This window comes from Actinopolyspora sp. BKK2 (genome assembly GCF_011291845.1).
GTDB lineage: Bacteria > Actinomycetota > Actinomycetes > Mycobacteriales > Pseudonocardiaceae > Actinopolyspora > Actinopolyspora saharensis.
The window spans coordinates 57,672-173,014 of the sequence record NZ_JAANTE010000009.1; the positions used below are offsets into that span (position 1 = coordinate 57,672).

Below are 115,343 nucleotides of genomic sequence, written 5' to 3' on the forward strand. Positions count from 1 at the left end.
GGTCACGGCCTGGCTCTTGTCGTACTGCTTGGGCGGCGGCACCATCGCCTTGACCTGGCCCGCAGCCGAGCCTGCCTCGGCGATCTTGTTGCCGGTCATCCGGAAGCTCTCGCCGCTGCCGCTCATCCACTCCGCCAGCGGATGCGCCGACTCCTTGGCGGCCTCGGCCGCCTGGCCGGACCAGCCGCTGTCGATGGCCTTGGCGGAGTCCTTGCGCAGCCGCTCGCCGATCTCCCCCAGTTCCTCGCCGATGTTGCGCCAGGCCTCGCCCACCGCCTCGGCGTCGGACTGGCTCAGCGTGTTCTGGTTGGTGTCGTAGATCCGCTGGTGGTCGTAGGACTGCCAGTTCTCCTGCTGGGTGATCGACGGCGGGTCGTAGCCCGCCGGGGCGTTGAGCCGCTGGTTGCGCTGGGCCAGCTCCTCGCGCAGCTGCTGGCCCTGCTCCTTGGCGTTGGCGGCCCGCTCCTGCTGGGCGTTCTCGGCGCGCGTGTCGAAGCCGAAAGCGCTTCCGACGTCGTCGCGCACCGTCCCGGCGGCGTCGGTCACCGCGCCCCAGGTGGCGTTGGCCGCGTCACCGACGGCATCCGCCGCCGAGCTGGCCTGATCACCCAGCCAGCCGAGGAATCCCATGGCACCCCCTCATACAGGTTCCGGAACGGTTGGCTCGATCTTCTTCGCGAGTTCCAACCCCTTGGCGCACTCGTCGAGAGTGTCGGGAGGATTAGTCTCACGGACTTGGACCTGGATCAGTCCGTCTCCGGCGTTGAACATCGCATTGCACAGCCGCGCCTTCGTGGTTCCCTTGGTAATCGCCCGCGCTCCGGAACGACCGTTGATCTGAAGACGCTCGAACTCCACCCAGTTGGACTTCTCCGCATTGGAGGAGACCGTGTTCCGCGTGTCCTTGAACAGCGTGGCGGAGATGGGATCCCCCTCGTAGCCACACCCAGTCCGCCACGGCAGGTCCTCGTTGGGCTCGCCCGTCGGTTCCAGCCCGAAGGACTTCAGCTCGGTATCGGAGAGCATCTTGCAGGGGTCGAGGCTTTCCAGCGAGTTGCTCCCGGAGGCTTGGGTCTCGGAAGGACTGTTCGACGTGTCTCCGGACCCGCTCGGTGAGCACCCCAGCGCTCCGAGCAGGGCCATCCCCGACACGGCCGCGAGCACCGCACGTCTGCCCCTGACTGGGGGCGAACCAGCACGGCGCATCGTTACGCCGGCTCCGGCACGGTCGGCTCGATCTTCTTCGCGATCTCCAACGCCTTGGCGCACTCGTCGAGAGTGTCGGGAGGATTAGTTTCACGGACTTGGACCTGGATCAGCCCGTCTCCGGCGTTGAACATCGCATTGCACAGCCGCGCCTTCGTGGTTCCCTTGGTAATCGCCCGCGCTCCGGAACGACCGTTGATCTGAAGACGCTCGAACTCCACCCAGTTGGGCTTCTCCGCGTTGGCCGAGACCGTGTTCCGCGTGTCCTTGAACAGCGTCGCTACGATGGGTTCGCCGCTGTAGTAGCACCCTGGACTCCAGGGCAGATCCTCCGTGGGCTCGCCCGGCAACTCAAGCCCGAAGGACTTCAGCTCGGCCTCGGAGAGCATCTTGCAGGGATCGAGGCTCTCCAGCGACTTTCCCCCGGAAGCCTGGTTCTCGGAAGGACTGTCCGAAGTGTCCCCGGACCCGCTCGGTGAGCACCCCAGCGCTCCGAGCAGGGCCACTCCCGAGACGGCCGCGAGCACCGCACGCTGCCAGCTGCTCACTGCGCACTCCTCCGCACGTCCTGGGCCACCTGGTCGTCGGTGGCCTGGTACTTCTGCTTGGCCTGCCGGAACAAGTCGGCCTTGCGGCGCAGCTCATCAGCCAGCTGTCCCAGCAGGTCGGCCGCGCCGTTGGTGCCGTTGCGGGCCTTCTGCCCGAACTTGGCCGCCAGCTGCCGCCCCGAGGGGTAATCCCCCAGCCCCGGAACCTGCTGTAGCCTCCCGACTCGCGTGCCGAGCTTCTCGACTTCCCCGGCCTCGCGCTCGTAGACCTTGGCCGCCTCGTCGGCGGCGCTGGGCTCCATGCTCAGCCCGCCGCCGTCGATCTGCTGCTGGATCCAGGAGTTCTCCTTCTGGATGTTGCCCAGCGCGGCGCTCGCCCCCGCGAAACCGGCTTCCGCGGCGTTCGGATCGGTCATCACCGCCCCCTTCGAACTCGCCAGCCCGCTCGCCACGACCAACAACACCACCGAGCGGCCACGGTCACCCTAATCGACGGACGAACAGCCATGTCCCGGTGATCGAAACGTCCCCCATGTGACCGTGCTCTCACTCGGACAGGGGTGCAGTTAGCTCGGCTGGAGTAAGTGGGCACTCGGCGGAACCTCAGTCGGCTCCCGGCCGCGGATGCCCCGACGCCGGGTAGCCACCCCGCGAACGAAGTTCAACCACAACGGCCCACGTCAGCAGCGGACAGCGCTAGAATCGCGGGGCCACCGTGATCACAGGATCACCCGCTGATCACGCAGTGGCCCCGCGAACGACCGCCGAAACCAAACCTGTCCCAGGAAAGGACCGCCATGCCGCCAGGCGGCGCGCAGCAGCACCCCCTGCTGAAAGACCTGCTGCACATCCCGGAACAGTTCGACGCGAACCGCCTCGTGGTCAAGCTCTCCGACGAGAGCAACCGCGACGAGATGGTCCGCCAGTACGTGACCACCCCGGGCATCGAGCAGGCCTTCGACGGGGCGCTGCGGCTCATCGGCAGGGCGCTGGCCGACGACCAGTCCAAGGCCAGCTACCTGCACGGCTCCTTCGGATCCGGCAAGAGCCACTTCATGGCGGTGCTGCGCGAACTGCTCAACGGCAACCCGCACGCCCGCGACAAGTTCGCCGCGCTGGTGCAGCAGCACAGCTGGGTCGACGACTCGCGCTTCCTGCTGGTGCCGTACCACATGATCGGCGCGCGCAGCGTGGAACACGGCATCCTCGGCGGCTACGTGCGCCACGTCCAACGCGTGCACCCGGAAGCCGAAACCCCGCGGGTCTACCGCGCCCAACGGCTGGTCGAACCGCTGCGCAACATCCGCGCCAGCGTCGGCGACGAAGCCTTCCTCGCGAAACTGCGCGGCTCCGCCGCCGAGGACAACTCCGGCTGGGGCAAGATCGAGAAGGAACGCAAGAGCGGCTGGACCCCGGAACAGCTGGACGCCGCGCTCTCCGACTCGCCCACCCCGGAAGAGCTCGACAAGCTCGTCAACGAAGTCGCCCCGGTGTGGCTGCCCGACTACATCGGCGGGCTGGCAGGCGAAACCGACGCCTACGTGCCCCTCGACCAGGGCATGAGCGAAATCGCCCGGCACGCCAAGTCCCTGGGCTACACCGGGCTGGTGCTGTTCCTCGACGAGCTGGTGCTGTGGCTGTCCGGGCGCATCCAGGACAACGAGAACACGCTGGACGAGGCCGCCAAACTCGCCAACCTCACCGAGTCCAACGACACCTCCCGCGCGCTGCCGATCATCAGCTTCGTGGCCCGCCAGCGCGACCTGCGCGAACTGGCCGGGGACATGCCCACCGGCGCCGACGAGGCCAAGCTGCAGGACCACCTCAGCTACTGGGACGGCCGCTTCGAGACGATCAACCTCGGCGATGAGAACCTGCCGGTGGTCGCCAGGCACCGCGTGCTGCTGCGCCGGGAAGGCTGCGAGGACCAGCTCGCGCAGGCCTTCGAACGCACCGAGCGGATCCCCAGCAGCGTGCGCGACGTGCTGCTGGAAGCCGACAACGCGGGCTCCTTCGAGGAGAGCTACCCGTTCAGCCCCGTGTTCATGGACACGCTGGTCAAGGTGTCCGCGGCGCTGCAACGCGAACGCACCGCGCTGAAACTGATGCAGCAGATCCTGATCAACCGCCGCGAGGAGCTGCGGCTCGGCGAACTGATCCCGCTGGGCGACCTGTTCGACGCCATCGCCGAAGGCTACGACGCCCCGTTCACCCAACGGCTGAAAGCCGAGTTCGACAAGGCCCGCAGCGTCTACAAGGACACGCTGCGCCCCGAACTGCTGCGGATGGAAGACCTGCGCGAGGACCAGCTCACCGGCGAGGACGTCCCGCAACAGGCCGCCCGGTTCAAAGGCATGGACCGGCTGGTCAAAACGCTGCTGCTGGCCTCGCTGGCCCCCAGCGTGCCCGCGCTGCGCGAACTCACCGCCAGCAGGCTGCTCGCGCTCAACCACGGCCAGATCCGCTCGCCCATCCCCGGCCAGGAGCGCTCCGTGGTGACCAGCAAACTGCGCGAGCTGGAACGGCAGGTCCCCGAGCTGCACGTCGACACCTCGGACGACCCCAGGGTGCGACTGGAACTCACCGACATCGACGTCGACAAGCTGCTGCAAACCGTCACCAATGTGGACACCGAGGGCGACCGCAGACGCCTGGTGCGCCGGGTGCTGTTCGAGGAGCTCGGCGTCGAGAACGAAGCCCAGGGCTTCGTCGACTACGAACTCGCCTGGCGCGGCAGCGCACGCACCGTCGAAGTCGGACTGGAGAACGTGCGCGGGCTGTCCGCCGAGGAATTCGGCTCCCAGGTCCCCGACAGGTGGCGGCTGGTCCTGGACTACCCCTTCGACGTCGGCGACCACGGCGCTGCCGAGGCCCACCAGAAAGCCGAATTCCTGGGCAGGTCCGACGGGGAGGAGCCCCCGCGCACAGTGGTGTGGGTGCCGCGCTACCTCACCGGCCAAGCCGCCAGGCAGCTCGGCAAACTGCTGCAGATCAACTACCTGCTGCGCGGCGACAACCTCGAGAAGAACGCCACCCAGCTCGGGGCCGACCAGCGCCAGCGCGCCAAGGAGCTGCTGGAGAACCACCGGGAATCGCTGGACAACTACCTGCGCAACCTGCTGCGCAGCGCCTACGGGCTGTCCAACGACACCAGGGAGGTGCAGACCGCGCGCGAGTACGAGGTGCACTCGCCCGTGCCGAACCTGCACCCGCGCATCGACCCGGGACGCGGATTCGCCGACACGCTGTACCGGCTGGCCGACCAGTGCCTGAGCTACAGCTACCCCAACCACCCCAACCTCGACCCGCGCGGCAAGGGCGGACGAGTCAGCACCAAACAACTCCAGGAAGTGCTCGAGGTCATCCGCAGGGCAGTGGACTCGCCCAGCGGGGAGCGCGCCGACGAGATCCACGATCGCAAGCTGCGCGACACCCTGCGCGACCTCGCCCACCCGCTGCAGCTCGGGCAGGAGATCGAAGGCGGCTTCGTCATCGACCGGCACTGGGGCACCGAGCTGGAACAGCGCATCCACCGCGACACGAGCGCGAGCAGCGAACTCACCGTCCGACAGGTGCGCCGCGGACTCGCCGACCTCGGGGTGCAGCCCAGGACCGAGAACCTGATCATCGGGGCCTTCGCCGAGTTCACCCAGCGCAGCTGGTTCCGGGGCGGCGACTCGATCCCCGCGCCCGGGGTGACCGACATGGCCGACGACATGGTGCTGCGCCGCCGCCCCATGCCCAGCCAGCAGCAGTGGGAAGAAGCCACCCGCAGGGCGCAGCTGCTGTTCGGGGCGAACAAGCAGGGCACCGTGCCCTCACCCCGGCTGGTCGCCAAGTTCGCCGACATCAAGAGCACCATCGTCGAGCACAGCCGAAACGCCGCCGAACTGGTCAACGTGCTGGAAGAGCACGCCGAACAGCTCGGGCTGGACACCACCGCGCCGGCAGGCCGCTACGCCACCGCGCGCGAAGCCAGCGGACTCGTCTCCGAACTCGTCGACCTCGACGACCCGGTGGAACTGGTCAAGCGCCTGGCCGACCACCAGCTGCGCACCGACGAGCACATCCTGCTGAAATCGCTGCGGAGCGCGCGGGAGGTCAGCGAGGCCATCCGCGGAGCCGACTGGACCTCCATCGGCCAGCTCGAACAGCTCCCGGACAGCAGAGCAGGCAAACTGCTGGAAACGCTGCACGAGGCCGCCCGCCACAACGAGAACGCCACCTCGCTGCCGGAAACGCTGCGCAACACCAAGCAGCAGGCCCAAGCGCTGATCGGGGACATGATCCGGCGGCAGAACCAGCACGGCACCACCCCGGACCCGAACCCCGAGCCTGGCCCGGAACATACCGGGAGCACGGACGGAACCGGCGACGGTCGGCCCGCCGGGGACCAGCCGGCCACGAACCCCGCTCCCGCACCGCCTGCGGGCACCGGCGGCAAGTTCACCATCAGCGGTACCGTCGAAGAAGTGACCAGCCGGCTCCGCCAACTCTCCGCGCAGTACCCCAGCGCGCACTACACCGTCGAGGTCAGCGTGCACGACGAGGCCGGTGAGCGGACATGACGCTGGCGGGCAACGAACTGTTCGAACAGGCCACACTGGCCAGACTGAAGCGGCTGCTGAACAAGCAGACCAGCGAATCCGCCGTGTACGGCATCCAGGTTCCCGGCGAACCCAGCTGGAGCGGCGCGGCGGAACAAACCCACCAGGGCGTGGACGTGCGGTTCGTGTGCTGCGAATCGGTGCTGGCGATCCACATGGCGCTGGCGGACTGGCAGGACCAGACCGGGCAGGACCAGACCGGACAGGACCAGCCAGGGCAGGACCAGCAGCGCCGCCGAGCGCTGGTGCTGATCACCAACCGGACGGACAGCGAGCTCGGGCCGGGAGTGCTGGCCAGGCTGGAAAACGCCAAGCTGTACAGCATCTCCCACAAGGCCCTGCTGGAAACCGCGCTGGGCACGCAGACCGACAAGGCCATCTTCCGCCCGGAGAACTCCTGGCTGACCAGGATGCTCACCGAGCTGTACGCCGCGGGCAGGATGAACGCGCGAACCGGCGGCGGCTTCACCCTGGAACAAGCCCACAACCAGGCGCTGTCAGCCAGGCTCGGGCTGGCCCGCGACGAACTGGACGCGCACAGCCTGCTGCGCACACTGCTGCGCCCCGGAGTCCGCCAGGACTGGGCGGACATGGACGCCGAGCAGCGACGCGGACTCGTCGAAGTGATCGCACGAGCGGTCGGCGAACCCGCCAAAGCCATGCTCACCCTCGCCGAGCGCGGCAAGGACCCGCTGACCGAGCTGCTCGTGGTCGACGCGCTGCTGCGCGCCGAACGAACCGAGCCGGAACACGCCAAAGCGATCCTCGGCGCCTACCAGTACAGCCGCGAGCTGCTCGGCTCGGAGGAGATCACCAAGGAGCACCTGCGCGAAGCCGCCGACAAGGCCGTCGAACTGGTCAAATCCACCCCGGCGGGCGAGAACGAGCAGTGGGCCGAGCAACGCAACCGCGCGGACAAGCTGCTGAGCGAATTCGCCGCGGAAACGCTGGCCGTGCACAGCGACGTGCTGCCCAGCGGATTCGGGCAACGACTCGAACGGCTCGCGCGGGAGCTGGACACCCGCTCCCTGGAACACGCCCAGCAGCACCACGACAGCGAGCACGGCGAACAGCGAACCCGGCTGCTGCGCGTCCGGAACGCGCTGCGGCTGCGGAAATGGCTCGCGAGCAATCCGGACACCACAGTGGACAGCGTCGGCGACGGGTTGCGCGCCCACGCCAACGAACTCGCCTGGGTGGACCGGGCGATCAACCACGTCATCACCGGCGGCGACCCCTCCCCCGCGGTCGCGGCCACCCTGCGCGAAACAGCCGCCGAAGCCCAACGAGTTCGCCGCGAGATCGACCTGGCCTTCGGCAAACGACTGGCCGCAGGCATGGACGCTCCCCCGGGATCGATCGTTCCGGTGGAAGACTTCGCACGACGCGTCCTCCAGCCGCTCGGCAAAACCGACGAACGCCGAGTGCTGCTGATCGTGCTGGACGGGATGTCCGGTGCCGTGGCCGCGGAACTCGCCGAGGAGATCATCAAGAAACGGCGCGACACCCTGCGCGAAGTGGTCCGCGACGAAACCGGACAACGCGAAGCGCTGCTGGCGGCCTTCCCCACCACCACCCGCTACAGCCGCAGCAGCCTGTTCGCCGGACGACTCGTCGAAGGCGACCGCCACGACGAGCGGAACAACTTCCGGCGGCTGTGGAACCACCGGAAACCCGAAGTCTTCCACAAGAACCAGGCAACCACCCAGGACGGCGGCGAGCTGGACAGCGAGCTCGTAGCGGCAATACACGGCAACGGCGACGAGGACGACACCCGCAACGACACGGTCGCGGTGGTGCTCAACACCATCGACGAAGCGCTCACCGACGGCAGGGAATCCAACGGGGGCAGCTGGACACTGGACGACATCCCGATGCTGAACGCCCTGCTGCGCCACGCCGAGAGCGACCAGCGCACCGTCGTCCTCGTCAGCGACCACGGCCACGTGCCGCACCACGAGACCGAACTCCGCTCGGCCAACAACGCCGACGCCCGCTGGCGCAGCGGCGGCGAAGCCGAACACCCCGACGAGATCGTCCTGCGCGGCAAGCGAATGCTCGCAGGCGACGAAGCCGTGTTCGCGACGACCGAAGCGATCCGCTACGGCAAACGAGCAGCCGGATACCACGGCGGCGCAGCACTGGCCGAAGTGGCCATCCCGCTGCTGGTGCTGCACCCGGTCAGCGCGGAACTGCCGAAAGGCTGGTACGAACGCCCCCACGACGAGCAGCCACAGTGGTGGCACGAGCAGAACCGAGCCGACCCCAGAGCGAGCAGCACCCGGCAAAGCCCGGAAACGGCCGAACGCTCCGAAAAGACCTCCCGCTCCACGCAGCAGGACACCCGAGCACGGCAGAACCAGCCCCAGGACCCCCAGATCCCGTTCGACGAGCTCGAACCGTCCACCACGGACACGCTGGGCGAGCAGCTGGTCCGCACCCAGGCGTTCCAAGCCGCGCACAAGCAAGGCACGCGCGCCCCCCGGCACGATGTCTTCGCAGCAGTGATCGACGCGCTGGTCGAATCCCCCGGCCAACGACTCGCAGTGGCCAAGGTGGCCCAAGCGGCCGGGCAGGCCAACCGCAACCCCCGCGGCCTGGTGAGCATGCTGACCAAAGTGCTCAACCGCGACGGCTACGCAGTGCTGCGCCTGACCGAGCACAACCAGACCGTGGAGCTCGATGAGGCCCTCCTGCGCGAGCAGTTTCTTTTCTGAGAAGAAGGGGTCGGCGGCTCGGTTGCCACAGGTGGTTCCGCGGCGGATACGTTGCACGACGGCAGGACACGTGGCGTAGGCTGCTGAACGCGGTGCCGCGAACACAACGAGGTGCCGTCTCACGTGTCGGCAACCGAGCCCCGAACAAGCCGTTCCACGAGGGATCCCGAGCCGAATGAACCAGGTAAGCCCGGCCCGCAGACGCGATGTCATCGCCGCGCTACGCCGCGGAACAGTGCCGGAGGACGGCCTGGACCTGTTCGCCGTGGGCCTCGACCGGCTCCACGGCACCTTCGACGAGGAACTCGACGGCTGCGCCTCCGGACGCGCCAATTTCAAAGCCGTGCGCGGCGAGTACGGCGCAGGCAAGACCTTCCTCGCCCGGTGGCTGGCCGAACGGGCCAAGAACAAGAACATGGCCGTGGCCGAAGTGCAGATCTCCGAGACGGAAACCCCGCTGCACAAGCTGGAAACCGTCTACCGCAGGCTGTGCGAACAGCTGGCCACCCCGACGGAAGGCCCGAGCGCCTTCCGGTCAGTGCTGGACAGCTGGCTCTACACCCTCGAAGAGGACGCGATCGGAGCCGACGAGAGCCTCGCCGACGACGCGGACCGGCTCGCCGAAGCCGTGAGCGAACTGCTCGAGAAACGCCTCGCCAAACTCGGTTCGAGCGCCACCGGATACTCGGCGGCCCTGCGCGGCTACTACAAAGCCGAGAACAACCAGGACACCGAAGGCGCCGACGGGCTGGCCGCCTGGCTCTCCGGGCAACGACACGTCGCCTCCGAGCTGCGCAAACGCGCAGGCATCAAGGGCGACCTGGACCACTTCCTCGCGCTGAGCTTCCTGGAAGCGCTGCTGCTGGTGCTGCGCGACGCGGGCCACCCCGGCCTGCTGCTGGTGCTCGACGAGGTCGAAACCCTGCAACGAGTGCGCAGCGACGCCAGGGCCAAAGCGCTCAACGCGCTGCGCCAGCTCATCGACGAAGTCGACTCCGGACGATTCCCCGGACTGTACCTGCTGGTCACCGGAACACCCGCCTTCTACGAAGGCAGGCAGGGCGTGCAGCTGCTCCCACCGCTGGCCCAACGGCTGTCCACCGACTTCTCCGGCAAACCCGAGTTCGACAACCCCCGCGCACCCCAGATCCGGCTGCACGGGTTCACCCACGAACGACTGGTCGAACTCGGCGGCAACGTGCGGGACCTGTTCAGCGAAGGGCTCTCCACCGCCGACGGGACCGCACAGCGCGTCGCGGAGAAAGTCGACGACGCCTACCTGCGGGACTTCGCCACGGCCATCGCAGGCCAGCTCGGTGGGAAAGTCGGAGTGGCACCGCGAGTCTTCCTGCGCAAACTCGTCGACGTGCTCGACAAGGTCGAACAACACCCCAACTTCGACCCGCGTCACGACCACGAAGTCTCCGTGTCCGACACCGAACTGACCACCGCCGAACAGGCAGCCAGAGCCACCGGGGCGGAAACCGCCGATGACGTCGAACTCGACCTCTGAAGAAGTGTTCGAACGGCTGCACCCGATCGTGCGGCACCACGTGATCAGCACCCTCGGCTGGCCCGACCTGCGCCCGCTGCAGCGAGCCGCGATCGGACCGGTGCTGGACGGCACGGACGCGATGCTGCTCGCCCCCACCGCGGGCGGCAAGACCGAAGCAGCCGCGCTGCCCCTGCTGACCCGCATGGCCGAGGAGTCCTGGGAAGGGCTGTCGGTGCTCTACATCTGCCCGCTGCGCGCACTGCTGAACGACCTGCAGCCGCGCCTGGACTCCTACGCGCACTGGCTGGGCCGCTCCGCCGCGGTCTGGCACGGCGACGTCTCCCAACCCCGCCGCGCCCGCATCCTGCGGGAAGAACCGGACATCCTGCTGACCACACCGGAATCGCTGGAAGCCATGTTGGTCTCGGCCAAAGTCGAGGCGAGGCGATTCTTCCGCAACCTGCGCGCCGTGGTCGTCGACGAGATCCACGCGTTCGCCGGCGACGACCGGGGCTGGCACCTGCTGGCCACGCTGGAACGCCTCTCCCGACTGGCCGGACGACCACTGCAGCGCATCGGGCTCTCGGCGACCGTGGGAAACCCGGAAGAACTGCTGAAGTGGCTGCAAGGCTCCGCCGAGCAGCGCCCCGGTCGGGTCGTGTCCGGCGCGGAAACCGCGCCCGCCGCCCCACCGGAGATCACGCTGGACCACGTGGGCAACGTGACCAACGCGGCCAAAGTCATCGCCACGCTGCACCGGGGCGAGAAGCGGCTGGTCTTCGTCGACTCCCGCCGGCGCGTGGAAGAGCTCTCCGCTGCGCTGCGCAGCCACGACGTGACGACCTTCGCCTCGCATTCCTCCCTGTCCTCCGCGCAGCGCCGCGCCTCGGAACAGGCCTTCGCCGAAGCCGACGACTGCGTCATCGTGGCCACCTCCACCCTCGAACTCGGCATCGACGTGGGCGATCTGGACCGGGTGATCCAGCTCGGAGCTCCCGCGACGGTGTCCTCGTTCCTGCAGCGACTCGGCCGCACGGGCAGACGCGCGAACTCGGCACGCAACTGCCTGTTCCTGTGCCTGGACGAGGACTCCGTGCTGCACGCGGCCGGGCTGCTGCAGCGCTGGTCAGCAGGCTGGGTCGAACCGGTGCGCTCACCACCGGTCCCGCGGCACATCGCGGCGCAGCAGTTCCTCGCCCTGGCGCTGCAGGAGCACACCATCACCCCCGACAGCCGACAGCGCTGGTGGGGCGAGTTGCCGCTGTTCGACGAGCACGCGGAGCGGATACTGCACCACCTCGTCGAGAACGGCTTCCTGGAAAAGGACGGCGAACTGGCGTTCATCGGCCAACGCGCCGAACGGGAATTCGGCAGGCGCTACTTCTCCGACCTCACCGCGGTGTTCAGCGCCCCGCCCGAGTTCACCGTGCTGGCCGGGCGCGAAGAGATCGGAACAATCACCGACGAGCTACTGGTCACCGAGCAGGAAGGCCCGCGCGTGCTGCTGCTCGGCGGGAAGAACTGGCTGGTCAACCACGTGGACTGGGCGCGCCGCCGCTGCTACGTGGAAACCACCGACCTGGCGGGGAAAGCACGCTGGACCGGCTACGGGGCCGGACTGTCCTTCGAGATCACCCGCGGGATGCGGCAGGTCGCTCTCGGAGCCGAACCATCCGGGGTCACCCTCACCCGGCGGGCCGAGCAGGCGCTGCAACGGCTGCGGGAACGCCACTCCGCGCACGTGACGCACGAGCGCACCGTGCTGCTGCGCGACCGGGACCGGACTTTCTGGTGGACCTGGGCCGGCACGGCGGTCAACCGGACGCTGCACGCGAACCTGACCGGCATCGCCGATGAGCACCAGCGCGTGGGCAACTTCGGCATCCGGCTGCACCACGAGCTGCCCTTCGAGCAGGCGGCCGAGGCCATCGCGGCACTCGACATGACCGGACTGAACGCCCCGGACGTCGACGACAAGGCCCTGAACGGGTTGAAGTTCTCCACGGCCCTTCCCGCCGATCTCGCCAGGGACACCCTGGCACAGCGCCACATGGACTCCTCCGGAGCGGCAGCGGTGCTCCGGGAACCGGTGCGGCGGACGGTGCGCGAGGAGTGAACCCCACCGGTTCTGCCGGACAGCACGCCCGAGTCCCCCGGAGAGTGCACAGTTTTGCCTGAAACTGGGAGACCGCGGGAAACGAAGAACGGCCCGACCTCGTTCCGGGGTGACTACGAGGCCGGGCCGATTCGCCCGCGGGCAACGCTTTCAGGTCTCAGTCAACCGACACGGTGTTCCACCGCTGGGAGAGGCTGTCCACGTCCTTGTACAGCACGATGCTTCCCCCGCGGTGCAGATTCCGGTAAGGGCTGAGCACCATGTTGCTGTCGTTGAACGGCGAGATGCGCAGTCCTTCGTCCTTGCGCACCGACCACCACTGCGCGCGGTCGCCCCGGTCGCACTCCTTCTGAACCACGCGCCGCCGCGAGTCGTCCTCCTTCGGCGCCATGCACAGCCCGGAACCGACGTTCTTGATCCGGAAGACGTCGCGGTACCCGGTGCGCAGGAACTTCCACTGCTCCTGGAAGCGCTGCGAACCGGTCTTGTGCTTGTTCCACATCCCCAGCCTGTGGCCCTCCGAGGTGCTCCAGTGCCTGGGGAAGAGGAACTGGTGGATGCTGCGGTTGTAGAGGTGGTAGGGCTCGCCCGCGTTGATCGAGGTCTGCGCGTCGCGCGCCTGCGGTCGCACCTGCTCCTGCTGTCCGTGCTGCTCGGCGGCTCCGGCACCGGCCCCCATGACTCCGACCATGGAGAAGGCCGCCGCGAGCACCAGGGCGATCCGCTTGTTCAACTTCACCGGGATCCGGTCCTTTCCCGTTGTCGCTGGAAAACTTCCGCGAAGACCATCGGCACGCCGAACAGGAAGATCAACATCTCTTTCAGGTGAGAACGCGGGAATACCAAGCGAACCCCCAGCCAGCAGCCGATCCGCACCCTGCGCACCCCACAACGGGGGGTGAACCAGCGGCGCCGACCAGCGCGCAGGCTGCTCGGCCGGCTGCGCGCGGTACGGCGATGAACTCTCAGTCCGCGGAGCCCAGACCACGGTTGACGGCGCCGAGGCTGTCGCGCAGCGCTTCGAGCTGCTCGGGGGTGAGCAGGTCGATCAACGAGGAGCGCACGGCTTCGAGGTGCCCCGGGGCCGCGCTGCGGAGCTTTTCCAGCCCCTCGTCGGTGAGCACGGCGAAGACGCCGCGGTCGTCACCCGGGCACGAGCGGCGACGCACCAACCCGGCCTTCTCGAGCTTGCCTATCTGGTAGGTCACCCCGCTCTTGGAGGTCACCAGCTGAGTGGCCAACTCGCTCATCCGCACCTCGCGGTCGGGCGCCTCGGCCAGCCACACCAGTATCTCGTACTGGGGGTGCGAGAGGCCTTCCTGCTCGCGGAGCTGGTGCTCCACACGCCTGCCCACGCGATGGCTGGCCTCCAGGAACGCGTTCCAGGCCGCCATCTCCCCGGAGTCGAGCCAAGGTGGTTGCGTCATGCACTCATCCTAGCGGTTGTTCGAATTTGAACAACCCGGTAGCGTGGAACTAGTTCAAATTTGAACCACAAGCGTTTCGGCGGGCCCCGACCCCGCCGACCCCGGGTCGGAGGCCACCCGCCGGCCCGGATCCGAAATCAACCACTCGAAAGGATGTAGTCATGCCGCAACTGCCGCCCCAGGTCCGCGACCTGGCACTGCTGCTGGCCAGACTGGTCGCCGGGATCGTGTTCATCGCGCACGGGATGCAGAAGTTCGTCCAGTGGGGGATCAGCGGCACCGCCGACTCGTTCGCCGGAATGGGCATCCCCGCTCCCCAGCTGTCCGCCTGGGTGGCCGCGCTGATCGAGACCGTCGGCGGGATCGCCCTCCTGCTCGGCATCGCCCTGCCCGTGGCGGGAGTGCTGCTGGCGCTGAACATGCTCGGCGCGCTCGTGCTCGTCCACCTCGACCAGGGCTTCTTCTCCTCCGGCGGCGGCTACGAGTACACGCTCGTGCTCGCGGTCATCGCCCTGGCCCTCGGCTTCAACGGCGGAAGGTACGCGCTGGACAGGGCGCTGAGCAGCTCCGGCTCCCGCGCCGGCAGGGAGCGCACCGGCGAGAGCGTCGGGGTGTGAGCAACCCCCGGTTTCGGAACTGCCCGGCTCGGTTCGCCCGGGCAGTTCCGCGGGGTGTGGACAACTCCCAATTCTAGGCAAAACTGGGAGCCCACTCACCCTTCCAGCGTTGCCTCCTGGAACGTCGTCGCCCGGAACGTCGACAGCCCGGCGGCAGGCGGTGCCGCGGGCTGATCGACGGCCGGATATCCCGCCGCGAGGACGTAGAGCGGGGTCCTGCCGATGTTGTCCAGCCCCAGCCGCTCGGCGACCGGCGAGTCGTGGAAAGCACCCGTCTGCGCGGGCCCGAGCCCCAGCGCGGTGGCGGTCAACGCGAAGGTCTGCCCCAGATGCCCCGCGTTGAGCAGGCTCACGCGGTAGGAGCGCGGTGTGGGGTACTTGCTGAGCAGCCGATCCACCACGAGACCGAGCACCACCAGGAAGGCAGCCCCACCCGCCCACTCCTGGTCCGCGCAGAAGTGGGTCGCGTCCGCGGAGGTGAACCCCGCGGAGAGCAGCTCCAGGGAGTGCTCCCGCAGGTTGTAGTGGTACACCCCCGGCTCGACCCCGCTCACGTTCCGGACGGCCACGTAGGCGTCCAGCTCCTGCCGCGCCCCGCCCGCTGGACTCGTGCGGCGGAACAGCGCGCCCCGCCCGCAGTCGATGAAGTCCACCGGGGCGAACGTCGTGGCCAGCAGCGCGCTCAGCACGGGCAGCGGCACCGGATCGCTCGCGTAGTCCCGGCAGGTGCGCCGCGCGCGAAGCACCTGCTCGTAGGGGGCGTGCAGCTCCGCGAACGGTGGTCGGGGCAGGAAGATCCGGTCGGCCCGCGGATAGCCGGTGAACAGCACGAAGGGGACCTGCGGATCCCGACTCGCCGGGGACTCCCCCGCGGGGTCGTTCTCGGGATACTTGACGTCCTGGGTCGCGTAGTGGAAGAAGGCGGCCTCCGGGCTCCAGGTCGACCACTGCCGCTCGAACCGCTCATCGGCCGCAGCCTCGGGAGTGTCGGCGGCCAGCAACAGCCCGCTCCCGCGCAACTCCTCCACCGCCTGCTCGACCGTTTCCGCGGAGAGGTGGTTCAGGTTCTCGGCCGCTTCCGCCTGCTCGGTCCATTCCGAGAAGGCGGACAGAATCTCGGCCACGGCCGGATGAAGGGCGAGCGGATCACCACCCGGGTGGGGGTGGACGACGAAGGACCCGTCGTACCAGTAGCAGACCAGCCCGTGACGACGGCGCAGACGCATGCGTGCTCCAAGAGAATCCGGAATCGACCGTGAATTCAGCGGTGTTCGCCACGGGGCGGATCGAGTGATCCGCCCCGCGACTTTCATCTCTGGACAGGGCACTCTCCCCTGGTCAGGAGTGTTGCCAAACCCACCAGAACGGACCGTTCTTCCGGTCGTTCCGGACCACGGGAGCGGCCTGGATCGTGATGACGCGCATCGTGCTCACCTCCCTTCCCGTCGAGTTCCTGCGGTACGTGGCCGATTACGCCAGCGCGCACACCGGAAGCACAACGGAAAAAACAGGAATCACTCCGGGAGGCGACGAAGAAGCACGCTTTTGCCCCAGAAAAGATTACACGGAAGAGGAAGAAAGCCTCACCGGGAAACGTTTCCCGCAACAGGCGAAGAGCCGCGAAAACAAGAATCTCCCGGAAATCCCGATGAATCCTCACCGGACGCGGACCCGGAAAGCCCGCACAGCTCCGGCCGGGACGCATCGGCAAGAGCGCGGGGGGTGTGGACAACTCCCAATTTCAGGCAAAATCGCGCACCCGCCCACCGGCGTGCCGCTCGGCGGGTGCAGCGATGCTCCCGAACCGCCCCGCGGCGCGAACCGTCCCGCGGCGCGAACCGCCCAGCCGGGATCAGCTCAGTCCGAGCGCCACAGCTCGCGCATGCTCGCCAGGGTCCGCCGGTAGCGGCGGTAACCGTCCTCGTAGCACTGCCGCACCTGCGGGTTCGGGGTCACCTCCCGCGTCGGCAGCGTCCACTCCCCCGAATCCACCGGATCGCCCAGGGCCCGCGCCGCCGTGACCGCAGCCCCCCTGGCACCCATGCCCGGATCGTCCGGCAGGTGCAGCGGCTGCCCCAGCACGTCCGCGAACACCTGCGCCCACGGGTGCGAACGCGTTCCCCCGCCGCAGGCCACCAGCTTGCCGTCCAGGCCGGCGGCCTCGAAGCAGTGCCGCGCGGCGTAGGCGACGCTCTCGCAGACCGCGCGCACCACGTCGGCGCGCGTGGTCCCGATCCGCACCCCGCTCAGCTGACCGCTGGCCCCCGGATCCACGAACGGGGAACGCTCCCCGCCGGGCGCCAGGAACGGCAGCGCCGAGACGTCGTTGGCCCCCGGCGGGCTGGCCTCCAGCTGGGCACCCAGGTCGTCGATGCCCAGCCCGAGCAGCTCCAGCACCCAGTCCAGGCTGGCCGTGCCCACCATGGCTGGCATGCCGTGCAGCAGCTGGTTCTCCTCCGGCGTGCACAACCACATCCCGGAGGGCTCGTCCTGCCAACGCCGGTTGCCCACCTCGGTCAGCACCTGGCAGGCCAGCGTGGTGCCCACGGTCAGCAGCCCGTCGCCGAACTCGTTCAACCCACCCCCGACCGCGCAGGCAGGCAGGTCGAAGGGTCCGGCCGTGACCGGTGTGCCCGCGGGCAGCCCGAGCAGCTCGGCCCCGTTGGAGTCGAGCTCGAAGACCTCCCGCGGCTTGGCCGGCTTCGGCAGCAGGTGCTTGTGCTCGGCCACCCCGCAGGCCTCCAGCGCGGCGTCGTCGTAGCAGCGCGTGTCCGCGTCCAGGAACGGGACCGAGGCGTCCGAGGCGTCCACGCTGATCTCGCCGGTCAGCACGTGCAGCACGGAGTCGACGCAGTACCCGGCCACGTCGGCGGCGCGCAGCGACTCCGGCTCGTGCTCGGCGAGGTGGGCCAGCAGCGCCCCGTGCGAACCGGGGAACAGCCCGTTTCCGGTGCGCTCGTAGACCCTCCTGCTGACCCCGTCGCGCTGCCACCGCCGCACGATCGGCGCCGCGCGGCCGTCCATCCACGAGATCGGGCTGCGCACCGGCCTGCCGCCCGCGTCGCGCAGCCACAGCCCGTCCCCCTGCCCGGTGAGGGCGACGGCGCGCGGGCGCGTGCCGGTCCGCTCGACCACCTCGCGGACCACGGCCGCGACCGTGGACACGACGTCGTCGAGGTCCTGCTCGACCCGCCCGTCGGCGTAGTACTCCAGGTGGGAATGCCTGCTGGCCTCGGCCAGCACCCGGCCTCCGTCGTCGAAGGCGGCGGCCTTGGTCAGCGAAGTTCCGATGTCGACAGCGGTGATCATGTCCGGTTCCCTCGAACCTCGGGGTTGGCGAGATGCGCCTGCGGCTCACCCCGCGCGAAGCGGCCGACCTCGGCCGCGACGATCCCGGCCGCGCGGTGCGCGGTCTGCCGCGTGGCCCCGGCCAGGTGCGGAGTGGTGATGACGTTGGGGGCGTTGTGCAGCGGCCAGTCGGCTGGCGGCGGTTCCACGTCGTAGACGTCCAGCGCCAGCGCGCCGAGCTTGCCGGAGCGCAGCAGCCCCGGCAGCGGGGTGTAGTCGAGCAGCCCGCCGCGGGCGGTGTTGACCAGCACGGCCCCCTCGGGAAGCAGGTCGAGCTTGTCCGCGTCCAGCAGGTTCCTGGTCTCCGGGGTGAGCCTGGCGTGCAGGCTCACCACCGAGCAGCGCGGCAGCATGCTGTCCAGGTCCACCGGTTCGACACCGTCGGCGCGGAGCCGGTCCGGGTCGGTGTAGGGATCGGCGACCAGCACCTCGGCCCCGAAGGCGCGCAGCACCCGAGCCACCCTGCTGCCGATGGCCCCGTAGCCGACGAGACCGACCGTGCCGCCCTCCAGCTCGACCCCGGCCTCGGGGTAGGCGTAGAAGTCACCGCGCCAGTTCCCCTTCTTGAGCTCGGAGTCCGAGTCGGGGATGCGGCGCAGCGCGGCGAGGATCATGCCGACCGCGTACTCGGCGGCAGCGGCGGCGTTGCGCCCCGGGGCGTAGGTGACCGCGACCCCGGCCTCGGTGGCCGCTGCCAGGTCGACGTTGATCGGACCTCCCCGGCACACGGACACCAGTTCGAGTCGGGGGGCCGCCGCGAACACCCGCTCGGTGAACGGCCCCATCTGCGTGACGCAGGCCGTGGCGCCCTCGACGGCCTCGATGACCTGCTCCTCGCTTCCGCTGGCCTCCTCGACCCCGCCGATCGGGCCGAAGGGCTCCACCGGCCAGGGCAGCTTGAGCTTGGCGACCTCCGGGTCCTGCTTCCCGGACCCCTCCAGTTCGGACCGCAGTGCCGACTCGAGCAGGTCGGGACCGACGAAGTGGTCCCCCGCAGCCAAAACGCGCACGATCGATTCCCCGTCTCTGATGATGCTTCGTCAGGTGTGTTCGTTCGGTTGTCCGAGCCGGGCATTTCCTCGGCGCCTGCGCCGAAACGCCACCTACGCAATCGGCGCCGCCGCGGGTTCTCTCGTGGTGCTCTCGCGAGGAAGGCCCGACGTTGTGTAGGTGGCTACCCGATGTCGGGCCTACCGGAGCGAGAGCCCGCGAGAGGTTCCGCCACCCGCACCGCCACGCAGACCGAGCCACCGACCCTCTGTTCAGTGCTGGTGTTCGTAGTGAGTTATGTGCGCGACCTTCTCGGCGCTGGCTGAGGCCGGATCGAAGGAGTAGCCCAACCACTCGTCGACCAGGCGTTTGGCCAGCTCGGGTCCCACAACCCTGGACCCCATGGTCAGCACCTGGCAATCGTTCGACTTGATCGAACGCTCCACCGAGTAGGAGTCGTGCGCGACGGTGGCGCGCACTCCCCCCACCTTGTTGGCCGAGATGCACATGCCGATCCCCGTGCCGCAGATCAGCACGCCCCGCTCGGCATCACCGGCCGCCACCGCCTCGGCGGCGGTCAGCCCGAGGCGGGGGTAGGCGCGGTCGTCGGAGGCGTCGTGCACGCCGTAGTCCAGCACCTCGCCGACCCGCTCGTCGGCCCTCAGCTGTTCGGCGATCAGCTGCTTGAGCTCGAAGCCCGCGTCGTCCGCGGCGAGCGCAACGGTGACTGTCATTTTCGATTCCCCTCTCGTCGGGAGAGTGCGCGGCTCGGTTCGCTCGGGCGGTTCCGTGGGACCACCCCGGTCAGGCGGCCCGCGCGCAGGCCCCGTCGGCCAGCTCCGCGGCGGCCGCTTCCAGAAGCAGGGCCAGCGAGGTGGCCCCCGGATCGGGCGTTCCCCGGTCCCTGGCACCGAGCCGGGAGGCGCGTCCGCGCGCGGAGGCGAGCTCGGCGGTCCCCTCGGCGGCCTTGCTCGCCACCCGCGCCGAGGAGGTCAGCGCCTCGGCCGGGGCCGTTCCGGACTCGGCCTGCTCCACCAGCGCGTCGCGGAAGGGCTCCAGCGCGTCGAGCAGCGTCTTGTCCCCGCGGCTCGCCCCGCCGAGCTCGGCGACGGCGGAGCAGGCCCCGCTCACCGCCTCGGCCAGCGCCGCGGTGTCCACCCGCCCCTCGTGGGCGCGCAGCCCGGCCCCGGTCTGGCTCAGCAGCGCACCGTAGAGCGCTCCCGAGGCCCCGCCCGCCGCGTCGGCCAGCGCCGTCCCCGCCGCCAGCAGCGCGTCACCGATCGAGCCCGCGTCGTCCGGGCGGCTGCCCGCGGAGTCGGCCGCGCGCACGGCCGCGCGCAGCCCGCGCACGATGCCCTGCCCGTGGTCCCCGTCCCCGGCGACCGCGTCCAGCCGCCCGAGCTCCTCCTCGGCGGCCGAGACGCGTTCCAGCGCCGCGTTCAGCAGGGCGTGCACCACGCCCCCGCGGCTCTCGTGCCGCTGCTCGGTCTCCGGCGTCCCCGCCTCGTCCGCCCCGCCGAGCTCCGCTCCGGGGGCGAGCGGGTTGAGCGGGCGGAACCCGGGGGTGTCGCAGTCGGCGTCGTAGAGCTCGGCGAGCTCGTCGTCCAGCGCCAGCAGCGACAGCGAGAGCCCGGCCATGTCCAGCGAGGTCACGAACTCGCCCACCTCGGGCCGGTGCGGGCGCAGCCCGGCGGCGCGCAGGCGCCGCTCGATCGCCGGGTAGCAGGCGAACATCTCCTCGTACTTGGTGCGGCCAAGGCCGTTGAGCAGCACGGCCACCCGTTCGGTTCCGGCGGGCAGCTCGGCGACCAGCTTGTCCACCAGCTCGGCGGCCAGCGCCTCGGCCCCCATGGCGTCGGCTCCCCGCGCGCCGGGCTCGCCGTGGATGCCCAGGCCCAGCTCCACCCGCCCCGGGTCGACGGTGAACAGCGGCTCGGACTTGCCGGGCAGGGTGCACCCGCCGAAGGCGGCCCCGTAGGTGCGGGTGCGCTCGTTGGTCCTGCGCGCCACGGCCGCGACCGCGTCCAGGTCGTCGCCGCGCTCGGCGGCGGCACCGGCCGTCTTGAACACGAAGAAGTCACCGGCCACGCCGCGCCGCTCGGCCGCGTCCTCGGCGCTGCCGCTGGCGATGTCGTCGGTGACCAGCACGGTCCTGCTGTCGATCCCCTCGGCCGCCAGCCTGCGCGCGGCCAGCCCGAAGTGCATCACGTCGCCGGCGTAGTTGCCGTAGCCGAACAGCACCCCGGCGCCGCCGTCGGCCGCGCGCGCCGTGCGGTAGACCTGTTCCGCACTGGGGCTGGTGAACACGTCCCCGATCACCGCCGCGTCGGCCAGCCCGGGGCCGACCAGCCCGGCGAAGGCCGGGTAGTGCCCGCAGCCGCCGCCGATGATCACCGAGACCTTGCCCTCGCGGGGCGCGTGCCGCCCCACCACTCCGTACGCTCCGGGCACACGGGCCACGGATCTTCCGTAGGCGGTGACGAACCCTTCCAGCCAGGACTCCTTGAAGGAGTCACCGTCGATCAGTCCGGTCATCAGGCACCTTCGCTTTCGATCACCGGTGCGGACAGCATGGACAGCAGGGTGCGCCGGACGTGGGACAGCGAATCGGCCACGACGGTGGCCGACTCGACGGCGTCCGGCTTGGGCGGGTACTCGGGGTTGGGGATGGCCACCACGCTCATCCCGGCCGCGTGAGCAGCCCGGATGCCGTTGCTGGAGTCCTCCACGGCCGCGCACTCGGCTCCGGTGCGTCCGAGTCGTGCGGCTGCTTCGGCGTACACGTCGGGGCTGGGTTTGCCCCTGGGGACCTCGGCGCTGGACACGGTGGCCGCGAAGTGGTCCGCGAGCCCGTTGCGGTCGAGCACGGCGTCTATGAGCCGCCGCGCCGCCGAGGAGGCCAGCGCGATCGGGGCCACCGCGCTGACCTGGGTGACCATCTCGCGCGCCCCGTCGAGCAGTTGGATCTCGCCGGCGTCCAGCGCGGCGATCATGTCGTCGACGACGGCCCGTTCGACCTCCGAGGCGGGTTCCGGCTCCCCGCACACCCGAGCGAGGTAGGCCGACCACTCCGGCGAGCTCATGCCCTGCACCGTCGCGGTGTCGGCCGAGCTCCACTCGTGTCCGTGGCGGGCGGAGTAGCGGCTCCACATCCGTTCCCAGAGGTGTTCGCTCTCCACCAGCACGCCGTCCATGTCGAACACGACCGCTCGCAGCCGGTCCGTCGACCGCGGCTCGGTTACCTGGCTGACCGTCATGCGCCGTCCTTTCACAAGCTTGAGGTTAAATTAACGACACACACTTTATATGTCCAGAGCCCGCGTTAACCTCACCCGAGCAGCGCAGCGCCACCCCGAAGATCCAGAAGGCCTTCACCAGGATATACGGGTTCAACATGCGAAAACTTCGGATTAACACCTTGCGCGTGAAAGTAACTAGATGCATGATGCTCGCTTAACACCGGCGATGACGCGCATCACAACTCCCGATGGCCCATCCGCCGCGTACACGGGCCACCCGCGTGGTGAACCCGGCATCATCAGTCGCTTCGGAGGCGGGAACATTGGCACAGCAGCCACCAGGCGCGGCGAGCGCGGAAGCCGCGCCGGACAACCGGCCCTGGTTGGAGAGAATAGGCATCCCCAAGCCGCTGTTCTGGGGATTCGTCGGCGTGCTGATCTTCATGATCGGCGACGGTGTGGAGATCACCTACCTGACCGACTACCTGCAGCGCCCCGAGGGCGGCGGGCTGGAGGGCTCCCAGGCGACGTTCGCGACGGTGACCGTTTACGGGCTCGCCGTGATGATCGCCTCGTGGTTCTCCGGAACGCTGTCGTCCATCTGGGGCCCGCGCTACGTGATGTGGCTCGGCGCGGCCTGGTGGATCGTCTTCGAGATCCTCTTCCTGTTCGTCGCGGTGCCCACCCACAGCTACGCCCTGATCGTGACGATCTACGGCATACGCGGGTTCGCCTACCCGCTGTTCTCCTACGCCTTCCTCGTCTGGGCCCAGGTCGCCAGCCCCGTGCACATGCGCGGCTCGGTCGCAGGCTGGTTCTGGTTCGTGTTCACCGGCGGGCTGCCCACCCTCGGCGCGGCGGTGGCCGCGCTGGCCATCGGGCCGTTCGGCATGAGCCTGCACGCCACGCTGGTGCTGTCGCTGGTGCTGGTCGCCCTCGGCAGCCTCATCGGCTGCTTCGGCATCCACGAACCGCACGGCACCAAGCCGATCGCCGACGAGAGCGTGACCAACCCGCGCAGCCCCAAGCGCCTGCTGGAGGGCGTCGACATCCTCTGGCGGGACAAGCGGACCCTGGCGGGCGGGCTGACCAGGATCGTCAACACCGCGCCCGAGTTCGGCTTCTTCGCGATGTTCCCCTTCGTCTTCGGGCCGGAGACCCCGGGCGGCGGTTTCCTCAGCACTTCCGAGGTGGCCGCGCTGAGCAGCATCACCTACGCCGCGAACATCGCGGCCAACCTGGGCTTCGGGGTGCTCGGCGACTACTTCGGCTGGCGGCGCACCGTCACCTGGTTCGGCTGCGTCGGGTGCGCGATAGCCACTCCGCTGTGGTACTTCGCCGCCGTCGGTTCGCAGAGCTTCGCGGTCGCCTCCGTGCTCGGCGCGGTCTACGGCGTCCTGCTGGCGGGCTTCGTGCCGCTGTCGGCGCTGATGCCCTCGATGGTCTCCACCAAGGACAAGGGCTCCTCGCTGGCGGTGCTGAACTTCGGCGCGGGCGGTGCCGCCTTCCTCGGCCCGGTGACGGTCTACCTCGTGCACCCGGTGCTCGGCGGCGGCGGTGTCGCGATCACCTTCGCGCTGATGTACGTGGTGGTGGCCGTGCTGTCCAGCTACGTCAAGGACCCCAGTGACCCGGGCGAGGCCAGGGCCGAACGAGGGGTTCCGGACGACGCTCCGACGAAAACGGCCACGACCTGAGCAGGCCGGCGGCGAGAATCCCGCCGGGGACGCACCGCACGCAGCCACCGAGGGACCCGCGCGACTGGAGAACGCGATGAGCAACGAGGACTTCGCACTGCACGGCAACACCGCCCTGGTCACGGGAGGCGGCCGGGGGATCGGGCTGAACATCGCACGGGCCCTGGCCGAGCACGGGGCCGAGGTGGTGATCGGCGAGATCGACGAGGAGAACGGCAAGCTCGCAGCGGAGCAGGTCGGCGGCGAGTTCGTCCACCTCGACGTGACCGACTCCTCCCGGGTGGCCGAGGTCGTGCGGGACGTCGTCGACGAGCGCGGCTCGCTGGACGTCTCGGTGCACAACGCCGGGATGGTGCGCAACGAGAACGCCGAGGACACCACCGACGAGTCCTGGCGGGACGTACTGCGGCTCAACCTCGACGGGGTGTTCTACTGCTGCCGCGAGGTCGGGAAGGCCATGCTGGACCAGGGGCGCGGTTCCATCGTCAACATCGCCTCCATGTCCGGCATGGTCTCCAACCACCCGCAGGCGCAGGTCTCGTACAACACCTCCAAGGCCGGGGTGATCACGATGACCAAGTCGCTGGCGGGCGAGTGGGCCGACCGCGGGGTGCGCGTCAACGCGATCTCGCCCGGCTACATCGGGACCGACCTGCTCCAGGGGGTCCAGCGAACCCAGCCGGAGTGGTACTCCTCCTGGCTGGAGCAGACCCCGATGGGGCGGGTCGGCAAGCCCTCCGAGCTGGGGCCGCTGGCCGTCTACCTCGCCTCGAACGCCAGCAGCTTCATGACCGGCAGCAACGTGGTGATAGACGGTGGGTTCACCTCGTGGTGACCGCGGGAGAGTGCGCGGGTCGATCTGCTCGGGTGGTGTTCCCGGTTTTGCCCAGAACTGACCCCCGGACGAGATCCTCCGGGACGCGGTGCCCATCGCCCCCTCCCCGCCCTCGACACGACGAACGGGAGCCATGAACGAATCCGACTCCGCGCCCGCCCCCGTCGAGCTGGTGCTGCTCGACGTGGGCGGGCCGATCTACGACGACGCCGTGTACCGCGACGCGCTGCTGCGCGCCACCCGCGAACTCGCCGAGCGCGAAGTGGACGAAGCCGAGTTCCTGCGGGTCTACGACGCGCAGCGGCAGCGCCAGCGGGGTTCGCTGCGCACGGCGATGGTCGAGCACTTCCTCACCGCGGAGCGCAGGAAGGAACTGTCCGATCTGGCCGAAAGCCACTGGGAGTACCCGCCCGGGGCGCTGCACCCCGACGTGCTGCCCGTCCTGCGGCGGCTGTCCGCGCGCTACCGCCTGGCGGTGGTGGCCAACCAGCGAAGGCTGGTGGCCGAGGCGCTGCACCGCGACGGGATCGACCAGCACATCGACGTGTGGGCGATCTCGGAGGTCGTGGGGGCGGAGAAACCCGACCCCGCGATATTCCGGCACGCGCTGGACGAGGCCGGGGTGCCCGCCGAACGCGCGGTGCACGTCGGTAACCGGCTGGACACCGACGTGCGCGGCGCCGCCGCCGTGGGCATTCGCAGCGTGTGGATCACCCGTGGCGAGGCTCCTCCCGAGCCCACCGCCGAGCAGCTCGCCGAGCCGGACGCGGTGATCGGTTCGCTGGACGAGCTGCCCGCGGCGCTGGACGCCCTCCGGGGAGGAGCACCGTGAGCGAGCGAGGAGCACGCGGCGGCTCGGGGGATTCCGAGCCGCTGGTGGCCGGGGTGGACGTGGCCACGGCCGAGGTGCGGGTGCTGGTGCTGGACGCCCGCGGCAGGCGCCGGGCCGCGGCCGCGCAGGACCTGCCCGCGCCCCGCAGGGACGAGACGGGGGCCTCCGAGCAGGACGCCCGCAGCTGGTGGCCCGCGGTACGGGACTGCCTGGCCCGGTGCACGGCCGAGCTCGGACCCGCCGCCGCGGGGATCCGAGCGCTGGCGATCAGCGCCACCTCCGGGACCGTGGCCGCCGTCGACGAGGACGCCGAACCGGTGGCCCCGGCGCTGATGTACGACGACCGGAGCGGATCACGCCAGGCCGAGCTGGCGCGGGAAGCCGGGGCCGCGCGCTGGGCCGAGATCGGGATCACCCCCTCGGCCGCCTCCGGGCTGGCCCACCTGGGGGTGCTGGCCGAGCGGCTCGGCGACTCGGGCGCGCGGTTGCTGCACACCCCGGAGCTGCTCGGCGAGCGGCTGGTCGGTCGCCCGGTGGCCACCGACAGCAGCCACGCGCTGAAGAGCGGCTGGGACCCGGTTCGCGGCCAGTGGGCGCACGAGGCGCTGGAGGCGCTTGGGGTCGCGCGGGAGCGGCTTCCCGAGGTGGTCGAGCCCGCGCGCGGGCTGGGGCGCGTCTGCCCGCGGGCGGCGCGGGAGACGGGGCTGCCGACCTCCTGCGAGGTGCGCTCCGGCATGACCGACGGGTGCGCGGGCCAGCTCGCCGCCGGGGCGGTGCGCGCGGGTCAGGTGGTCACGGTGCTGGGCACGACCCTGGTGCTCAAGGCGGTCTCGCGGGAGCTGGTGCACGACCCGGACGGGGTGGTTTACAGCCACCGGCACCCGGGGGGCGGTTGGCTGCCCGGCGGCGCCTCCAACACCGGCGGCGAGGCACTGGCCGATGTGGACCCCTCACGGCTGGGTGAGCTGGACGGGGCGGCCTCCGCGCGGGGGCCTGCCGGCGCGGTCTGCTACCCGCTGCGGCGCGGTGGCGAGCGCTTCCCGTTCCGCTCCGAGGGGGCGCGCGGTTTCCTGCTGGGCGATCCCGACGAGGTGGAGCTGCACCGGGCGCGGCTGGAGGGGGTGGCCTTCTGCGAGAAGCTCGCGCTGGACAGGCTGGCCCGGCTGGGGGTGGAGGTGACCGGGCCGGTGCGCACCGTCGGCGGCGGGGCGCGCAGCGAGCTGTGGTGCCGGGTGCGCGCCTCGGTGCTGGGGCGGCCCGTGCTGCGCCTGCGCGGCGCGGAGACCTCGCTGGGGGCCGCGCTGCTGGCAGCGAGCGGGACCGTGCACGCGGATCCGGCCGGCGCGGCCGAGGAGATGGTCCCGCGGGGCGAGCTGGTGGAGCCCGCCGAGCGGGAGGTCGCCGCGCTGGCCGAGAACTACCGAGTCTTCCGCGCCGAGCTGGTCGAACGCGGCTGGCTGCGCGAGGGGTGAGCGCAGGCGAGCCGGGCGAGCCGGGCGAGCTGGCTCAGCGGGGCTCGCGCACGGGGTTGCTCCGGGTGACGGGACCGGACCCAGCGTCCAGGAGGGACGAGCGGATGCCGCCCCTCGTGCTCCCGAACGCCCCGACGATCGCGCCGCGACTACAGCTTGGTGAGCCCGCCGTCGACCACGTACTGGCTGCCCGTGACGTAGGAGGCGTCGTCGGACAGCAGGAACAGCGCGACAGCGGCGGCCTCCTCGGCCGTGCCGATGCGGCCGAGCGGAACCCTGCCGAGTACGTCCCGCTCGAACGACTCGCGGAAGTCCTCGCCCATGAACCCGCGAAAATCGGTGTCGATCGCGCCGGGGACGAGGACGTTGACGCGCACTCCCCGCGCGGCCAGCGCCGTGGCCCAACCGCGCGCCGCTGCCACGAGCGCTCCCTTCGTGGCCGCGTAGACGCTGGCCACACCGCCCCCTTCGTAGGTGCCCGTCGAGGAGCTGACCACCACCGAAGCGCCGTCGTTGAGGTGCTCGGCCAGCCGCGCCAGCTGCAGCACCGGCCCGCGCACGTTGGTGGCCATCATCCGGTCGAAGAACTCGGCGTCGACCTCGTCGACCCCGGAAACCCGCGCGTAGCCCGCGTTGAGCCACAGCCCGTCCAGCCCGCCGCACTCGGCCACCTCGGAGACCAGGGCCTCGGCCGAGTCCAGCTCGGCCGCGTCGTTGGTCAGCACTCGGGCTCCCGGCAACTCCTCCCCGACCGTCGCAACCCGGTGCGGAGTGGCGCCGGTCAGTATCAGTCTCCCCTCCTCCGCGGCGATCCGCCGCGCTCCGGCCCACCCGATCCCGCTGGTTCCGCCGGTGATCAGCACTCTCTTTCCCGTGAACCTGGCCATCGTCGCTTTCGCTCCCATTGTTCGCACGTCGCTGATTTCGGAAGTGACGCTAAGACCTGGAGCGCGCTCCAGATCAACGATTAATCTGTTCCTCATGGCTGCCGAGAAGGCACGAAGCAGCACGCTGGGGATCGGCGAGGTGGCGGAGCGCACCGGGCTGAGCGTGTACACCCTGCGCTTCTACGAGCGGCGAGGTCTGCTGCTCTCACCCGTGCACCGCACCTCCGGCGGGCGACGCCGCTACCACCAGGAGGACGTGGACTGGCTGCGGATCTGCACCAGGCTGCGGAGTTCCGGGATGTCACTGGAACGGCTGCGCGAGTTCACCGAGCTGGTGCGCCAGGGCCCCGGCAACGAGCAGCAACGGCTGGCCCTGCTGCACGAGCACCGGGAGCACGTCCGGGCGCGGATCACCGAGCTGCGGGAGTGCCTCGACCTGATCACTTGGAAGACGGACATCTACGAGCAGCACGTGAACCGGGGGACGGCCCGCGGAGTCTGGGACCCCATCGCGGAGAGCTCCCCTCCGGGTGACGGGACCGGGGATTCCGGCTGAACGGCCCACGGGCCGGCCGGGAGATGGGAGGCTGTGCGACGGCACGAGCGTCCACTGAAGACGGAGCGACGCCCGGGAGCACTGCCGAGAGCGCGGGAGGTGCGGAAATGGAGGCCCTGTCGTTCGTCGGGAGCGCGCTGCTGGTCCTCGGCGGGATCCTGTGGGCGGTGGGGGCGATCGCGCGCGGCTCGGCGCGGAGTTCCGCTGAGCACGACCTGGCCGTGCGCCTGATCCCGGTGGAGCACGAGACCCGCGAGGTCGTCACCGAGCTGCTCCGGCGCGGCAACAACGTGCGGGCGGTGTCCCGCCTGCGGCGCGCCACCGGAGTCCCCCTGACGCGGGCGCGCGTCCTGGCCAGGAGCATGGCGGGCGGAACCGTCCCACCCGCGAACCACTCCGAGTCCCGGGAGCTGCTCCGCGCGCAGCGCCCCGAGCTCGTCGCCGAGACCGAGCGAGTCCACGAGCAGCACGGGCGCTACGCGGCCATCCGCCACCTACGCCGTCACCTCCCCGTGGGGCTCGCCGCGGGGAACCAGCTGGTCCGCGGGCGGCACGGCTGAGCGAGTCCCCGCGGAGCACCACCCCGCTGATCCGTCGCGCATCGTGCCGCGGCACGATGCGGGCGGCCCGCACTGAGAGCTTTCCGGGAGCATTTTCCACAGAAAACGACCACTTCCGTGCTGTCGAGGATTGCGTCATACTGCGCAGCACGGAAGCTGAGCCGCCGCACTGACCAAGCACAGCGGAGTGTTCTCACAACGAACGCGTTTTCTTCACGGAACGAAACCAGGCGTGATGGGCCGTGTTTCCAGTTGCAGGCAAAACTGGAGGGCCGGCCGGGCCCGGTGGCGCCCCGGAGGACGAAGCGCAGGACCCGGACCCCCGCCCGCGCGGGACGCGGGGACTCCGCAACGGGGACCGCGCGGCCGGGCACCACCAGCGGCGCCCACCACCAGCGGCGGGCGTCGAGCACCGCGCTCGAGGCCGACCGCCTCAGCTGAGCACCCGCCCCGCTCCGGAGCGACTCCCCCGGAGCGCGACTCCCGGGGCGGAACAACCCCCACCCCTCCCGGAACGGCGCGGAGAAGTTACCCGTGCCACAATCGCGGCGACGACGCGCAATTCCCGCCCGCGAATCGCGGGAAAAGTAAAGCTTGCCTTCGTTAAACAAGGCTCACCTATTTTAGGAAAGTCAAAACTACTTGAGGCGAACCTGAATAAAAGCCCTCTTCCGCGGAATGTGTATATTCGTGGCATGACCACGACGGAGCAACGAGGCGAAAACCAGGAAAGCAAGTTCCACCTGTTGCTGCAGCAGCAGGTGCGCAGCGAGTTCAACGCCTCACAGCAGTACATCGCGCTGGCTGTGTGGTTCGACAAGAACGATCTCCCCAGGCTGGCCGCGCACTTCTACAAGCAGGCCCTGGAGGAGCGCAACCACGGAATGATGATCGTCAAGTTCCTGATGGACAACGACATTTCCGTGAGCATTCCGTCCGTCGACGAGGTGCGCAACGAATTCGACGAGGCCCGCGAGCTCGTGGCCCTGGCGCTGTCCCAGGAGCGCGAGGTCACCGCGGAGATCGAGACCCTCGCCAAGACCGCCCGCTCCGAGGACGACTACATCGGCGAGCAGTTCATGCAGTGGTTCCTCAAGGAGCAGGTCGAGGAGGTCGCGCAGATGTCCACGCTGCTGAACGTGATCGACCGCGCCGAGGGCAACCTGTTCGAGGTGGAGAACTTCCTCGCCCGCGAGCAGGTCGGCGACGAGGGTGCCGACCCCTCCGCGCCCGAGGCCGCGGGCGGCGCCCTCTGAGAAAGACCGTGAGCGGCGCCCCACATCGGCAGGACGCCGCCCGAGACTCCGGTGGGCACCCCGGCGCGGAGCCGGGGTGCCGGAGCTCGCCGGAGTTCCGTCAGCTCCGGTAGCTCAGCCCGTAGCCGTAGGGATACAGCGGATCCTTGCCGTCGCCCTTGTTGATCGGCTGCTGATCGTAGGAGCGCATCCAGGACACCGGGAGCTTGCCGGTGGGGTTGTGCTTGCCGAACAGCACGTCGGCCACTCCACCGCCCTGGGTGCCGGGCAACCAGGAGGCCAGCAGCGCGTTCCAGTCGTCGACGTGCTCGGAAACGTCCACCGGACGCCCGGACACCGTCACCACGGCCACCGGGATCCCGGCGGAACGCAGCTTGGCGATCGTGTTCAGGTCCTGCTCGCTGATCCGCACCCCGTTGGGGCGGTCGCCCTCGTACTCGGCGTAGGGCTTCTCGCCGACCACCGCGACCGCGGCGTCGTAGCTGCCGTCGACGCCGTCACCCTGCTCGTCGTAGGTGACCTTCGAGTTCGACACCTGCCGGATCCCCTCGAGGATCGTCGTCCCCTCGGTGATGTCACCGCTGGAACCCTGCCAGCTGATGGTCCAGCCACCGCTCTGGTTGCCGATGTCGTCGGCGTTGGAACCGGCCACGAACACCTCGTCCTTCTCGGGCGACAGCGGCAGCACCCCGTCGTTCTCCAGCAGCGTCTGCGACTCGCGGACCGCCTGGCGCGCCAGGGCCCTGTGCTCGTCACTGCCCACGGTGGACAGCAGATCGCGCTGGGCGAAGGGGTGCTCGAACAGCCCCATCTCGAACTTCTTGGTCAGGATGCGGGAGGTGGCGTCGTCGATGCGCCGCATCGGGATGTTGCCCGCCTCCACCTCCTGACGCAGCAGCCGCAGGAACTTGGCGTGGTCGGAGGACAGCATGATCATGTCCAGCCCGGCGTTGACCGACCTGCGCACCTCGGAGGCGGTCAGCGTCGAGTCGTCCCCGTCGAGCTGGTGCAACGCGTCGTAGTCGGAGATCACGATGCCGTCGAAGCCCAGCTCCCGCTTGAGCACGTCCTGGACCAGGTACTTCTGGGCGTGCATCTTCGCGCCGTTCCAGCTGCTGTAGGAGACCATCACCGAGGCGACGTCACGCTTGACCGCCTTGCGGAAGGGCTTGAGGTGGATCTTGCGCAGCTCGCGCTCGCTGAGCTGCGTGTTCCCCTGGTCCTGCCCGCCGGTGGTCCCACCGTCGCCCACGTAGTGCTTGGCCGTGGCCATGATCGAGGTCGGGTCCCCGCCGAGCTGCTTGCCCTGATAACCGGTGATCTCCCTGGTCATCTTCTTGGGCAGCTCCGGGGTCTCGCCGAAGGCCTCGTAAGTGCGGCCCCAGCGGTCGTCCCTGGCCACGCACACGCACGGGGAGAACGTCCAGTCGATGCCGGTAGCGGCGACCTCCTCGGCCGTGGCCGCACCGATCCGTTGGACCAGCTTCGGGTCGTCCGCGGCGCCCAGCCCGATGTTGTGCGGGAAGACCGTCGCCCCGCGCAGGTTGTTGTGCCCGTGCACGGCGTCCACCCCGTACAGCAGCGGGATTCCCAGCCGCGTGTCCAGGGCCGCGCGCTGGTAGCGGTCGTACATGTCGGCCCACGCCTCGGGCGTGTTCGACTCCGGCGTCGAGCCGCCGCCGCTGAGCACCGAACCGATGCGGTTGTCCGCCACCTCGGCCGGGCCAGCCGCGTCCCGCTCGATCTGGACCATCTGGCCGATCTTGTCCCGCAGCGACATCCGCGACATCAGATCGTCCACCCGCTGCTGCACGGGCAGGGACGGGTCCTGGTAGTCGGCCCGCGACGTCCCCGCCGAAGCGGGCGCCAGCCCCGCGGTCAGCAGCGTGACCACGGCCAGGCCCGCCACCGACGGGAACAGGCGACGTAAGCGACTTCCGGTCGCTCGATACGTCATGAGAACTCCTCACAGTTCTGCGAACGTGTGGTGTGTAGCACAGTCGCAGCATGAATGTGAGCGTTCTCGTTACCAAGCGTCCGAAAAGCGGCATCGGCTTACTCCATTCAGATCCCCCACCCGGGCGAGAATCCGAACCCGTTCACCGCAGCAAGCCGCTTTCCCGGGGAAACGCCGCGGAGCTCCGGAAGCGGCCCCGCCACCCGACGGGACCGCACCACGCGATCCCGGCGCTCACCGGACGGTGATCTGCCTGCCGCGCAGCCCGTCCCTGGCACGTCGCTCGTCCGCGTCCAACGACCGCTCGTCCAACGAGGCCAACGCCTCGTCCAACCGGCGGCCCAGCGCGGCGGCGGGCTCGGCCCACTCGTCCGGGTGCTTCTCCCGGTCCAGGTCCCACACCGGAACCAGCAGGCCGTGCGCGCGGAACGAACCTGCGTAGCGGCTGTCCTCCCCCAGCGCCAGCTCACCGCGGGCGGAGAGCCGCGCGAGCGCCGAAATCAACTTCTCCTCCGGCTCGGGCCGCACCCAGCGCAGGTGCGCGCGGTCGGTGGCGTCCACCCAGTACGCCGCGTGCACGCCCTCGACCTCCAGGCGCTGCGTCGGCATGATCGCCGAGTTCGCCCGCTCCAGCGACATCGCGACCTCGCCGGTGGCCTCGACCCCCTCGGGCATCCACCAGGAGAAGTCCTCGTGCACCTGGACGTCCAGGTGCGCCTCCGGATCCAGCAGGTCCTGCAACCGCGTCGGAACGCTGCCCGCCGGCGCGTCCTCCGGGCCGACCACGGCCAGGGACTCACCGGGCTCGGCCGTGCGCACCCACTCCACGGCCCGCGCCAGATCCCTGCTCACGTCACCGGACTTGGTCTGCACCTGCAAACCGACGAAGGCCACCCCGTCGGTGCGCACCAGCGCCGCCGCTGCCATCGGCAGCACCGTGGCCAGCTGGACCTCCTCGCTCCCGGAGGCCAGCGGCAGCCGCGCCGTGGCCGAGGGCACGAACTCACGCAGCGCGACCAGCTCGCACTCCGCCGCCAAGCCCTCGAACGGGCGGGTGACCTTGACCTTGGCCGCTCCCCCGGAAGCACCGTGGCAGGCCTTGTACCGCTTGCCGGAACCACAGGGGCACGGCTGCCTGCGTCCGACCACCGGAACGTCCTCGGCCGGTTCCTGCTCCGACGCGGTTCGTTTACTCAAGATCGCTCTCCTTGGCGCGTTCAGCTCCGCGAGCCGCAACGGCACGCCCACGAACGCCGCGTGCCGACCGACTCACCGAGTTCTTCTGTTCAGGTCGATCAGGGGGCCGCTCCGGTGATGAGCTTCGGCGCAGGCAGCGTCGAAGCACCACGCCGAATCGTCAACGCGGCAGGAAGGCATCAGCGAATTCCTCCCGCAGAAGAGTGAAGCCCCCACCGGGAAACCCGACGCGCGGGCGCACCGGCGTCACCTTCGAATCCGGGCGACGCTATCGAACACCGCCCCGACCGGCGCAGCCGGGCAGCCCGACCAGGAACGGAGCGAACCCCGCTCCTCCCAGTCACCGCACGGCGTGCGGCGGGCGAGCCGCGCGCGGCGGCACCGGAGCACCCCGCACCCGCAGCACCCGCCTGGTCCGCAGAGCGGTCGGATCCGGCGGAACGAGCAGCCGAGTGCACCGCTTGACCACGCGCACCGAGACCACGGCCACCACCACGAGCAGCACGTCCGAGAAGGCGTGCAGCAGCACCCCGTCGGCCAGGGCCTGGACACCGTCCCGCAGCCCCCACAGCATCGTCACCCAGCCGACCAGCAGGCAGCAGCCCCAGCACACCCACCAGAACCGGACCAACCGCGAAGGAACGGGTCGCACGCCCGCCACGGACTCCCCCGAACCGCGCAGCGCCGCGTCCTCCAGCTCGGCCAGCACCGAGCCGGGGACGAAGAGGTTCACCCCGGGGATCAGCACGCCCAGCACCACCTGCCAGTCCGCGCGGGCGGGGCTCAACCCGGCCCGCTCGTGGGCGTAGGAGCGGGCCCGCAGCGCCCACAGCACCCCGACCACCGCGCTCAGCAGCCCGAACAACCAGGTCATGATGCCGACCGTTGCCACGAGCGCGTCCGAGACGGCCAGCGTGGTGCGGCCCAGCGCCCCCGAACGGCTCCACAGCAGCAGCACGTAGCGCCACGACTCCGCCCCCGCGGCCAGCACCCCGAGCACCGCGGTGATCCAGAGGGTCGAGACGGCCGTCCCCGACAGGGCGGCCACGCGCTCCGCCGGATCCGCGCGCCGCGCCTCCGGCAGCGAGAGCGGCCAGCGCCAGGTCAGCGGGGGAAAACCCCAGCGCGGCGGGGCCGGGTAGGCCGGCGGCCCGGTGTAAGGGGGACGCGGCCGGGCGCGCCGCCGCACCTTCGGACCCCCCGGTGGAGTGGCCGTCCACTCCACCGGGGGCCCGGACCGCGGAGGAGGGCCCGTCACAGCACCTGGGGTTCCGCGTCGGGGTCGTCGGCCACGACCGGACGACCGATGGACGACCAGCCGTTCATCCCCCGGTCCACGTTGACCGCGTCCCAACCGCTGGCGTTCAGATAAGCGGTCACCTTGGACGAGCGGCCACCCGACCGGCAGATCACGTAGAGCTGGTCCACCTCGGGAATCTCGTCGAGCCGCTGCGGGATCTCGTTCATCGGGATGTGCACCGCGCCCGGCGCGTGCCCCGCGTCCCATTCCTCTTGCTCGCGGACGTCGAGCAGGCTGCCCTCGGGAAGCTGCTCCGGCAGCTCCTCGGGCGAGACCGCCGGAACTCGACCATGCATCGGAGTAGTCACACCTCGATGCTGCCACGCCGCGCGCCGAACACGCCCCCCGCAGTCGACGAACCGGACGAACGAACTACCGAGCACGCACCACCGCTCCGGCACGCCGCACCCGGTCAGCTCCGCCGCCTGCGGCGGACCAGGCGGTGCCTGCCACGACCGCCACGGCCGCCCACGGAGCTCCGCTCCGCCACCTCCCCCTGGTCCACGGAGCGGTCCCGGAGGAAACCGAGCCGGTCCGGGGTGTGCATCCGCAGCATCACGCGCCCGGCCGCCGGGGGGACGTTGCGCTCGGTGAGCTTGCTGATCAGCACCGTCACCGCGAAGGCCGCGGGCACGGTGAACGCGGCTGGCTGCAGCAGCACCGCCGACCACCACCCGTACCCGTCACCGAGGAAAGCGCCGGTCAGCACCGCGAGCAGCACCAACCCCCCGCCCACGATCAATCCGGCCATGGCCCCGGCCGCGGTCAACTTGCGCCACCAGATGCCGAGCACCAGCAGCGGGAAGAACGTGGAAGCGGCCATGGCGAAGGCCAGGCCGACGCTCTGCGAGATGTCCCGCCCGATGGAGATCAGCGCCAACGCCACGGGAAGGATGCACGAACCCAGGGCGATCAGGCGGAAGTTCCCGAGCTTTCCGGGGAGCAGGTCGGTGAACAGCACATTGGACACACTCATGACCAGCCCGGAAGAAGCCGACAGGAACGCGGCGAAGGCCCCCGCCGCGGTGATCGCCCCGAGCAGCTCGCCCGGCCACCCCTGCAGCATCTCCGTGGGCAGCAGCAGCACCGCGGCGTCGGTGTTGCCCGTCACCAGCAGCTGCGGCACGTAGAAGCGGGACAGCACCCCCAGAACCGTCGGGAACAGGTAGAAGACCCCGAGCAGCCCCAGCACCACCAACGAGGTGCGCCGCGCCCCCTGCCCGGTCGGGTTGGTGTAGAAGCGCATCAGCACGTGCGGCAACCCCATCGTCCCGAGGAAGGTCGACAGCATCAGGGAGTACGTCTCGAACAGCTCGTACGAGTCACCGCTCTGCGGCAGCAGCCAGGACCGGTTGTCCGGCTCCGCATCGGCCACCGTCGGGACCGCGCTGCCCTGCGGGAAGCGCAGCTCCGAATCGGACCGCACCGAGTGGACCCCCTCGGTGAGGTAAACGCTGTCCCCGGAACCGTCCCCCTCCGAGCCCGCGACCCCGTCCAGCTCCTCCGGACCGGGGCCGGACAGCACGTCCACCCACACCGGCTCGGTGACCCGCAGCCGCACGTCCGTCTCGACCCGCACCGTGGTCGCGCGTTCGAAAGCGGGCGGAACGGGTTCGTCCAGCCCTCTGCGGTGCTGCTCGTCCTGTCCGAGGAAGACGAAGAAGAGCACGAACACGGGCACGCTGATGGCGAAGAGCTTGACGCCGTACTGGAAGGCCTGCACCAGCGTGACCGCACGCATCCCCCCGCTGAGCACCCCGACCAGCACGACGATCGCCACGGCCAGGATCCCGCTCGAGTAGGTGATTCCGGTGACCGTGGACAACGTCACGCCTGCCGCCTGCAGCTGGGGAACCAGGTAGAGCCAGCCGATCAGCACCACCAGGACCGTCGACACGGCACGCACCCGCGTCGAGTCCAGCCGCACCTGCGCGAAATCGGGCAACGTGTAGGCGCCGGAACGGCGCAGCGGCGCGGCCACGAACAGCAGCAGCGCCAAGTACCCCACCGTGTAGCCGATCGGGTACCAGAGAGCCTCGACGCCGTCCTTGAGCAGCATCCCCGCCACCCCGAGGAAGGAGGCCGCCGAGAGGTACTCACCGGCGATGGCGGCAGCGTTGCGCTCCACCCCGACCATGCGGCGGGCCAGCAGGAAGTCCGAAGTGGTCCGCGCTCCGCGCGCCCCCCACATCGCGAGGACGAAGGTGGCGGCAGCCACCAGGGCGACACCGCCGAGGGCCCACGGATTCACCGGTCCACCATGTCCATGAACTCGCGTTCGTGCCGCTCGGCCCTGCGCGTGCCGAGATAACCGATCAGCAGGATGAACGGGAACGGCAACACCCCCAGGAGGAACCAGGGCAGCGGGATGCCGAACAACCGGACCTCGGACAGGACCGGGACGTAGCGCAGCAGCACGGGCAGCGCCCCCAGGAACACCACGCTGACCGCGGCCAGCCACAGCGCGGAGCGCAGCTGGGCCCGAACCAGATTCCGCACCATCGCCTCGCCCATGGTGCTCTGGTTCTCGAGGTCGATGATCGTGCGCGGAACGTCGCGCGAACCGCGCCGGTCGGCCAGCACCACGCGCTTGCGCCGCGGAGCGCGCTGCTGGGGTGCTGAAGATCCCGTGGTCACTACCCCCACCACCTTGTTTATCGAAGTATCCCGCCCAGGTTGACGTAGGTGGTTCCGTGGCGGAACCTCTCGCGGGCTCTCGCTGCGGGTGCCCCGACATCGGGTAGCGACCTACACAACGTCGGGGCCGTCCTCGCGAGAGCACCACGAGAGAACCCGCGGCGGTGCCGGGTGCTCAGGCTCAAAGCGTTTGCGTTGGTGTGACGCCCTGGTTGGGAGTTCCTTGCTTGGGGCCCTTGTCCGGCGGTGCCGGGTGCTCAGGCTCAAAGCGTTTGCGTTGGGCGGTGTCCTTTCTCCGGGAGTTCTTCTCTGGGAGCCCGCCTTGCCCGGCAGGGCCAGGTGCTCAGGCTCAAAGCGTTTGCGTTGGTGTGGCGCCCTGGTTGGGAGTTCCTTGCTTGGGGCCCTTGTCCGGCGGTGCCGGCTGCTCGGGCTCGAAGCGCTTTCGTTGGGCGGTGTCCTTTCTCCGGGAGTTCCTCTTCCGGGGGCCCTGCCCGGCGGTGCCGGGGGCTCGGGTGGTTTTTCGGCGCCGCACGCCGAAGTCGCAACGGCCGACGACTCGACAGCCCCCCGTTCTCGCGGAAGTTGCACGATCCGTCGAAGCGATCATCCAACGCCGACCCCGGTCCGGACAACGGTTCCGCGGTCACTGACGCGGAGAGCGCACCAGCCGGTCCTTGAGCTCGCGGGTGTGCCTGCGGCTGACCGGCAGCTCGCGGATCTCCCGGTACTGCCCTCCGGCGATGAGCACCGAATACCCGGAGGAGGACATGCGCAGCTCGTTTATCAGGTTCAGCGCGACCAGGTAGGACCGGTGAATGCGCACGAACCCGGCGTCCGCCCACTTCTCCTCCAGCTGGGCCAGCGGGATGCGCACCAGGTGCGACCCCTCGTCGGTGTGCAGCCGCGCGTAATCCCCCTGGGCCTCCACCCAGCGCACCTGGGAGCGCTGCACCAGGCGAGTGGTTCCCCCCAGTTCCACGGGGATGACCGAGTGATCGTCGGGCCGCTGCTGCCCCTCGACCTGCTGGCCGCCGGAGCTCAACGCGCGAGCGCCGTCGCCGCCCACCTCCGGCGGAGCCGCTATGCGCTGCACCTTGCGCAGCGCGCGCTCCACCCGCTCGGGGCTGGCCGGTTTCATCACGTAGTCGATGGCGCCCAGGTCGAAGGCCTCCAGCGCGTTCTCGCCGTGCGCGGTGATGAACACCAGGGCGGGCGAGTTCTCGAAGGAGAAGAGCACCCTGGCCAGGTCCATTCCGGTCAGACCCGGCATGGCGACATCGATGAAGACGGCGTCGACCAGCGGCGCGTCGGCGGGACGCCCCTGCAGCTCGGGATTGTCGCTGCGCAGTATCCGCAGCGCCTCGGCCGCGTCGAACGCCGTCAGCACCTTGCCGACGCGCGGGTTCTTCTCGATCATTCCCTGCGTCGTCTCGAGCCCGGGGATCTCGTCGTCGACGATCAGGATGACGAGTCCCGCCCTGCTCGATCCGCCGCTGCCGTTACGACCCTCGGGCGGGCCGCTGATGCGCTGTGGTGTACTCACGGCAAAGCCCAATCCTCCCGCGCTCACCGAACTCACGTCCACGGTCGACCGAGCGCGTCGGAGCGGCGCCCGCGGCGCCACCCGTGAACACCGACCGCGGGTGAAGCGTGTGACTCACCGCATTCAAACTAAGCCCCCGCATTCATGTTTCGCGCGGTGGGTGCACGTGCATTCGCACGATCGTCGCAATCCACCGCGGAAAATCCGGTCCACAGTCGACCACACGCGAACACGCGGTCCCACCCGCGGGGCACCCCGCCCGACCTTCCACCAAACCGTCCTAACTGGATAACTCCGGTCCTCCTCCGCCCAGACCGCACCACCGCGCCCGATCGAGTCGACGTGCCCCGGACGGAAACTCGCAACCAGGGCGTCACCCCAACACAAGCGCTGCGAGCCCGAGCAGTCAGCACCGCCAGACAAGGACTCCCGAACAGGAACTCCCGACCAGCAGGCTCACGCCATCTCAGGCGCTGTGAGCCTGAGCAGTCGGCACCGCCGCGGGTTCTCTCGTGGTGCTCTCGCGAGGAAGGCCCGACGTTGTGTAGGTGGCTACCCGATGTCGGGCCTCCCCGGAGCGAGAGCCCGCGAGAGGTTCCGCCACCCGCACCGCCAAGCAGGGGAAGACGTCGTGAGGCGATCCACTCACAGTCCGAAACGCGCCCACATGCTGCGACTCTCAATCCGATCAAAAGCGGCGTTGACCGCTCCGGCGGCTATCCCGGCGGCACCGCCACCGGGACCCGTCATTCCCAACCGGGCCAGCAGTGGCTTGCGCGGCTCGACGGAGACGAGGTGCGCGTCGGGGAAGCGGTGGGAGACCACCCCGCGCAGGTTGCCCAGACCGTCCACCAGCCCCAGCTCCGCGGCGCGCCGCCCGGTCCAGACCTCACCGGAGAAGAGGTCCTCCTCGGCCTGCGAGATGGCGTCGCCGCGCCGCTGCCGGACCCAGTCGGCGAACTGCTTGTGCAGCTCCTCCTGCATCCCCTGCAGCCACTGGACGTCCTCGGGGTTCTCCGGCCGGAACGGGTCCAGCCGCGACTTGTTCTCCCCGGCCGTGTGGATCCGGCGCTCGATGCCCGCCCGGTGCAGCAGCTCCTCCATGCCGAAGCTCGCGCTGACCACGCCCACCGAGCCCACCATGGAGCTGGCGTGCGCGTAGACCTCGTCCCCGGCGCAGGCCAGCCAGTACCCGCCGGAGGCGGCCACGTCCTCGCAGAAGGCCAGCACGGGGACGTTCTTGCGCTCCGCGAGCTCACGAATCCGCTCGGCCACCAGCGCCGACTGGGTGGCTGCCCCTCCCGGCGAGTTGATCGCCAGCGCGACCGCGGAGGTCCTGTCGAAGGAGAACGCGCGGTTCAGGGCGGAGTCGACCGTCTGCAGCGAGATCGAGGGACGGTTCACCGGGGAGGGCATCGGCGTGATGGGGCCGTGCAGTTTGACGACCGGTACCACGGGGCCCCGCTCGGCCCGCTCGGCGAGTTTGCCCGGCAGCTTCTCCGAGAGCTTGCCGGGAAGCGCCTGGGTGAATTTCTGGGATGACTTCTCACTCATGCTTCCACGTTACTGGCCGTGGAGCCCGCAGCAGTGACACGACCGGGCCAGGAGAACGCGCTGCGCCCCGCTCGGGTCACGCTCCGGAGGGGCGCACGGTCTCCTCCCGCCGCACTTCCTCCACGACGTCCCGCTCGGCGGCTTCCACTCCGGCGAGCTCCACGGGATCGCTCCCCTGAGCGGGGCTGTTCTCCTGATCGGCCGCGGCTTCCGGCTCGGCCGCGGTATCCGCGGGGGCGGCGTCCTGCGCGGGGGCGGCGTCCCACCCGGCCACGGACTCCTCGGTCGCGGCGTGCTCGGGCACGGCCTCCGCGGAGGGGGCGGACTCCTCCGCGGACTCGGCGGGTGGCGGGGGTTCCGGGCAGTCCGCCTCCTCGAAGGGCTGGGAGGACAAGGGCTGGACCCCGGGGGCGAACTTCGGCACCCGCATGATCACCTTCATGCCCGCGCCCTGCTCGGTCTCCACCACCAGCCCGTAGTCGTTGCCGAAGGTCGCGCGCATCCGGTCGTTGACGTTGCCGAGGCCGACGTGCGAGCCGTCGGTGTGGCTGCCCTCGAGCTCCTCCTCCAGCTGCTGCGGATCCATACCGATGCCGTCGTCGTCCACGCTGATCAGCGCCTCGCTGCCGTTGTCCTCCGCGAAGACGGAGACCGTTCCACCACCGGGCTTCTTCGCCAGTCCGTGGCGGACCGCGTTCTCCACCAGCGGCTGCAGCGCCAGGAACGGCAGCACCACCGGAAGGACCTCGGGGGCTATCTTGAGCTGGACCTTCAGGCGCTCGGGCCCGAACCGGGCGCTCTCCAGCATCAGGTAGCGGTCTATGTTGCGGATCTCCTCGGCCAGGGTCGTGTACATCTCGTTGGACCGGAACGAATACCTGGTGAAGTCCGCGAACTCGGTGATCAGCTCCGTGGCCTGGTCCGGATCGGTGCGGATCAGCGCGGAGATGGTGTTCAACGCGTTGTACACGAAGTGCGGGGAGATCTGGGCCCGCAGCGCGCGCACCTCGGCCTCGGCCAGCTTCTCCCGGGAAACCTGCAGCTCGGCCAGCTGCAGCTGGGCCGAGACGTGGTCGGCGACCTCCTGCGCCGCCCGGAACAGGCGCTTGCGGTCCCCCGCGGTGATCAGCACCAGGGCACCCCGGTTGTTGCTGTCCACCTCCAGCGGGACGACCACGGCGTGCCGCATCAGGCAGGGGCGTTCGTCGCACGGCAGGTCGGCGTGGTCCACGTACTCGCTCTTGCCCGTGCGCAGCGACCGGTCGATCGTCCCCGTGAGGTCGCGGTAGTGCTCGTTGACGCCGCCGTCCCAGCTCAGCAGCGTCCCCTCCGCGTCGACGATGCCGACGGCCACGCAGGACAGCAGGGCCCGCAGGTGCGGGGCCGTCTCGTCGGCCGCCTCCTGGTCGAGGCCGCGACGCAGGTGCGGGGCCGCGCTCGTGACCCGGTGCAACGCGGCGAGAGTGGCGTCCTCCTTAGACGTACTGACCCGACGCGAACGGCACAGCATCACGAACATCCCGAGCACGGCCAGCGCCGCGATCAGAGTCAGTACTGTCCGCTCCGACAACAGTTCGAGCACGCTTCACATGTTCACCGGATATCACCCGTGGAAGCAAGGACATCACGATCAGTGCACCGTTGGCATCGGTGAGCGGTTCGTCCTCCTTCCGTAGAACGGAAAAAACCCACACGATCGAGTGAGAAGCACGTCCGTCCGAAGCCGCTCCGGAAACACCCGCCCCCGAATGCCCCCACCGGAGGGACCCGTCCCGGAAGAACTCACCGGATCGGGAGAGCACCGGTCACCGCGCGAGTTCCGCGGCACTCCCCGGCACTCCGGTGCGGACTCGGCTCACTCGACCGGCTGCAGCGGGCCGTTCATGTCCGGCTCCGCGTAGACCTCGATGTTGCGGGCCACCCGAGCGCTCTCCTGGCGCGCCGTGAGCGTGCCGCGCACGACGCCGACCCAGCGCTCCGGCGGATGCTCGTCCGTGTCCCCCGGGGTCTCGGCGATGATCGACCACGGCCTGCGCAGCAACCAGCGCACGGGGAAGAACAGCACGAGCAGCAGCAGCGCCAGCACCAGCCAGCCGGGAATCAGCACCTCGGAAGGAGTCCAGACCAGAAAGGCCGTGATCAGGATGAACACGACCGAGCCCATAACGACCCCGGGGGAACGACCACCGCTGACGTCGTGCTCCCACTCGTCGACCATGAGTGGGTCGCTCCACTCGATGCTGGTCCGCAAGTTCCACTTCCGCCCGTCGGATCCACGCACCGCGCGGTTCATCGCCGCCTCCACGCACTGGGCCGGGACTTCGCCTGCCCGCCTTCGCGGTCACCCGCCTCCGGCTTGATCAGCATTCGGCAACACCGTACCGCGCACAGCTCGTGAATGCGCCCCTCGCCGCAGCGGCATTACTCTTCCGGAGGAAAGGGCGGAACCGACGCGCACCGGCACCACCGGCCGGCACCACCGCCCGACACCGCCGCACGAGGGGGAGACATGGATCCGGACCAGGCCCGTTCGATAGTGCGCGAGCAGCACCACGCGGTGCTGGCCACCTCGCGCTCCGACGGAACACCGCAGCAGAGCCCCGTTCTGGCCACTGTGGACTCGGAAGGCAGGATCGTGGTCAGCACCACGGCCAACACCGCCAAGGTGGCCAACCTGACCAGGGACGACCGGGCGTGGCTGTGCGTGCTGCCCGACCAGTTCTTCGGAAGGTGGGTCCAGATCGAGGGCAGAACCGAGATCGTGAGGCTGCCCGAGGCCATGCCGCTGCTCGAGGAGTACTACCGCTCCGTCTCCGGCGAGCACGAGGACTGGGAGCAGTACCGCGCCGCGATGCGCGCCGAGAACAGGGTGCTGCTGCGCATCGAGCCGACCCGCGCGGGCCCCTCCTGACCGAGCCCCTGCCGCCCGGCACCCCCGATGCCGGGCGGGTCGCCACCACTGTCCCACCCCCCTGCGAAGCCGTCGCGGGCGTGGAGTACAGTTGTTGCCGAAGCGATCGCAGGGTCGACTTCGACGCGGATGTAGCGCAGCGGTAGCGCATCAGCTTGCCAAGCTGAGGGTCGCGGGTTCGAATCCCGTCATCCGCTCCGCAACGAGCCCGTCGATGTTAATTCCCGGCGGGCTCGCTTTTTGGCTAATTCCCCTCTCGAGCCCCCCCGGGGCGGTTCTCCTGGCAAGATCCCCGCCGTTCGACGTCCCCGCCCGCAGTCCGCCTCCCGCGAAGCGGGCCCGCTCCTCGGAACCGGCGCAGTGCCCGAACCGCGCAAGGGACGATCCGAGCAGCCATCCCTCAGAGTGGTGCGTTCCACCAAACGGAGTACAGGTCTAGACCAGAACCGGTTATCAGGTCTGGACCAAAGCGATGGTGATCAACGCCAGCGGGTTACTCGAAACGGAGCTGTCCACGGCCGGAGCGAAGCCCGTAGCTTTTCCGGTTACGAACAGCGAAGAAGGGAGCAACCATGCTCACCAAGCGCATCAAGCGGGCCGTGGGAGTGGCCGCGTTCGGCATCGTCCCGCTGGCACTGCCCGTGCTCACCGCGGGGGCCGCCTCGGGGCACGGCTACACGCAGAACCCGATGAGCAGGCAGGCGCTGTGCGCCGACGGCACGGTCAGCAACTGCGGCGCCATCCAGTGGGAACCGCAGAGCGTGGAAGGCCCCGGAAACTTCCCCTCCGGCGGGCCCGCCGACGGCAACCTCTGCAGCGGGGGCAACGGCCGCTTCTCCGAGCTCGACGAACCGCGCAACGGCAACTGGCCCGCGACCGACGTCTCGGCCGGTCAGGACCTGCAGTTCCGCTGGGAGCTCACCGCGGCCCACTCCACCGAGTCGTTCCGCTACTTCATCACCAAGGACAGCTACGACCCGAGCCGGCCGCTGACCAGGGACCAGCTCGAGCTCCAGCCGTTCCACACCGAGGACTACAACGGCAGGCAGCCCGACTTCACCGTCACCCACACCGGGCAGCTGCCCTCCGACAAGAGCGGCAAGCACCTGATCTTCGGGGTCTGGGAGGTCGCGGACACGAGCAACGCCTTCTACACGTGCTCGGACGTGAACTTCGGATGATCCGGATGTAGGGTGCCCGCACAGCGGAACCGTGCCTCGGCGCCTCCCGTTGCGGCGCCGGGGCACGTTCCGCCGCTCGGGAGACCTCCCGGAGGCATCGCGCGGGCCGCGCGCTCGAGCCGGACGAACCGCTCAATCACGAGGCCGGGGACGTTCCACCGCACGCGCCCCACGAGCGGGCCGTGCCCCACGAAAGAATGAAATGATCCATCTCCGGCCAACCGATCGCTCCGCGAATCCGTCCCCTCACCGGAGCAGACAACGCGGAAAACGAAAGGTTCGACGATGCGCTTCCCCCGAATCCGCACCGCGCTGGCCGGGCTGGGAGCGGCCGCGCTGACCGCGGCCCTCTCCGTGACAGCCACCCCGGCAGCCGGTGCGGCCGAGTCGGCGACGCTGCCCCCACCCCCGGAGTGCGCGACCGACTGCGAGCAGGTCTTCGAGCTCTCGCTGCCGCACGACGTCCACTTCGCCGGTTGGCGCGACAGCTCCGTTCCCGCCGGGGACAGCGTGCTCGTCTACTACTCCGGCGGAAGCGTTCACGACACGCTCGAGCTGGAGAACAAGAGGGTGCGGGATGCGGACTGCGGCTGGGAGGGAGACGCCCAGCGCTGCGCCGTCACCTACGACACCGGGGCGCACGGCTCGGGCGCGCTGTCCGCTCTGCTGCTGGGTGACGAGGGAATCGTGCACAGCGATGACGTCCAGGGCAACTCCGCCGAGGCCACCCTGCGGCAGCTCGACGGCAACTCCCGCCCGGACGTGGCGCTGCGGCAGAGCACCTACGAGCCGAACTTCGCCGAAGCGCCCCAGTACTGGGAGACCTACCTCGAGTTCGAGGGCAAGTTCGTGCGCACCGGCTGCACCGTTCCCGAGCAGGGGAGTTCACCGGCCCCGACCGAGCCGGTCCACACCAGCTGCGCCTACATCTGACCGGGCTCGTCAGCCGCTCGCGCTCGTCGCATCGGAAACGTTTCGCGCGAAACATCCTTTCTGGAACGGTTCCAGAACGACAGTTTCGCGCGAAACGTCCACCACCGCCGCGCGGAGAGCACCGCGCGCGGCTCCCGTCACACCGCCAGCCCGGTGGGGCAGGAAACCCCGGTCCCGCTGATCCCGCAGTAACCGTTGGGGTTCTTGCTCTCGGAGAGGTACTGCTGGTGGTAGCCCTCCGCGTAGTAGAACTCACCGAGCGGGGAGATCTCGGTGGTGATCGTGCCGTGCCCGGCGTCGGTCAGCGCCCGCTGGAAACCGTCCCGACTCGCCTCGGCCACCTCGCGCTGCCGCTCGTTCTCGACCAGGATCGCGGAGCGGTACTGCGAACCGACGTCGTTGCCCTGGCGCATCCCCTGGGTCGGGTCGTGGTTCTCCCAGAACACCTTGAGCACACCCGCGTAGTCGATGACCGCGGGGTCGAACACCACCAGCACGACCTCGGCGTGCCCGGTCATCCCGGTGCACACCTCCTCGTAGGTCGGGTTGGGGGTGTAGCCGCCCGCATAACCCACGGCGGTGACCCACACTCCCTCGGTCCGCCAGAAGGTTCGCTCGGCTCCCCAGAAGCACCCCATCCCGAGCACCGCGCGCTCGGTCCCCTCGGGGAAGGGACCCACGATGCTCCGCTCCGGGTGAACGACGTGACGTTCCGGTACTTCCAGCGGAGCGGAGCGCCCCGGGAGGGCCTCAGCCGATTCGATCATTCGAGTCTTGTTGCCGAACAGCGCCATACCTCCAGGCTACGCCGCGCCCCGGTAGGACCGGCCGCGAAGCCGCGTCAGTCGCCCGCGGGCCGCCGGTCCCCCTCGGGAACGCGCGGCAGCGCGGGCGCTGTCCGCTCCGCCTCGCCCTCGACCGGAACCAGCGGGGTGGTTCCCACGGGATCGGTGGGGTGGTCGTCCACGGAAGCCCCGGTGTCCGCGGGAGGAAGCGGGGCGCCCTGCTCGCGGAGGCGCGGCCCCGCCGCAGGCCGCGGGGCCACCTCCCCCGCCCCGACCGGCACCTCCGAGCGCCGCGCGCCGGAACCAGCGGCGCGCGCGGCCCGGCCGGAGCGCTCGGGAACGATGTAGTGGCGCAGGTTCATGGTCGGGTCCTCGATGAACCGCCACGACAGGGTTCCCATCACGTAGGCCAGCGGCACTGCGCACAGCATCAGGACCCACTGGTTGCGCACCCCGGCGAACACCAGCAGCTGCTGGATGGGAAAGCCCCACACGTAGACGCCGTAGCTGCCGTTGACCCAGAGGTTGGGCACCCGCAGCCGCGCGGGCCAGAAGTGACCGGCCACCACGACGGAGTAGCTGACCGCGAGGGTCATCCAGAACGAGGTCGCCGTGTTCATGGGCATCGCCGCCAGGGCGGCCAGCCCGGCCAGGGCCGCCAGCGGCGAGAGCGGAATCCGGTAGAGGTTCAGCACCACCCCGATGGCGAAGGCCACGAGGAAGGCGACCAGCGGTTCCACCGGCACGCTGAGCAGCGACCCCGCGCTGTTGGCGCCCGGGTCCTGTTCCAACCTGCGGTCGACGACGGCCACCACCACCAGGGCCACCACCGCGAGCCAGCGGGTCCGGTGCCGTCCCGCCCCGAGCAGCAGCAGCACGAACAGCCCCGCGTAGGCGAGCAGCTCCATCGGCAGCGTCCAGAGCGCCCCGTTGACCGCCCCCTGCCAGGGGTTGCTCTCGAAGACCCCGGGAAGCTCGTGCCGCAGGGTCACCAGCCCGGTGTTGTCGACCACGTAGGCCCAGGTCCCGTGCGCGGTGAAGTACTCCCCCGCGGCCAGGTTCGTGACCAACGGCCCGATCAGCAGGGCGGAGGCCAACGATACGGTCAGCATGGGAGGCCACAGCCGCAGCACTCGTTTGACGGCGAACCGCGCCGGATGCGGATCGCGCATCCAGCTCTCGGTGATCTGGAAACCGCTCATGGCGAAAAACCCCATGAGCACGCCGTCATCGGGTTGCACCGGCCACTCGGGAGGGAAGAGATCGTTTCCACTGACCAGGGGGTAGCTGTGCCCGTAGATCACCAGGATCGCGCCGATCATCCGAATCCAGGCGAAGCCGTGGTTCGGGTTCGCGAAGCGCTCGGGACGCGCGTGATCGACGCGTGGCACGCGATCGCCCATCCCCTGTGACCTCATCCGACAACTCGACCAGTCGACAACAGCGCGACGTAGCCTAACTCCGATCGCGGGGTGGGTGGGGCCGCTCCCCACAGTTCGACGATCGTTATTCGAGCAGTGGGCCCGCGCGGTGGGGAAAAATGAGAAAATGAGGGGTGGTCGCATTGGGGTGCGGCCGGGAATCCGGAAAGGGCTCAAGCGGTGACCTGGGAAGACGAGCTGCAACAACTGGACGCGGAACTCGCGGCCGGACGCATATCCGCCGAGGAGTACCGGCAACGGCGCGACACCGTGCTCGGTCGTGCCCACGCGGAACAGGCGGAGCAGTCGGGCTCCCCCTCCGGGGGTTTTCCGGCTCAACAGCCCGCGTGGCCGCAGCAGCCCGGCGGGGCCGACCCGCAGTCGGGTGGTTTCGGGCAGCAACAGCAGCAGAATCCGTTCCCGCCTGCCTTCAGCTGGCAGCAGTACGGTGACCAGGGCCACTCCGGCCCGCAGGGTGTTCAACAACCGCCGCAGCAGGGCAGTGGGGACAGCACCCGGGTCGTCAACGTCAACCAGCCCCCCGCGGCGCCCCAGCAGCCCGGCTTCCCCCAGCAGGGCCAGCCTCCCGGCGTCCCCCCGGGAGGCTGGCCGAACTCCGGCCAGTTCCCGCAGCAGCCCGGCGGTGAGCAGGCCGCCTGGGGACAGCAGTGGCCCGCCGCGGACGCTCCCGGTACCCCGTGGGGCAACTCGGACCTGCCTCCGGAGCACGGGGACTCCAGCTGGATGCGGCAGGGCCCCGAGGTCTTCGAAACGGCGGGCAAGTCGGGCAGGGGCAAGGTCGCGGGACTCACCGTCGGCGGTGTGCTGCTGGTCGGCGTGATCGTGGCCGGCGTGTTCTTCTTCCTGTCCGGCGGAGGGGACGAGTCGCAGCCGCAGGCGGCGGGCCCGGAGACCTCGACGAGCGAGCAGCCCCCGACCTCGACCGAACCGCCGCTCCCGGAGCCTCCCGCCGCCAAACCCGCTCCGCAGAACGCCGACAACGTGCTCATCGCCGCGCCGGGAGGCCCGGAGCACCCGTTCAACGGGGCCCTGAAGCCCGCCGCGCTGGAGGGCGCGAAATCCGGGGTGCTTCCCCCGCCGGTGCGCAAGTTCGCCCTGGACAACGGCACTTCCGACGGCTGGTTCAGGGGAACGGATCCGAAGCAGAACCCGATCGGCACGAGCATGATCGCGGTGCGGATGCCGGACGAGGCCACGGCCGAGGAGCTCACCGCGAAGTACCGGGACCAGCAGCAGACCCTCACCGTCCTCGACGACCTGTCCTACCAGGGCGTGCCCGTCTACTCCTCGGGCGAGATCCTGCGCGCCGCCTACACCACCCACGACTGGATGGTCGTGGTCGAGGTCAGGGCGATCGACAAGCCCGCGGGTCAGGCGCGCTCGCTGTTCGAGGACCTGCTGAGCAAGCAGCTGGCGAAGACGCCGCCGACCGTGCGCGAGTGAGCCCGCGGCGGGGCCCGAGGGGCCAGCGGCGGACCGTCCCGCCACCGGCCCGGCTCAGGGGGCGGGAGGGAGCCCTCCCGCCGCGGTCCTCCGGCGGATCGTTCCGCCGGGGGCTCTCCGCCCCCGACCGTGGAGTCAGCTGTTCACCAGGCGCTTCAGCTCCGCGAGGGCCGCCTCGGGGCCGAACTGGGCCCGCACCCCGCAACGTCCCGCCTCGGACAACCGGCGCCACTCCGCGTCGTCGGTGAGCAGCCGCACGACCCCCGCGGCCAGGCCGGGCGCGTCGTCGGCCACCAGCACGTCCCGCGTCGGCTCCAGCCGGATGCCCTCCATGGCCAGTTCCGTGGCGACCACGGGCACCCCCGCCGCGAGGCTCTCGCCGACCTTGCCCTTGACGCCCGCCCCGAACCGCAGCGGGGCGAGGCTCACCCTCGCCGAGTCGTAGACGGCCGACAGGTCGTCGACCCAACCGTGGACCTCCACCCCGTCCCCCTGCAGCCGGGTGACCTCCGCGGTGGGATTGCTCCCGACGATGTGCAGCCGGGCCCCGGGGCAGCGCTCGCGGACCAGCGGCATGACCTCCTCGGCCGCCCAGCGGGCCGCGTCGATGTTCGGGGGGTGGTCGAAGCCGCCGACGAACAGCACGTCACGCCTGGACTCCGGTCCTCCGACGCTCTCGCTGACGTCGTGCACATTGGACAGCAAACGCACGTCGGCGTCCTCGACCGTCTCGCGCAGCAGCCGCTGCTCCGCCTCCGACACGACGAAGGTGACGTCGCAGCTGCGCACCAGGCCGAGCTCCAGCTGCCGCGAGGCGAAGGCCTTCTGCCGCAGCGCCCCGGCCCGCTCGGGCTCCGCCTCGGACTCGGCCAGCTCCGCCTGCCGCTGCAGGCGCAGGAAGTGCATGTCCACGGTGTCGTAGGCGATCACGGCTTGCGGGGCGTTCAACCGGAGCTGCTCCAGCACGCTCCAGGCGACCTGCGGCCGGGACAGCAACGCCAGGGTGATCTCCGAACCGGCCTCGTCGAGGAAGGCCTGCTGCAACCGCTCGTCGGCCAGCACCGTGACGCCGAGGCGCTGCAGGTCGGTGGTGTAGGGCTCCAGCGCCGCGCGGTTGTTCGGGAAGAACACCACCCGCGCCCCGAGGGCGACGAGCTGCTCCAGCAGCCGCCACATCCGCACCGACCCGGAGTCGTAGTTCGGCCGGGGGACCTGGTGGTCCTTGACCAGCACCAGCGGACCGAAGTGCCCGTGAGTTCCCCGCTGGCGCGCCAGCCACAGGTTGCGGGCGCTCGACTCGGGCAGGTGCCGGGAGCGCAGCGTCTCCGCCCACTTCTCCACGAAGACCTGCCGGTTCAGCTCCTGGTGCCTCTTCAGCCCGGAGCCCACGTCCGTGCCGTTGGACACGCCCTCGTGGTGCACCACCTCGGCCCTCGGCTGCACGAGCACGCGGTAGCCCGCCTCGCGCACCGCGAACGCGAGGTCGGTGTCCTCGTAGTAGGCGGGCGAGTACCGCGTGTCGAAACCGCCCAGCGACTCGAACAGCTCGCCCCGCACGAGGATCGCCGCCCCCGAGCAGTAGTCCACATCGCGGGCCACGTTGTGCTCGGCCGCGGCGGGATCACCCAGCCGCCCGAGGTTCCAGCCGCTGCCGTCCGACCAGACGACACTCCCGCACTCCTGCAGCCGCCCGTCCGGGTAGAGCAGCTTGGCCCCGACCAGGCCGATCCCCTCATCGGACTCGAGCGTGTCCAGCAGCTCGTCCAACCACGACCCCGTCACCTCGGTGTCGTTGTTGAGGAACAGCAGGTGCCTGCCCCCGGCCCGCTCCGCCCCCAGGTTGCAGGCCCCCACGAAACCGAGGTTGCGCTCGGCGCGCACCAGGCGGACGCCGGGGCACCGCGCGAGGAGCTCGGCGCTGTCGTCCGGGGAGGCGTCGTCCACGACGATCACCTCGAGCGGGACCCGGGGCCGGTGCCCGGCGATGCTGAGCAGGCACCTCCTGGTGTAGTTCCACTTGCCGTGCACCGGGATGACGACGCTGACCACCGGCTCGTCGCTGTGCGGGACCGCGACCGGCTCCCCGGGCTCCTCCTGCCGGGATCCCGACGTCTCCCTGCCCATGGCAAGCTCGTAGACGTCCCTGCGGGTGGTCCCGCGCGGGGCCACCCGCTCGACCGCGCGCCGGTACTTGGTGACCGCGCGCTGCACCAGCGCCGAGTTCTGCTCCTCCAGCTCGGCGGCCCGCCTGCGCACTGAGTCCAGTTCGGACTCCAGTGAGGTGACGGTCTCCCGCAACCACTCGATCCTGGCCGAATCCCGCTGCCGCTCCAGCTCGACCTCGTGCAGCCGGGCGAGCAGCCGATCGCGCTCCCGCTCCGCCTCGTCGGCCCTGCTCTCCGCGGAGACGCGGCTCGACTCCAGCTCGGTGATCTTGTTCTTGAGCTCGGCCGCCTCCGCGCGGTTGCCGCGGCAGATCTCGTTCAGTCTGGCCACATCGGCCACCGCCGCGTCACGCTGCTCGACCACCTCGTCGACCCCGCTGTCCCGGTCGCGGACCAGCCGCAGATCGGCGTCGAGCAGCACGGCCGCCGCCGGCAGCTGGGGGAGCTGCCGGTCCGAGGCGATCCCGAGCAAGTAAGTGTGCTCCACCCCCTGCCGCACCTGCCAGGCACCGGACTCCTGCTTTCGCAGGGTCTGCAGCCGGACCCCGTCGGCGGCTATGTCCGGATCCCCAGGATCGGAGGGGGTGACCAGCGAACCGACGGCGACGTTCTGCTTGAGCACCGCGGAGTGCCGGAAGGAGTCCTCGAGCAGCTCCTCGAACTGCGGAGCGGCCAGCTCCTTGACGTGGAAGGGGTTCTCGTGACCGCGCTCCTCGTGGTAAACGGAGGTGTCCGGAGTGCTGAGCAGCACGATCCCGCCGTGCGCCAGCCGCGCGCGCACCAGCCGCAGCACCGCGTCGTGGTCGGCGACGTGCTCGATCGCCTCGAAACACACGATCAGGTCGAACGGCTTGGCCTCGGACAGCAGTTCCGGATCGGTCATCGAGCCGGTCCGGAAGGAGACGTCGGCGGACTCGTAGTTGAGCGCCGCGTGCCGCACCGTCTCCTCGTCGACGTCGACGCCGACCACTTCGGAGGCCTGCTCGGCCAGCAGGGCAGCTCCGAACCCCTCTCCGCAGGCCAGGTCGAGCACCCGCTTGCCGCGCGCCAACCGCGCGGCGAGCGCGTAGCGGTGGTAGTGCTCGTAGACGACCTGGGCGTCGTCGGCCCACGGGACGCACCGCTCACCGGTCCACTCGATCAGCCGTCTCGGGTGCCGCGTCCCCCGAGCGCTTTCCTCAGCCATGCTGCCCCCTTCGACTCGCCGAGCACCGGCCCACCACGATTCTGCCCGGTATCGGTGTCAGCCCGGGCGGCGTGCCGTCAATTCTGCCCAAACCGAGGGACCCGATCCCCGCGAGGGGATCCGCAGCTCCGGGAGGGGACGCAATTTTGCCCATAACTGCGAGTTGTCCGCGGGGACAGCTCGCGCGGCCGGGCGTCATCCCTTTACGAAGACGATCTGCCGCAGCCGACCCCGCACCTCGACGAGCTCGGACTGCGCCTCGATGACCGCGTCGATGTCCTTGTACGCGCCCGGAATCTCGTCGAGCACCCCGGCGTCCTTGCGGCACTCCACACCCGAGGTCTGGGTGCGCAGGTCCTGCGCGTCGAAGGCCTTCCTGGCCCGGTTCCGGCTCATCCTGCGCCCCGCACCGTGGGCGGCCGAGAAGAAGGACTCCTCCGAACCGAGCCCGCGCACCACGTAGGAACCGGTTCCCATGGACCCCGGGATCAGCCCCGGGTCCCCGCTGCCCGCGCGGATGGCGCCCTTCCTGGTGACCAGCATCGACCGGCCGTCGATCGTCTCCTCGGAGACGTAGTTGTGGTGGCAGGAGATCGGATCCGCGAAACCGACCCTCCTGCCCCGGAAGGACTCGCGCAGCGCGTTCTTCACCAGCCCCAGCATGATCCAGCGGTTCAGCCGCGCGTACTCCTGCGCCCAGAAGAGGTCGTGCTGGTAGGCGGTCATCTGGGGAGTCCAGGAGAGGAACACCCCCAGGTCGGGATCGGGCAGGTCGCGGTTGTGCGGCAGCTCCCGCGCCCTGGCCATGTGCCGCTCGGCCAGCTCCTTACCGATGTTGCGCGAACCGCTGTGCAGCATGATCCAGACGGCGTCCTCGTCGTCCAGGCAGAGCTCGACGAAGTGGTTCCCGCCGCCGAGCGTGCCGAGCTGACGCCCGGCCCTGGCCCTGCGGTCGTGCACCCCGGCGCAGAGCTCGTCGAAGCCCTCCCAGAGCCGTTGCCACCGCTCGGTGGGCACTTCCACGCGGGCCGGGTCCACCGGCTCCTCGTGCGCGTTGAACCCGACCGGAACGGCCCGTTCGATGCGGTTGCGAATTCCGCGCAGATCACCCGGCAGGTCCGTGGAACGCAGCGTGGTCCGCACCCCGGTCATGCCGCAGCCGATGTCCACCCCCACCGCCGCGGGCGAGACCGCGTGGGGCATGGCGATGACGGAACCGACGGTGGCGCCCTTGCCCAGGTGCACGTCGGGCATGACCCGCACCCCGTGCACCCAGGGCAGCGCGGAGATGTTGCGCAACTGCTCCAGCGCGGCCGGTTCGATCTCGTCCTCGGGGGCCCACATGAGCGTGGAGTCCTCCGCCCCGGAAAGTGCGACCGGATAGTGTGCCACGACCAACTCCTCGAAAACGCTGCCGCCGAAAATCCCGCGGACGAGGCGGATTCCCGCAGCGGGAACGGCGAAAACCCTCACCGAGCCGCTGGAAACTCACCTGAACAGGGGAAACGACATCCCGAACCGGTAAGCGAAAACCCGGGTGAATCTCGTGGAGACCCTACTGCCGCCGCGTTCGAACCGTCGAACGATTTCTCCCACCGCCGAGCGGTTCACCGCAGTCGGCATCCCCGCGAGGAATCGCTCGCCGCGACCTCGGCGCCCCGGAGCGAGCAGCGTCCGCTAACGGCCCACCGCGTAGCCCTGAGCTCCCCGGGCGTTGGCCGCACCGTGCAGCAGCCCGGTCTCGGGATCCCGCGCCACGGCGGACAACCTGCCCAGCGCCCACTCCCCGGCGTCGACCACCTCGTGCCCGCGCCGGCGCAGCTCGTCCAGCCGCTCGGTACCGAACCGCGACTCGGCCATCACCCGGCGCGGCTGCCAACCGCGCGGGTAGAAGGAGGCGGGAAAAGCCGTGGTGTGCCAGGCGGGCGCGTCGATGGCCGCCTGGAGGTCGAGCCCGCCGTGCACGTGGGCCAGCCAGAAGCACAGCTGCCACTGGTCCTGCTGATCGCCGCCCGGGGTTCCGAAGGCCAGCACCGGCTCGCCCCCGCGCGAGGCCAGCGAAGGGCTCAGCGTGCTGCGCGGCCGCTTGCCCGGGGCCAGCGAGTTGGGCAGCCCCTCCTCCAGCCAGAACATCTGCCCCCTGCTGCCGAGGCAGAAGCCCAGCTCCTCGATCGTCGGGCAGGACTGCAACCAACCGCCCGAGGGAGTCGCCGAGATCATGTTGCCCCAGCGGTCCACCACGTCCACGTGCACGGTGTCCCCGCGGCTCTCCCCGCTGCGCGAAACCGTGGGCTCACCCAGCCCGACCCCGCTCGGATCGGGCGAGAGCCCGGAACCCCTGCCCCGGGCCACGTAGTCCGGCAGCCGGGGTTCGAAACCGCCCGGACGCCCCGGGCGCAGCCGCTCGGAGGCGGTCTCGCCGATCAGCGCGCGCCGGGCGGCCGCGTACTCGTCCGACAGCAGCTCCGGCAGCACCCCCTCGCGCGCGGAGTCGCCGTAGTGGGCCTCGCGGTCGGCGAAGGCCAACTTCGCCGCCTCCACGGCGTTGTGCACCATGTCCGGCTCGGCCACACCGTCCCGGTACTCGACGGGCGTCCCCTCGAGCATCCGCAGCTGCTGCAGCAGCACCGGCCCCTGGCACCAGGGGCCGAACTTCGACAGGCTCCAACCGCCCGGCAGCTCCACCGAAGCCGGCTCCTCGTAGTGCGCGCTGAAGCGGGCCATGTCCTCTCCGGTGAGCACCCCCGCGTGCTCACCTCCCGTGCTGTCCCGCACGGGCGTGCGCACGAAGCGGTCCACCGCCTCGGCCACGAACCCCTGCGACCAGGCCCTGCGCGCCGCGTCGATGCGGGCCTCGCGATCCCCTCCGGCGCGCTCGCCCTCGGCGACCAGCCGCTGCCACGTGTGGGCCAGCCTGGGGTTGCGCAGCACAGATCCGGTGCGCGGCGCTCGCCCCGAAGGCATCCACAGCCGGGCGGAGGACGGCCAGTGCGCGGTGAACAGCTCGCCGACGGTGGCTATGGTGCCGGCCAACCGCTCCACCACGGGAAAACCGTCCGCGGCGTATCCGATGGCGAAGCGCAGCACCCTGCCGAGCTCCATGGTTCCGTGGTCCCGCAGCAACAGCAGCCAGCCGTCCCAGGCACCCGGGACCGTGGCGGGCAACAGCCCGGTGCCGGGAACCAGGCCCAGGCCGAGCTCGCCCGCGAACCGCTCGATGGTGGCCCCCTCGGGGGCTGGGCCCTGTCCGGACAGGGCGCGGATCCCCCCGCCCGCAGGTGCGAACAGCGCGGGCAGCTCCCCCGCCGGGCCGTTCAGGTGGGGTTCGACCACCTGCAGGACGAACCCGGCCGCAGCGGCCGCGTCGAAGGCGTTGCCCCCTTCCTCCAGGACGGCCATGCCCGCCGAGGAGGCGAGCCAGTGGGTCGAGGCGACCATGCCGTGCGTGCCTGCCAGTTCCGGGCGAGTGGTGACCATTCACGTCACTCTAAGGTCGAGTTGAGGCTCGGTTGTCGTAGGTGGTCGCTTGGCGGAACCTCTCGTGGGCTCTCGCTCCGGCGAGGCCCGACATCGGGTAGCGACACGGAGAGTCGGCAACTCCCTCTGCTTGGTGGGGCACTTGGCGGAACCTCAGTCGGCGCCCGGCTGCGGGTGCCCCGACATCGGGTAGCCACGTCCGCCCCCTCGACTAGGCTTCGACCATGCCCACTCAGCGCAGCGACGACACCGGCGGTGCGGGGAAGAGCGCGCGGCGCCCGGCGAGGTTGCCGGAACACCTCGAACCCGGCGGGGAACCGGTCACCGGAGACACCGAACTGGACGGAAGGCTGATCACCGGATCCCCACCGGATCCGGAGGACGAGCGGGTGGTGACCGATCTCGGACTGACCGCGAGCCGGTGGAGCGGCGGCAGGCTCACCGGCCGACGGTTCCGGCGGCTGCGATGCGTGGACGTCGTCTTCGTCAACTGCGATCTGTCCGGTGTGGTCCTCGAGGACAGCGGGCTGCGGAGAGTGGAGTTCCGCGAGTGCCGCATGAGCGGCGCGGTCCTGGCAGGCGCTCGGATGGAGGACGTGCTGCTCCTCCAGTGCAAACTCGACACCGCCAACCTGCGCATGATCGCGGGCAACCGGTTGGAGTTGCTGGACAGCGAGCTCGGGCGGGCCGACTTCCGCGAGGCGAAGCTGAACCGCACCGGCATCCACGACTGCGACCTGTCCGAGGCCAACTTCTCCGGAACCGACTCGCACGGCCTCCGGCTGCACGGTTCCCGACTGCACGGGATCAAGGGGGCGGGCGACCTGCGCGGCGCGACCATCGGGCCGGACCAGCTGGTGGACGTGTCCACGGCGCTGTTCGCGACCTCGGGCATAGCCGTCGAGGACCGGCGCTGATCACCGGCCCCGGAGCGGCCCTCCCGAAACTCGCTCCGATCGCCGCCCACCGCTGCCCGAGGGCGACAGGTCACGCGTGAGTGACAGGCGCGCGAGCTCCGCGACACGACGTCGCCTGACAGCAGCGCCCCTTCCGATACCCGTTCGGATTTGACTTGACAGGTATAGTTAAAACATGACAAGTGCGAGCGTGAAGATGACACCGCAGGGACGCGTGTCCATCTTCGCCCAGTTCCGGAACGAGCTCGGCTGGAGCCCGGAGACGGATCTCGTCGAGTACCGCGAGGGCTCCCGGGTCGTCATCGAACCTCGCGCCGAGATGGTGGAACGGATCCAGAACATGGCGCTCGGCGCGCGCATCGGGTCGGGGTCAGTGGTCGACGAGCTGATCGCTTCCCGTCGGACAGAGAACGAGACCGAACGCAACGAGACCGAGGGCGGGTACTGATGCCCGTGCTCGACGCCTCGGCGCTGCTGGCGCTGACTTATCGTGAGGACGGGCACGACCACGTCGCCGCGCAACTCGGCGACGACGCCGTCGTCTCGGCGGTCAACTGGTCCGAGATGCTGCAGAAGATCTCCGCCCACGGGGGAGATGCCGACCGGATCGGCGACATGCTGCGGGCCATGGGGCTGCGGATCGAACCACTCGACGCCGAGGACGCGCGCAGGGCCGCACGACTGTACCTTCATACGCGGGAGGCCGGACTGAGCCTGGGCGACCGGGCTTGCCTGGCTCTGGCCGCACGGCTCGGCCGCGTGGCGATCACCGCCGACCGGGCGTGGAAGAACGTCGACGGCCTCGCCCTCGACGACGACGTGGTCCGGATCGACCTCATCCGCGGTTGAGTGCTGATCACCGGCCCCGGAGCGGCCCCACGGCCGCGTCCACTGCCCCACTTCCACACTTTCCGTGGGTAACGCCGCCGAATCCGTGACGGGCGCGGCCCTGCCGACTACGCTCGGTCGACGTGGAACAGCGACGTCTGGGGAAGTCCGGTCTCGTGGTCAGCGCGGTCGGGCTCGGCTGCAACAACCTGGGCAGACCGGGAACGGCGACCGAATCGCCCCGCGGGGCGCAGGCCGTGGTGGACCGCGCGCTGGAATCGGGGATCACGTTCTTCGACGTGGCCGATGTGTACGGCGCCCCGCGCGGCCGCAGCGAGGAACTGCTCGGCCAGGCGCTCAACGGGCGTCGCGAGCACGCCGTGATCGCGACGAAGTTCGGCATGGACATGCAGGGGGCCAACGGCCCCGACTTCTCCGCGCGCGGATCGCGCCGCTACGTGCGGAAGGCGGTGGAGTCCTCGCTGCGCAGGCTCGGCACCGAGTGGATCGACCTGTACCAGCTGCACCGCCCCGACCCGTTCACCCCGCTCGAGGAAACGCTGTCCGTACTGGACGACCTGGTCCGGGAGGGCAAGATCCGCTACGTCGGGCACTGCAACCTGGCCGGGTGGCAGACGGTCGACGCGGCCTGGACCGCCTCCAGCGCGGGACTCGTCGGGCCGATCTCGGCGCAGACCCACTACTCGCTGCTGGAGCGCGAGGCCGAACGCGAGGTCGTACCGGCCTGCGCGAAGTTCGGGATCGGGCTGATCCCGTACTTCCCGCTGGCGAACGGGCTGCTGACCGGCAAGTACCGCCAAGGACAGGAACCACCGGAGGGCAGCAGGCTCTCCGGCAGGCAACGGCTGCTGGCCGACGCGCCGTGGGAGCGGATAGAACGTCTCCGCGCCTTCGCCGAGCAGCGCGGCATCTCCATGATCGCGACGGCCCTCGGCTGGCTGGCGGCCCAACCCACCGTGGGCTCGGTTATCAGCGGAGCCACCTCGCCGGAGCAGGTCGAGTCCAACGCCGTGGCCGGGCAGTGGTCCCCCACCAGGGAGGACCTCGACGAGCTCGACTCGATCAGCCCGCCCGCGCTGACCTGACCGCGCTGACCTGACCGCGCTGACCCCGGCCGGAGTGATCCGACCAGGCCGCGCGCCGCCCGGAAACCACCTCGGAGCCGGGCTCGCACGGAAGCGAGACCCACCCGCACACCCCGCGAATCCGCTCGCGCGGAACCCTCCCGAACCGACCGAACGGACAGTAGGCTTCACGTTGGTTCACAACGAGGACGAGGAGAACACATGCTGCTCGCGGAGACAGCCGCGATCGTGACCGGCGGAGCCTCCGGACTGGGAGCCGCCACCGCACGCACCCTGGCCGCGCGGGGCGCGCGCGTGTTCGCCGTGGACCTGCCGGACGCGGTGGCGGCCGCGACCGAGGTCGAGGGAGTCACCCACACCTCGGCCGACGTCACCGACGCCGAGCAGGTGCAAGCGGCCGTGGACCGGGCCAGCTCCGCGGACGTGCCGCTGCGCGCGGTCGTGAACTGCGCCGGCATCGGCCCCTCTGCGCGGATAGCCGGCCGCAAGGGACCGCACGACCTGGACGCGTTCCGCAAGGTCGTCGAGGTCAACCTGGTCGGAACGTTCAACGTGCTGCGCCTGGCCGCCGCAGCCATCGGCAACACCCAACCCGACGAGCAGGGCCAGCGCGGGGTCGTCGTCAACACCGCCTCGATCGCCGCCTACGACGGCCAGATCGGGCAGGCCGCCTACGCCGCCTCCAAGGGCGGCGTCGCCAGCCTCACCCTCCCGGCCGCGCGGGACCTGGCCTCCTCCGGCATCCGGGTGATGACGATCGCCCCCGGCATCGTGGACACCCCGATGCTGGCCACGGTCGACGAGAAGATCCGGGAGGGCCTGGCCGCGGGCGTTCCGTTCCCCAAGCGGCTCGGCACCCCGGACGACTACGCGCGGCTCGCCCTGAACATCATCGAGCACGACTACCTGAACGGGGAGGTCATCCGGTTGGACGGGGCGCTGCGGATGGCCCCCAAGTAGTTTTTGTGGGGCGCGGCGGTGCCGGTGGCTTGGTGGGTTGCGTGGCGGAACCTCAGTCGGCGCCCGGCTGCGGGTGCCCCGACATCGGGTAGCGACCTACACAACGTCGGGGCCGTCCTCGCCGGGCACTCGACTGAGAACCCGCGGCGGTGCCGACTGCGTAGGCTCACAGCGCTTGCGTTGGCGTGAAGGCTCTGGGTTGGGAGTTCCTGTTCGGGTTTTGCGTCGGCTTGGTTGGCCTGCGGCGGTGCCGACTACGTAGGCTCACAGCGCTTGCGTTGGCGTGGCGCCCTGGTTGGGAGTTCCTCTCCGGGGTTTCGTGGCGGCTTGGTTGGCCCGCGGCGGTGCCGACTGCTCAGGCTCACAGCGCTCGCGTTGGTGTGACGCCTCGACTAGGAGTTTCTGTTCGGGTTTTGCGTCGGCTTGGTTGGCCCGACTGCGTAGGCTCACAGCGCTCGCGTTGGAGTGGCGCCCTGGTCGGGAGTTCCCCTCCGGGGTTTCGTGGCGGCCCGGGGTGCTCGGGGGTTGCCCGGCGGGAACGAACGCTGCGCCCCGCCCGTTCCTGTTGCACGATGCCCTCCGACCCCGAGAATGTGCGAGGTGCGCGATGACGTCGACGATGAAGGCCGTGCAGTACCGCCGGGTGGGCAGCAGCCCGGAAGTGGTCGACGTGGACATCCCGGAACCCGGCCCGGGAGAAATCCTGCTCAAAGTGGACGCGGCCGGGATGTGCCACTCGGACCTGGCCGTGATGGGCTGGCCCGCGGAGCAGTTCCCGTACCGATTGCCGTTGACGCTGGGCCACGAGGGCGTCGGCACCATCAGCGCGTTCGGCCCCGGTCGACACCGGTACTCCGAGGGCGACCGGGTCGCGGTGTACGGGCCGTGGGGCTGCGGGCTGTGCCGCATGTGCTCCTACGGCAAGGAGAACTACTGCCGCTACGCGGGCCGGATGGGCATCAACCCTCCCGGGCTGGGCGCCCCCGGCGCCATGGCCGAGTACCTGCTCGTGGACGACGAGCGCCACCTGGTCCCGCTGGGCGATCTCGACCCGGTGGAAGCGGCCCCGCTGACCGATGCGGGCCTGACCCCCTACCACGCGATCAAGAAATCGCTCCCGAAGCTGGTCCCCGGCAGCACCGCCGTGGTGATCGGGGCGGGCGGCCTCGGTCACGTGGGCATCCAGCTGCTGCGCGCGCTCACCTCCGCTCAGGTCGTGGCCATGGACATCAACGACCAGAAGATGGAGCTGGCCGAACGGGTCGGCGCGCACCGCACGATCCGCTCCGACGACTCAGCGCCGGAGGCGGTCTCCGAGCTCACCGACGAGAAGGGCGCGGAGGCGGTGTTCGACTTCGTCGGCAACGCGGCCACCACCCGCATCGCCTCCCGCTGCGTCACCACCGAAGGGGAGATCGCGATAGTGGGAGTCGGCGAGGGCACGATCCCGGTCGGTTTCGGCACGCTGCCCTTCGAGGCCGCGGTCTCGGCGCCCTACTGGGGAACCAGGGGCGAGCTGATGGAACTGCTCGAACTGGCCGGGCACGGTTCGGTCCGGGTGCACGTGGACTCGTTCCCGCTGGAGGAGACCCCGCAGGTCTACGAACGGTTCCACCACGGAGAGATCGCCGGTCGGGCCGTGATCGTGCCGTGAAGCTCGGAGGTGTGCCTACCCGATGTCGAGGATCGGAGCAGCGAGACCCCGACTGAGATTCGGCCACAGAACCACCCAAGCAGACCAAGCCGCGTACTCTCAGTCAGGTACAGCTACAGGTCCTCGACGTAGGGGACGTCCAGCACCGCCCCCGAGCTCATCCACCGCCGGATGGCCAGCGTGGCCCGGACGTCGTCCTCGTTGTACTCCAACAGCCGTTCCCGCTGGGCGACGTCCGGCTCACCGCCGTCGAACCCGACCGCGTCCCGATACCAGCGCATCGAGTTCTCCCCGCCCGCTTCGGAATCGCGCCAGGAGAAGCCCGCGTTGGGCGCGATCATCTTCAGCCCCTTGCCGTTGGGGCAGATGAACTGGTCCCGCACCACCGCGAACACGTCCACCCAGTCCGTGGAGTTCACGAACTCGCGCACCTCCTCCACGGGAGGAATGCCCGGTTTTCCCGCGAAGCGCTCCGCCGAGCTCAGCATCCAGCGGTTCTCGGCGAGCTCGTTGTAGCAGTAGGCCCGGAACACGAGCCCGCGCTCGTGCGCGGCCCGGCGCAGCGCGGAGAACCAGGCCCAGAACTCGGCGAAGGACCGCGCCTCGTCGTCCGAGGGCAGCGGATCCCAGGTCACGAAGCCCCGGTAGCCGGGCTCCACACCCAGCGCCTCGGCCGTGCCCCGCGAACCGGATCCCTCCTCCTCGGGGTAGGTGAGCAGCGCGCCCCAGAGGTAGGCGCCCGAGTCCGAGTAGCTCTCCATGTCCACGTCGACTTCCACGTCTCCCCTGGAGATGTCCACCTCCGGGACGCGGCGCACCAGGGAGAGCCCGCGCAGCCACGCGCGCGCCAGCAGCACCGCCTCGCCCAGGCGCTTGGCCGGGAGCGGCGGCTCCGCGAACTCCGCGACGTTCAACGCGGCCAGCTCGTCCACCTTCGTCACGCCCACCCGGCGCAGCCGCACCGCGTCGTCCCCGCGCACCACGAGGCTCACGTCGTGCGCGGAGCGGAGCTGGCTCTCGCAGACCGGCCACCAGGGGCAGCCCTTGCACTCCGTGATCCGCGTCGGCTGGGCCAGCGCCTCCCCGCCCGTGGCCGCCGCCTCGGCCACGGCCAGCCGGTCCGCGAACCGCTCGTCGTACTCCTCCAGCACGCTGCGCTCGCCGGACCAGGTGCGGGACTCGAGGTCGTGCCAGACCACGACCTCGCCGTCGGAACCGATCGTGCCGCCCAGCAAACGTCCACCCGGCTGCATCCCGCAGGCCTGCAGCAGCCGCACGGCGTGGGCCAGCCGGAGCTGGTCCCGCGAGTGCGGCCGCGGTTTGCGCTTCGGGTCGTGGCCCGCCGACTCGGGCCTGGGCTCGGTGATCGGGGAGGTGCGTGCGCCCTTGCCCGAATCCGCGACCTTGTGCCGCACCACGAGCACGGGGACGTAGCCCGCGCCGCTGCGCACCAGCAGCTCCACGGCGCCCTGCCTGCCGCCCCGGCCGTCCCGGGGGAGCCGGGCACCGGAGATGTAGGCCGTCCCCGCGCGCATCGCCGCTAGGGTCGCCTCCTCCTTGGACCGCTCGTCCGCCTCGCGGGGGATCTCCGTCCATTCGGATCCGAGCGCGCGCCCGAGCCGGCACGCCAGCTGCCTGCGGTACTCGGTGGCATCGGCGATGCGCTGCTCCACTCCCGGATCGGGAGGAGCCTGCTCGGTGTCGATCATGCTCGGGTCGTTGTCGAGATGCACTCGGCGGCGACAGCGCGTCACCACGCCGCCGTCCAGCAGCACCTCTGAATCCACGCTTGCAGGGTATGTCCTCATCCCCCCGCGCGACCCCCTCACCCCGGTGAGAGATACGCCAACAACTCCCTCTTCGCTCACACGAACGCCTCTGCCCTGCGATTTTTCTCACGAGCGACGTGCGGGGAGCACACGCTGCCACCCGAAAGCGCCAGAACCACGTCGCCCGCTCCGCGCACGCGGCCCCGGCGGTCCGACAGCCGGTGATCTCCGCGAAGCACGCGAAGTGCTCGTCCCGTCGTGTCGCTGCGGCCTATCGGGGCGCGGTGCTGCCTAGACTGACCGGCACAGCAGCCGTACGCCCATCCGGGCCGGAGGTGTTCGCCGTCATGGCAGGTCTCAAGCGAACGCGACGAGCGTCGGCCCGGGCGCGCCGCAAGCCGGGGAAGATCGCGGACGAGGCCAAGCAGCAGCGTCGTGCGGAGCGGACGGCGCGCAAGGCGGACAAGAGGGCGGTCAAGGCCGCGCAGAAGGGCGAGCACGGGCGCATCACCCCGGGCAACGCCAAGAAGGTCGTGGGTGTGGCCAAGATCGTCGGCCCGGTGCTCGCCCCCTACGCCGCGCAGGCCGCCACCGGCGCCAGGGAGACCTACGAGCGCTTCCGGGCCCGCAGGCTCGGAGTGGCCGTGGAGGACGTCTCCCGCTTCTCCGGCCGCGGGGCGGCCCTGCACGCCCGCATCGCAGGCGACGCCAAAGCCCTGGAGGAGCTGCGGCACCGCGGGGACGGCGCGGACGAGTCCGTGACCCGCTTCGTGGACTCGGCCCAGCGCAGGCTCGAGGAGATGTCCAGCGCGGTGCGCGCGGCCGAGCGGATGCCCGCGAGCAGGAGGCGGGCGGCCCACCGGGCGGTGGACGGGGAGCTGGGGCGCATCGAGGACGACCTGCTGCGCCGCTTCGGCGCGCGCGCCGATTGAGCTGCTCGAGGGTGTTGACCCGCTCGGCTCCGGTGGTCACCCGGTGGAGCTACGCAGGTGGGTCGTCACCGGTGAAAACCCACCCCTTTCCCACTCTCCGGAACAACCGGAAAGTCGATGTAACACTTTCCATCCCTCGAACGATCGAACCACCGGGAAGTGTGCCGGGACCGTGGCCTTCTGGATCTCCACTGACCCCCACGGCCCGGTTCGCTCCTGCGCCCCTCGGCGCAAGTGGCGCGGTCGTGTTCGCCCCGCCCCGCGGAGCGGGCGCGCCGGAGCGGACTTCGCCCGCGCCGAAGTCCCCGCCCAGGAACGACGCAAAGTTCCACGATGCGAAAAACCGACCGTCTCGTTGAACGGTCGGTTCACGTCGGTGAGCCGCACGAGTTCGGCTCGGCCGATCAGCCCTCGAATCACGCGCCGCACCTGGTCAACTCCACTGCGGAACCGGAACTCGGCCCGCGGACGCGCCGGAGCTCGCGCGCTCCGCGACGGACGTCCGGAAGCGGATCGCCCACCCGGCAGGCCAACGGCGCGAAGGACCCGGCCGAAAACGGCCCCGGGGAGCGCGGCCGGATCAGCGGTACGGCGACCACCGCACGGTGAAGTCGCGCTCGCGCATGGAGCGCAGCCTCCTGTGGAACTCGTCAGCGACCGACGGGTTGCTGCTCAGGTTCGGCAGCACGCTCATCGTGATCTTGAGTTCGCGCAGGTCGCGCAGCACCGGGAACCCCTCCCAGGCGACGACGTCGAAGCCGTGCGCGGCCACCAGCTGCCGGTAGGCCTCGGGAGAGCGCCCGAGCCGCAGATAACCCACCGCCATGGGAGTGAGGTCCCACTCCGGCGGGCCGACGCACAGCGAGTCGAAGTCGCACAGCACCGGCCCCTGCGGCCCCATGATGACGTTGCCCAGGTGGGCGTCCCCGTGCACGATGCTGCGGGGCAGGGCGAACTCCAGCTGTTCGACGCGCTGTTCGACGGCGTCGCAGTGCCGCTTGAGGAAGTCCCGATCCGCGCGCTCGAGCTCGTGCTCCCCCTCCGCGAGACGCCGCCTGGCGTCCGCGACCGGGCGCCACTCCCCCATCGAGGGGGGAATCTCCACGGAGTGCAGCGACCGAAGCAGCTCACCCAGCTCATAGCCGGTCGGCTCGACACCGGAGTCGGGGATCTCCTCCCAGAGCGTCGCCACGTGCTCGCCCACCCGAACGGGCTGACGCACGCCGGGAAGCAGCCGAACCGAGGACATCCCCCGATCGGCGAGCCAGCGCGCGGCCTCGACCACGTTGTCGGCCCGATAGGCCAACGAGGGCGTGAGTACGATGCGCACGACCACAGGAGCCGTGCGCAGCAGGAACACTCCGTTGTTCACGAAGCGCAGCAGTCGCGCCCCACGGTGGTCCAACCCCGCGGCTGCGCAGACCTCGGCCAGCGCGGATTCCAGTTCCGGCGGGATGTCGGACTCCCGTGCGGAGTTCGGCGGAAAAGTCATGTTTGCCGATGTCATGCTATGTCTTCCCGGGTAATCGCGCCGACGGCGCCCACAGGACACTCCCGCACGAGCCGCTCAAACCGAACGGTTCTCCCTGAACTTGCGGACCTGCTCGGAGAAGTCGAGGGCGTCCGAGTTCGTGGTGTGCTTGGCCGCTTCCAACTGCAGCGGCCGCAACCTGTCCGGCACCCGCGCCGACTTGACCTGGGCCCCGATGTCGAGGGCCTGCCTGCCGACCTTGATCCCCTGATCGACGTCACCGGCCCTTATGTGGTTCGTGGCCTGCATGCCCAGCCCGAAAACGTGGCTGCGCTGCATGTCCACGTCATAGGACTCGTTGCACTTGATCGTCTCGGCGACGGCCAGCGGCGCGTAGTGGTCCGGGTCGAACTCGGCCAGCGCATCGTGCACCGACCCCGTCACCGCGTGCAGGTCGTTCTCATTGAAGAACCGCACCCAGTCCGGAGCCTCGTTCAACCTGGCCCGCGCGAACTCGTCCTGAGTCCTGCCCAGCATCTTCGAGACCTGGTCCGGGCGGTTGAGCATCCCGTAGGCCCAGCCCTCGTTGGCGCACATGACCGCGACCGTGAGCGAGGAACCGGAGTCCTGGGCCGCTATCTGCCCGAGCTGGAACAGCTTCAAGGCCTCGTTCGGCTGGTGGTAGTGCAGGTAAACCCGCCCCATCCTGTACAGCACGTTCGCGACCAGACTGTCGTCGTTGGCCTGCTTGGCGAACTGGAGCGCCTGCCCGAAGTGGCTCCGGGCCGGATCCATCAGCCCCATGTCGAACGAGGTCCAACCCGCCAGGCTGTGCATGTCGGCGAGCGACGTGAACAACCGCTGTTGAACCTGGTCCGTGCAACTGGCGTGCAGCAGCTGCTTCGCCCAGTGCAACTGGGCCACGACGGCGTCACGACAAGTCCCCCCGCCGTAACGATAGTCCAGGTCGCGCAACGCTTTGGTCGCCGCCTGAATCTGCTGAACGTCGGCCATGCCGATTCGCGACGGCGCGGGCGTCTGGGCACTGGCAGCGGCCCAACCGCTCTCCTCCGCGCCGAAGACGGAAGCCCCCATAGCAACCGCCGCGGCATGGGACAGAAACTTCCGACGCTTCACCGTCTCGTCCTCCTCAGCCGGGGAGTCGCCGCTGTCCGAATCGGCGACTCTCACTGCCGTCGCCCCGTCATAGGCGAGGCCCATATACCCCCTCGGGACGCCGAGACCATCAGCGATGCGGGCCAGCACGTCGTAGGCGATGACCTGCCTGCCCTTGAGGATCTCCGAAACCTCGGATTGCGACTGTCCGGTGGCGGCCGCGATCTGACGCTGCGAAACACCGTGCTTGCGCAACAACTTGTAGATGTCGCTGATGTTCCGGCTGGCCAGAGCTTCCCGCATCTCCCGTCCGTCCCAGACCTCTGGTGCAACGAGAGAACCGCTCGAACCGATGGTGTTCATTTGAAGACCCCTCTACGCTTCTCGGGCGTCGGTCGCAGATTAAGGCTCCGCACAAAAGACGGTGAAGCAACCGCAAGAAGCGGTGATCGGCAGGGCCGAACACCCGCTGACCGCTCATCGCGCGGTATGTCCGGTCGTCGCCCATCATCTAGCCAGCCGGCCGCAACACGTTCCAATCTAGTCATCGCAAGCAACGCAGCACCGAGAGGACATCCACCAAGTGGCTTCCTTCGAACACTCCGGATCCGCGGATTCGGCGGACTCCGCCCCCCGATCGGAAAGCCGCCGGAACGACTCCGGGGAGATCGTCGGACGGAACCACGGACAGGTGCGGTGCCTCGACGTGAACCACACGCCGAGGGCCCTCGAGGTGCTCGTCAACCGGGACAGGGTGGTTCTCGCCGGACCGCCCGGTGCAACCGCGGCGCTGTCGGCCGAAAGGGTCGGCCAGTTGAGCTCCGCGCTGCGGTTCGCCGCTGATCAGGCGAGAAAGTGACGGTGACGTACGGTGGACGCGATTCTGGGACAGGTTCTGCGCAACGCGGTCTGGGAACGGCTCGATGTCCTTTCCGAGCTGACTAACCGCGCGGATGCGTCGTCCCTGCTGTCCGTGGCGCGTTCCGAGCTCCCGCGGTTGACCGCGGGCTGGCGGACGCTGCTGACCGCGCACGAACCGGACGAGCGAGGCAACTGCCCCGAGTGCTCGACCTGGCTGCGCCCGCGCAAGGCACCCTGCGCGGTGTGGCGCTCCGCCTACGAGCACCTCGTCGCCGGCGGCCTCGCCCCCCGTCCCGCACGGCACCTGCGACCGGCGCAGGAACTGCGCCGAGCAGCGCCGGTGCCGTAAAACCCGGCGGGCCCGGTTTCCGAACAACCACACCCCCGAACCGGTTTCGGAGCCGATGCCCCGCCTGAGAACCGGTGATCGGCATGACGTGCCCCCCGACCACGGCTATGCCGATCACCGGTCTCCCCGTCCACCCCGCGGGCGCGCCCGCGGGAACGAACGGCACCGTGCCAGGACCCCACGGTGTCGTCGCCAACTCAACAATGCCGCACGACCACACGCCGTGGGAATCACGAACCGGTGGACGGGTGTCGAATTCCCGTCGACCGGGTGATTTCAAAGATTTCCGCGAGCCGGTACCGACGTTACTCCCCTCCCCCGAACCGGTACCGGCTTGCGGATTCCACCACTCCACCACCGGTGAACCGTCTGCCCGACACCCCGTTGGTGGTGGAGTAGTACCGGGATTCCGGCACTCGTTTCCCCCTGGCGAGTGCCGGAATCCCGGCATTCTTCGTTTGGGGCGGGTGGGTCCTGTTGCTCAGGTGGTTCCGTGGCGGAACCTCTCGCGGGCTCTCGCTCCGGGAGGCCCGACATCGGGTAGCCACCTACACAACGTCGGGCCTTCCTCGCGAGAGCACCACGAGAGAACCCGCGGCGGTGCCGGTGGCTCGGGCTCACAGCGCTCGCGTTGGGGTGCCGCCCTGGTTGGGAGTTCCTTTCCGGGAGCCCTGTCCGGCGGTGCCGGCTGCTCGGGCTCACAGCGCTCTCGTTGGAGTGGTGCCCTGGTTGGGAGTTCCTTTCCGGGAGCCCTTGTCCGGCGGTGCCGACTGCGCAGGCTCAAAGCGTCTGCGTTGGACGGTGTCCTTCCTCCGCGAGTTCCTGGCGAGGGGTCGGTGGCGGTTGAGCCCGGCCACCCCGCCGTCACTTGCGGCGCAACCGGGCTCTGGAGCGCAGCTCCCCGTCCAGCCGCGTGCCCTCCGAACGCGTTCCGCGCAGCGGAAGCTCGGTGTACTGCGCTGGCACCATCATCAACGGTTGCCTCCTGCCGAGCAGCGCGGAGTACGCGGGGACGAACCCCTGGTCGAGCAGCGAGACCGCGAAGTCGACGGCGATGTAGCCCCGAGCGTCCAGCACACCCGTTCCCTGCCAGGGCAACAGCCCGGACCCGCCGAGATAGGTGAACCCGCAGCGTCCCTTCGTCACGGCGCTGACCGTCAAGCGGACCCGCGGGCTGAACAGCTCCTCGTAGCCCAGCTCCTCGTCCACCCGCATGGTGGACAGGTAACGGATCGCGTTGTGCCAGGCCCTGCGCAACACGGCCACGCGCGCCTGGCGCACCTCGGGGGAGATGTGCGTGTCGGTCAGGTTGTACACGTCCGCGTAGACCGTGCGGGCCCAGTCGAGCCGGTCCACACCGGACGGAACCGGCACCGGGACGGAGTAGACCATCGACATGACCATCTCGCGGAACAGCTGCAGCGAACGCGCGGTCACCCCCTCCGCTCCGTCCCACTTCTCCGCGCGCTCCTGCACCTGGTCCAGCGTTCGCAGCGGGTTGTCGGTGATGTCGAAATCGGCCACCACCCGCTCCAGACAACCGCGGAAGTCGTGGAACATCTCCGGGCGGCGGGACACGACCCGCGGTCCCAACCGCTCCGCGGCCACGGTGTCGAGCTCCCTGATCGAGACGTACCCGTCGACGCCGGCCATGCTCGCGTACTCGTGGAGCTTGCGGGTGTAGGCGCGGATCATCGAGGACGGCCGCGGACGGAAGTGCCTGCCGTCGGTGAGCACGTTGATGCGCAGCCCCGGCGGATACACGCGCCGCACGGCCTGCTGCAGCTCGCGCAGGCGGACGAGCCCCCCGAACTCGGCGATGTCCGGCAGCGGGCCGTAGGCCTTCAACCGGTTCAGGGACTGCTTGACGGGGAATCCGAGCAGCACCACCTCGACGGGTTCGCCCCGGGCCACGCAGTCGCCCACGTCGCGCTGCATGTCGGCGACGACGTAGTTGGAGCGGGACCCCTTGAGGAACTGCTTGCGGGTGAACACGTGGTGCAGGGCACCGACGACCGCCCCCACGCGCTCCCGGTCGTCCCACCGGTTCCCGGCCTGCCCGCTGCCGGGGAACTTGGCCAGAGCGCCACAGGCCGTCCGCTCCGCGGCCCGGTCCGCGTCGTCGATGACGTTGGCCACGATGGACTCGGTCTCGGAGCCGCTGAGGCGCACCGCCCAGCGCTGGGCCGAGCGGTTCTCGCGCAGCGCGGCCACGTGCAGCTCCTCCAGCGAGTGCGTGTTGGAAAGCACCGGGCTGCGGCGCCCCAACCGCTTCCGCGGGGAGGTTTCGAAGCTGTCGATCACCGATGCCGCCGCGGCACCGGTGCGCTGTTCCGCGGTCCCGTTCACCGAACCACCGTCGCGCTGGCGGGGCATCACCTCACCCGCGGAGAGCGCGACCACGAAGGTCCCGTGCGCGTCGACGGGCCTGCCGAGGTCCCGGGCCATCTTGTCGTCGAAGACCGCAACGACCTCCGCCTGCCCGAGTTCGCGCAGGCGGCGCACCGTCCACTCGGCGACCGACTCGGTGCTCTCCTCCGGGACGTGGATCAGGTCCGCCTCCGGAACTCCGGTCTCGTCCAGCGCCTTTCGCACGTACTCGCCGTCCCGGTCGCCGGAGAAGCAGAAAACCACCCGTCCTCCCGCGTCCCTGACGTCCCACACGAACCGGGGAAGTCCACTGTGCACCGACCCCGCCCACAGCGGGGCCCCGGTTCGCCACTGAGCCGCTCCCCCGTCGACCGCGCACCCCTTGAACTCCCCCGGGCGGACGCGGGAGGGGATTCCCCCACCCGCCCGCCCGGGGCGGTCCTCCGGTTCCGCGGAGAGATGCCCTCCACGGCACAGCGGCGCGAACGGGTCCCGGACCTCCGGATCACCGAAGCGCTCGGTCCGCTTCCCCCCGGAGGTGACGAGGCCGCACGAATCGAGATCGATCACCACCATCGGCTGCGGAACCCGCCGGTCCCAACGCCGTTTCCTGGTGCGTTCCTGCACGGTGTGCAGCACCCGCCGCAGCAGCGCGTCCTGCTCGGCGGGGACCGTGTGCACGAAGCCCCGCAACGGGTGCTGCCCGGAGAGCACGTCGGCGCTGTCGGCTTCCAGGTCCCGCAGCTCGGCCGCGATCACGTGCTGCACGGCCGAGCGGGTCCGCCGCGAACGAGCTCCGCGCTCGCCGAACTCGAAGCTCTCGAACCCCCCGGCCAGCGTGTCCAGCGTGCGCGCCAGCGCACGCACCCCCTCGCGCACGTCGGCCGAGGTGACCCTGCTCGCGTCGCACACCCCGGCGGCCGAGGTGATCACCACCCTGCCGGTCGCCTGCAGCTCCGGGGATAGCTCCACGGCCAGGGCTCCCACGCGCGGGGTCAGCAGCAGGGCCCCGGAGTTCTCCAGCACCAGCCGGAAGGCGCGCAGCGGCGGGCGGATGAAGTACTCCAGGAAGTAGTGCAACGCGCTCTCGTCGCGTTCGAAGCGGTTGGCCACGACCTCGCCGAGCAGGGTGCGGGGAAGTGCGGAGCAGGGACCGAGCAGCGCGGGCACGGTGACCGGGATCGTCCCCCCGGGGAACTCGGGGTGGGCGGGCAGGGGCTCGTTCGGCATCGCCGTGCGCTCCGCGTCCGAGCCCGGTCTCGCTCCGGAGGTCGCGCAGTGCATCCGCAGCATCGGGTCGCCGTCGACCATCTCGACCAGGTTCCACCAGTCGTCGTCGGAACGACGCTGCCGCTCCAGCGGGGCGTACGGGTCCAGGGCTCCGGTGAGCAGCGCCAACCAGTCCGGGTCGCGGCGCTTGCGGGTGCTGCGCAGCCGGATCAGCACCCGGTAGAGCCGTGTCCAGGTGGGAGCGGGGCCCAGCGGTATGCCGCTGCCCGCGCGTTCGCCCACCAACCAGGCCAGGTGGTCGCGCCACACCACGCGCAGACCGTAATCGCCACCGGCCAGTATGGAGTTGGCTTCTTCCGCTTCGAGTGGCCACGTCCCGAAGGGCCGTACGGTAGCCGTGCTCTTCTCGGGGCCAAGCCGGGGCCGACCGTTCAACGGGTATCTCCTTGTTCTTCCTCGGACAGAGCGCGGAGACTCACGAGCTCCGCGGGTGAACCGCCCGGAGCGGGGACCACCGGGCGAGGAAGCGCGTTCACGAACCGATCGTGGGAATGTCGCGTGCGATGAGTACATCGCTTTCGTCCCGGTCGCACGGACACACGCCGGTCCGCGGGGGACGTGCCGGGAATTCGAACAGCGATGTCCACGGCCGGATCGAGGTTTTCTGTTCAGGTTGGCTCAGCTGTCCGCTCGGCGGAACCTCCCGCTCTCCACTCAGTGGACTTTCCGAGGCCGACCAGCCGTCCACACCACGTCGAGCCGTCCTCGGGAGAGCACAACGCCGGAGTCCTCGCGGCGATACGAGCCGTTCGGGGGGTGGTTCCGGCACCGCCACGCCGAGAGCACCACATCGAGCGCGGGCACGACGGGAAATCAGCGCCGAGGACGCTGCGCGAGCCCCCGGGACTACGAGTCCGAACCGGTGAGCGATCGTGCTCCGCGTGTCCGACCATGATCACGCGCACTCCGATCACGCTAATGAGCGATCTTTTCCGGCGGCAATGTGAGGGAGTGCATAATCGCGAGTCACGCGCTCCGCGCCACGCGGAGCCGGGGACGTGAAGACGGGGACGCGAAGCCGGGACGCGCAGACGGGGCGAGGCACCGGGGTGAAGTTCCGACCACGCGGACAGTCCCACTTTCCGGGGAACAGCCAGCCTCGGCTCACCCTATCGACTGACACTCTGAAGGGTCGCTCAGAAGGCATGATCGCCGCAGGAACGCGAGACTGGGTGGGCCGTAGCGTTCGCCGGGGCAGCAGGTTCCCAGCGACGCGTCTCGGATCAAGTCCGGAGAACGCCCAGAGCTCGTACAAGACCGAGGAGAAACCTTGCCCACCGAAGTAGCCCCGTTGCGCCGCAAACCAGTCCAGCAGCGCAGCGCCCAGCGCGTGGAACGGATGTTGGAGGCCTGCGCCCAGCTCATCGACGAGGTGGGCTACGACGGCCTGACCACCACGTTGATCGCCGAGCGGGCCGGAGTGGCGGTCGGCTCGCTGTACCAGTTCTTCCCGGACAAGCGCGCGGTGGTGCAGGAGCTCACCCTGCGCAACCTGGAGAGGTTCGTCCAAACCGTCTCCGAGCGGCTGGACCGGATGGAACTCGCCCACTGGTGGGACGCCGTGGACACCGTCTTCGACGTGTACCTGGGCATGCACCGGGAGATCCCCGCATTCAGCAAGCTCCACTTCGGGGACGTGGTGGACCTGCGGCTGCTGCACGAGAACAAGGACAACAACGCGGTGATCGCGGAGAAGCTGACCAGCCTCATCTCGGAGCGGTTCGGGATGAGCCCCGCCGAGCTGGAGCTGCCGCTGTCCGTGGCCGTCGAAGCGGCCGACGCGGTGCTGCACCTGGCCTTCCGGCGCGCTTCCACGGGGGACCCGACGCTGGTGAACGAGGCGCGGGAACTGGTCCGCGGCTACCTGTCCAGTCGCATCTCGGAGGATCAGCCGAAGGACCTGCCCGCCCCCCGGTAGGTCCGCGCGGACCCGACCCTTCGGCAACGAGTCGCATCCTGCCACTCGATCAGGTGGTATTCGTCGAGCCTCTCGGCGAGTTCCCCCGCCTTGGCGTGCCGGAACCACACCCGATCACCGGGACGAAGCGCACCGGCTCCCCTGCCCACCACCGGGGTCTGCACCTCGCCCACTGCCTCGGTGCCGGTCAGGCGCAGTCCGCTCGGCAGATACGGGCTGGGCAGCCGGTCCCGGCCCGCCGCGCCCGAAGCCGGATACCCTCCGGCGAACAGGGTCGCGCACCGTCGTCCGGGCCGGCGAACCACCGGCAGGGCGAACAGCACGGAGGGAAGCGGCCTGAAGTCGTGGTACGCGTCGAACAGGGTGGGACCGATCAGTCCCGAGCCCGCCGTCACCTCGGTGACGGCCCGCTCCGTCGCGGTGGTTTCCAGGCTTCCGGTGCCTCCCCCGTTGACGAATTCCAGCTCGGCCACTCCGCCGACCGCCTCGACCACGGCAGCGCGGCGGCGGGACAGTTCCGCGGCCGAACGGTGCCGCACCCAGCGCACGGCAGCCGCGCGCAGCGGCTGCCCGGGCGGGGCGTCCCCCACCCCGGCGATCTGTCCTTCGTAGACCATCAGGCCGACCAGCCGGAAGGCCCTCCGCCGCTCCACCTCCCGCGCCAGCTCGCGGGCCTGCCCGGGGGAACGCACCGGGGAACGCCGCGGCCCGATGTGGACGAGCCCGGCCAGTCCGCTCCCCAGCCACGGGATCCGGCCCAGCGCGGAGTCCTCCAGGGGGCGCCAGGCCGCGTCGACCTCCAGGCACACCCTGAGCCGCTCCGCGGAGCGGCCGCCGGACCGCTCGACCAGGTCCAGCTGCTCGGCGGAGTCGACGGTGATGGTCACGGCCGAGGCCGCGCCCGGCTCGGAGGCCAGTTCGGCCAGTGAGCGGCGGTCCGCCGTCGGGTAGGCGACGAGCAGGTCGTCGCTCACCCCTGTCCGGTACAGCCACAGCGCCTCCGCGAGGCTGTAGCACATCAGCCCGGAGAAGCCGGGGGTCCGCGCGGCCCGGTCGATCAGCTCGGGGCAGCGCACGGACTTGGTGGCCACCCGTATCGGTTTGCCCCCGGCGCGATCCACGAGCCCGGACGCGTTGCGGTCGAAGGCGTCCAGATCGGCCACCCCGAAGGGCGGGTCGAGCTCGGACGTGGCCGCGTCCAGCCGGGCCGCCGAAACGGCCGGGTGCGGTGCTGCGGAGGAGTTCACGCCATCAAGGTAAGCCCGCACCTCTTGTTACGCGAGTTGCTTTCACATACTTTCCGCCAATCGGAGTCACGACCCCACCCGATGCGCGAAGTACTGTCACGCCCCCGGGGGTCCCGCGCGGGCCGGTCGCGGGAACCCGTCCGACCGCGCCGAACGTCCGACCGGCGACCCGACCGCTCGCGACCACCCGGGCAAGCCAATCCGCTCGACCTCTCGAGGAAGTCCCGACCATGGCACTAGACACCTGGACCAACTGGGCGGCGACGAGCACCGCCACCGGTCAGCGCACGCAGCGGCCGCGCGACCCGCACGAGATCGCCCGCGCCATCACCGACGCCCGACAGCAGGGGCACAGCGTGCGGCCGCTCGGCTCGGGACACTCGTTCAGCGACATCGCCGCCCCGCGACCGCCGCGCGAGCGCACCGGCGCGGTCGCGCTGGACCTGTCCGCGTGGACGGGAATCACCGATGTGGACCGCGGCAACGGACTCGTCACCGCACGAGGCGGCACACCGCTGCACCAGCTCAACGCCGAGCTGGACGAGCTGGGGCTGGCCCTGCCGAACCTGGGCGACATCGACGGGCAGACGATCGCCGGTGCCGTGTCCACCGGAACCCACGGAACCGGAGCGCGACTGGGCGGACTGGCCACACTGGTGCGGGCGCTGGAGCTCGTCCGCGCCGACGGCTCGGTCCTGCGCTGCTCCCCCGAGCAGCACCCCGATGTGTTCGCCGCGGCCAGGGTCGGCCTCGGCGCGCTCGGACTGATCAGCACCGTGACCCTGCGCTGCGTCCCGGCGTTCTCGCTGGCCGCCGAGGAGCACCCCCTCCCGCTGGACGAGGTCCTGCGGAACTTCGACGACCACGCCGCGGACAACGACCACTTCGAGTTCTACTGGTTCCCCCACACCGCGCGCACCCTGGTCAAGCGCAACAACAGGCTGCCGGAGGCAACCCCCACCCGACCGCTGCACCCGGTGCGTTCCTGGTTCGAATACCGGGTGCTGGAGAACGAGCTGTTCGGCGCGGTCTGCAGGCTGGGCCGCCGCAGGCCCGGACTGGTACCGGCGTTGAACCGGCTCTGCGCGACGAGCTGGTCCGGGCGGTCGTACAGCGACAGGGCCCACCGGGTGTTCGTCACGGGACGGGAGGTGCGCTTCGTCGAGAGCGAGTACGCCGTCCCGCGCGAGCACCTCCCCGCGGTGCTGAACGAGCTGCGCGCCGCCGTGCGACGACTCCACCACCCGGTGATGTTCCCGGTCGAGGTGCGCGTGGCCGCCGCCGACGACATCTGGCTGTCCACCGCGCACGAGCGTCCGACCGCCTACGTCGCGGTCCACCAGTTCAGCGGAATGCCCCACCGCGAATGGTTCGACACCTTCGAGCGGATCGCCCGCGCGGCGGATGGAAGGCCGCACTGGGGGAAGATGCACGGCCTGTCCGCCGCACAGCTGCGCGAGAGCTACCCGCGCTTCGACGACTTCCTGCGGGTCCGCCGCCGACTCGACCCGGAACGGGTGTTCGGCAACCCCCATCTGGAGCGGGTGCTGGGCGAGTGACGGAACCTCGCCCCCGCACGGGACGGGCGCGCCACGGGGCCTTCCCGGCGCACCCGAACGGCGGAGACCGAGCGCTCGCCCGCGCCGAACCCGACGTTGAACCGACGCCGACTCACCCCCAGGAGGGCGCCGGTGCCTCGCTGGCCAGCAACTGGTCGTAGACCACCTCGTTGACCCAGCGGGAAACCGCGGTCTGCTCCGTGGACGGGGCGTCCTCGAAGGCCCTGCCCTCCAGCTCAGTCCGGATCCCGTGCTCGTCCGCGCTGAGCACGGCCACACCGAACTGGCGAGCCCGGATGAGGCAGGTGGACACGAAGCCCTCGCGGTCACTGACGTGCCGGGGCACCAGGATCGCGGCGCTGGTGAACCTCGCGAACGGCACGGCCGCGGTCAACGCGGTCCGCCAGTGGCGGGCCGGGGCCAGCACCCCCGACACCCGCGCCGCTGCCGGGGGAACCCGATCGGTCATCTCGGGCCAGACCCAGGTGGCTATCTCCGTGCGGTCCAGCACGGGCTCGCTCCCGACGCAGACGCGCTCGGCGTGCGCGTCCGGAACCAGCTCGGCGACCGGAACGATCCGACGGCCCAGCAGGCGCATCGGGGAAAGCACGCTTCCGGTCCACTCCAGTGCTTCGACTGCCGACTCGGCCAGCTCGTCCACGGGAGCGGGCAGTCCGTGCGCCCCCGTCGGACAGACGCTGATCCTGCCGTTGCTGCGATCGTCTCTTGCGGCATATCCCGGTGTCGCGGTCAACTTTCCCGCCTCCAAGGGTGCTTGCGCGAAATGGGGCCGAACCGAGCAACGCCGCCGAGAAGAGCGGACTCGGCGCTGAGGACTGTTCGGCGAATCTGCACGTGCACCCGACTAGAACAGCTGTGGGCGATTTGTTCGCGGTTCCTCCGAGTTCGCTGCGACCGACGGCCAACAAACGTCGGTGACCGGTCGATGAGCGGTAACTGAGGTTCGGTCGGGCTTGACCGCCATTCGGGTGAGCACGCGACGGCCGTGTCAGTCCGCCTCGGAGCGGAACACGGTGGAGCCGTCCAACTGCCTGCCGACCGCCTCGGCCGCGGGAACCAGCGCCCGGACCAACTTGGCCACTTCGGCCTGGGAGGTCTGCACCACCAGGCCCAGCGCGGCCACGACCTCGCCTTCCTCGCGCACCGGAACGGCCACGGAGCAGCTGCCGAACGTCATCTCCTCCGCGGTGCGGGCGAAGTCGCGCTGCCGGACGCCGGCGAGCTCCCGCACGAGCCTGCCCGGTTCGGCGACCGTGTAAGGCGTGTACCGCGCCAGCCCCCGCGCGCAGTAGTCCTGCACCACCTCGCGCGGGGCGTGCGCCAGCAGCACCTTGCCCACCCCTGTGGGGTGCAGCGGGAGGCGACCGCCGCTGCGCGAGAGGATCGGGATCGAGCGGCGCCCGCTGAGCTTTTCCACGTAGACCGCTTCCGGCCCGTCCCGCACGGCGAGCTGCACGTTGGCGCCGGTCTGCTCGTGGAGCTGCTGCATGTAGGGCATGGCCGCGTTGCGCAGCCCGGTGTGCACCGGGGCGAGCAGCCCGAGTTCCCACAGCCGCAGACCGATCGCGTACCTGCCGTCGCTCTCGCGCCGCAGCGCGCCCCAGGCCTCCAGCTCGCCGACGAGCCGGTGCGCCGTCGCCAGCGGGACGTCGGCGCGCTGGGAGATCTCGGTCAGGGACAGCCGCGGCGACTCGGCGTCGAAGGCGCCGAGCACGCTGAACGCGCGACCGGTCACCGTGCGACCGGACTCCCTGCTGTTGCCAGCCATCGCCGCCGGACCTCTTCTCGCCGAACGAACTCTCGCGGAGAGCAAGATACCTCCTCCGGGGGCAGCATCGTCCCCGTTCGGAGCAACCGATCGCGTGGTCCGGACGAGCGTCCTCCTCACCGGAGCGCTCCCCGTCGGAACGCTCGTCTCCCGGACGCCCCGCACGCGGGGCTCCCGCGATGTGGTGACGAACGGTCCGTTCCGCTCACGGCGAAACTTCGCGCTCCGGGCCCGCTGGACTCCGCGGAGCGAAAGATCCGGGGCGCACCCGCCACGAGCCGAGGTGTGAGAGGTGTTACTCCATGCCGATCGAAGCCGATCGATGCCGACCGCATCCGGCGCGGGGACGCCCCGGCGCCGAGGCCGCACCGGCCCCGGCACGGCGGTGAAACCGATGGGAAACACGAAAAGGACCCCACCAGAGTGGGGCCCTTCTCGTTCTGCCTGTTCTCGATCCGCGACCGTGTCCCTCCGGAGAGGACGAACACTCGTCGGCTCGTTGTGGGCGAGGGGGGATTTGAACCCCCACGTCCTTTCGGACACACGGACCTGAACCGTGCGCGTCTACCTGTTCCGCCACCCGCCCGTGGGTGCTTGTTTTACTGTACAACACTCCGAACTCGGCCCCGAAACCGGGGGGTCTTTTCGCCCGAAGGAACAACCTCGCCGAAGCGAGCCCGTACAATCGAGCTGGAACCTCGTGCCGTGATCGGCTCGATCAGAGTAACACGGCACGATCGGGGGGAGCCGAACAGGGGTCTCCCCGAATGAGAACTAGTAGCTGTAACGACTCATCGCCCCGTATACGATGGGTCGCAGGAGTCGAGAGTGTGGAGGGATTGCCGTTGGGCCTCGTGCAGCGCTTCGAGCGCAGGCTCGAAGGCATCGTCGGCAATAGCTTCGCGCGCGTGTTCGGCGGCAAGGTCGTTCCGCAGGAGGTGGCCCAGAGCCTCCAGCGGGAGGCCGAGCTACAGGTCCGCGAACTCGCGGGCGGAAGGCTGCTCGCGTGCAACCACTACACGGTGCAGCTGAGCCCTACCGACCACAAACGACTCATGGAGGACGAGAATCGGGTCACCGATCTTCTCGCCGACTGCGTTCAGGAGCATCTCACCGAGCAGCGGTGGGACACATATGGTGACGTCGTAGTCTCCCTGGAGCGCTCTGAGACGCTGCACACGGGACAGTTTCGAATCAGTTCGTCCGTCGACCCCGACGTAAGCCGACGGCCGGCAACACCTCGTACCGCAGGAGACCGACCCATGAGCCAGCCACCAGGCCAATATCCCCAGGGGGATCCGTACGGCCAACAGGGGCAGTACGGCTACGACCAGGGCCAATACGGGCAAGACCCGAATTACGGCTACGGTCAGCCCGGCTATGACCAGGGCTACGGCCAGCCCGGGGGCGCGTACCCGCAGTCCGGTGGCTTCCCCGACCAGGGCTACGGCCAGCCCGGCTATCCACCGCCGCCTCCCCCGGCCTACGGTCAGCCCGGTTACGACCAGGGCTACGGCCAGCCCGGCGGCGGATACCCGCCGCAGCCCGGTGGTGGGTACCCGCAGTCCGGTGGGTTCCCCGACCAGGGCTACGGGCAACAACCCCCCGGATACGGCCAGCAACCCCCCGGTTACGACCAGGGCTACGGCCAGCCCGGCTATCCACCGCCGCCTCCCCCGGCCTACGGTCAGCCCGGCTATGACCAGGGCTACGGCCAGCCCGGCGGCGGATACCCGCAGTCCGGTGGCTTCCCCGACCAGGGCTACGGCCAGCAGCCGCCCGCCTACGGCCAACCGCCGGGGTACGAGCAGGCCTACGCACAACCGCCCGGCTACGGCCAGCCCGGCGGCGGATACCCGCCGCAGCCCGGTGGTGGGTACCCGCAGTCCGGTGGGTTCCCCGACCAGGGCTACGGGCAACAACCCCCCGGCTACGGCCAGCAACCCCCCGGCTACGACCAGGGCTACGGCCAGCCCGGCTACCCGCCGCCGCCCGGTCCCGGTGGTTACCCCGACGCCGCACCGAGGCAGTTGACCGCCACTCTGCAGCTCGACGACGGTTCGAACCGCTCGTACACCCTGCAGCAGGGCAGCAACGTGATCGGACGCGGTCAGGAGGGCCAGTTCCGGCTGCCGGACACCGGTGTCTCGCGCAAGCACATCGAGATCCAGTGGGACGGTCAGGCCGCTATGCTGGCCGACCTCGGTTCCACCAACGGAACCACGGTCAACGGCACCCCGGTGCAGACCTGGCAACTGGCGGATGGCGACGTCATCCGTGTCGGCCACTCGTCTCTGGTGTTCCGGGCGCAAGGCTGACCCGGGGCGCGTGATCACGAGAGCCGACCGACGAGGTAGGAGCGTCACCGACAAGTGTCCGAGCTGGTGATTCAGCTGACCAGAGTAGGGTTTCTCGCCCTGCTCTGGTTGTTCGTACTGGCAGCGTTGCGCGTGGTTCGTTCCGACCTGCGGTCGGCCTCCGGATTGAAGATGCCCGTACCGGGCTCGAACAGGAGCTCGGGCAAGGGCTCGGACAAGAAGGCGAAGGCCTCCGGAAAACAGTCCCGCCCCAAGTCGAAATCACCACGCCAGCTGGTGGTCACCGAGGGGGCGTTGGCGGGAACCCGCATAACACTGGAAGGTCGCCCCATAATGATCGGCCGCGCCGACGACTCCACGCTCGTCCTCGACGACGACTACGCCTCGACACGACACGCGAGACTGTCGCAGCGGGGCCAGGACTGGTACCTGGAAGACCTTGGCTCTACCAACGGAACGTACCTTGATCGAGCGAAGGTCTCGGGGCCGACCAAGGTTCCGATCGGAGCTTCGATCCGAATCGGCAAAACGGTGATCGAGCTGCGCTCATGACCCTCGTTCTTCACTACGCAGCCCGCAGCGACCGCGGCCTGGTCCGCTCGAACAACCAGGACTCGGTCTACGCCGGCCCACGACTTCTCGCCCTCGCGGACGGCATGGGCGGCCATGCCGCAGGCGAGGTGGCAAGCAAGGTCGTCATAGCGGCGCTCGCGCCGCTCGACGACGACGAGCCGGGTGACGACCTGCTCGGACACCTGCACGACGCGATGCTGTCCGGCAACAACGCCATCTCGGAACTCGTCGCCAGCGACCCGGACCTCGACGGCATGGGCACGACGCTGACCGCGATGCTGTTCGCGGGCAGCAAGCTCGGGCTCATCCACATCGGGGACTCCAGGGCCTACCAGGTCAGAAACGACGAGCTCTCCCAGATCACCCACGACGACACGTTCGTGCAGTCGCTGATCGACGAGGGGCGGATCACCGAGGAGGAGGCGGCCAACCACCCGCAGCGCTCGCTGCTGCTGCGGGCGCTCACCGGGCACGAGGTCGAACCCAGCCTCGCAGTGCGGGAGGCCCGCGCCGGGGACCGCTACCTGCTGTGCTCCGACGGCCTCTCCAGCGTGGTCAGCGAGGAGACCATCACCGAGGCCCTGCGGATCAACGATCCGCAGCAGTCGGCCGACCGGTTGATCGAACTGGCCCTCAAGGGCGGCGGCCCGGACAACGTCACCGTGATCGTCGCCGATGTGGTCGACGTCGACTTCGGCGACGACGCGCCGATCGTCGCGGGAGCGGCCGGTTTCGCCGAGCAGGAGACCCAGCCGCAGCCGGACTCGGCAGCGGCGCGCGCCTCCGCCGCCACCCGCCCGCAACCGAGCGAGCAGCGGCAGACCAACGTCGCCGAGGTCGCAGAGTCACCACCGGACCCTCCGCGGCGCAGACGTTGGTTACGCGGACTGCTGGTCAGCTGCGGCGTGCTCGCGCTGCTGGCCGGCATGGTCTTCGCCGGAAGGTGGTGGGTGTTCAACCAGTTCTACGTCAGCGCCGACGACTCCGAGAACGTGGCGATCTTTCAGGGAGTGCAGGGCAGCGTGCTCGGGATCAGCCTGCACCGCAGGCTCGAGGGCTCCTGCCCGCCCGGCGCCGCCGAGGAGTGCGACTCCATCGGGGTGAAGGATCTCAAGGAGGCCCAGCGCACCAACGTCGTCGACGGGATCACCCAACTCGAAAGCCTGGAGGACGCCCGCGAGACCGTCCACCGGCTGCGGCTCACCGCCCTGCTCCCGCCCTGCGAGCAGAGCGACGGCCAGCAGAACGACGGCGGCTCGAACGACGGGAGCTCGAACGACGGGGGCGGCAACGAGCGCGCCGGTGGCGACAACGGCTCCGGCGGTGACGGGAGCAACGGCGGCGACCCCACCTCGTCGGACACCCCAACGACCTCCGAACAGCAGTCCGGAGACCCCAACAACCCCCAGCAGGGATCGAACGAGCCCTCGGAGGCGTCGAACAACTCGCAAACCGACGGCACACCGCTGCAGTCCGAGGAGCAGAAGCCGGGCGTCAACTGCCGGACGGTGAGTTGATGGCTCCCACCGACACCGACCCCGGAACCCCGAGCGCCTCGGGTTCGGGCGCCCAGGAGGCGACGAACCCGCCCAGAACACCGAACCGGCGCGGCATCGAGCTCGTCATGCTCGGCTTCTCCGCCGTGATAGTGACCTCGGCGCTGGCCCTGATCAGCATCAACCAGGAGTCCCAGCCCGGCACGCAGGTCCTCTACTACGGCCTCGCCTTCCTCGCCCTGTTCGGCCTGGCCCACCTGGCCGTTCGACGTTGGGCCCCCTACGGCGACCCGCTGCTGCTCCCGCTGGTGGCCTTCCTCAACGGGTTCGGGCTGGTGCTGATCCACCGCGTCGACATCGGCAACGCCACCGAACCCGAGGGGCCCGCCGCCTCCGCGCCCTCGCAGGTGGCCTACACGGCCATCGGACTGGTGCTGTTCGTCCTTGTGCTCAAGGTCGTCTCGGACCACCGCACCCTGGCCAAGTACGCCTACACCTGCGGGCTGGTCGGGCTGGTCGCGCTGGCCCTGCCCGCTGTGCTGCCCAGTTTCATCGCGCCCCCCATCAACGGCGCGAAGCTGTGGATCCGCATCGGCTCGCTGTCCTTCCAGCCGGCCGAGTTCGCCAAGATACTGCTGCTGGTCTTCTTCGCCGCGTTCCTCGTCTCCAAGCGGGAGCTGTTCACCACGGCGGGCCGGCGGTTCCTCGGCATCGACTTCCCCAGGGCGCGGGACCTCGCCCCGGTGCTGGTCGCCTGGGCCGCCTCGATCGGGATCGTGGTCCTGGAACGCGACCTGGGCACCTCGCTGCTGTTCTTCGGCATCGTGCTGGTGATGATCTACATCGCCACCGAGCGCGCGGTGTGGATAGCGATCGGTCTTTCGCTGTTCGCCCTGGGCTGCGTGGTGGCCTACCCGCTGTTCGGGCACCTGCAGGAGCGCGTGGACGCATGGTTGAACCCGCTGACCAGCGGTGACAGCGGTTACCAGCTGCGCAAGGCGCTGTACGGCATGGCCGAAGGCGGGATCGGCGGCTCCGGGCTCGGTGGTGGGAGACCGGCCATCGTCCCGTACGCCAAGAGCGACTTCATCCTCTCCACAGCCGCCGAGGAGCTCGGGCTGCTGGGTCTGGCGGTCTTCCTGCTGGTGTACCTGCTGCTGACCGCGCGCGGCCTGCGGGTGGCGCTGGCGGCGCGGGACTCGTTCGGCAAGCTGCTGGCCGGGGGGCTGTCCTTCACGATCTCCTTCCAGGTCTTCGTGGTGGCCGGTGGCGTCACCGGGCTGATCCCGCTGACCGGGTTGACCACGCCGTTCCTCGCCGCGGGCGGTTCCTCGCTCGTCGGCAACTACGTGCTGGTGGCCCTGCTGCTGCGGATCTCCGATTCGTCACGACGACCCCAGCAGCCGAGCAAACCGCAACCGAAGCAACCCCCGATCGCCGAGGCACATACCGAGTTGGTGGAGCGTCCACGATGAACAAGCCACTGCGTCGGGTGGCGATGGCCATGATGGCGATGATCGTGCTGCTGCTGGCCAACGCCACCTATGTGCAGGTCATCCGCGCCGACGAACTCCGTTCGCAGTCCGACAACCAGCGCAGGCTGTACCAGGAGTACTCCACACCGCGCGGACAGCTGATCGCGGACGGCAAGCTGCTGGCCAGCTCCGAACCCACCGGTGAGGAACGGTTCCAGTACGAGCGCAAGTACGCCAACGGCCCGGCCTTCGCCCCGGCCACCGGCTTCTACTCCTTCATCTACGGATCCAAGGGGGTCGAGCGGGCCGAGAACGAGGTGCTCAACGGCAACGCCGACTCGCTGGCGTTCAACAGGCTGCAGGGCATGCTCACCGGCCAGGAGAAGAAGGGCGGCAACGTCGAGCTGACCCTGAACCCCGAGATGCAGCGCACCGCCTACCAGCAGCTCGCGGGCGACGGGGTGCGCGGTTCGGTGGTGGCCCTGAACCCGCAGGACGGGTCGATACTGGCGATGGCCAACGCGCCGTCCTACGACCCGAACAAGTTCGCGGGCCAGTCGCGCGACAAGCAGGTGGAGGCCTGGAACGAGCTCGAGAACGCCCCCGGGGACCCGATGGTCAACCGGGCCACCTCGACGCTGTACCCGCCGGGGTCCACCTTCAAGCTGATCACGGCGGCCGCCGCGCTGGAGTCCGGCAAGTACGACTACGACACCCAGGTGACGGCCGCGCCCTCGATCGACCTGCCCAAGAGCAACGCGACGCTGCCCAACTACGGCAACAGCACCTGCGGGACGATGCCGACCGCTCCGCTGTGGGAGGCCATGGCGCGTTCCTGCAACACCGCCTTCGCCGAGGTGGCCGGTGACGTCGGCGAGGAGAAGCTGCGCGAGACCGCCCGGAGCTTCGGCTTCGGCGAGGACCTGAACGTCCCGATGAACGTGGCCAACTCCTCGCTCGGCGAGATCAACGGCCCCGCGCCGCTGTACCAGACCGGGATCGGCCAGCGCGACGTGCGCATGACCCCGATGCAGAACGCGATGGTGGCCGCGGCGATCGCCAACGACGGCAAGATGATGAAGCCGCACCTGGTGGACAAGACGCTGGCCCCGGACATGTCCGTGCTCGACCGCACCGAGCCCGAGCAGATGAGCCAGGCCGTTCCCGGCGACGTCGCGCACACCATCAGGGACATGATGGTCAAGGCCGAGCAGCACGCCGGCGACGAGGGCAAGATCAGCGGGGTGCAGATCGCGTCCAAGACCGGGACCGCGCAGCACGGCTCGGGCAAGGACCCCCACGGGTGGTACGTGGCCTTCGCCCCCGCGGAGAACCCGCAGATCGCGGTGGCCGCCGTCGTGGAGGACGGCGGCAACGTCGGGGCGAACGCGACCGGGAGCAAGATCGCAGCACCGGTGGCGCGCGCCGTGATCCGCGCCGGCCTGCAGGGGGGTGGCTGACGGGTGCCGAACTCCGGTCAAACGCTCGCCGAGCGCTATCGGCTCGCCCAGCGCATCGCGGTCGGCGGCATGGGCGAAGTCTGGCAGGCCGTCGACGTGCGGCTGGACCGGACGGTGGCCGTCAAGATACTCAAGCCGGAACTGTGCGGCGACGCCGAGTTCCTGCACCGGTTCCGCACCGAGGCCCGCACCACCGCCTCGCTGAACCACCCGGGCATCGCGGCGGTGCACGACTACGGCGAGACCGCGGCCGTCCCGGACGGCCCGGAGGACACCGCCTACCTGGTCATGGAGCACGTCGAGGGCGAGCCGCTCGCCGCGATCCTGGCCAAGGAGGGGCGCATCACCGCCGAGCACACCCTGGAGATGCTGGAGCAGGCAGGCAACGCCCTGCACGCCGCGCATCGGCGCGGGCTGGTGCACCGCGATGTGAAGCCGGGAAACATCCTGGTCACCCCGGACGGGACCGTCAAGTTGACGGACTTCGGCATCGCCAAGGCCGCCGATGCGGCCCCCGTCACCCGCTCGGGGATGGTCATGGGAACCGCGCACTACATCTCCCCGGAGCAGGCGCTGGGCAGCGAGGCCACCCCCTCCAGCGACGTCTACTCGCTGGCCGTGGTCGGTTACGAGTGCCTGCGGGGGCACCGCCCGTTCCTGTCCGACAACGCGGTGACCGTGGCGATGATGCACATCCGCGACATGGCACCACCGCTGCCGCCCGACGTGCCTCCGGGCACGCGTGCGCTGATCGAGGCCACCCTGGTCAAGGACCCGCGCATGCGCTACGGCGAGGGCGGGGAGTTCGCCAACGCCGTGGCCAGCGTGCGCGCGGGCAGACCGCTGCCCGCACCGCTGGCGCTGAGCTCGCAGCCTCCTCCCGCGCCGGGACCAGCCGGCTCGGGGCAGCCCGCGCCTCCCCAGCAGGTCACGCCCCAGCAGGTCACGCCGCAGCAAGTGCCTCCCCAGCAGCACGGGCAGCCGCAGCAGCCCATGGCGACGCCGCCCCCGCAGCACGGCGGCCACCCCCGGACGGGGACGCAGCACCCGACCATCAACCAGCAGCAGGCCGTCGGGCACCAGCAGACCGGCAGGCACGCGTTCCCGAACCCCCCGGGGAGCACACCGCCCCCCGGGGGTGCACCCTCCGGGCCACCGCACCCCACGGGGGCGCAGCCCTCGGGCACGGTTCCTCCCGGGGTCATCCCGCCGCAGGCGGCACCGGGAAGCCCTCCGGCGGGGGGAAACCAGTACGTACCGCCCGCGAAGAAACACCGACCGGGGCGCGGAACGACTCTCTGGGTGGTGATTGTCGTAGTGGTGCTGGTGCTCGCCTGCGGCGCCGCGGCCACGCTGGCCTACAACCACTACCTCTCACTGCCCGCGCACGGAACCGACGACGAGACCACGGGAACAGTGACACTTTCGGAGAGTGTTCGACAGAACACCACGGGTCGTGTGAGATTGGCCGATTTCGCTTCGACGGGGGAGTTCAACACGAGCTCGTTACGGCATCCTGAGGGGTGGCTCTCGCACGCTCCCACCTCGGCGATCAGCTCGTGGAGCTCCGCTGCGCGCCGGAAGCAGCCGATCTCGTCGACCACCACGCACACCACGCCGGGCACAGCCGCACGGGGTGAGATACGGGAAGCCGGTACGTATGGAGTCGGGGGGACCGCGCACCGCACCCAGACCTGGACCATATCGGCCGTCACAGGCTTTTGGGGCAATTTGATGGGACGCTCGTGGACACAGATCGGGACGACGCAGCGATGAGCTCACCGCGACTTCTCTCCAACCGTTACGAGATCGAGGACCCCCTCGGTTACGGCGGCATGTCCGAGGTGCACCGTGGCCGGGACGTTCGGCTCGGCCGGGATGTCGCCGTGAAGGTGCTGCGCGCGGACCTCGCCAGGGACCCCACCTTTCAGCTGCGTTTCCGCCGAGAGGCCCAGAACGCCGCCGCGCTGAACCATCCGGCGATCGTGGCCGTGTACGACACGGGCGAGACCGACTCGGAGAACGGTCCGCTGCCATACATCGTCATGGAGTACGTCAGCGGCAGGACGCTGCGTGACGTGGTCAAGAGCGAGGGTCCGCTGGCCCCGCGCCGCGCGATGGAAGTCATGGCGGACGCCTCCGCCGCGCTCGACTTCAGCCACCGGAACGGCATCGTGCACCGGGACGTGAAACCGGCCAACATCATGATCACCGACTCCGGCGCGGTGAAGGTGATGGACTTCGGGATCGCGCGGGCGGTGGCGGACGGCCAGGCCGCGGTGACCCAGACCGCGGCGGTCATCGGCACGGCCCAGTACCTCTCCCCCGAGCAAGCCCGCGGGGAGACCGTCGACGCGCGCAGCGACGTCTACGCCTCCGGTTGCGTGCTGTTCGAACTGCTCTGCGGCGACCCGCCGTTCACGGGCGACTCGCCGGTGGCCGTGGCCTACCAGCACGTCAGGGAGCAGCCGAGCAAGCCCTCCGAGTCCAACAGCCAGGTCCCGGACGCGCTGGACGCGGTGGTGCTGAAGGCGCTCAGCAAGAACCCGGAGAACCGCTACCAGTCGGCGGCGGACATGCGCACGGACCTGGTCCGGGTGCTGTCCGGGCAGCGGCCGAAGGCGCCGCTGCTGACGGCGGCGCCCGAGGACGAGGACACCGAGCGGATGGGCGAGCCGGAGCCCACGCGGGTCAACCACGAGCAGGCTCCCCCGACGGAGACCGCTGCCGCGCTCCCCCCTGAGGACGACGGCTACGAGGAGCAGGACCGCAAGCGGCGCAGGCGCTGGACGATCGGGCTGGTCACCTTCGCGTGCGTGGCCGCCTTCGCCGTGGTCGCCGGACTGGCCGCGACGATGCTCGGCGGTGGCCCCCAGCAGCCCGAGAAGATCCAGCTCGGCTCCTACCAGGGACAGCGCCTCGAAGTGGCGAAGAACGCGGTCAAGGAAGCCGGTTTCCAGAACGTACGTGTCCAGGACGAGCACTCCTCCTCCAGCGAGGAGGGCACCGTGATCAACCAGCAGCCCGCCGAGGGCAGGTACGCACCGGACCGGACGATAACCCTGATCCACGGGATCGGTCCCGAACAGGTGAAGGTGCCCGACCTGAGCGGGATGAACGTCTCCGAGGCCCAACGAGCGCTCCAGGAGGCGGGGTTGAAGCTGGACCCGCAGCGCCAGACGAAGCCGGTCGAGGACCGGAGCAAGGTCGACAAGGTCGTGGACCAGAGCGAAACGGGCGAGGTCATGAAGGGCACGATGGTCCGGGTCACCATCGGTGAGGCCGTCCAGAAGCAGCCGGTCCCGGACGTCACCAACTTCCAGCTCGCCCAGGCCAAGCAGACGCTGACCTCCTCCAGCTTCGAGATCTCCACCGAGCGGGTGGACTCGGGCGAGAAGGCGGGCACCGTGGTCAAGCAGAGCCCCTCGGGAGGTTCGAAGGCCGAACCCGGTTCCACGATCACGCTGTCGGTGTCGAACGGTTCGCAGATGCAGATGCCCGACCTGAGCGGACTGGAAGCCTCCGAGGCCAAGAAGGTGCTGCGCCAGAAGGGCTTCGAGGGGAACGTCTCCACGGCGGACAAGCCAGTTCCGGACTCCTCCAAGGAGGACACCGTGGTGTCCACCTCCCCCTCGGCGGGATCCGAGATCGACAAGAACCAGAAGGTCACCCTCTACATCGGCACGGAGCAGGAAACGCCGAGCTCCAGCAGTTCCAGCGAGCCCAGCGACGGCCTGTTCCCGTGACCTCCCCCGCCCCGCCCCCGGCCGCGAGCGCGGCGGTCCGGTGGGCGGGGCTCGCGGGGCTTCTCGTCCCCGCTCAGCCACGCGAATCGAGCCGACGGAGCCCTATTAGAGTCGCGGTATGACTTCGGGGGAAGTGACTCATCAGGTTTCGGAGACCGTCGAGCGCTACGTGCGGCTGCTCGACGCCGGTGACGTCCCCGGTGTGCTGGGGCTCTTCGCCGAGGAGGGCGTGGTCTCCTCCCCCATGCAGGGCAAGATCCCGGCGCGGGAGTTCTACCCCGAACTCGCGGCGACGCTGCAGCGTGCGGAGATAACCGCCCAGGAGATCTTCGTCTCCACCACCGACCCGCACCGCGCCGCCGTACGCTTCCGCTACGACTGGACCGCCGCGGCCGAGAACCCGCCGAACTTCGACTGCATCGACGTGATCACCCTCGACGCGGACGGGTTGATCGCGGAGCTCAGGTTCGTCTACGACACCCACCCGCTGCGGGTGGCCTGGCAGGACGCGCTGGACAGGTTGCGCTGAGCAGGAGCCGTCAGGTTCGATGATCCCCGAGTCGTCCCCCCGCTCAACGGCCGATCGGAGCCCCCGTGATCCTGGCTAGTGATCCGCCCTTCGCAATGCATTCGAGCCGACGTGCGGAGTTTCACCGGCGCTGGTCCCACAGCAGAGCTCTCCTGGCGCTGGGTTGCCTCGCGATCCCGACTCTGCTGCTGGCGGCCCTGCCGGTGGGGATGATGCTGCTGCCGGAGTGGCGAGACCGGCCTACGGGAGTCGACGCCGCTGCGCTGTTGGTCAGTGCCATGTCCCTCGGGGTGGTCCTGTGGTACCTGCGTCCCACGAAGATGCTCGAGCGCACCGAGTTCTGGGGGCTGCGCACCGCGCTGTGCTGCGCCGTGCAGGTGGTCGCTCTGGAGTGGAGCCTGCCCCCGACGGCCGGTCCTGCGCTGTCCCGGGGAGTCCCGCTGGCGGGGCTCGCGCTCGCCCTGCTCGCGGGAGTTCTCACTGCGGTCGCCCGCGCGAAGCTGTTCGCCCCTGGCGGCAGCGCCCTGGCTGCCACTTCACTGCCGCTGCGTCACGCGATCTTTCTTCCGCAGGCCGCCCGGCGAGGCGAGGTCGTCATAACGGCTGACCAGTTGTTCTGGTATCTGCAGCAGGGGGCCAACGGCATCGGTTGGATGCGTCTGGCGCGTGAGGAGAACCAGATCCCGCTGGACGAGATCGTCGACGTCTCGGTCACGGAAGTACGGGATCCGTACCGTGCCCCGCCGGTGCTGGTGATGGAGGACGGAACACCACTACCTCCTCCCACCGGCGAGGTGGTGCACGTGCGGACGCGGCAGGGCGAGGTGCTGCTACCCGCCGTCGCCGCCGAGCAACTCGCTCAACAGCTGCGGGAACGCCTGCGAACACCGCCCCCGCGGGAGACCGCACCACTCGACGGCTGATCAGCCGGCAGAAACGCGGCCGCGGACTCAGAGAGATTCGGTGACTCCGCCCCAGAGAAGGAGTCGTCACAACTATGCTCCGTGCGGAGTCGTACTCCGGCCCAAAGGATGAAGGAAGGCAATGAGCGAACCAGGGCAGCAGGCTGAAGAACTAGCTGAATGGGCCCGTGGCCTGGAAGAAAAAGCACAGCGCTACGGACAACTCAGGGAACAACTGGGAAATACTTCGATCACCGAAACCTCCTCCGACCAGGCTGTTCGAGTCACGGTGGACTCCAACGGAGTGCCGACCGAGCTAACCGTAACGAACAACGCGCGCAGGTACTCTCCGGAGCAGATCACGACTCGCCTGAACGAGACGATGCGCCGGGCCCACGCGCGACTGAGCGAGGAGGTCGCACGGCTTACCGAGTCGGTAGTCGGTGACGACGAAGCCGCGAACAACATCCTCCGCAGCTACCGCGAACGTTTCCCAGAAGTCGACTCCGCCCCGGAACAGACCTCAACTCCCCGTACCGAAGACATGGACCTCGCTGTTCCAGATGACTACGACGACTGGAACGCACCGCGTCACAGGAGGTGATCGAGATGACTGATTCGACCAAAGTATCAACCGAACAGCTGCGCTCACATGCTGACACCGTGAACGGTTTCAAGGACAAGGCCGCGAAGGCTGCCGATGCTGCAGAACACGTATCCGGCCTGGACGACGCCTACGGGCTGCTCTGTCACCAGATGGGTTTGCCGATGCTGCTCAAGCAGCCGCAAGATTCGGCAGCACAAGGCATCCGGAGTTGTGCGGAGACCTTCGAAGCACTGTCCCGAGCACTCCGCGACGTTGCCAAGAAATACGAAGACACTGACGATGATCAGTCCTCAGAATTGGAAAAAATAACCAGCCAGATGGAGAAATTGAAAGCGAGCAATTTCTAAATGGACATCCTGGATGAATCTTCTGATAACTCGCTGGTTGACGATCGATCGAACGTCAGAGACGACTCGAACTACGACTTCCTCACTAGCCCCACTGAAGATCCCCTAGGGTACTTCGATAAGAGTTCCAGTCCATCCGGCTGGGCTGGCGGCACGACCGCCGACAACTTCGCGAATATAGCCGATGGCATTGAGAGCGGGGACTGGGTCGCTGTCGGGCTGGCCGGAGCCGGAATAGGCTTGGACGCGGTAGGGGCGATCACCGACCCGATCGGATTTGTCGCAGGGCAGCTGTTCAGCTGGATGCTGGAGCACATAGAACCGCTACGCGCGACGATGCATGCCTTGGCCGGAAACCCAGGAATGATCAAGGGATACGCTTCCACCTGGGACAATATCGAAAAAACGATGAAGTCCGTTGGATCGGACTATGCAGATTCCTCCGTGCGTGAGACTTCCGGATGGCCGAGCGAGGCAGGCAAGGCCTACCGTGCCGAAGCAGCCGAGTTCGCCGAAGTGTGTAAGTCCTCCGCCGAGGCGGCCCGCGGACTGGCTACCGCTTCCTACAAGATGGCAGAGGTAGTCGGAGCAGTACGCAGTCTGGTTCGAGACTTGCTCGCTGGCCTGGCCGGGGCCATGGTCAGCTACGCTCTCGAGCTGGCCGGAACGCTGGGAGCTGCCGCACCATTGGTCATCGAACAAGCGCTGACAAGAATCGCAACCACAGGCGGTAAGATTGCTCGCACTATCGCGAAGCTAGTCCAGACCATCTCGGCGCTGGGAGACCTGCTGGGACCGCTGAAAACCGCCCTGGAAGGGCTCAACAAAACCGCCCAAGCCCACCAGAAGAACAAATGATCGGATGAGTCTGACTCCGCGTTCCGCCGTGCAGCCGACGTTCCACGTGAAACCGGACCACGGCGGAACGAGCTTCCGGATGAGCAACCAGCCGGCTCGAGGGCTCCGTTCGGATTTTCGCGGCTCCGGGTACGGAACCTTCTGCTGTCCCGTACCCGGGTGCCCCACCCGCGGAAAGCACCGGCTCTCAGCGCAGCGCGTTCGCGGCCACCTCGCGCATGTCGCGCTCCAGCCGCTCCACCGTGGCCTCCTCCGCGGGGTGCCCGGCGGTTTCCATCCAGTTGGCCAGCATCCTGTGCCCGCCCTCGGTCAGCACCGACTCGGGGTGGAACTGGACGCCCTCCAGCGGGAGCTCGCGGTGCCGCATGCCCATGACCACACCGCCTGCCGTGCGGGCGGTGACTTCGAACTCCTCCGGAACGCTGTCCGGGCGGACGGTCAGCGAGTGGTAGCGGGTCGCGACCACCGGCCGCGGCAGCCCGGCGAAAACGCCGACGCCCTCGTGCTCGATCTCGCTGGTCTTGCCGTGCAGCAGCTCCGGGGCCCGCTCGACGGTCCCACCTCGCGCCGCGCCGACGGCCTGGTGCCCCAGGCACACACCCAGCAGGGCCTTGCCCGCGGCGGCGCACTCCGAGACCAGCTCCATCGACCGCCCGGCGCGCTGCGGCGTGCCCGGCCCCGGGCTGAGCAGCACACCGTCCGCCCGCTCGACGTCGGCGTCGGTGACCGCGTCGTTGCGGCGGACCACGCACTCCGCCCCGAGCTGCGCCAGGTACTGCACCAGGTTGTAGACGAAGCTGTCGTAGTTGTCGACCACCAGAACCCGCACGACCCCAGCCTACGGGTAGCGCACCGCGCGAAGCGACCCCGCAAGGCTCCCGCAGCGGCCCCGCCTGCGACCCCGCCAACGCGGCCGAAACATCCGAATCACCCGTTGTGCTGCGACAACACCCCGGGCCACCCGGCCGAGAGGCCCGAAGTGCGATAGCCTACGCATTTCGTGGACACAAGTCGGTCGCCAGCTTCGAACGCGGTGGTAGCGCCGTGAGCCCCACGGGCAACGCACCGCGCGCAGGCGCTCTGCCGGGGCGCGTCGTGCGACCGCTGCGCAAGCTGTCCCGGGCCAGCCACCCGGCCAGGATGGTGGTCATCGGCTTCGCGCTCGCGGTGCTGGTCGGGACCGTGCTGCTGATGCTCCCGATCTCGGCCCAGCACGGCACCACCAACTGGGTGACCGCCCTGTTCACCTCCACCTCGGCGGTGTGCGTGACCGGGCTGGTCGTTGTCGACACCGCCGGGCACTGGTCCACCTTCGGTGAGCTGGTCATCCTCGGGCTCATCCAGGTGGGCGGGCTCGGCATCATGACCCTGGCCTCGCTGCTGGGAATGCTCGTGGTCCGCAGGCTCGGGCTGCGGATGCGCCGCAACGCGCAGACCGAGACCAAGAGCCTCGGGCTCGGCGACATCCGCTCGGTGATCGCCGGGGTCATCGCCCTCAGCCTCACCATCGAGCTGGTCATATCCTGCGCGCTCACCGCCCGGTTCGTGCACGGATACGGGCAACCGCTGGGGCACGCCGCCTACTTCGGGGTCTTCCACGCCGTCTCCGCGTTCAACAACGCCGGGTTCTCCCTGTACCCGGACAGCCTCCAGCGCTACGCCACCGACCCGCTGGTCTGCCTGCCGGTGCTGTTCGCGGTGATCATCGGCGGGCTGGGTTTCCCCGTGCTGTTCGAGATCGGCAGGAAGCTGCGCGGGAAGCGGCGCCACTGGACGCTGCACGCGAAAGTCACCCTCAACACCTACGCTGCGCTGCTGGTCATAGGCGTGTGCACCTTCCTGGCCTTCGAGTGGAACAACCCGTCCACCCTCGGACCGTTCGGAACCGGGGGCAAGCTGATGGCCGGGGTCTTCCACGGGATCACCCCGCGAACAGCCGGGTTCACGACGGTCGACGTGGGCGAGATGAACTCGACCACGATGCTGGTCAACGACGTGCTGATGTTCATCGGCGGCGGCAGCGCGGGCACCTCGGGCGGCATCAAGGTCACCACCTTCGCGCTGCTGGCCTTCGTCATCCTCACCGAGGTCCGCGGTGAGTACCAGGTGCACGTGCTGCACCGCAAACTCCCCAGCAACGTGCAGCGCCAGGCGCTGACCGTGGTGCTGGTGGCCGTGGGCATGGTCTTCACGGCCACCCTGGCACTGCTGATGCTCACGCCCTTCGGACTGGACGCCGTGCTGTTCGAATCCGTCTCGGCCTTCGGTACCGTCGGCCTCTCCACCGGGATCACGGACCACCTCCCCCAGCCGGGGGAGCTGGTGCTCACAGCCCTGATGTTCACGGGCAGGCTGGGACCGGTCACCATGGCCTCGGCGCTCGCGCTGCGGGAGCGCGGACGCCGCTACGACTTGCCGGAGGAGCGACCGATCGTTGGGTAAGGACACGCAGAAAGCACGCCCGTCACGCGTGGTCGTGATTGGACTGGGCCGCTTCGGCGGGTCACTCGCCGTGGAGCTGGTAGAACGCGGTTCCGAAGTCCTCGCACTGGACAACCGGCCGCACCTGGTTCAGCAGTTCTCCGACGCCGTCACCCACGCGGCCGTGGCCGACACCACTGACCCGGAAGTGCTGCGCCAGCTCGACGTGCCCGACTTCCGGAGGGCGGTCGTGGCCATCGGCGACGACCTGGAGGCGAGCATTCTGACCACCTCGCTGCTGGCCGACTTCGAGATCCCCCACATCTGGGCGAAAGCGGTCAGTCGCCAGCACGGCCGCATCCTGGAACGGGTCGGCGCGCACCGCGTGGTGCTTCCCGAGCACGACATGGGCGAGCGAGTCGCCCACCTGGTCACCGGCAGGATGCTCGACTACATCCAGTTCGAGGACGACTACGCGATCGTCAAGACCAGGGCCCCGGCCGCCGCGGTGGAACGCCCCTTGTCCGAAACCAGGGTGCGCAGCAAGTACGGGGTGACCGTCGTCGGCATCAAGCGCCTCGGCGAAGGCTTCACCTACGCCACCCAGGAAACCGTGCTGCACCACGGGGACATTCTCATCGTGTCCGGGAGGTCGCGGGACGTGGAGCGCTTCGCCGACCTGACTTGAGGGGGAGGGGCGGCGGGTCCTTTCGCTTGGGTGGTTGCGTGGCGGAACCTCTCGCGGGCTCTCGCTCCGGCGAGGCCCGACATCGGGTAGCGACCTACTCGGGGGGCAGCTGACGGCGCAGTCGTTCGAGCTGCTCGGCGACCTCGGTCGGCTCCGTGCCCAGGTCGAACCGGCCGAGCACGAGAAGTCCGCCGAGCACGTCCCCCTCGGGCACGTCCAGCTCGAGGACGGGCGTGTCACGTCCGAGACGTCTCGTCCTGCTGATCCGGAGGGAAACCCGCTCCCAGGACCAGCTGTGCTGCCCGCCCAGCGTGCGCACCGTGATCCCCGCGGAGTCGGCCCGCAGCCGCGGACGCAGGTGGCTCAGGCAGCCGGAGGCGCTCGCGACCAGCAGCGCTCCCGCGGCGACGAAAGTCGTGTCCACAGCGTTGCCGGTCAGCAACAGGCTCAGGCCGAGCGCGCAGGCCAGCACCCAGCCGATCCCGATGAGGGCCGGTGAGGTGCTCCAGCGCAGGCCTCCACCGGTTCCCGCGCCTCCCGCTTCGTCAGCCTGCTGCACGACAGCCCCGCACGGAGTTGTCCACAGGAGTTGTCCACATGGGGATAGGTTACATCCGTGTGATTCGCCGGAGCCCGCTTCGCGGCGCGCTCACCGCCATTTCATGGTCATCAGCAGCCCGATGATCATGAAACCGAAGCCGACGGCGAAGTTCCACGGCCCCAGCTCGGCCATGAAGGGGATCTTCGGGCCCGCCAGGTAGTTGACGACCAACCACAGCAGGCCCAGCAGCATCATGCCGAGCATCACGCCGACATAGATCGGGTGCGAGGGCCCTGCCGACTTCGCCTTCACCGGTGTTCGGCGGTCGACCGGCGGGGGTGTGGAGGTCTTCTTGCGGACCTTTGACTTGGGCATGGTGTCCTCGCCAGGTGGTTCGGCCGATCCCCGCCGCCCTGCGGCCGAGCTCGGCCTCCTCGACACGTTCCGTGCGCCGCGCGGCGAGGTGACCCGGAAGTCCCCGGAAGGGCCGACCTCGTCCCGCCCGACCGGGTTCGCACCGAATCGCCCCACGGCGACCCATCTACACTCACACGTTAACGCAATCTCGGGATTTTCCGAACAACCCGTATGCTTCCCGCGAGATCCCTCGAACGAATTCGGGGAGGAGCTGCACGGTGACAATCCCGCGGGCCGCCCCACAGGCGCCACCACCGGATCCGAGGCCGAACCGTTCGCGTTCCGTGCTGCGCGGACTCGGAGAACTGCTGATCACGCTCGGGCTGGTCGTGCTGCTGTTCGTCTTCTACGAGATCCAGGTGACCAGCTGGTTCTCCGCGCGCAAGCAGGAAGCGGCCACCGACGAGCTGCGCCAACGCTGGGATCGTCCCTCGGGCGGCGAGCAGCGGCTCGAGCCCATGCCCGGCAACGGCTTCGCCAGGCTCTACGTACCGGAGCTGGGACCGGAGTTCCCGTTCACCGTGCTGGAGGGGACCGATCGGGAAAGCCTGGCCGCGGGTCCGGGGCACTACGCGGACACCGCCCTGCCGGGGCAGCGGGGCAACTTCGCCGTGGCGGGCCACCGCTCGGGGCGCATGGCCCCGTTCGCCGAGCTCGACGAGCTGCGGTCCTGCGCTGCGCTGGTGGTCGAGACCAGGGCCGAGTGGTTCGTCTACCGGGTGCTGCCCATGCGCGGGGAGGCCGCGGGGTGGAACAGCTCGGAGCGGGGGCCGAAGTGCTCGGGGGTGGCTCCGATCGGAGGGCCCTACCAGGGGGTGCGCGGCAGGACCGTGGTCGAGCCCGCCCGGCGCGAGGTGATCAACCCGGTTCCGGGGCGAGCTCCCGGAACGGTGCCGGAGGAGTGGCGGAGCAGGCTGATCACGCTGACCACCTGCCACCCCGAGTACTCGGCGGACGAGCGCATGATCGTGCACGGTGTGCTGACCAAGCGCTACCCGAAGGTGGGCGATCGGCCCGAGCTGCGTCCTCCCGAGCTCGCGGAGGGGTGAGGCCCGTGGGAACGGGTGCGACCAGCAGCGACCGGACGGAGGTGGTGTGAGTGTACGCGTGGATCTGGCGGCACCTGCCCGGGCCGTTGCCGATCAGGGTGCTCCAGGCGCTGGTGCTGATCGCGGCGGTCGTGGCGCTGCTGCTGTTCGTGGTCTTCCCGTGGGTCGAGCCGCGACTGCCCTTCGGCGACCCCACGCTGGAGTGACCACCACTTCCGGGGGCGCCGAGCGGCTCACCAGGAATTCCCGACCGGAACTCCCAATCGAGGGGTCCACACCAACGCAAGCGCTTTGAGCCCGATCCACCGACACCGCCGCGAGCAAACCGAGTCGACGCAAAACCCGAACAGAACTCCAGGCCAAAACACGCCGTTCAACGCAAGCGCTGTGAGCCCAGGCAACCCGACCGACCGCGGGTTCTCTCGTGGTGCTCTCGCGAGGAAGGCCCGACGTTGTGTAGGCCGCTACCCGATGTCGGGCCTCGCCGGAGCGAGAGCCCGCGAGAGGTTCCGCCAAGTGACCACCCAAGCAACCGGCACCGCCGAACCTAGAGGGAATAGCACCTGTACTCACCACGCACCATCCCGCAAACCGTCTGCCCCAGCGCAACGTCCCGCGTGACCATCGCCGCGAGCAGCACCAGCAGCAGCGCCACCAGCGCTCCGGACTGCCACACGAGGCGCCGGTTCGCCGGTGCGTAGATCAGCGCGGCCGTGGCCGCCGTGCCCAGCACCAGGCCGCCGAGGTGGCCGAGCAGCGATATGCCGGGGATGCTCAGGGTCAGCACCACGTTGAGGCCGATCACCAGCAGGATCGGCCGCATGTTCAGCTTCAGTCGCCACGCCGCGACGGCGATCCCGCCGAACAGGCCGTACAGCGCGGTGGAGGCGCCCACCACGGGCTGGAGCACCGAGCCGAACAGGAACACGAACATGCTGCCGCCGAGCAGCCCGAGCAGGTAGACCGCGCTGAAGCGGATGCGGCCGAGCACCATCTCCAGGTCGCGGCCGACGATCCACAGGGCGATCATGTTGACCAGCAGGTGGATCATTCCCTGGTGCAGGAAACCGGAGGTGACCACGCGCCACCACTCGCCTGCCGCGACCTGTATGGGGACCATCTCCCACCGGAGGAAGAGCTCCGATCCGGAGTTCCCCGCAACGGATCCGGCCTGAACGGCGCTGAGCACGAACAGCAGCACGTTCACCGCGATCAGCACCGGAACCACGATCGGTTTGCCGCCGAGCCTGGCTCCGGCGATCGTCACCGGTTCGCGGGTGTTGCGCTGCTGCTGGCGGACGCAGTCCACGCAGTGGTAGCCGACGCTGGCCTCGCGCAGGCAGTCCGGGCAGGCCGGACGCTCGCAACGAGTGCAGCGCAGGCCGGTGGGTCGATCCGGGTGACGGGTGCAGCCGGGCATGGGCTGCGCCCCGTGCTGCTCGTCGGGCTGTTCGGGCGGAACGTTCACGTCAGGCCCCACTACACACGTGGCCCGTCGGCTCGACGCTCACGCGTCTGCTCGAAAAGGGCCTAGGCGGATTCACCACGTTCGATGGTGACCTTCTCGATGACGATGTCGTTGACCGGGCGGTCGCCCTGGCCGGTCGCGGTGTGCGCGATCGCGTCGACCACGTCACGCGACTCCTGGTCGGCCACCTCGCCGAAGATGGTGTGCTTGTAGTTCAACCACGTCGTCGGCGCCACCGAGATGAAGAACTGCGACCCGTTGGTGTTCGGCCCCGCATTGGCCATGGCCAGCAGGTACGGACGGTTGAACTGCAGCTCCGGGTGGAACTCGTCGGCGAACTCGTAGCCGGGACCGCCACGACCCGTGCCGGTCGGGTCACCGGTCTGGATCATGAACCCGTCGATGACCCGGTGGAAGATCACACCGTCGTAGAAAGGACCGGACCGTTCTCCCCGGGCGTTCGGCTCGGTGTACTCCGCGGTTCCCTCGGCGAGCTCCACGAAATTGGTCACCGTCTTGGGAGCCTGGTTCGGGAAGAGGACCACCCTGATCGCACCCTGCGTCGTGTGCAAGGTCGCGGTGACCGACTTCCCCACAAGCGATCCATTGTCTTCTGCCACCGTCACATTGTCCCATCGCCGAGCACACCCGCCGCCGCAGGGTGCAGTATGGGGTTTGATCGTCATCGACATCGCGGTACCCGGGATGGAGACGCCACGAGTTTCCGCGCCCCGACGTCCGTCGATCGCCGCGGTCGCCGTGGCGGGACGAACGATCAGGTGCCACCGGACCACGGGCTCGTGAGGAGCCCACCACTAGGAGGCGAGAGCATGGACGAGGTCAAGGCGATGTCCCGCGCGGGGGAGAACGTGGGCAGGGCCATGGGCACCGGAGTCCGCACCGCCCGGACGGGCGCGGCCAGGGCGAGCCGCGTCGGTTCGGACGTGACCAGGCAGGCGGTGGCACTGGCCGAGCAGGAACTGGCCGAGCGCGGAATCTCCACCGACGACCTGCAGGAGCGGATCGCCCAGCGCGCCACCGGAATGTCGCGCAAGGAGCTGGCCAAGCGCGGCAAGAAGGCCCGCAAGGAGTGGGACAAGCGCACCGCGAAGCAGCGCAAGCAGCTCGCCAAGGGCGCGAAGGTCGCGCGCAAGGAGTTAGCCGGTCGCATCGACCCGGCCAAGCCCAAGCGGCGCAAGTGGCCCTGGATCGTGCTGCTGCTGGCCGGGCTCGCCGGCGCCGCGGCGGCAGTGCTGTCGCGCAGGCCGGAGGAGCTCCCGATCGACGACGGCGGCCAGTTCAAACCGAGCGGGACGGACGAGCAGCCCTCCTCCACCGAGAACGGGCAGGTTTCCGGTGTCCGGTCCCAGCAGAGCTCGGAGAACCGCTGAGCAAGTTCTCCGTCCTCCTGACGTGAGGACTCGGCCGGGGGAACTTCCCGCGCTCCGGTGAGCGCGTGTTCCGAACTCGCCCCGGCCATCTTTCCAGGAGGCACGCGGGCGGGCCGATGAGCTCTCCGCCCGCCCGCGTGCCAGCCCCGGCCCCGCGGGGCACGCGAGGCGCGCCTCGTCTCGCTCGTCTTCCCCGCGCGTGTCGAGCCCCGCACCACCTCCGGTGCGAACTTCCTGCGGGCCTCCACGCCGCCCCCCGGCGAGCACTCGACCGGCGGGCAGCCGAACCACGGGCGCTCGCCCGGCCTTCCTTTGGGATCGAAACTTCCTCCACGAAAGAAATCAACTCTTTTCGTGAAACCGCGTCATGCCCGAGCAACCCGCCCGTCCCGTCCACAGCGGGTGACTCCGGGGGGATCACCCGCCCCGGATGTCGCATTCGGGGCCCCGGCTCGCCGGCTCGTGGGAGGGCGAGCGGGGCGGGCGGGGGAGGAGTCCGTGAACGGGGAGACGGACTCCTCCCCACGTCCCACGGCCGAGGGAACGCGAAGGAGAACAGTCGAGGGAGCACCGACCACCCGAGCGATTTCGGCGCACACGCCGAGACCACCTGCCAGGGACCGGCCGGTCAGCGGGCCAGAATCGACGGTGTCGAGGTTTTCGACCGATTTGGGAGGAGAAGATGAGCAACAACGCCACGGACGAGACGAACAACCCGATCTTCGCCGAACTCACCCGCGAGCTGGCGGACCCGACCGAGTCCGATCTGCGCGTGTCTTCCCCACCGGAATTCGCCGAGCTGCTCGTCAACGACGCGCTCAGCGGTAGGCACCGCGACAACGAGGACGAGGTCACCCCGCTGTCCCCGGTCCCGGACGAACCCGCCGAGGGAACCGATCAGGACTCCGGAAGCGGTTCGGGACGGCACGCGCAACCGGGCACGGACCAGTAGGGCGCACCGGCCCGGTCCGCACGGGTGGTCACTCGGCGGAGACTTCCGCCGGTTCCCGGGAGCGGGTGCCCGACATCGAGCGGGCACGATCGCCGCCGCTCCCCTCAACACTTCCCGGACGGGCGAAGGACCCGGCTGCCACCCAGCAGCGTGCCCGCCCTTTCGCACCGGCAGGAACGATGTCGCCCCGCTGAACACCCCCGGAACGTGGCCCGGCACACGTCCCCGCGAAGCGTTCGCGTGGTGCCGAACCGACCGAGCCGACCGGGCCGAGGCACTTCCGCCGCGGAGCCCGCCCGAGCAACGACCCGCGAACACCACCCCTCCCCCGCACGGAAGAACCACCGCACAGCGCGCGCCGAACACCTCGCCGCCCGTACCGTGGTCGGCAGCACTCCGTCGACAGCGGAACCGCGGGATGAGCGGACGACACCCCTCCGAGCGGACCACCGCCGCTCACCGCGGCCGCACCCGGCAACCCGAATCGAAGAGCCCCGTGAACGCCGCGCAGAGTCGTTCCGCGAGCGGAAAGGGAGAACATGTCACGGGCCACCGTGCATGACCTGCTGGAGCGCAACGAGATCGCCGCACTGCAGCAGTGGCTCGCCGAACACCAGCCGCACGAGATCGCCGATGAACTCGGCCGCACCGACGAACTGCACGCCGTGCTCCTGTTCCGCCTGCTCGGCAAGGACGAAGCGCTGGCGGTGTTCGAGGAGCTCGACCCTCCCGAGCAGCAGAAGGTGCTGGCCGGGCTGCGCGACCACTCGTTCCGGGAGCTGGTCGAGGCCATGGACCCGGACGATCGCGTCCGACTGCTCGGGGAGTCCCCGGCCAAGTTCGTGAACCGGGTGCTGGTCGGGCTCAGCCCCCAGGAGCGCGCCACGACGGCGGCGCTGCTCGGCTACCCGGAGGGGTCGGTCGGGCGCTACATGACCCCGGAGACGGTGACCCTGCGCCAGGACCTGACCGCCTCCGAGGCGCTCTCCAGGATCCACGAGCGCGGCCCCGACGCCGAGACCGTCTACACCCTGCTCGTCGTCGACGACCGGCGTCACTTCATCGGGACCGTCTCCCTGCGGGACCTGGTGCTGGCCCCGGGGCAGCGGCGGGTCTCCGAACTGGCCGACCCGGAGAGGTTGCGGGTGAGGGCCGGCGAGAACGCCGAGGACTCCGCCCGGCTCATGCAGGACGCCAACCTGCTGGACCTGCCCGTCGTCGACAGCGAGGAACGCGTGCTCGGGCTGCTCACCATCGACGACGCCGTGGAACTCATCGAGGCCGCAGACAGCGAGGACATCGCGCGCCAGGCCGCGGCGAGCCCGTGGAGCGGGCACTACATGTCCGTCTCGGTGCTCCAGCTGGCGCGCTCCCGCGTGGTCTGGCTGCTGCTGCTCATCGTCGCGGCCACGCTGACCGTCAACGTCCTGCAGTTCTTCGAGTCCACCCTCGAGGAAGTGACCACGCTGGCGCTGTTCGTCCCGCTGCTCATCGGAACCGGGGGCAACGCGGGGGCGCAGGCGGCCACCGCCTCGGTGCGCGCCCTCGCCGTCGGCGAGGTGCGCACCGGGGACGTGCTCCGCGTCGCCTGGCGGGAGTGCCGCGTTGGGCTCACCCTCGGGGTCACGCTGGCCGTTCTCGGCCTGGGCATCGGCACCGCTTTCGTGGGCGTGGGGGTGGCGGCGACGCTGGCCGTCTCCCTGGTCGCCGTGTGCGGGTGGGCGGCCATGATCGGAGCGACGATGCCGCTGCTGGCCAAGCGGGTCAGCATCGATCCGGCAGTGATCTCCACTCCCCTGGTGACCACGCTCGTCGACGCCACCGGGCTTATCATCTACTTCATGGTGGCCAAGGCCTTCCTGGGGATCTGACCGGTGCTCACCCGGGGATCGGCCCCGGGCCTCCCCCACCACGAGCAGCCCCGGACTCCCGTCGGCCGGGAGCGGGTCCTCCTCAGGGCGGCGAAATTTCCGGAAAACGGAACATCGGTTCCGCGCAAGACGAGATATCTCATCGCCCCACCCGCCGCGAGCCCTTCAGCGCGGCGGGTGGGGCCGCATACGTTGGCCCGAAACGGGAAGAGGAATGAGGATGGCATTGCACGAGTCATTGGACCCCATCTACGACCAGGTGGTCGCGCGCAACCCCGGCGAGGTCGAGTTCCACCAGGCGGTCCGGGAAGTGCTCGAGAGCGTCGGCGTGGTGATGGGCAAGCACCCGGAGTACGCGCAGGCCAAGATCATCGAACGCATCTGCGAACCGGAGCGGCAGGTCATCTTCCGCGTTCCGTGGCAGGACGACCAGGGGCAGGTGCAGATCAACCGCGGTTTCCGGGTGGAGTTCAACAGCGCGCTGGGCCCCTACAAGGGCGGGCTCCGCTTCCACCCCTCCGTCTACCAGGGGATCATCAAGTTCCTCGGCTTCGAGCAGGTCTTCAAGAACGCGCTGACGGGGCTGCCGATCGGAGGCGGCAAGGGCGGCGCCGACTTCGACCCCAAGGGGCGCTCGGACCAGGAGATCATGGCCTTCTGCCAGAGCTTCATGACCGAGCTGCACCGGCACCTCGGCGAGTACACCGACGTGCCCGCCGGTGACATCGGGGTGGGCGGACGCGAGATCGGTTACCTGTTCGGGCAGTACAAGCGACTCACCAACCGCTACGAGTCCGGTGTGCTGACGGGCAAGAGCGGGGTGTTCGGCGGTTCGCACATCCGCACCGAGGCCACCGGGTACGGCAACACCTTCTTCGTCAAGGAGATGCTGAGCGCCCGCGGGCAGTCCTTCGACGGGAAGCGCACGGTCGTTTCCGGCTCCGGCAACGTGGCGATCTACACGATGCAGAAGGTGCAGGAGCTCGGCGGCCACGTGGTGGCCTGCTCCGACTCCGAGGGGTACGTGCTCGACGAGAACGGCGTCGACGTGGACCTCGTTAAGCAGATCAAGGAGCAGGAGCGCGGCAAGCTCGCGGAGTACGCCGAGCGGCGCCGGGCGGCGAAGTACGTGCCGAACCGGCAGGTCTGGGAGATCCCCTGCGAGGTGGCGCTGCCCTCGGCCACGCAGAACGAGATCACCGGCAAGGAGGCGGGCGCCCTGGTGCAGAACGGGTGCCTCGCGGTCGGTGAGGGCGCCAACATGCCGACCACCCCGGAAGGAGTTCGCGTCTTCCGGGAGGCCGGTGTGGCCTTCGGGCCGGGCAAGGCGGCCAACGCGGGCGGAGTGGCCACCTCGGCGCTGGAGATGCAGCAGAACGCCTCGCGGGACTCCTGGTCCAGGGAGTTCACCGAGCAGCGGCTGGAGGAGATCATGATCTCCGTGCACGACCGCTGCTACGCGACGGCGGAGGAGTACGGGATGCCCGGCGACTACACGGCCGGGGCCAACATCGCGGGCTTCACCAGGGTCGCCGACGCCATGCTCGCGCTCGGCCTGATCTAGCACCCCGCCACAGGACTGTTCGAAGGAACGCGGAACGGGTTTCGCCCCCGGCCACGGCCCCGGCGAAACCCTCCCGTCCACCGGCCGCTGCTGGAGAGCGCGGCTCGGTTCGCTCGGCTGGTTCCGATGAGCCGCCCCCGGTCGAGGTCTCGCCTCGGGCGCCCCGCGACGTCGGGCGGCGCCCGTCCGGGAGCGGTCCGCCGCTGTCGCCCAGCCCCACGAACGCCCCGCGGCGCGCGGCATGCGCACCCCCCATCTGTGGGTATGTATGGTGGCCCGAAGTCTCACGGGAAAGCGGTAACGACCGTGGGCCTCTCCTCCGAGGCTGCCGGAGGAGCTACGCCGCCGCCCCGAGGAGGCGCTCGGCCTCTTCCGCGGACGAGCTCGCCCCGGGCGGAACCGCGACCTCCCACGACCACTCCGCCACGTTGGGGGAACCGACATGGAGCAGCAGGAGTCCGGGACGTTCGACGAGTCCGCCGAAAACCCGACGGCCCAAACTGACCCTGTCAAGGTCCTCGCAGCCGAGGACATGCGCGAGTACGCGATCTTCTCGCTCGACACGACCGGACACGTGGCCAGCTGGAACGCCAGCGCGGCCCGGCTGAAGGGCTACAGCAGCGAGGAGGTCATCGGCCGGCACTTCTCCCTGTTCTACCCCGAGGGAGCGGCCGCATCCGGATACCCGCGGTGGGAGCTGGAGCAGGCCACCGCGCACGGCTTCTTCATCGACCGGGGCTGGCGGGTGCGCAAGGACGGCAGCCGGTTCTGGGCCCACGTGGTGATCACCGCGCAGCGCTCCCCCGCGGGCAAGCTGGACGGGTTCATCAAGATCACCCGCGACGAGAGCGAGGTCGGGGCGCGCCAGCAGCGCTCGATGCGCCGCTTCACCGACCTGTTCGAACTCGCCCCGGTCGGGATAGCGCTGTTCGACCAGGCCGGGCACCTGCTCGACGCCAACGGCGCTCTGGGGGAGCTGCTCGGCTACCAGCTGCAGGACTTCTTCACCATGGCCGAGCACGACTTCCTGCACCCCAGCGACGAGGGCGGGGGACTGTTCCCCAGCCCGAACAGCCCCGGCGGGCGGAACGTGGGCGAACCCGTGCCGCACCGGGTGCTGGCCCGCTCCGACGGAGAGCCGGTGCTGTGCCAGCTGCGCAGCACCGCATCGGTGCGCGACGACGGGAGCCGGTCGTGGCTGCTGGCCTTTCACGACGTGACCGCCCAGGTGCGCCACACCGAGGCCTTGCGCTACCAGGCCACCCACGACGCCACGACCGGACTGCTCAACCGCAGGGGCTCCGAGGAGCTGCTGTCCGATCTGCTGTCCCACAGCATCGCCGAGAAGGTCGCGGTGCTGTTCTGCGACCTGAACAACTTCAAGCGCGTGAACGACTCGCTGGGCCACGCGGCCGGTGACGAGCTGCTCGCGGCCGTGGCCGAGCGCTTGACCACAGAACTGCCGCCGAAGTGCACCCCGGCCCGCTTCTACGGGGACGAGTTCGTGGTCTTCTGCTCCGACATCGACGTCTTCGGCAGCCTGGAGGAGTTCACCCGCCGCGTGAGCGAGCTCTTCCGTATGGACGTGCGGTTGCACGAGCGAATGGTGCACGTCTCGGCCTCGGTCGGATCCACGGTGATCGGGTCCCCCGAGACGAACCTGACGGAGCTCATGCAGTCCGCCGAGGCGGCGATGTTCCAGGACCGGGTGCGCGGCCAGGGCCAGACGAACATAGCCCTCGGCCGTGTGCTGCCCAGCCGGGCGGGAATCGACCAGCTCGCCATGGAGGAACAGCTGCGGGAGGCACTCAGCAACGACCGGCTGGGGGTGCACTACCAGCCCGTCCTCGCCAACGACGGCTCCGTGGTCCTGGCCGAGGCACTGCTGCGGTGGAGCCATCCCGAGCACGGACCGCTCAGCCCGGACGTCGTGCTCACCGTGGCCGAACACGGCGGACTGCTGGCCGAGCTGGACCGCTGCGTGCTGCGCACCGCGCTGCGCGAGTCGGTCGGTTGGCGGTGCCCGGACGGCCGTCCGGTGGGTGTCGCGGTGAACCTGGCCGGGCTGCGCCCCGGACAACCGGACTTCACCGAGGAGGTCTCCGCGGCGATCAGCGAGGCGGGAACCTCGCCCGAGAACCTGGTGCTGGAGATGGTCGAGACGGTCATCGCTGAGCTGGAGGAACAACCTCTCCAGGCCATGCGCGAGCTCACCGAGACCGGGGTGCGGTTCGCCATGGACGACTTCGGCAGCGGCTACTCCTCGCTGGCCAGGCTCAAGGACCTGCCCACGCAGATCATCAAGCTCGACCGGAAGTTCGTCTCCGGGCTCGGAACCGAGATCACCGACCTTGGGATCGCCCGGGCCGTGGCCGAACTCGCCCGCACCATGGGGCTGACCTGCATCGCCGAGGGCGTGGAGAACGCAACTCAGCACCACCTGCTCCGCGCCATCGGAATCGATGCGTACCAGGGCTACCTGTTCTCCGCACCGCTGCCCGCCGACCGGTTCCGCGAGTACCTCGCCACCACCCCCGCACCGAGCCCCGGATTGTGACCACGCTCACATAATTGCTCCCGCGGTGTCGACTCGCATGCCGACTGCTCGGCCCGCTCGGCGGAGCTCCGCCACGAGCCCTCCGGGGCGCCCCCACGGGGGACACGAAAAAGGCCCGGGGACGCAGTCGCGTCCACCGGGCCTCGATGTGGAGACGAGGGGAATCGAACCCCTAACCCCCGCCTTGCAAAAGCGGTGCTCTGCCGATTGAGCTACGTCCCCGTCCGCCACGTCGAATCCTCACCGGCCGACGTGCGACAACGGCGCCCGAATCGGTGACCATCCGAAGGATCAGCTCCGAAGCAGGGGCGAACCATGGACCGGTCGGCCTGCTCAGGCCTCGGCCGTGGCCTCGCGCCACAGGTCGGCCTCCGCCTTGGCCGCACTCTTGCGCCGAACGACGAACAGGACCGCACCTGCAACAGCAGCAAGGATGAGCAGCTTCTTCACTTCGGATGCCTCCTACTACGAACGTATGCCGCCGCCACGATACTCGCAGCGGCGGCACGTGCCACGTGGGCCTAGGAGGACTTGAACCTCCGACCTCTTCGTTATCAGCAAAGCGCTCTAACCGACTGAGCTATAGGCCCTGCGTGCACTGCACACATTACACGAGCTCACGATCGCGTTCAAAGGGGGGTGCCCAGTGCGCGTCCCGACTCCCAACTGCAGCACAACAAGGCCGCTGAGCTGGGAAATTCTCGCGAACGAACATCCGGGCACCCACCCGTCACTCGCGTTCGGACAGTGTCAGCTCGACACCGCCCACGAAATCGGCCGCCACGTTGTAGATGAACCCGGCGACCGTGGCCAACGCGGTGATCAGCACGATGTTCACCGCACCGATGATCATGGCCACGCCGAAGATCCGTCCGGGGCTGATCAGGGGTTCGGCCAACGAGTTCTCCGGCTGGGTCAGATCGCTGAACGTGCCGTTGAGCTGTTCCCACACGCCCATGCCGCCGAGCACCCCGTAGAGCACCGCGACCGCGATCATCCACACGAAGAACAGGGTGACGCTCAACACGAGGGCCAGCTTGAGCACCGACCACGGATCCACCCGGCGCACCTGGAGACTGGCGCGCCGTGGACCGCGGTTCGGCCTCCTGGAGCTGCTCCCCTGGGCGGACGTGCCCGAACCGCGCACGCCCCCCATGGCGGAGAACGAGACGCTCGAACGCGCCGACTCCGCCGCAGCGGCCCCCTCCTCCGGCTCGGAACTCCCCCGCAGCGGATGCGGGATCTTGTGGGTGTCCTCGGAGTCCGACCCCGTGTCCGCGGGGGCTTCGGACGACTCGGGCGCGCCCCGCGTCGTGGCTTCCTGCCCACTCCCACCGCTCGGGGCAGCGGACGAGCCCGACGAACTCGTCGAGCTCGTCACGCGCTGCCACGGCGGCGCAGGCTCGGAACCGTCGACCTCGCTGTCGGAGTCGCCGCGACCGCCCGCGTCCACACCGCTGTCGGCAGTGTCCGCGGACATCCCCCCGGAAACCGAGGTTGCCGTCGCCTCCGTCGTAGTCGTGGTCGAGGTCGTGTCCTGCTCACCAGTGGAACGAGACTCCGATTCCTGCGGCTTGTCCGAAGATGTCACGAGCGATCCTTCACTGATCGTCGACTGTCTGCCACCCGGGCCCTCCGCGTGGCTTACTTCCGTTGCTCCGGCCCGGCGGCATCCGGATCGACGGCCTCGTCCGCGTTACGAGCGATGGCCACCAGCGAGTTGCCCTCACCGAGATCCATCAAGCGGACCCCCTTCGTCTGCCTGCCGGCTTTCCGCACCTCCTTGGCAGCGGTGCGAATGACCCCGCCCGTGGAGGTGATCGCGTAGAGCTCGTCGTCGAGTTCGGCGATGAGCGCTGCCACAAGCCTGCCACGTTTTTCGTCGTGCTGAATGGTCAACACACCCTTACCTCCGCGACCCTGCACGGGGTACTCGTCGATCGGGGTGCGCTTGGCGTAGCCGCCCTGGGTGGCGACCAGCACGTACCGGTTCTCGCGGACCACGCCCATGGCCAGCAGTTCGTCGCCCGCGTTGAACCGCATGCCGAGCACGCCCGAGGTCGCCCGCCCCATGGGGCGCAGCACCTCGTCGCTGGCGTTGAACCGGATGGACTGCCCCTCGGCCGAGACCAGCAGCAGGTCGTCCTCCGGCGAGCAGAGCACCGCTCCGACCAGCTCGTCACCGTCCTTGAGGTTGACCCCGATCAGCCCGCCGGAGCGGTTGGAGTCGAAGTCGGTGAGCTTGGACTTCTTGACCAGCCCCTTCTTGGTGGCCAGCACCAGGTACGGCGAGACCGTGTAGTCCTTGATCTGCATCACCTGGGCGATGTGCTCGTCCGGCTGGAAGGCGAGCAGGTTCGCCACGTGCTGACCGCGCGCGGTGCGGTTCGCCTCCGGCAGCTCGTAGGCCTTCGCGCGGTAGACCCGCCCCTTGTTGGTGAAGAAGAGGATCCAGTCGTGCGTGGAGCAGACGAAGAAGTGCGAGACGATGTCGTCCTGCTTCAGCGCGGCGCCCTGCACACCCTTGCCGCCGCGCTTCTGCGCCCGGTACAGATCCGTGCGGGTGCGCTTGGCGTATCCCGTGCGAGTGATGGTCACCACCACGTCCTCATCGGCGATGAGGTCCTCCATGGAGACCTCGCCCTCGTACGGGACGATCCTGGTGCGCCGCTCCGTGCCGTGCTTGTCCACGATCTCCATCAGCTCGGCGCGGACGATAGCGCGCTGCCGCTCCGGCTTGGCCAGGATGTCGTTGAGATCGGCGATCCTCGTCTCGATCTCGGCGAGCTCGTCGACGATCTTCTGCCGCTCCATGGCGGCCAGCTTGCGCAGCTGCATCTCCAGGATCGCCGTGGCCTGGTCCTCGTCGATCCCGAGCAGCTCGATCAGACCGGTGCGCGCCTCGTCCACGGTCGGCGAGCTCCGGATCAGGTTGATCACCTCGTCCAGCTGGTCCAGCGCCACGGCGAGCCCGCGCAGGATGTGCGCGCGCTGCTCGGCCTTGCGCAGCCGGAACTTCGTCCGCCGGACGATCACGTCGATCTGGTGCCGCACGTAGTGGCGGATCACCTGGTCCAGGCGCAGCGTGCGCGGGACACCGTCGACCAGGGCGAGCATGTTCACGCCGAAGGTCGTCTGCAGCTGGGTGTGCTTGTACAGGTTGTTGAGCACGACCTTCGGGATCGCGTCCCGCTTGAGCGTGATCACGATGCGCATGCCGCGGCGGTTGTTCGACTCGTCCGCGATGTCGCTGATGCCCGAGAGCTTGCCGTCGCGGTGCATCGTGGCGATGTTCTCGATCAGGTTGTCCGGGTTCACCTGATAGGGGAGCTCGGTGATCACCAGGGCGGCACGCCCCTTGGCGTCCTCCTCGATGTCGACCACGGCACGCATCCTGATCGAACCGCGACCGGTGCGGTAGGCCTCGGCGATCGCGTTGGTGCCCATGATCAGCCCGTCGGTGGGGAAGTCAGGGCCCTTGATCCGCTCGATCAACGCCTCGAGCAGCTCGTCGTCCTCGGCCTCCGGGTTGTCCAGCGCCCAGACCACCCCGTCGGCGACCTCGCGCAGGTTGTGCGGCGGAATGTTGGTCGCCATCCCGACCGCGATACCGCCACCGCCGTTGACCAGCAGGTTGGGGATGCGCGACGGCAGCACGTCCGGCTCCTGGGTGCGGCCGTCGTAGTTGTCCGAGAACTCGACCGTGTCCTCTTCGATCTCGGACAGCATGCTCATCGCCAGCGGCGCCAGCCGGGATTCGGTGTTGTGGCTGATGAACCCGTTGGTGACGAAAGCGTGATCGTCACTGTCCACCCGGAGGCTGTAGACCGGTTGCACCCCCGCCTCGGTCACCGAATCGACCTCGGCGTAGTAGAACCTTCCGTCCACGAGTGGTTCGACGACGTCGAGGACCTCGCGGTTGGTTATACGGCTCGTGATCTCCTCACGATTCGTTTCCCACCGTTCGACTCGGTCGACGTTGTGCCGCCGCAGCCAGTTCCTTTCCGTCCAACGGTCAGCACCGTTCTCCCGGATGTAGTCCGCGACGAACGGAACGTAGTCGTGGCTCTTGGCCCTGCTCGACAGCGGAATCTCGTCGAGGATCTCGGCAAGCTTCCGCTGCTTGACGCTGTCGAATCCGACACGGGAAGCGAACAACCGCGCATCTCTGCGATTGCTGATCACGACCTTGTACTCCCCGCGGGCGTACTCGGAGATCGCGGACACTATGCCGAACTCGAGCAGCAGCTGCTGTACCTCGCTCGCCAACTCAGCACTGTAGGTGGAGTACGAGATCTGAATGCTGTTGCGCGGCAGCCCGGAGCACGAACCGTCACCGGTGAACAGCCCGACCAGGAAAGCTTGCTTGGTGTTCCGATCCCCGTGCCACACGAACTCGGGAACCGTCTTCTCCGCGCTCTGTTGACCGATCAGGTCCGCGAGCACGCTCCGACGAAGCTTCGACAGATCATGAACATCGAGCTCGTGGATGATGCTGCCGGAATCGATCTTCCGGGAGGAGACGTACCTCGGCCCACCGACCACAGCGTCGTAGAGGTTTACGACATAGCGGAAGAAGCTCTCGTCCAGGTTGTTGAAACCGGCACGGTTCTGCGAAACGAACCCTTCGCTGACGAAGGCTCCCGCCAGCAAAGCCCGGTCCCAGTCCCGCTCGTCCACGAGCGCATCGTCCTGCGGAGGCTCGGTCCGCTGCATGGCGATGTACTCACCGGGCTGGATCTCCTCGAGGAGCTTCCACACCAGCGTCGGGACTCCGAGCACCTTCGTCAGGCACAGCACGGGGTGGTTGTGCGTGCCGGTCAGCTCGTAGCCACCCTTGGTGCTCAACTTGAGTGTCGGGTGGCTCCCGGAATGGAAAAACTTCTCGGCCAGAACCGGATCACCGGAACGGCCCTGCACCTTGAGGTCGATCTCGTTGTCGCTGTTCGGTTCGGCCCCGCGGACGACGTCCGCGATTCGAACCGAGGCACCGTGCGCCAGTTTCACCCTGGTGTCACCTGCGACGCAGTAGCGCATGGCGGCGGCCGGATCGTTACCGGGGGAGCCGAAGTTGCCCTGGCCGTCGATGAGCACGTTGCGCATCGACCACGGCTGGGCCAGTCGGACCAGGGTGTCGTAGATCGCCGAGTCACCGTGCGGGTGGTAGTTGCCCATCACGTCGCCGACCACGCGCGAGCACTTCACGTAGGAGCGATCGGGCCGGTGTCCCGAGTCGTACATGGAGTACAGCACGCGGCGGTGCACCGGTTTCAGGCCGTCGCGCACGTCCGGCAGGGCCCGGGCCACGATCACGCTCATGGCGTAGTCGATGTAGGAGTTCTGCATCTCCTGCTGGAGATCGACCGGCTCGACGCGGCCACCCTCGGGAGGCAAGGTCTCGGTCATACCGTCCTTCTTCTCAGTGAATTGGCTGTGGCGGCCCGCCCGGACGATCCTGGATCGTTTCGAGCGGTCGCACGAGTTCGTCAGGCTTCGCTCGGAGTCCGTCCGGCGGCGGGATCCCCGCCCGGACGGACGCTCGTCGAAGTTCTCCGCTCGGGTGCGTTCCTCCGGTGCTCCGGCGCCGAAGCACCCCACCCGAGCCAACCGAGTCGCCGACCCGCTCAGACGTCGAGGAGGCGGACCCCGCGGGCGTTGCGGGTGATGAACGAGCGCCGCGCCTCGACGTCCTCACCCATCAGCACGCTGAACAGCTCGTCGGCCGTGGCCGCGTCGTCCAGGGTCACCTGCATCAGCACCCGGTGGTCGGGGTCCATCGTGGTCTCCCAGAGCTCGTTGGCGTTCATCTCGCCGAGCCCCTTGTACCGCTGGATCCCCTCCTCCTTGGGGAGCTTGCGCCCCTCGCTGGCGCCCTGCTCCATCGCGGCGTCGCGCTCCCGCTCGCTGTAGACGTACTGCGGCTGGGAGCGCGGCCACTTGATCTTGTACAGCGGCGGGCTCGCCAGGTACACGTGACCGTTCTCGATCAGCGGTCGCATGAACCTGAACAGCAGCGTCAGCAGCAGGGTGCGGATGTGCTGGCCGTCCACGTCGGCGTCGGCCATGAGCACGACCTTGTTGTAGCGCAGCTTGGACAGGTCGAACTCGTCGTGGATGCCGGTCCCCAGCGCGGTGATGATCGACTGCACCTCGTTGTTCTTGAGGACCTTGTCGATCCGGGACTTCTCCACGTTGATGATCTTCCCGCGGATGGGCAGGATCGCCTGGTAGCGGGACTCCCTGCCCTCCTTGGCCGAGCCACCGGCCGAGTCGCCCTCCACGATGTAGAGCTCGCACTCGTCCGGGTTGTTGGACTGGCAGTCCTTGAGCTTGCCGGGGAGCCCGCCGATGTCCATCGCGGACTTGCGGCGCACCAGGTCCTTGGCCTTGCGCGCGGCCACCCTGGCCTGCGCCGAGGAGACGGCCTTGTTGATGATGGCCTTGGCGTCGGCCGGGTTGCGCTCGAACCAGTCGCTGAGCCACTCGAAGGCCGTGGTCTGCACGAAGGACTTGACCTCGGTGTTGCCGAGCTTGGTCTTGGTCTGCCCCTCGAACTGCGGTTCGGAGACCTTGACCGAGATGATCGCGGCGAGCCCCTCGCGGACGTCGTCGCCGGTCAGGCTGCTGTCCTTGTCCTTGAGCAGCTTCTTGTCCTTGGCGTAGGCGTTGACCACCCTGGTCAGCGCCGCGCGGAAGCCCTCCTCGTGGGTCCCGCCCTCGTGGGTGTTGATCGTGTTGGCGAAGGTGTAGACCGACTGCTGGAAACCGCCGTTCCACTGCAGCGCGATCTCGACCTCGTGGCCCTCACCCGCGGAGCTGAAGCTCACGATCTTCTTGTGGATGGGCTCCTTCGTGTGGTTGATGTGCGCGACGAAGTCCTCGAGCCCACCGGGGTAGTGGAAGACGCGCTCGGAGGCCGCGGCCGCCTCCCCCGCGGCGTCCTCGCCCGAGGTGTCCTCGGCCGCGGCGCGCTCGTCGCGCAGCACGATGCGCAGCCCCTTGTTCAGGAAGGCCATCTCCTGCAGCCTGCGCGCGATGGTCTCGGCGTCGTAGCGCGTGGTCTCGAACGTCGCCGGATCCGCCCAGAACGTGATCCTGGTTCCGGTCTTGTCGGTGCGCTCCCCGCGCTCGGGGGCCGAGACCGGCTTGGAGTCCTGGTAGTGCTGCCGCCACACGTAGCCGTCCCGGAAGACCTCGGCCTCCAGTGCCGTGGACAGGGCGTTGACCACGGAAACACCGACACCGTGCAGACCGCCGGAAACCGCGTAGCTGTCGCCGCCGAACTTGCCGCCCGCGTGCAGCATCGTCAGCACGACTTCCAGCGTCGGTTTCTTCTCCACGGGGTGCTCGTCCACCGGGATGCCGCGGCCGTCATCGGTGACCTGCACACCACCGTCCGCGAGGAGGGTGACGGTGACCTCGCTGGCGTGCCCAGCCATGGCCTCGTCCACCGAGTTGTCCACAACCTCCTGCACCAGGTGGTGCAGGCCCCGTTCCCCGGTCGAACCGATGTACATGCCGGGACGCTTGCGGACTGCCTCAAGGCCCTCGAGAACGGTGATGGATGAAGCGCTGTATTCGTTCTTCTTCGCTGTCACGGGCCTCGGAGTCTCCTAGAGCCGAATTGCTTGAGTCTGGAGCCTGCGCGGACGGGATCGGCGAAGCCGCCGGCGCGGGCTCGGGTCGGACACGACCCCTGCCAATGCCCGACGCGACCGCCTCGCACGAGGCCGTCGGGCCGGACCCGTCACCATTCTACTGGTCGGCCATGTCAGGAACCCGCCAAGGACACCCCTGAATTGCTCACAGAGCTCCCGAAACGGATCAGGACACCTTTACAGGGCGGCGAGACCGATACGAA

At 69.5% G+C, this 115,343-nt stretch carries 92 protein-coding genes and 4 tRNA genes (1 of these 96 only partly in view); 49 read left to right on the top strand and 47 right to left on the bottom strand.

Annotation, left to right across the window (positions count from 1 at the left end):
* The 4 genes in view from G9Q41_RS22430 to G9Q41_RS17505 are tightly spaced (at most 9 nt apart) and all read right to left on the bottom strand, a layout consistent with a single transcriptional unit that may run on beyond the window.
* A protein-coding gene (locus G9Q41_RS22430) for a PPE domain-containing protein (protein WP_165632996.1) crosses the window boundary here: on the bottom strand, window positions 1-630 show its beginning. 852 nt of this gene lie to the left of the window's left edge; 630 of the gene's 1,482 nt are visible here — the first part of the coding sequence; the start codon lies at window positions 628-630; the stop codon falls past the left edge of the window.
* Window positions 631-639: 9 nt separating this feature from the next.
* Window positions 640-1,206 carry a DUF3558 family protein gene (locus tag G9Q41_RS17495; RefSeq protein WP_242687607.1) on the bottom strand — a complete coding sequence of 189 codons (567 nt, stop codon included), beginning with the start codon at window positions 1,204-1,206 and terminating at the stop codon, window positions 640-642.
* A 2-nt stretch (window positions 1,207-1,208) separates the two neighbouring features.
* Entirely contained in the window at window positions 1,209-1,754 is a 546-nt protein-coding gene (locus G9Q41_RS17500; RefSeq protein WP_347567554.1) for a DUF3558 family protein, read from the bottom strand.
* Window positions 1,751-2,170, bottom strand: coding sequence for a hypothetical protein (locus G9Q41_RS17505; protein ID WP_165632997.1), 420 nt, complete (start codon window positions 2,168-2,170; stop codon window positions 1,751-1,753). Before G9Q41_RS17505 ends, G9Q41_RS17500 begins: the two co-directional genes overlap by 4 nt.
* Window positions 2,171-2,551: 381 nt before the next feature.
* On the opposite strand from G9Q41_RS17505, the gene G9Q41_RS17510 reads away from it, so the two are divergent.
* From G9Q41_RS17510 to G9Q41_RS17525, 4 genes are all read left to right on the top strand, one after another.
* Window positions 2,552-6,322 carry a hypothetical protein gene (locus tag G9Q41_RS17510; RefSeq protein ID WP_165632998.1) on the top strand — a complete coding sequence of 1,257 codons (3,771 nt, stop codon included), beginning with the start codon at window positions 2,552-2,554 and terminating at the stop codon, window positions 6,320-6,322.
* Window positions 6,319-9,078, top strand: coding sequence for a BREX-2 system phosphatase PglZ (pglZ, locus tag G9Q41_RS17515; protein WP_165632999.1), 2,760 nt, complete (start codon window positions 6,319-6,321; stop codon window positions 9,076-9,078). Before G9Q41_RS17510 ends, pglZ begins: the two co-directional genes overlap by 4 nt.
* 175 nt (window positions 9,079-9,253) lie before the next feature.
* Window positions 9,254-10,591 (top strand): BREX system ATP-binding protein BrxD, encoded by a 1,338-nt coding sequence (brxD, locus tag G9Q41_RS17520; protein WP_165633000.1) that lies wholly within the window; start codon window positions 9,254-9,256, stop codon window positions 10,589-10,591.
* Complete coding sequence (locus G9Q41_RS17525; RefSeq protein ID WP_165633001.1) at window positions 10,569-12,689, top strand: DEAD/DEAH box helicase; 2,121 nt, start codon at window positions 10,569-10,571, stop codon at window positions 12,687-12,689. Before brxD ends, G9Q41_RS17525 begins: the two co-directional genes overlap by 23 nt.
* 157 nt (window positions 12,690-12,846) lie before the next feature.
* Here G9Q41_RS17525 and G9Q41_RS17530 read toward each other — a convergent pair whose 3' ends face one another.
* Window positions 12,847-13,428 (bottom strand): ricin-type beta-trefoil lectin domain protein, encoded by a 582-nt coding sequence (locus G9Q41_RS17530; RefSeq protein ID WP_347567555.1) that lies wholly within the window; start codon window positions 13,426-13,428, stop codon window positions 12,847-12,849.
* Window positions 13,429-13,654: 226 nt separating this feature from the next.
* Window positions 13,655-14,116, bottom strand: a complete 462-nt coding sequence (locus G9Q41_RS17535) for a MarR family transcriptional regulator (RefSeq protein ID WP_165633002.1) — start codon at window positions 14,114-14,116, stop codon at window positions 13,655-13,657.
* 161 nt (window positions 14,117-14,277) lie between these two features.
* Here G9Q41_RS17535 and G9Q41_RS17540 point away from each other — a divergent pair, with 161 nt between their 5' ends.
* Window positions 14,278-14,733, top strand: coding sequence for a DoxX family protein (locus G9Q41_RS17540; protein ID WP_165633003.1), 456 nt, complete (start codon window positions 14,278-14,280; stop codon window positions 14,731-14,733).
* A 95-nt stretch (window positions 14,734-14,828) separates the two neighbouring features.
* Here G9Q41_RS17540 and G9Q41_RS17545 read toward each other — a convergent pair whose 3' ends face one another.
* The 6 genes from G9Q41_RS17545 to G9Q41_RS17570 all read right to left on the bottom strand — a co-directional run bounded on the left by G9Q41_RS17545 (window position 14,829) and on the right by G9Q41_RS17570 (window position 22,328).
* Window positions 14,829-15,959, bottom strand: a complete 1,131-nt coding sequence (locus G9Q41_RS17545) for a SagB/ThcOx family dehydrogenase (protein WP_242687608.1) — start codon at window positions 15,957-15,959, stop codon at window positions 14,829-14,831.
* A 631-nt stretch (window positions 15,960-16,590) separates the two neighbouring features.
* Window positions 16,591-18,042, bottom strand: coding sequence for an FGGY-family carbohydrate kinase (locus G9Q41_RS17550; protein ID WP_092524937.1), 1,452 nt, complete (start codon window positions 18,040-18,042; stop codon window positions 16,591-16,593).
* Window positions 18,039-19,091: a 2-hydroxyacid dehydrogenase gene (locus G9Q41_RS17555; protein WP_165633004.1), complete on the bottom strand. Its 1,053-nt coding sequence runs from the start codon at window positions 19,089-19,091 to the stop codon at window positions 18,039-18,041. The genes G9Q41_RS17550 and G9Q41_RS17555 overlap by 4 nt, the downstream gene beginning before the upstream one ends.
* 252 nt (window positions 19,092-19,343) lie before the next feature.
* Complete coding sequence (locus tag G9Q41_RS17560) at window positions 19,344-19,805, bottom strand: ribose-5-phosphate isomerase (RefSeq protein ID WP_092524941.1); 462 nt, start codon at window positions 19,803-19,805, stop codon at window positions 19,344-19,346.
* A 70-nt stretch (window positions 19,806-19,875) separates the two neighbouring features.
* Window positions 19,876-21,606, bottom strand: a complete 1,731-nt coding sequence (locus G9Q41_RS17565) for a dihydroxyacetone kinase family protein (RefSeq protein ID WP_165633005.1) — start codon at window positions 21,604-21,606, stop codon at window positions 19,876-19,878.
* Window positions 21,606-22,328, bottom strand: coding sequence for an HAD family phosphatase (locus tag G9Q41_RS17570; protein WP_165633006.1), 723 nt, complete (start codon window positions 22,326-22,328; stop codon window positions 21,606-21,608). Before G9Q41_RS17570 ends, G9Q41_RS17565 begins: the two co-directional genes overlap by 1 nt.
* A 305-nt stretch (window positions 22,329-22,633) precedes the next feature.
* Here G9Q41_RS17570 and G9Q41_RS17575 point away from each other — a divergent pair, with 305 nt between their 5' ends.
* The 4 genes from G9Q41_RS17575 (at window position 22,634) to G9Q41_RS17590 (ending at window position 27,146) form a co-directional block, all read left to right on the top strand.
* Window positions 22,634-24,007, top strand: a complete 1,374-nt coding sequence (locus tag G9Q41_RS17575; protein WP_165633007.1) for an MFS transporter — start codon at window positions 22,634-22,636, stop codon at window positions 24,005-24,007.
* A 76-nt stretch (window positions 24,008-24,083) separates the two neighbouring features.
* The gene (locus tag G9Q41_RS17580) at window positions 24,084-24,842 is read left to right on the top strand and encodes an SDR family oxidoreductase (protein WP_092524950.1); all 759 of its coding nucleotides are present in this window, start codon (window positions 24,084-24,086) and stop codon (window positions 24,840-24,842) included.
* A gap of 133 nt (window positions 24,843-24,975) precedes the next feature.
* The gene (locus G9Q41_RS17585) at window positions 24,976-25,674 is read left to right on the top strand and encodes an HAD family hydrolase (protein ID WP_165633008.1); all 699 of its coding nucleotides are present in this window, start codon (window positions 24,976-24,978) and stop codon (window positions 25,672-25,674) included.
* Window positions 25,671-27,146: an FGGY family carbohydrate kinase gene (locus tag G9Q41_RS17590; RefSeq protein ID WP_165633009.1), complete on the top strand. Its 1,476-nt coding sequence runs from the start codon at window positions 25,671-25,673 to the stop codon at window positions 27,144-27,146. Before G9Q41_RS17585 ends, G9Q41_RS17590 begins: the two co-directional genes overlap by 4 nt.
* 149 nt (window positions 27,147-27,295) lie before the next feature.
* Here G9Q41_RS17590 and G9Q41_RS17595 read toward each other — a convergent pair whose 3' ends face one another.
* Window positions 27,296-28,033 carry an SDR family oxidoreductase gene (locus tag G9Q41_RS17595; protein ID WP_165633122.1) on the bottom strand — a complete coding sequence of 246 codons (738 nt, stop codon included), beginning with the start codon at window positions 28,031-28,033 and terminating at the stop codon, window positions 27,296-27,298.
* 94 nt (window positions 28,034-28,127) lie between these two features.
* Between G9Q41_RS17595 and G9Q41_RS17600 the strand changes: the two genes are divergently transcribed.
* From G9Q41_RS17600 to G9Q41_RS17610, 3 genes are all read left to right on the top strand, one after another.
* A complete protein-coding gene (locus G9Q41_RS17600) occupies window positions 28,128-28,589 on the top strand; it encodes a MerR family transcriptional regulator (RefSeq protein WP_165633010.1) in 462 nt (153 codons plus the stop codon).
* Between the two features lie 107 nt (window positions 28,590-28,696).
* Entirely contained in the window at window positions 28,697-29,149 is a 453-nt protein-coding gene (locus G9Q41_RS17605) for a hypothetical protein (RefSeq protein ID WP_165633011.1), read from the top strand.
* A 695-nt stretch (window positions 29,150-29,844) separates the two neighbouring features.
* Complete coding sequence (locus G9Q41_RS17610) at window positions 29,845-30,405, top strand: ferritin (RefSeq protein ID WP_165633012.1); 561 nt, start codon at window positions 29,845-29,847, stop codon at window positions 30,403-30,405.
* 100 nt (window positions 30,406-30,505) lie between these two features.
* On the opposite strand, the gene G9Q41_RS17615 is transcribed toward G9Q41_RS17610, so the two are convergent.
* From G9Q41_RS17615 to G9Q41_RS17660, 10 genes are all read right to left on the bottom strand, one after another.
* Window positions 30,506-32,362, bottom strand: coding sequence for a glycoside hydrolase family 3 N-terminal domain-containing protein (locus G9Q41_RS17615; protein WP_207631133.1), 1,857 nt, complete (start codon window positions 32,360-32,362; stop codon window positions 30,506-30,508).
* A 234-nt stretch (window positions 32,363-32,596) separates the two neighbouring features.
* Complete coding sequence (locus G9Q41_RS17620; RefSeq protein WP_165633013.1) at window positions 32,597-33,559, bottom strand: DUF5926 family protein; 963 nt, start codon at window positions 33,557-33,559, stop codon at window positions 32,597-32,599.
* Window positions 33,560-33,899: 340 nt separating this feature from the next.
* A complete protein-coding gene (locus tag G9Q41_RS17625; protein WP_347567556.1) occupies window positions 33,900-34,748 on the bottom strand; it encodes a DUF4328 domain-containing protein in 849 nt (282 codons plus the stop codon).
* A 65-nt stretch (window positions 34,749-34,813) separates the two neighbouring features.
* The gene (locus G9Q41_RS17630; RefSeq protein ID WP_092524967.1) at window positions 34,814-35,155 is read right to left on the bottom strand and encodes a rhodanese-like domain-containing protein; all 342 of its coding nucleotides are present in this window, start codon (window positions 35,153-35,155) and stop codon (window positions 34,814-34,816) included.
* Between the two features lie 116 nt (window positions 35,156-35,271).
* On the bottom strand, window positions 35,272-37,050 hold the full coding sequence (locus G9Q41_RS17635; protein ID WP_207631162.1) for a cation acetate symporter: 1,779 nt from the start codon (window positions 37,048-37,050) through the stop codon (window positions 35,272-35,274).
* A gap of 56 nt (window positions 37,051-37,106) precedes the next feature.
* Complete coding sequence (locus G9Q41_RS17640) at window positions 37,107-37,496, bottom strand: hypothetical protein (protein WP_165633015.1); 390 nt, start codon at window positions 37,494-37,496, stop codon at window positions 37,107-37,109.
* A 643-nt stretch (window positions 37,497-38,139) separates the two neighbouring features.
* Window positions 38,140-39,039: a LytTR family DNA-binding domain-containing protein gene (locus G9Q41_RS17645; protein WP_092524973.1), complete on the bottom strand. Its 900-nt coding sequence runs from the start codon at window positions 39,037-39,039 to the stop codon at window positions 38,140-38,142.
* Between the two features lie 645 nt (window positions 39,040-39,684).
* A complete protein-coding gene (locus G9Q41_RS17650; RefSeq protein ID WP_165633016.1) occupies window positions 39,685-40,593 on the bottom strand; it encodes a S49 family peptidase in 909 nt (302 codons plus the stop codon).
* Window positions 40,594-40,669: 76 nt separating this feature from the next.
* The gene (locus G9Q41_RS17655; protein WP_165633017.1) at window positions 40,670-42,175 is read right to left on the bottom strand and encodes a histidine kinase; all 1,506 of its coding nucleotides are present in this window, start codon (window positions 42,173-42,175) and stop codon (window positions 40,670-40,672) included.
* 273 nt (window positions 42,176-42,448) lie between these two features.
* The gene (locus G9Q41_RS17660; protein WP_092527762.1) at window positions 42,449-42,886 is read right to left on the bottom strand and encodes a DUF983 domain-containing protein; all 438 of its coding nucleotides are present in this window, start codon (window positions 42,884-42,886) and stop codon (window positions 42,449-42,451) included.
* A 216-nt stretch (window positions 42,887-43,102) separates the two neighbouring features.
* On the opposite strand from G9Q41_RS17660, the gene G9Q41_RS17665 reads away from it, so the two are divergent.
* From G9Q41_RS17665 to G9Q41_RS17680, 4 genes are all read left to right on the top strand, one after another.
* Window positions 43,103-43,504, top strand: coding sequence for a PPOX class F420-dependent oxidoreductase (locus G9Q41_RS17665; RefSeq protein WP_092524979.1), 402 nt, complete (start codon window positions 43,103-43,105; stop codon window positions 43,502-43,504).
* Window positions 43,505-43,629: 125 nt separating this feature from the next.
* Window positions 43,630-43,701, top strand: a tRNA-Gly gene (locus G9Q41_RS17670).
* A 375-nt stretch (window positions 43,702-44,076) separates the two neighbouring features.
* Complete coding sequence (locus G9Q41_RS17675) at window positions 44,077-44,685, top strand: lytic polysaccharide monooxygenase auxiliary activity family 9 protein (protein ID WP_092524980.1); 609 nt, start codon at window positions 44,077-44,079, stop codon at window positions 44,683-44,685.
* Between the two features lie 285 nt (window positions 44,686-44,970).
* Window positions 44,971-45,618: a hypothetical protein gene (locus G9Q41_RS17680; RefSeq protein WP_165633018.1), complete on the top strand. Its 648-nt coding sequence runs from the start codon at window positions 44,971-44,973 to the stop codon at window positions 45,616-45,618.
* Window positions 45,619-45,755: 137 nt separating this feature from the next.
* Here the strand turns inward: G9Q41_RS17680 and msrA are convergent, their stop codons facing one another.
* Both msrA and G9Q41_RS17690 read right to left on the bottom strand, forming a co-directional pair.
* Entirely contained in the window at window positions 45,756-46,412 is a 657-nt protein-coding gene (gene msrA / locus G9Q41_RS17685; RefSeq protein WP_092524984.1) for a peptide-methionine (S)-S-oxide reductase MsrA, read from the bottom strand.
* 47 nt (window positions 46,413-46,459) lie between these two features.
* Window positions 46,460-47,794, bottom strand: coding sequence for an acyltransferase (locus G9Q41_RS17690; RefSeq protein WP_245695850.1), 1,335 nt, complete (start codon window positions 47,792-47,794; stop codon window positions 46,460-46,462).
* Between the two features lie 210 nt (window positions 47,795-48,004).
* Between G9Q41_RS17690 and G9Q41_RS17695 the strand changes: the two genes are divergently transcribed.
* Window positions 48,005-49,288, top strand: a complete 1,284-nt coding sequence (locus tag G9Q41_RS17695) for a hypothetical protein (protein WP_165633019.1) — start codon at window positions 48,005-48,007, stop codon at window positions 49,286-49,288.
* Window positions 49,289-49,423: 135 nt separating this feature from the next.
* Here G9Q41_RS17695 and G9Q41_RS17700 read toward each other — a convergent pair whose 3' ends face one another.
* From G9Q41_RS17700 to G9Q41_RS17710, 3 genes are all read right to left on the bottom strand, one after another.
* Window positions 49,424-52,639: a glycosyltransferase gene (locus G9Q41_RS17700; RefSeq protein ID WP_165633020.1), complete on the bottom strand. Its 3,216-nt coding sequence runs from the start codon at window positions 52,637-52,639 to the stop codon at window positions 49,424-49,426.
* 195 nt (window positions 52,640-52,834) lie between these two features.
* On the bottom strand, window positions 52,835-53,983 hold the full coding sequence (locus tag G9Q41_RS17705) for an RtcB family protein (RefSeq protein WP_165633125.1): 1,149 nt from the start codon (window positions 53,981-53,983) through the stop codon (window positions 52,835-52,837).
* Between the two features lie 333 nt (window positions 53,984-54,316).
* The gene (locus tag G9Q41_RS17710; RefSeq protein ID WP_165633021.1) at window positions 54,317-56,116 is read right to left on the bottom strand and encodes a gamma-glutamyltransferase; all 1,800 of its coding nucleotides are present in this window, start codon (window positions 56,114-56,116) and stop codon (window positions 54,317-54,319) included.
* Between the two features lie 224 nt (window positions 56,117-56,340).
* On the opposite strand from G9Q41_RS17710, the gene G9Q41_RS17715 reads away from it, so the two are divergent.
* The 6 genes from G9Q41_RS17715 to G9Q41_RS17740 all read left to right on the top strand — a co-directional run bounded on the left by G9Q41_RS17715 (window position 56,341) and on the right by G9Q41_RS17740 (window position 61,581).
* The gene (locus G9Q41_RS17715; RefSeq protein WP_165633022.1) at window positions 56,341-57,033 is read left to right on the top strand and encodes a pentapeptide repeat-containing protein; all 693 of its coding nucleotides are present in this window, start codon (window positions 56,341-56,343) and stop codon (window positions 57,031-57,033) included.
* Between the two features lie 175 nt (window positions 57,034-57,208).
* A complete protein-coding gene (locus G9Q41_RS17720) occupies window positions 57,209-57,481 on the top strand; it encodes a hypothetical protein (protein WP_165633023.1) in 273 nt (90 codons plus the stop codon).
* Entirely contained in the window at window positions 57,481-57,882 is a 402-nt protein-coding gene (locus tag G9Q41_RS17725) for a type II toxin-antitoxin system VapC family toxin (protein WP_165633024.1), read from the top strand. The genes G9Q41_RS17720 and G9Q41_RS17725 overlap by 1 nt, the downstream gene beginning before the upstream one ends.
* A gap of 122 nt (window positions 57,883-58,004) precedes the next feature.
* Entirely contained in the window at window positions 58,005-58,967 is a 963-nt protein-coding gene (locus tag G9Q41_RS17730; protein WP_165633025.1) for an aldo/keto reductase, read from the top strand.
* A 201-nt stretch (window positions 58,968-59,168) separates the two neighbouring features.
* A complete protein-coding gene (locus G9Q41_RS17735; protein WP_165633026.1) occupies window positions 59,169-59,927 on the top strand; it encodes an SDR family NAD(P)-dependent oxidoreductase in 759 nt (252 codons plus the stop codon).
* 619 nt (window positions 59,928-60,546) lie between these two features.
* Entirely contained in the window at window positions 60,547-61,581 is a 1,035-nt protein-coding gene (locus G9Q41_RS17740; protein ID WP_165633126.1) for an NAD(P)-dependent alcohol dehydrogenase, read from the top strand.
* A 113-nt stretch (window positions 61,582-61,694) separates the two neighbouring features.
* Here the strand turns inward: G9Q41_RS17740 and G9Q41_RS17745 are convergent, their stop codons facing one another.
* The gene (locus G9Q41_RS17745) at window positions 61,695-63,368 is read right to left on the bottom strand and encodes a TM0106 family RecB-like putative nuclease (protein ID WP_165633027.1); all 1,674 of its coding nucleotides are present in this window, start codon (window positions 63,366-63,368) and stop codon (window positions 61,695-61,697) included.
* Between the two features lie 329 nt (window positions 63,369-63,697).
* Between G9Q41_RS17745 and G9Q41_RS17750 the strand changes: the two genes are divergently transcribed.
* Window positions 63,698-64,282 (top strand): DUF6474 family protein, encoded by a 585-nt coding sequence (locus G9Q41_RS17750; protein ID WP_207631135.1) that lies wholly within the window; start codon window positions 63,698-63,700, stop codon window positions 64,280-64,282.
* Between the two features lie 580 nt (window positions 64,283-64,862).
* On the opposite strand, the gene G9Q41_RS17755 is transcribed toward G9Q41_RS17750, so the two are convergent.
* A complete protein-coding gene (locus tag G9Q41_RS17755) occupies window positions 64,863-65,774 on the bottom strand; it encodes an aminoglycoside phosphotransferase family protein (protein WP_165633028.1) in 912 nt (303 codons plus the stop codon).
* 75 nt (window positions 65,775-65,849) lie between these two features.
* On the bottom strand, window positions 65,850-67,232 hold the full coding sequence (locus G9Q41_RS17760; RefSeq protein WP_092525016.1) for a helix-turn-helix transcriptional regulator: 1,383 nt from the start codon (window positions 67,230-67,232) through the stop codon (window positions 65,850-65,852).
* 343 nt (window positions 67,233-67,575) lie between these two features.
* Here G9Q41_RS17760 and G9Q41_RS22090 point away from each other — a divergent pair, with 343 nt between their 5' ends.
* Window positions 67,576-67,728: a hypothetical protein gene (locus G9Q41_RS22090; RefSeq protein WP_242687611.1), complete on the top strand. Its 153-nt coding sequence runs from the start codon at window positions 67,576-67,578 to the stop codon at window positions 67,726-67,728.
* A 12-nt stretch (window positions 67,729-67,740) separates the two neighbouring features.
* Complete coding sequence (locus G9Q41_RS17770) at window positions 67,741-68,079, top strand: hypothetical protein (RefSeq protein ID WP_017972690.1); 339 nt, start codon at window positions 67,741-67,743, stop codon at window positions 68,077-68,079.
* An 864-nt stretch (window positions 68,080-68,943) separates the two neighbouring features.
* Here G9Q41_RS17770 and G9Q41_RS17775 read toward each other — a convergent pair.
* Entirely contained in the window at window positions 68,944-72,114 is a 3,171-nt protein-coding gene (locus G9Q41_RS17775) for an L-tyrosine/L-tryptophan isonitrile synthase family protein (RefSeq protein ID WP_242687612.1), read from the bottom strand.
* Between the two features lie 964 nt (window positions 72,115-73,078).
* On the opposite strand from G9Q41_RS17775, the gene G9Q41_RS17780 reads away from it, so the two are divergent.
* Window positions 73,079-73,657: a TetR/AcrR family transcriptional regulator gene (locus G9Q41_RS17780; RefSeq protein ID WP_342751288.1), complete on the top strand. Its 579-nt coding sequence runs from the start codon at window positions 73,079-73,081 to the stop codon at window positions 73,655-73,657.
* On the opposite strand, the gene G9Q41_RS17785 is transcribed toward G9Q41_RS17780, so the two are convergent.
* Window positions 73,627-74,904, bottom strand: coding sequence for an alanine racemase (locus G9Q41_RS17785; RefSeq protein ID WP_165633029.1), 1,278 nt, complete (start codon window positions 74,902-74,904; stop codon window positions 73,627-73,629). The two genes, G9Q41_RS17780 and G9Q41_RS17785, sit on opposite strands and share 31 nt — an antisense overlap.
* Before the next feature lie 230 nt (window positions 74,905-75,134).
* On the opposite strand from G9Q41_RS17785, the gene G9Q41_RS17790 reads away from it, so the two are divergent.
* Window positions 75,135-76,463 (top strand): D-arabinono-1,4-lactone oxidase, encoded by a 1,329-nt coding sequence (locus G9Q41_RS17790; protein WP_165633030.1) that lies wholly within the window; start codon window positions 75,135-75,137, stop codon window positions 76,461-76,463.
* Window positions 76,464-76,575: 112 nt separating this feature from the next.
* Here G9Q41_RS17790 and G9Q41_RS17795 read toward each other — a convergent pair whose 3' ends face one another.
* The 3 genes from G9Q41_RS17795 to G9Q41_RS17805 form a co-directional block, all read right to left on the bottom strand.
* A complete protein-coding gene (locus G9Q41_RS17795) occupies window positions 76,576-77,217 on the bottom strand; it encodes a hypothetical protein (protein ID WP_242687613.1) in 642 nt (213 codons plus the stop codon).
* A gap of 255 nt (window positions 77,218-77,472) precedes the next feature.
* Window positions 77,473-78,252, bottom strand: a complete 780-nt coding sequence (locus G9Q41_RS17800) for an IclR family transcriptional regulator (protein ID WP_092525026.1) — start codon at window positions 78,250-78,252, stop codon at window positions 77,473-77,475.
* A 502-nt stretch (window positions 78,253-78,754) separates the two neighbouring features.
* Window positions 78,755-78,838 (bottom strand) — tRNA-Leu (locus G9Q41_RS17805).
* 259 nt (window positions 78,839-79,097) lie between these two features.
* On the opposite strand from G9Q41_RS17805, the gene G9Q41_RS17810 reads away from it, so the two are divergent.
* The 12 genes from G9Q41_RS17810 to G9Q41_RS17865 all read left to right on the top strand — a co-directional run bounded on the left by G9Q41_RS17810 (window position 79,098) and on the right by G9Q41_RS17865 (window position 92,563).
* The gene (locus G9Q41_RS17810) at window positions 79,098-80,570 is read left to right on the top strand and encodes a DUF3662 and FHA domain-containing protein (protein WP_165633130.1); all 1,473 of its coding nucleotides are present in this window, start codon (window positions 79,098-79,100) and stop codon (window positions 80,568-80,570) included.
* A gap of 54 nt (window positions 80,571-80,624) precedes the next feature.
* Window positions 80,625-81,122 (top strand): FHA domain-containing protein, encoded by a 498-nt coding sequence (locus G9Q41_RS17815; protein WP_165633031.1) that lies wholly within the window; start codon window positions 80,625-80,627, stop codon window positions 81,120-81,122.
* Complete coding sequence (locus G9Q41_RS17820) at window positions 81,119-82,660, top strand: protein phosphatase 2C domain-containing protein (protein WP_165633032.1); 1,542 nt, start codon at window positions 81,119-81,121, stop codon at window positions 82,658-82,660. The genes G9Q41_RS17815 and G9Q41_RS17820 overlap by 4 nt, the downstream gene beginning before the upstream one ends.
* The gene (locus G9Q41_RS17825; RefSeq protein ID WP_092525032.1) at window positions 82,660-84,114 is read left to right on the top strand and encodes an FtsW/RodA/SpoVE family cell cycle protein; all 1,455 of its coding nucleotides are present in this window, start codon (window positions 82,660-82,662) and stop codon (window positions 84,112-84,114) included. The genes G9Q41_RS17820 and G9Q41_RS17825 overlap by 1 nt, the downstream gene beginning before the upstream one ends.
* Window positions 84,111-85,574 carry a penicillin-binding protein 2 gene (locus tag G9Q41_RS17830; RefSeq protein ID WP_092525034.1) on the top strand — a complete coding sequence of 488 codons (1,464 nt, stop codon included), beginning with the start codon at window positions 84,111-84,113 and terminating at the stop codon, window positions 85,572-85,574. The genes G9Q41_RS17825 and G9Q41_RS17830 overlap by 4 nt, the downstream gene beginning before the upstream one ends.
* 3 nt (window positions 85,575-85,577) lie before the next feature.
* Window positions 85,578-87,350 carry a serine/threonine-protein kinase gene (locus G9Q41_RS22435; protein ID WP_092525036.1) on the top strand — a complete coding sequence of 591 codons (1,773 nt, stop codon included), beginning with the start codon at window positions 85,578-85,580 and terminating at the stop codon, window positions 87,348-87,350.
* The gene (gene pknB, locus G9Q41_RS17840) at window positions 87,347-89,320 is read left to right on the top strand and encodes a Stk1 family PASTA domain-containing Ser/Thr kinase (protein WP_165633033.1); all 1,974 of its coding nucleotides are present in this window, start codon (window positions 87,347-87,349) and stop codon (window positions 89,318-89,320) included. Before G9Q41_RS22435 ends, pknB begins: the two co-directional genes overlap by 4 nt.
* Window positions 89,321-89,438: 118 nt before the next feature.
* Window positions 89,439-89,849, top strand: coding sequence for a nuclear transport factor 2 family protein (locus tag G9Q41_RS17845; protein ID WP_092525040.1), 411 nt, complete (start codon window positions 89,439-89,441; stop codon window positions 89,847-89,849).
* A 95-nt stretch (window positions 89,850-89,944) separates the two neighbouring features.
* Window positions 89,945-90,772, top strand: a complete 828-nt coding sequence (locus G9Q41_RS17850) for a hypothetical protein (protein WP_165633034.1) — start codon at window positions 89,945-89,947, stop codon at window positions 90,770-90,772.
* Between the two features lie 121 nt (window positions 90,773-90,893).
* A complete protein-coding gene (locus tag G9Q41_RS17855) occupies window positions 90,894-91,355 on the top strand; it encodes a YbaB/EbfC family nucleoid-associated protein (RefSeq protein ID WP_165633035.1) in 462 nt (153 codons plus the stop codon).
* A 5-nt stretch (window positions 91,356-91,360) separates the two neighbouring features.
* Window positions 91,361-91,705, top strand: a complete 345-nt coding sequence (locus G9Q41_RS17860) for a type VII secretion target (RefSeq protein ID WP_165633036.1) — start codon at window positions 91,361-91,363, stop codon at window positions 91,703-91,705.
* Window positions 91,706-92,563, top strand: coding sequence for a hypothetical protein (locus tag G9Q41_RS17865; RefSeq protein WP_165633037.1), 858 nt, complete (start codon window positions 91,706-91,708; stop codon window positions 92,561-92,563).
* A 187-nt stretch (window positions 92,564-92,750) separates the two neighbouring features.
* On the opposite strand, the gene G9Q41_RS17870 is transcribed toward G9Q41_RS17865, so the two are convergent.
* Window positions 92,751-93,392, bottom strand: a complete 642-nt coding sequence (locus G9Q41_RS17870) for an aminodeoxychorismate/anthranilate synthase component II (protein WP_092525042.1) — start codon at window positions 93,390-93,392, stop codon at window positions 92,751-92,753.
* 215 nt (window positions 93,393-93,607) lie between these two features.
* Here G9Q41_RS17870 and G9Q41_RS17875 point away from each other — a divergent pair, with 215 nt between their 5' ends.
* Entirely contained in the window at window positions 93,608-95,005 is a 1,398-nt protein-coding gene (locus G9Q41_RS17875; protein ID WP_347567557.1) for a potassium transporter TrkG, read from the top strand.
* A 28-nt stretch (window positions 95,006-95,033) separates the two neighbouring features.
* Window positions 95,034-95,672, top strand: a complete 639-nt coding sequence (locus tag G9Q41_RS17880) for a TrkA family potassium uptake protein (protein ID WP_017972671.1) — start codon at window positions 95,034-95,036, stop codon at window positions 95,670-95,672.
* Between the two features lie 94 nt (window positions 95,673-95,766).
* Here the strand turns inward: G9Q41_RS17880 and G9Q41_RS17885 are convergent, their stop codons facing one another.
* Window positions 95,767-96,231 (bottom strand): PH domain-containing protein, encoded by a 465-nt coding sequence (locus G9Q41_RS17885; protein WP_165633038.1) that lies wholly within the window; start codon window positions 96,229-96,231, stop codon window positions 95,767-95,769.
* A 90-nt stretch (window positions 96,232-96,321) separates the two neighbouring features.
* A complete protein-coding gene (gene crgA / locus G9Q41_RS17890; RefSeq protein ID WP_092525046.1) occupies window positions 96,322-96,588 on the bottom strand; it encodes a cell division protein CrgA in 267 nt (88 codons plus the stop codon).
* 260 nt (window positions 96,589-96,848) lie between these two features.
* Between crgA and G9Q41_RS17895 the strand changes: the two genes are divergently transcribed.
* Together G9Q41_RS17895 and G9Q41_RS17900 are read left to right on the top strand one after the other, a co-directional pair.
* Window positions 96,849-97,679, top strand: coding sequence for a class E sortase (locus G9Q41_RS17895; RefSeq protein WP_347567558.1), 831 nt, complete (start codon window positions 96,849-96,851; stop codon window positions 97,677-97,679).
* Between the two features lie 50 nt (window positions 97,680-97,729).
* A complete protein-coding gene (locus tag G9Q41_RS17900; RefSeq protein ID WP_092525050.1) occupies window positions 97,730-97,885 on the top strand; it encodes a hypothetical protein in 156 nt (51 codons plus the stop codon).
* 341 nt (window positions 97,886-98,226) lie between these two features.
* On the opposite strand, the gene G9Q41_RS17905 is transcribed toward G9Q41_RS17900, so the two are convergent.
* Window positions 98,227-99,147, bottom strand: a complete 921-nt coding sequence (locus tag G9Q41_RS17905; RefSeq protein ID WP_347567559.1) for a rhomboid family intramembrane serine protease — start codon at window positions 99,145-99,147, stop codon at window positions 98,227-98,229.
* 62 nt (window positions 99,148-99,209) lie between these two features.
* Window positions 99,210-99,767: a peptidylprolyl isomerase gene (locus G9Q41_RS17910; protein WP_092527779.1), complete on the bottom strand. Its 558-nt coding sequence runs from the start codon at window positions 99,765-99,767 to the stop codon at window positions 99,210-99,212.
* 210 nt (window positions 99,768-99,977) lie between these two features.
* Between G9Q41_RS17910 and G9Q41_RS17915 the strand changes: the two genes are divergently transcribed.
* The 5 genes from G9Q41_RS17915 to G9Q41_RS17935 all read left to right on the top strand — a co-directional run bounded on the left by G9Q41_RS17915 (window position 99,978) and on the right by G9Q41_RS17935 (window position 107,482).
* The gene (locus tag G9Q41_RS17915) at window positions 99,978-100,538 is read left to right on the top strand and encodes a hypothetical protein (RefSeq protein ID WP_092525054.1); all 561 of its coding nucleotides are present in this window, start codon (window positions 99,978-99,980) and stop codon (window positions 100,536-100,538) included.
* A 682-nt stretch (window positions 100,539-101,220) separates the two neighbouring features.
* Complete coding sequence (locus tag G9Q41_RS17920) at window positions 101,221-101,490, top strand: hypothetical protein (RefSeq protein ID WP_092525056.1); 270 nt, start codon at window positions 101,221-101,223, stop codon at window positions 101,488-101,490.
* 539 nt (window positions 101,491-102,029) lie between these two features.
* On the top strand, window positions 102,030-103,361 hold the full coding sequence (gene mgtE / locus G9Q41_RS17925; RefSeq protein ID WP_092525058.1) for a magnesium transporter: 1,332 nt from the start codon (window positions 102,030-102,032) through the stop codon (window positions 103,359-103,361).
* Between the two features lie 220 nt (window positions 103,362-103,581).
* Window positions 103,582-104,925, top strand: coding sequence for an NADP-specific glutamate dehydrogenase (gene gdhA, locus G9Q41_RS17930; protein WP_165633039.1), 1,344 nt, complete (start codon window positions 103,582-103,584; stop codon window positions 104,923-104,925).
* Between the two features lie 442 nt (window positions 104,926-105,367).
* Entirely contained in the window at window positions 105,368-107,482 is a 2,115-nt protein-coding gene (locus G9Q41_RS17935; RefSeq protein WP_165633040.1) for a bifunctional diguanylate cyclase/phosphodiesterase, read from the top strand.
* Window positions 107,483-107,631: 149 nt separating this feature from the next.
* Here the strand turns inward: G9Q41_RS17935 and G9Q41_RS17940 are convergent.
* The 6 genes from G9Q41_RS17940 to gyrB all read right to left on the bottom strand — a co-directional run bounded on the left by G9Q41_RS17940 (window position 107,632) and on the right by gyrB (window position 115,080).
* Window positions 107,632-107,704 (bottom strand) — tRNA-Ala (locus tag G9Q41_RS17940).
* A gap of 111 nt (window positions 107,705-107,815) precedes the next feature.
* A complete protein-coding gene (locus G9Q41_RS22095) occupies window positions 107,816-107,932 on the bottom strand; it encodes a DLW-39 family protein (RefSeq protein WP_017972653.1) in 117 nt (38 codons plus the stop codon).
* A gap of 66 nt (window positions 107,933-107,998) precedes the next feature.
* A tRNA-Ile gene (locus G9Q41_RS17945) sits at window positions 107,999-108,072 on the bottom strand.
* 140 nt (window positions 108,073-108,212) lie between these two features.
* Window positions 108,213-109,073 carry a DUF3566 domain-containing protein gene (locus G9Q41_RS17950; RefSeq protein WP_092525062.1) on the bottom strand — a complete coding sequence of 287 codons (861 nt, stop codon included), beginning with the start codon at window positions 109,071-109,073 and terminating at the stop codon, window positions 108,213-108,215.
* Between the two features lie 53 nt (window positions 109,074-109,126).
* Complete coding sequence (gene gyrA / locus G9Q41_RS17955) at window positions 109,127-112,888, bottom strand: intein-containing DNA gyrase subunit A (protein ID WP_165633041.1); 3,762 nt, start codon at window positions 112,886-112,888, stop codon at window positions 109,127-109,129.
* Between the two features lie 218 nt (window positions 112,889-113,106).
* A complete protein-coding gene (gene gyrB, locus G9Q41_RS17960; protein WP_092525064.1) occupies window positions 113,107-115,080 on the bottom strand; it encodes a DNA topoisomerase (ATP-hydrolyzing) subunit B in 1,974 nt (657 codons plus the stop codon).
* Window positions 115,081-115,343 lie beyond the last annotated feature (263 nt).

Coding starts and splice junctions, on each gene's coding strand:
- G9Q41_RS17790 (WP_165633030.1), top strand. CDS start 75,135: ATGGCACTAGACACCTGGACCAACTGGGCGGCGACGAGCACCGCCACC.
- G9Q41_RS17585 (WP_165633008.1), top strand. CDS start 24,976: ATGAACGAATCCGACTCCGCGCCCGCCCCCGTCGAGCTGGTGCTGCTC.
- G9Q41_RS17510 (WP_165632998.1), top strand. CDS start 2,552: ATGCCGCCAGGCGGCGCGCAGCAGCACCCCCTGCTGAAAGACCTGCTG.
- G9Q41_RS17605 (WP_165633011.1), top strand. CDS start 28,697: ATGGAGGCCCTGTCGTTCGTCGGGAGCGCGCTGCTGGTCCTCGGCGGG.
- mgtE (WP_092525058.1), top strand. CDS start 102,030: ATGTCACGGGCCACCGTGCATGACCTGCTGGAGCGCAACGAGATCGCC.
- G9Q41_RS17660 (WP_092527762.1), bottom strand. CDS start 42,886: ATGAACCGCGCGGTGCGTGGATCCGACGGGCGGAAGTGGAACTTGCGG.
- G9Q41_RS17675 (WP_092524980.1), top strand. CDS start 44,077: ATGCTCACCAAGCGCATCAAGCGGGCCGTGGGAGTGGCCGCGTTCGGC.
- G9Q41_RS17595 (WP_165633122.1), bottom strand. CDS start 28,033: ATGGCCAGGTTCACGGGAAAGAGAGTGCTGATCACCGGCGGAACCAGC.
- G9Q41_RS17725 (WP_165633024.1), top strand. CDS start 57,481: ATGCCCGTGCTCGACGCCTCGGCGCTGCTGGCGCTGACTTATCGTGAG.
- G9Q41_RS17540 (WP_165633003.1), top strand. CDS start 14,278: ATGCCGCAACTGCCGCCCCAGGTCCGCGACCTGGCACTGCTGCTGGCC.
- G9Q41_RS17740 (WP_165633126.1), top strand. CDS start 60,547: ATGAAGGCCGTGCAGTACCGCCGGGTGGGCAGCAGCCCGGAAGTGGTC.
- G9Q41_RS17550 (WP_092524937.1), bottom strand. CDS start 18,042: ATGATCACCGCTGTCGACATCGGAACTTCGCTGACCAAGGCCGCCGCC.
- G9Q41_RS17560 (WP_092524941.1), bottom strand. CDS start 19,805: ATGACAGTCACCGTTGCGCTCGCCGCGGACGACGCGGGCTTCGAGCTC.
- G9Q41_RS17860 (WP_165633036.1), top strand. CDS start 91,361: ATGACTGATTCGACCAAAGTATCAACCGAACAGCTGCGCTCACATGCT.
- G9Q41_RS17525 (WP_165633001.1), top strand. CDS start 10,569: ATGACGTCGAACTCGACCTCTGAAGAAGTGTTCGAACGGCTGCACCCG.
- G9Q41_RS17580 (WP_092524950.1), top strand. CDS start 24,084: ATGAGCAACGAGGACTTCGCACTGCACGGCAACACCGCCCTGGTCACG.
- G9Q41_RS17635 (WP_207631162.1), bottom strand. CDS start 37,050: ATGTGGGGGGCGCGCGGAGCGCGGACCACTTCGGACTTCCTGCTGGCC.
- G9Q41_RS17700 (WP_165633020.1), bottom strand. CDS start 52,639: ATGGCTGAGGAAAGCGCTCGGGGGACGCGGCACCCGAGACGGCTGATC.
- G9Q41_RS17855 (WP_165633035.1), top strand. CDS start 90,894: ATGAGCGAACCAGGGCAGCAGGCTGAAGAACTAGCTGAATGGGCCCGT.
- G9Q41_RS17800 (WP_092525026.1), bottom strand. CDS start 78,252: ATGGCTGGCAACAGCAGGGAGTCCGGTCGCACGGTGACCGGTCGCGCG.
- G9Q41_RS17680 (WP_165633018.1), top strand. CDS start 44,971: ATGCGCTTCCCCCGAATCCGCACCGCGCTGGCCGGGCTGGGAGCGGCC.
- G9Q41_RS17720 (WP_165633023.1), top strand. CDS start 57,209: ATGACAAGTGCGAGCGTGAAGATGACACCGCAGGGACGCGTGTCCATC.
- crgA (WP_092525046.1), bottom strand. CDS start 96,588: ATGCCCAAGTCAAAGGTCCGCAAGAAGACCTCCACACCCCCGCCGGTC.
- G9Q41_RS17850 (WP_165633034.1), top strand. CDS start 89,945: ATGCATTCGAGCCGACGTGCGGAGTTTCACCGGCGCTGGTCCCACAGC.
- G9Q41_RS17505 (WP_165632997.1), bottom strand. CDS start 2,170: ATGACCGATCCGAACGCCGCGGAAGCCGGTTTCGCGGGGGCGAGCGCC.
- gdhA (WP_165633039.1), top strand. CDS start 103,582: ATGGCATTGCACGAGTCATTGGACCCCATCTACGACCAGGTGGTCGCG.
- G9Q41_RS17825 (WP_092525032.1), top strand. CDS start 82,660: ATGGCTCCCACCGACACCGACCCCGGAACCCCGAGCGCCTCGGGTTCG.
- G9Q41_RS17545 (WP_242687608.1), bottom strand. CDS start 15,959: ATGCGTCTGCGCCGTCGTCACGGGCTGGTCTGCTACTGGTACGACGGG.
- G9Q41_RS17920 (WP_092525056.1), top strand. CDS start 101,221: ATGAGCAACAACGCCACGGACGAGACGAACAACCCGATCTTCGCCGAA.
- G9Q41_RS17650 (WP_165633016.1), bottom strand. CDS start 40,593: ATGAGTGAGAAGTCATCCCAGAAATTCACCCAGGCGCTTCCCGGCAAG.
- G9Q41_RS17630 (WP_092524967.1), bottom strand. CDS start 35,155: ATGCATGGTCGAGTTCCGGCGGTCTCGCCCGAGGAGCTGCCGGAGCAG.
- G9Q41_RS17935 (WP_165633040.1), top strand. CDS start 105,368: ATGGAGCAGCAGGAGTCCGGGACGTTCGACGAGTCCGCCGAAAACCCG.
- G9Q41_RS17830 (WP_092525034.1), top strand. CDS start 84,111: ATGAACAAGCCACTGCGTCGGGTGGCGATGGCCATGATGGCGATGATC.
- G9Q41_RS17535 (WP_165633002.1), bottom strand. CDS start 14,116: ATGACGCAACCACCTTGGCTCGACTCCGGGGAGATGGCGGCCTGGAAC.
- G9Q41_RS17750 (WP_207631135.1), top strand. CDS start 63,698: ATGGCAGGTCTCAAGCGAACGCGACGAGCGTCGGCCCGGGCGCGCCGC.
- G9Q41_RS17710 (WP_165633021.1), bottom strand. CDS start 56,116: ATGGTCACCACTCGCCCGGAACTGGCAGGCACGCACGGCATGGTCGCC.
- G9Q41_RS17665 (WP_092524979.1), top strand. CDS start 43,103: ATGGATCCGGACCAGGCCCGTTCGATAGTGCGCGAGCAGCACCACGCG.
- G9Q41_RS17565 (WP_165633005.1), bottom strand. CDS start 21,606: ATGACCGGACTGATCGACGGTGACTCCTTCAAGGAGTCCTGGCTGGAA.
- gyrA (WP_165633041.1), bottom strand. CDS start 112,888: ATGACCGAGACCTTGCCTCCCGAGGGTGGCCGCGTCGAGCCGGTCGAT.
- G9Q41_RS17610 (WP_165633012.1), top strand. CDS start 29,845: ATGACCACGACGGAGCAACGAGGCGAAAACCAGGAAAGCAAGTTCCAC.
- G9Q41_RS17915 (WP_092525054.1), top strand. CDS start 99,978: ATGGACGAGGTCAAGGCGATGTCCCGCGCGGGGGAGAACGTGGGCAGG.
- pknB (WP_165633033.1), top strand. CDS start 87,347: ATGAGCTCACCGCGACTTCTCTCCAACCGTTACGAGATCGAGGACCCC.
- G9Q41_RS17865 (WP_165633037.1), top strand. CDS start 91,706: ATGGACATCCTGGATGAATCTTCTGATAACTCGCTGGTTGACGATCGA.
- G9Q41_RS17715 (WP_165633022.1), top strand. CDS start 56,341: ATGCCCACTCAGCGCAGCGACGACACCGGCGGTGCGGGGAAGAGCGCG.
- G9Q41_RS17615 (WP_207631133.1), bottom strand. CDS start 32,362: ATGACGTATCGAGCGACCGGAAGTCGCTTACGTCGCCTGTTCCCGTCG.
- G9Q41_RS17735 (WP_165633026.1), top strand. CDS start 59,169: ATGCTGCTCGCGGAGACAGCCGCGATCGTGACCGGCGGAGCCTCCGGA.
- G9Q41_RS17600 (WP_165633010.1), top strand. CDS start 28,128: ATGGCTGCCGAGAAGGCACGAAGCAGCACGCTGGGGATCGGCGAGGTG.
- G9Q41_RS17495 (WP_242687607.1), bottom strand. CDS start 1,206: ATGCGCCGTGCTGGTTCGCCCCCAGTCAGGGGCAGACGTGCGGTGCTC.
- G9Q41_RS17705 (WP_165633125.1), bottom strand. CDS start 53,983: ATGTGGGCCCCCGAGGACGAGATCGAACCGGCCGCGCTGGAGCAGTTG.
- brxD (WP_165633000.1), top strand. CDS start 9,254: ATGAACCAGGTAAGCCCGGCCCGCAGACGCGATGTCATCGCCGCGCTA.
- G9Q41_RS17755 (WP_165633028.1), bottom strand. CDS start 65,774: ATGACTTTTCCGCCGAACTCCGCACGGGAGTCCGACATCCCGCCGGAA.
- msrA (WP_092524984.1), bottom strand. CDS start 46,412: ATGGCGCTGTTCGGCAACAAGACTCGAATGATCGAATCGGCTGAGGCC.
- G9Q41_RS17780 (WP_342751288.1), top strand. CDS start 73,079: ATGTTGGAGGCCTGCGCCCAGCTCATCGACGAGGTGGGCTACGACGGC.
- G9Q41_RS17845 (WP_092525040.1), top strand. CDS start 89,439: ATGACTTCGGGGGAAGTGACTCATCAGGTTTCGGAGACCGTCGAGCGC.
- pglZ (WP_165632999.1), top strand. CDS start 6,319: ATGACGCTGGCGGGCAACGAACTGTTCGAACAGGCCACACTGGCCAGA.
- G9Q41_RS17820 (WP_165633032.1), top strand. CDS start 81,119: ATGACCCTCGTTCTTCACTACGCAGCCCGCAGCGACCGCGGCCTGGTC.
- G9Q41_RS17570 (WP_165633006.1), bottom strand. CDS start 22,328: ATGACGGTCAGCCAGGTAACCGAGCCGCGGTCGACGGACCGGCTGCGA.
- G9Q41_RS17760 (WP_092525016.1), bottom strand. CDS start 67,232: ATGAACACCATCGGTTCGAGCGGTTCTCTCGTTGCACCAGAGGTCTGG.